The sequence below is a fragment of the Rufibacter roseus genome, assembly GCF_001647285.1.
Lineage (GTDB): Bacteria > Bacteroidota > Bacteroidia > Cytophagales > Hymenobacteraceae > Nibribacter > Nibribacter roseus.
The window spans coordinates 1-115,343 of the sequence record NZ_LRML01000007.1 but is presented as its reverse complement, the minus strand read 5'-3'; the positions used below and the strand labels follow the sequence as shown (position 1 = coordinate 115,343).

Sequence of the window (115,343 nt, the reverse complement as noted above, 5' to 3'; positions counted from 1 at the left end):
GAAAATATATGGATTTTAAAGGTTTCGTTTTGGGTACTGGTAATAACATAGTATTTCCCGCAATTGAGCTGGAGAAGCCCTACCTTTGCGGTTTGCTTTGAGTCATGACGCGTAAACAGTATTTTATTATTATTCTGATTTTAGGAGCTCTTTCTACCATCAGTCCTTTTTCCATTGATATGTATCTGCCGGCCTTTCCGGCTATTGCAGAAGATTTAGATACCTCCATTTCTAAAATTCAACTTTCGCTTACAGCTTACTTGGTGGGTATTTCGGTAGGGCAGCTACTCTATGGCCCGTTGCTAGACCGGTTTGGCAGGAAGTATCCGCTTTATGCAGGACTAGGGGTTTACATACTGGCTTCGGTGGCCTGTGCTTTTACTACCTCTGCCGACACTCTAATACTTATGCGCTTTTTGCAGGCCTTGGGTGGCTGTGCGGGCATGGTGGCGGCACAGGCTCTGGTGCGTGATTTATTCCCGACCTCAGAAACTGCAAAGGTGTTTTCCTGGCTCATCTTGGTTATTGCCGTATCGCCAATGATTGCGCCAACGGTAGGCGGATACGTAACAGCGGCCTTTGGGTGGCACGCTGTATTCTTGGCCTTGGCCGCCATTACGTTCCTGATATTGTTCGGGATTTATTACGCATTACCTGAGGGGAAGCTGGCTGACCCTTCCATGTCTTTGATGCCGAAGCCGGTGCTGAGCAACTTCTGGAAGGTACTCCGGAACCCACAGTTTATTATTTTTACATTAGTTGGTGGTATCGCCTCGGCGGCTCCGTTCGCGTATATAGCCGGCTCACCAGATGTGTTTATGAATGTGTATGGTGTGAGCGAGCAGGAGTACGGGTGGATATTTGCCTTTTTGGCTTTTGCCATGATCGCTTCCCCTCAACTAAACCACATTTTGCTGCGCAAACTACGTAGTCAACAGATCATCAATTTGGCTTTGGTATATCAACTGGCTATAGGTGCTGTAATGGTCTTTGGGGTATACAGTGGCATCTTCGGAAAGAATAGCCTCATAGCAGTTATTTTCCTTTTTCTGATAGGGCAAGGGCTGGTAGCGCCCAACGCTTCGGCGCTTTCGCTGGCTCCGTTCCGAAAATATGCCGGCAGTGCCTCAGCACTCACTGGTAGTTTCCGGATGGGAATAGGTGCAATAGTTTCCGGCGTGGTAAGTGTATTTCATAACGGCACCGCTTTGCCAATGGTCAGTGTCATGGCCGCTTGTACAGTTATTGGCATCTTCATATTTTACATGGGCCGTACCTCTGCCAATGCCTACACACGTGCTGAGGTTGCAGGTCTGCAGGAAGAGCTCTAGAAGCCTGTTTTCAGCCTGATTTTATAAAACAGGCTGAAAAGGAGCTGCGAATTATTGAGGCTTAAAAGACCATAGTGGTATTCTAATTCTCTAACTTCTTTATATTGTGCTGCACAACTATAGCACACAATTAACTTCCGGAGTTTAGCCGTTAGCAGTGGCAAGAGATAAATGTTATCTTTAACCGCTTGAACAACTGTCAAGACTAAAAATGAAAATTCTCCTCATAGAAGACGAACTCAAGGTCAGCAACTTCATAAAGAAGGGGCTGGAGGAACAATTTAATGAGGTGGATCAAGCCTATGACGGCTTTTATGGCGCGAAGCTGGCGTTAGAGCAAGACTATGCTTTGGTAATTCTGGATGTGATTCTTCCGCGCATGAACGGGGTGGAGGTTTGCCGCACCATCCGGTCGCAGAAGCCTACACTACCAATTCTTATGCTCACAGCTTTGGGCAGCACGGAGGATAAAATTCTAGGCTTAGATTCTGGGGCCGACGATTACCTGGTGAAGCCATTTGAATTCAAGGAACTATTGGCCCGTATCAGGGCACTTACCCGGCGCTCACAAGAGACAGTTACCACTGAAGTGCTTCGGGTATCAGACCTGGAGTTGGATGTGCATAAGAAAACTGTACACCGCAACGGTACGCCCATCTCCCTCACCGCTAGAGAGTTTTCCCTACTGCAGTATCTGCTCCGAAACAAGGAAAGGGTGGTATCTAGGGTTGATATAGTGGAACAGGTGTGGGAAACTTCTTTTGACACGGGCAGCAACGTAATTGACGTGTACATCAATTTCCTGCGGAAGAAAATAGACAAAGATTATTCGCCTAAGCTCATCCACACGTTGGTGGGCATGGGCTATGTGCTGAAGGAGATGGAAGAGAAATGAAAATCAAAACAAAGCTTACCCTGCAGTTCTCTGCAATATTTATGGGGCTGCTGCTGGCTTTCTCTGTCTCCGTTTATTACTTCAGCTCACAATTTCGCGCCAATGATTACTACGGCCGAATTTTAAACCGAGCCTACGCAACTGCGCACTATGTGCTGGACGCCGACACCGTTAGTGAGCAGCAACATGCCCTGGACCGGCGCTTGTATTACCAGATGCTGCCCCGTGAAGAGGTGAAAGTATATGATAGCAATCTGGATTTAATTTTCAGAGACGGGGAATATAAGGCTGCTATCGGCAAAGATGTTGTGCAGAAGGTATTGGCAGAAGGCGAGGTGCGGCAAATGGTGGGTGACCGTCAACTCATAGGGGTCAGATATTTCCACAGGGGAAAACCGTATGCTGTTCTGGCTTCGTCGGTAGACGTTTATAATCTCAACAAGCTCCAGCACCTGAGTACTTTGCTGATAATGGGACTTTTCGGTTCTTTGCTGGTGGTGCTTGTTTGCGGGCTTATATTCTCTAGAGCGGCGCTTAGCCCGTTTTTGAAGGTGGTTTCAGAAGTGGAAAGAATCAATGCTTCTGACCTGCATCGCAGGCTTTCTCAAGATAAAGGTACCGATGAGGTAGCCCAACTGGCGCAAACCTTTAACAACCTGCTTGATCGGTTAGAAAAAGCTTTTGAATCACAGCGTACTTTTGTGTACAGTGCTTCGCACGAACTCCGGACTCCGCTCACGGCCATCATTGGCGAACTAGAAGTTGCCCTTATGAAAAAAAGGCCTTCTGAGGAATATGAAAGGGTGCTGCATTCTATTCTGGACGATGCCAAGCTGCTGGCGCAACTCTCTAATGGGTTATTGCAGATGGTGCAAGCAAGCACTGACACTTCAAAAGTACCCATGCACTCTATCAGAATGGATGAGTTGGTGTGGCAAGCCAGTGCAGAGGCGCGGAAGCGCCAACCTCACATGGTGCTTGACGTTCAGTTTGCCGATATGCCCGAAGATGAGAACGAGTTACTTATCAAGGGGAATGAAGCTCTTCTGCTGATTGCTATGGTTAACGTTTTAGAGAATGCCGCCAAGTTTTCAACGAAAGAGCCTATTATATCTGCTACCATAGAAGTAAGTGAGCAGAAGCTTGTGTGCAGGGTGCGGGACAAAGGAATAGGTATGTCGCCTGAAGATGTGCGGAAAGTTTTTGTTCCGTTTTTCAGGGCAGAGAATGTGAGGGAGATTTCGGGGCATGGCATTGGCCTGCCACTGGCTGAAAAAATTATAAAGTTACACCGCGGTACCATTGCTCTCAATTCACAGCTTAACCAAGGTACTGAGGTGGTCATTTCACTTCCCAAGCTTATAGCCGTTTACAAGCTGTAATTAAGAACAATACCTTATCTTTTCTGCATAGCAAATCCTAAGAAGTTTAAAAAAGAATTGTATCTCAGGAGTGCCTTGTCATAAAGTAATTTACCTAAAAGTATACCCTATCCACATTTTTGCCTCATTTTAATCGGATTTTAATGTCATTTTAATTCGATCTTAATGCGGTGACCCCATCTTTGGGTTTGATTTGAAATGCACGTCTTTTTTGGCAGGTGTCTTTCTGCTAAACCTAATTTAAGTTAAGGTATACATGAAAAAACAAGGAATGTTTGACACGATAGGTAAGGACCTATCGGCGGGGCTAGTGGTCTTTTTGGTGGCACTTCCGCTTTGTCTTGGAATCTCCCTGGCCTCCGGTGCCCCCCTGTTCTCTGGCTTGATTGCCGGTATGGTAGGAGGTTTGGTGATCTCTTGGGCTAGTGGCTCGCAGCTAAGTGTGAGTGGTCCGGCCGCCGGACTAACAGTGATTGTGCTTAACGGTATCACCAACCTGGGCAGTTTCGATATTTTTCTGGTAGCAGTTTTCTTGGCCGGTGTTATTCAGATAATATTGGGTTATTTGAAAGCCGGTATTATCGGTTTGTACTTCCCATCTTCCGTGATCAAGGGTATGCTGGCAGCTATTGGTTTGATACTGATTCTGAAGCAAATACCACACTTCTTTGGTGCTGATGATGACTTTTTAGGAGATCTTGCTTTCAACCAGGTAGATGGCCGAAACACTTTCTCTGAAATTGGCTATGCGCTATCTCGTCTGCAGCTGGGTTCTTTAATAGTGGGCGTTGTGTCTTTGGCGATTATTTTATTTTGGGAGCGTCCGTTCATGCAGCGCCTGAAGTTTACTAAAGTAATTCCAGGAGCATTGATAGCTGTTTTGGTTTCTATAGCCTTAAACATGCTGTTTAGCCAGTCTTTCCCAGTTCTTACCATTGCTGATACACATTTAGTGCAGTTGCCAGATATTTCTGGACCTGTCACTCTATTCCAGGAGTTACGCATGCCAGATTGGTCTGGCCTTACTAATCCTGCGGTGTACACCCTTGCTATTACTTTAGCCATTGTGGCAAGTTTGGAAAGTTTACTTAGTGTAGAGGCCGTAGACAAATTAGACCCACATAAGCGCCGTACGCCTAACAACCGCGAGTTGAAAGCGCAGGGACTTGGTAACTTAGTTAGTGGATTGATAGGCGGTTTACCGGTAACTGCTGTTATAGTAAGAAGCTCTGCCAACGTAAATGCCGGTGGTCAAACCAAACTTTCTAGTTTCTTCCACGGTATTTTCCTTTTGGTGAGTATCATGTTCCTGACCAGCTTCCTGAAGCTGATTCCGCTTGCGGCATTGGCGGCGGTATTGTTACACGTAGGTTTTAAATTGACGAAGCCGGTTCTTTACCGCACCCAATGGAAGCTTGGTATGAATCAGTTTTTACCATTCATTATCACTATTCTTGCCATTCTGTTTACTGACCTTCTTAAAGGTATTTCTATTGGTTTAGTGGTAGGTGTTTTCTACATCTTGAAAGCCAATTACAAGTCGCCTTACTTCTTCAATAAAGAAAAACACAGCGACCGTGAGAAAATTCACATCAAACTGAGTGAGAACGTGACTTTCCTTAACAAAGCCAGTGTGGCGCTTACATTGGAGCATCTGCCTGAAGAAAGCGATGTGGTGATTGACGGTTCGCAGTCTACTTATATTGATTATGATGTGCTGGAGTCAATAGAAAACTTCAAGACAGTGGCCAAGGAGAAAAATATTCACCTTACCCTAATTGATATACCGTCTGTCAAAACTGTAGGTATGCACTAATCAAACAGTAAAAAAAGCAGGCTGCGCAAAACTAAAATATGCGCAACCTGCTTTTTTACTGTTTGTGAAAAGTCAATTAAAATTTCTGTTTTCGGCCTAAAATTCAAAAACTAAGCCTAAAACAGGAGTCATCTAATATAACGGGTATGGGTAGTTACCTGCCCTAAAGCCCTCAATGCTAAACAACTTAATAGTCTATAACCATTCAAGCATTATGTATACACACTCTAAAGAAACCCAAAGTAAACTTACTCCTGATCTTGCTCTTGAAATTCTAAAAGAAGGGAATGAGCGTTTTGTCAATAACCTCAAAGCAAACCGTAACCTGCTGCAGCAGGTGAATGAGACCCAGTCAGGACAGTTTCCTTTTGCCACTATTTTAAGCTGCATGGATTCCAGAACGTCGGCAGAACTTATTTTCGACCAAGGTCTTGGCGATATTTTCAGCATTAGAGTTGCAGGCAACGTGTTGAATGAAGATATTTTGGGAAGCATGGAATACGGTACCGAAGTGGTAGGTACTAAAATTGTTCTGGTATTGGGGCATACCAAATGCGGAGCCATTGGAGGTGCCTGCAACAATGTTGAGCTTGGAAACCTCACTGGTTTGCTTAAAAAAATACAGCCAGCCATAGACCGTGAAACCTCTACTACTGAAAACAGAACAGCGTCAAATTCTGAGTTTGTTAATAATGTGACGGAACTCAATGTGCATCACACTATTGAAAGAATCAGAACAGAGAGTCCTGTGATAGCCAAATTAGAGAAAGAGGGCAAAATCAAAATTGCCGGTGGGGTATATGATGTTGAGACAGGTTTAGTTACCTTTTTTAAGGACTAATTAATATTATCTGCAATTTTCTACCATAGAGGAAACTTACTTCGCTTTTTCTTTATGTTTGAATAATAGCGAAAGAGTTTTAAGCAAAAAGCCCCGCCAGATTTTTGGCGGGGCTTTTTAATTCATTTATAAATAGATTACCAACCTGGTCTGTTGGCGCCTGATCCATAGTTATATGGAGGGCCGCTGTTTCTAGAGGTTCTTCTGTTGTAATCCTGGTCATCATCACCAGTGATACTGTTCCAAGCCTCTTTAATGCCGCTTCCTATACGGTCAAAGAAACCACCTTCGTCATCGTGTTGGTTGTTTCTATTGCTGCGGCTATTGCGGTAACGATCCTGGTCATATTGGCTGCCCATATTGCTGCTTCCCATTGAGCTGCCGTAGTTGTTTGAATAACGGTTTTCATTGGCGTTGCCGTGGCTGAAACGGGCGTTGTCGTCATTGTTGTCGCTCATCCAGCTGTTGCTGCTGCCACTGTTTCCGCTGCGGAAGTTGCTCTGGTTGTTGGTACCAAACATGTTGGTTGTACCTCTTGAATGGTCGTTGTCACGATCCCATGAATTAGAGCTACCGTTGTTCCAAGAACCGGAGTTGCCGCTATCCCAAGAACGGGAGTTATTGCGGTTGTCTCTGTCTTGGTTCATTTCATATCCAGAATTGCCTGCGGAAGACTGCCCGTAAGAAGAGCCACCAGTCCCGTATGAAGAACCGCTGTGTCCAAAAGATCCTCCGTAATTATTTGACTCGTTTGACTGGCTTCCTCTTGAACTCCCATAATTGGAGCCTGAGTTATACCCAGAGCCTGAGCCTCTGAAGTCGTTAGAATCTCCATGGTTGCTGTAGGCGTTTCCACGGTCCATAGCGCCGCCAAAAGAATTGCCGGAAGAAGAACCGGCATACCCTGTACGGGCACCCCCGTAGGTTCCTATGTCACGAGATGATCCTCCTGAGTTGGAAGATCCGCCTTGGCCATAGTTGCCGTAGCTGTTAGATGAACCTTGGTTAGAAGATCCGTAGTTGTTTGATCCGTAATTGTTAGAAGATCCGCGTTCATAGCTGGAAGGTCCGCCGTAGTTGCCAGATCTGCTCATGCTATAGTCTTGCGTATCATTGTCGTTATCACGATAAGAAGAACCGTAAGAACCGTAGCCTCCTTGGGTCATGCTGTTCGGGGTATTGCTACCGCGTGATGAGCTACCCATAGAAGAACCGTAGTTGTTGTTGGAGTCACCCTGGTTTTGCATGGAGTGACCGCTCCAGCCGCTGGTGCTGCCGTATTGGCCGCCACTCTGTGGGCTGTTGCTGTTAGAGTTGGAGTATCCGCTCTGTGAGCCGGAATTATATTGATTGCCTCCGTAGTTTGAGGCGTGACTGCTGTAGTGGCTTTCACCTCTATCGCCTGTATTTCCACGGTTCATGCTACCGCCGTAAGATGAATAATCTTTCTCTCCGTATCCAGAGGTACGGTTGCCAAGGTTACCCCACTCACTACGGCCGGTGTTTTCATGTCCAGAACGGTAGGTATTAAAGGTGTCGAAACCAGAACTCTCGCGATTTCTCATAGTTATTTAGGTTTAAGGTGAATAATAAAATAGAGATGCCATGAATGGCACGTGTTATTTATACGGAGGCATTTATATGGGGTTAGTGCTGGTATTTAAAAAAGAATAAATTAATGCTACAGGTATGAATAATTTATTGGATGATAACTTCTTGATAAATAATAATTAACAAGCTAGAATTGTTAATGGGTTTTATTCTTAAGTATAGTAAATGTGCTATACTATTGAAGGCGTAGTTTCACTGGTGAAAAAGGGCAGGAATGCGTATCTTTGAAGTCCGTTTTTGACCTGATTTACAGAAAATAGCCTTGAAACTCTGCATAGCTGAAAAACCAAGTGTAGCACGTGAAATTGCCCATGTTATTGGTGCTAAGACTAAAAAAGACGGCTATTTTGAGGGCAACGGCTACCAAGTCACTTGGACCTTCGGGCATTTCTGCCAACTCTGCGAGCCCGATGATTACAATTCTGGCTGGAAACGCTGGCATCTGCCAGATTTGCCCTTGTTGCCCGAACGCTTTGATATTAAGTTGATAAGCAATAAAGGCGTAGAGCAACAGTTCAAAGTAATTCAGCGGTTACTGGAGAATGCCGAGGAGGTGATAAATTGTGGTGATGCCGGGCAGGAGGGTGAAGTGATACAACGCTGGGTGCTGCATCAGGCCCGCTACCGCAAACCCTTCAAGCGCCTCTGGATTTCCTCTCTCACCGAAGACGCTATCAGACAGGGTTTTGCCCAGCTTCGAGACGGCCGTGAGTTTGACCAACTGTACCAGGCAGGTAAGAGCCGCGCCATTGGCGATTGGCTTCTGGGAATCAATGCTACCCGTTTGTTTACGTTGAAATATGCGCAGGGGCGGCAGCTGCTTTCATTAGGACGGGTGCAAACGCCTACTTTGGCCATGATTGTGCAGCGGCATCTGGAAATCATGAACTTCAAGTCTGAGCCGTTCTGGGAGCTTAAAACCATTTACCGCGAGGTTACCTTTAGCAGCACATCCGGCAGGTTTAAAGATGAAGCCAAAGCACTGGAGCTGCTGGAGAAAATCAAGCCTTCTGAGTTTGAGATAAAAGATGTAGAAACTAAAAGAGGCACAGAAAGCAACCCACGCCTGTTTGATCTTACTTCTTTGCAGGTAGAGTGCAACAACAAGTTTGGGATGTCTGCAGATGAAACCCTAAAGACAATACAAAGCCTGTATGAGAAAAAGGTAGTCAGCTACCCCAGGGTAGACACTACCTTTCTGCCAGATGATATTTACCCTAAGATACCTGGCATTTTAGGCGGATTGTCACAGTACCAAAACTTTACCCAAGAGCTGTTAGGTAAGAAGATCAGAAAATCTGCCAAAGTATTCAATAACAACAAGGTAACGGATCACCACGCCATTATTCCTACCGGTGCCGATGCCCGTGCCTTGTACGGAACAGAAGCCAAAGTTTTTGACATAATTGCCAGACGTTTCATAGCCGCCTTTTACCCAGATTGTATTGTAAGCAACACCGTGGTGAATGGTGAAGCGGCGCAGCATGCCTTCCGGGCCAAAGGAAAGCAAATTCTGGAGCCGGGTTGGCGCGTGGTATATGCGCAGGATGAAACTAAGCAGGCCGCCAAAACGCCGGCCAATCAAACCTCTGACAGCGGAGAGGAGAAAGAAGAAGAAATAGCCGTGCTGCCACACTTTGAAGCTGGGGAGCGAGGGCTGCATGAACCATTGCTTGAGCGCAAATCCACCAGTCCGCCTAAAGATTATACGGAGGCCACGCTTTTAAGAGCCATGGAAACCGCCGGTAAACAAGTAGACGACGATGAGCTGAAAGAAGCTTTAAAGGAAAATGGCATTGGCCGACCTTCCACTAGGGCAGCTATCATAGAAACCTTATTTAAGCGAAACTATATCCGGAAGGAAAAGAAGAAGATTCTGCCTACTCAAATGGGTATAGATTTGATTCAGGTAATCCGGAACCCAACACTAAAATCTGCAGAGATGACGGGGCAGTGGGAGAAAAAGCTTAGGCAGATTGAAGGCGGAGAGTTTGCCCCCGAGGCCTTTCTGCAGGAGCTGCAACAGCTGGTGTTTGAAATGGTGCAGGAGGTGAAGCAAGACAACCACACCGTCACACTGCAACCGCTTGATGCCCCAAAACCTGAAGATAAAGCAGCGGTTAAAAAGGAGCCAAAATCTAAAAAAGAGGGCAAAAACGGATCCACTGCTACTGATGCCGGAGGCTTAGGTACGTGCCCGGTTTGTAAAACAGGCGCCATATTAAAAGGAAGCACCGCCTATGGCTGTGCCCGTTTTAAAGAAGGGTGCCAGTTTAGGCTGCCAATGGAATACAATGGTAAGGCATTGACTGAAAAGCACGTGCAGGCGCTACTGAAAAAAAGGAAAAGTGGCTTGGTAAAAGGCTTTCAGGGGGCTGGCTCAGGCGAGACCTTTGACGGCAATTTTGTTCTTGGCCCTACTCATGATTTACAGGCCGTAAAAGCAGAAACCAAAGAAAAGAAACCGGTTACTATTATTTGCCCAAAATGCAGCCAGGGGCAGATTCTCAAAGGCAAGACAGCTTTTGGGTGCAGCCGTTTCCGGGAAGGCTGTCAATTTCTGGTTCCATTTGAGCTGCACGGAAAATCTATTCCGGAGAGTCAGCTAAATGCCTTGATGCTGAAAGGGAAAACTGGAAAAATAAAAGGATTTACCTCTCCAAAAACGGGGAATAAATTTGATGCCGCCCTTAAACTGAACGAAGAATTTAAGGTAGTATATCTGTTTGACTAAAGCAGATGGTTTTAACTGAGATAATGTTGTAACTTTTAAGGGTATATAAAATAAAGATAATTATAGGTTTTATCTTTATAAACCACCTTGAATAGAACACGATAGCTGGCTGATGGCTGTGCTAGGATAAAAATTTTATTATCTCTCATACATGGATGAGTTACTCAGATTAAAAGAGCTTGCTGACTATAAAATATTAGATACTTTACCAGAAAAAGAACTTGACGAAATTGCTCAAATAGCTGCCGGTGTTTTTGATACTCCTATTGCCTTGATCACCTTGGTTGATAAAGACCGCCAATGGTTTAAGGCGAATGTAGGGCTAGATATTAGCGAAACTCCCCGTAAAGACGCCTTCTGCCAGCATGCCTTACATAAACCCAACGAAGTGCTGGTAGTAGAAGATCCATGCCACGATGAGAGGTTTAAAGACAATCCGCTGGTGTTAGGTCACCCAGATATTAGATTTTACGCCGGGGCACCATTAGAAACTCCGTCCGGGCAGGTGCTGGGTACGCTTTGTATTATAGATGATAGGCCCAGAACCATCACTAAAAACCAAAAGCAGGCCTTAATGGCACTGGCTAAAAAAGCGATGGACTATCTTAACACTAGAAAACAACTTCTGGAGCAAGATAGGTTGCTGGAGCTAGAGGCTGCACGGTTCAAGAAAATGACTGACCAGGCCCCTGGGGCAATTTACCAACTGGAAATGAAACCTACTGGTGAAATGTCTTTTCCATTTATCAGTAGGGGGTTTACTGTCATTCATCCTAACCTAAAGCCTGATGAACTGGAGCAAGATGCCAGTCTGGCGTTCAATGTAGTGCACCACGATGATCTTGAATACGTGAAAGGCAGTCTTCTGGAATCTTTCGCGACGCTGAAGAACTGGAGTGTGGAGTACAGGGTAATAGAAGAAAACGGTGAAGTGCACTGGCATTGGGCGCATGCCAAACCAGAACGAAAAGAAGACGGAACGGTGGTATGGTACGGTACTTTTCAGGATATAACAGAGCGGAAAGAATACATCAAAACCCTGGAGCAAATATTGTTTGATATATCACATGTCATGAGGCGCCCTGTAGCCAATATGTTAGGGTTAACTACGGCAATTACTGAGCAAGACCTAAATCTTGAAACACTTAAAACGTGCGCCAGCCATCTTAAAACCGTATCTGAGGAAATGGATAGCTATATCAGAAAGCTCAGTGACACCTATTATGAGGCCCAGCAAAAATTAACCGGTAAAAATGGCACTGAACAAGGTGAGATAACCTCTTGATGGCTATTTAAAGTATAAGAGACGAAGTGCTGGCGCAGCAACTCATTTAATTATGGCGTTTTAGGCCTCCTTTTTGAAAAACAGCCTGAAAACAGAACTAATCAATTTTTATGACGAGGTTTAATTAACAAAACTGCTTTTAGCTTATGCAGCCACTGGGTAAATATATAGTTATCATAGGTTTGGTAATAGTGGGCATAGGACTACTTGTTTGGCTGCTGGGCCCCAGACTAGATTGGTTCGGGCGCCTGCCTGGCGATGTAAGGGTGAGTAAGCCTGGGTTTAAAGTATTTGCCCCTTTTACTTCCATGTTGTTGCTAAGTGTGCTGCTTAGTTTGGTGCTTTGGGCGATTCGGCGTTTCTTTGGTTGATGTTTTCATCCTTTTCCTTCCATCATTCTTAAGCCGTTCTAGCTACTGAACCTGTATGTTCTTCGTGCTTTCTAAAATTCTGCAGTACCTGGCCATGCCTTTGCTGTGGATTGTGGCGCTGCTTCTTTTTAGCCTGATTTCTAAAAAACAGCCCAGAAAAAGGAAATCCTTGCTGGCGGCAGTTCTGCTGCTGCTCTTTTTTACCAATCCATTTATCTCAAATGAAGTGTGGCTGGCATGGGAACCGGAGGCGGTGCTGATGAAAGAGGTACCCAAGTATGATGCTGGCATTGTGCTTACGGGGGTGACAGAGGTAAACAAAGCTCCTTATGATCGGGTGCATTATTCTGAAGGCCCGGAAAGGATTCTGGAGGCAATACAACTGTACAAGCTTGGTAAGATAAAGAAGATTATCATTTCAGGGGGCTCTGGTGCTTTAAAAGACGTAGCCAGAACAGAGGCTGAAAATCTGCAACTGACAGCACTTCTGGCAGCTGTTCCGCAGAAAGATATTCTGCTAGACGAGCAAAGCCGCAACACCCGGGAGAACGCATTGAAAACAAAAGAGCTGTTAACCAAACACCCTGAAATAAAGAGCTTGCTTTTAATAACTTCAGCTTTTCATATGCGCAGGGCCAAAGGGTGCTTTGAACAGGTAGGGTTGAACTTTGATACTTTCCCAGTAGATTTTAGAACCCACAACAGAAGTTTTTACCTTGACGATCTGTTCATACCAAGCACCGAAGCCCTATCTAAATGGACTAACCTGATACACGAATGGCTAGGTTACATAGTGTATAAAGTTTTAGGCTACTCGTAAGGGTATGGCAGTGCATCTAAAGCTTGTTACCCAATAAATTATTGACTGTACAGGGGAATATCAGTATCACATGGAATATAAAGAGAGACAAACTTATTTTCTGCAAAAAGCAGTATTACCTGTACGGTGGCAATGGCCAGTTCTGTTTCTTTTAGTTATTAGCATTTTGGTCAATATCATATTGTTCTGGAAAATTAGTATAAAAGAGCAGGATGCAATGGTTGCGCGGCAACAGGAGCGGCAGAGTGCCATGCAAATTATGCAGCTAGAGCAAAAGGTTTTTCAGGCAGAAAGCGAGTTAGCTTTTATGCGTAGCCCGCTTACGGAGGTAATTCTGTTGAATGGGGTTGGCCAAAAAAATAACAAGGCAGTTGCTACCACTTTCTGGAACAAAGAAACAAAGGAGCTAAAGCTAAATAGTAGTAACCTGCCAGAAGCACCGGAAGGAACGCAATATCAGTTTTGGGTGCAGGATAGGGGAGAACCCTTGTCAGCAGGTTTCATAGAAAAGTCAACGCAGTCTTTGCAGCGCATGAAGCCAACTTCCACAGCTCGCGCCTTTATCATAAGTCTTGAAACAGCTGGCGGTAGTACCCAACTGTTGCCAGAACGAGTGGTGGCCAAAGGTGAAGTTGAACCGTAGCCACGTTTTCGGCTTATTTTTTCAAAAACAAGGCTAAAACAGGTTGCAACTGGAGAGATGGCAGAAACTTACTACCCCCTATAACTGTTGGAAAGGAAAGGTGGCAGATTTTTATGCGTTTGCCATTCCTCCTTCAAAAGATAACATGAAAAAGCACTTAGAACCATCAACTCTAGCCTTCATAAAAGAATTACGCCAAAACAATCAGCGCGATTGGTTTGAAAAGAACAGAGATAGATATGAAGCCGCCCGCAAGGATTTCATTCTTTTTTTGGAAACATTGGTGGAAGGTGCCTCTGCCTTTGAACCTGCTTTAGCCGGACAGAAGCCCAAGGACCTCATGTTCCGAATTTACAGAGATGTCCGCTTCTCAAACGATAAGCGTCCGTACAAAGAACATATTTGCGCATATATGGCGGAAGGTGGCCGTAAAACTATAAACCCTGGTTTTTACCTGCATATTAGCCCCGACAACCAATCCTTTTTAGCGGGTGGGGTTTGGATGCCTCCGGCACCTGAACTCAAGGCTATTCGGCAGGAAATAGATTATAACCTAGAGGAACTGCAGGGATTGCTGAATAATGCGGAGTTCAAAAGATATTTTGATGGGTTAGGGGGTGAGAAGTTGAAGACTACTCCTAAAGGATACGATGCTGATAATCCTGCTATAGAGTTTTTACGCCATAAAAGCTGGAATGCCTCTTGTATGTTTTCAGATGAGCTGGTGACCAGTGATCGTTTTTACGATGAAGTTCTTGCTGCTATGCAAGCCGTAAAACCCATCAATGATTTCTTTATGAGGCCCATGCAAGATCTGAAAGCAGAGGAAGTGTAAGAAGTCTAATAAAAATTGTTCATTCGTTTTCAGATATATGCCAGTTCATGATTCAAATTTCTGGGCTGGCATTTCTGTTCATGTGGCTCTATTCTAGGTATTGCAGCCAGAAAGTTATTAACTGGATATCTGCAAAATAGAATAACCTGAGTGTTCAGAATGCGGTAATGGTAGAGTAACGTATATATTGCAGCTCTAACCAATCTACTAGCCTCTATGCTGAAAGAAGGAGAAAAAGCCCCTGACTTTTTATTACCCGATCAACACGGAAACCCAGTAAAACTATCAGAGATGCTGGCTCAGAAAAATGTTGTGCTGTACTTCTACCCTAAAGATGAAACCTCGGGTTGTACAAAGCAAGCCTGCTTTTTCAGAGACATGTATGAGGAATTTCAGGAGCAGGGAGCAGAAGTGATCGGGATTAGCTCAGATGATGCTGCCTCACACAGCAAGTTTGCCCAAAAGCATCAGTTGCCTTTTGTGTTAGTGGCAGATGCAGGAGGTAAGGTAAGAAAGCAATACAAAGTACCCCGTACGCTTGGGGTAATACCAGGCAGGGTGACATATGTGATTGATAAAACCGGCACCATACGGTATACCTTCAATTCCATGACAAAACCTCTGGAACACGTTCAAAACACCTTGAAGGTTCTTAAAAACCTTTAATTGTAGTCACTCATATAAAGCTGCATTCTGTTTTGTGGCTAATTTTCAGAAAACAGCCCCAAAACACACAGTATACTTCTTAAGAGCATGGAAAGAGGATAGGGGAAACTGGCAACTGGAGCAGCCGGTTTTACACCGATCATTCCAGCTGGCTTATTGTTGGACGTGCCTTAGGGCACAACCCATTCGCCTTTGGCAATCATCTGTACTTGCCCACCAACATTAATTTCAAATTCATCATTCCTCACTTTGCTCCCCTGCAGCTTTATGGTGGAGTTGCGCCCAATTTCAACCCCTTGCTCTACTAGCAAATCTAGCCTGCCTTGTCCTAAATACTGGTGTTGCAACAGATAACTGAGTAAGCAGCCGTTGGCGCTTCCGGTGGCTGCGTCTTCAATGACCTTTCCTTTTTCAAGCGCTAGCATTCTAGTGTGTAGCTGCCTGTCAGGGCTACAGGTTTCTGGGCAAAAGAAAAATAAGGCTACCGTTACCTGATCTGTCCGCTGTGTTTTATAAAGATTGTGGCGTAAGAGGTATGAGTGAAGGGTATCTGGGTTTATTTGTATGGTTTGTATTTGTGCTAATGAGGTAAGAGGTACAATTAAGAAGGGGAGACCGGTAGAAACCACCTGTACAGGATATTCAGCCTTGAATGCATCTTCTGGTAAGCCAAGGGTAAGCGCAAGATCAGAAGCAGATAGGGGAGGCTCAAACACGGGTTGCACCTGGCGCATAAACAGGTAATCTGGCTTATCGTCTTTATAAGTGAAAGACACAGGAATTTGCCCAACCGGAAGGTTTAGTTTTACCGCCGGAGCAAAGTTCTTCAGCAAAAACTGCTGAACTACATAAGCACTGCCCAAAGATGGATGACCCGCAAAAGGAACTTCATATTCTACGGTAAAGAAACGAGCGTCTACTGTTTGGTCTATCGTGGGTTCTGCTAAAATGAAAGCTGATTCGGCAAAGCCTATTTCTTGTGCCATCTGCTGCATTTGAGCAGTGCTTAATTCTGAGGCATTAAGGAAGACCGCCAACTGATTTCCTTTATAAGGAGCGTCGGCAAAAACATCAACTATGTAAAAAGGAATGGATTTCATGCAGGCAATTTAGGAAGAGCCTCTAGTTTTTGTTCTACGTAGCCGGTAATGAAAGCCACAAGTTTGGTGAAGAAAGCTAGCTGATAGAAATGTTGCTATACTTTGCTTGAACAAACATAAAGAAACCATAAGCCATCAAACCAATGGCAACTGCCGCTAATAACCAGCTGCCGTAAGGCCACGTTTGTAAAAAAGAGAAGGCGCCAGAGGTTCCTTCTGCTGTAGAGGCACTGTGCAGCCAACCAGCTTTAACAAACAAAAAACCAATAATTGAAAACACTATTCCTCTTGATATAAAGCCTACTTTTCCGGCCTTTCTTAAAGCATTTCTTTTGTCAGCTTCCAATCCTGAGATATCTTTCATGTATTTACCACTTACTCCTTTTATGATTTGGTAAATACCATTTCCTATAGTGATTAACCCCACTAAAATGACAAGCCATTTACCGAAAGGTAAATCTAATAGTTTTGAGGTAATTGCTTTTTCATTTGAGCCGTTAGACGAACTGCCAGTACCGGATATGTATTTAAAAGATGCAAAGGCTAATGAGCCATACAGCAAGCCACTAAAAGCAAATGCTATTCTTTTTCCTGTGCCTTTTGCTGAAGTCCCTTCTTCTTCAGTGTCTCTTACAGCCATAATAATGCGCCATACGCTGTAGCAGAGTAAGCCTGTACCTATTACTCCGAGTAAAAATTTTCCTCCTGTGAGCGTATTTATAAACTGTAAAGACTCTGTGCTAGATGACTTTTTGCCACCCATGTTTAAAGCATATGCTGCTGTTAAAGCGCCTGTAATAAAATAAACAATGCCTTTAGCCGCATAACCTAACTTGGCTATGTTCTTGATCCATTCTTTTTGCTTGCTGTTCATAAGAGAGGGTGTAGTAGAAGGGGTATACGAACAAATTGGCTTTATGTACAAGTTAAGGTGGTGAAAGGTTATATAAAGTTAATAGGAGTGATAATTTACAAATTAGAAGTTAGATATGGATGAATTTTCTTGTTGTTAAAGTTGGTCTATAAAAAATGTCTTATGTAGAATTAAAATAGCTATTAAAACAAATAAACTTTTAATTTTTAACAACCAATTTGTTTTATGCTGCAAATGATAAAAATTTTAGCATAACAGGTGATCGGTTCTAAATTAGAGGTAGTAATTGATTAAAATGCTATGAGGTACAATATAAACTAAAAAGGTAGATGAATAACTATAAAACTATGATTAACAATATATTATCTTTTGTTAAGTATACTAATTATTGAAGAATATTTGCTTATGATCAAAATAGGCTAAGAAGACAGTGCAGAAAGAGGCTTGAACACCAACAGGTAACACAATTTGGCTACTAAATTTTTTACGATAACTCTATGTTTAAGTTCTGACTTGTGCAGTAATGGTCATTAGAAAATTTTAGGGTAAGCATATTACTTTCCATTAAATTATAATTGTTGTAGTTACGATGCCTTATATTAAACAAAATCTTTTAATTATGATAATAGGTGATTAATACTTTCTTTAGTGCAAACAACCGACAAGTGTAGTCAATTATTTGGACTAGGTAAGTTTAATATGTAAAGTGTTTGCTTTGGTTGATTTAGAGCGGTAAATGAGAAAATTTGGCCTAGCTAAAAAGTTAAACTTTGTTTTGTTGTTTTGCGGAGTGTTTCAGAGTATGATGTAGATAATAAGATAAAGGAGTTTTGGGGTTATATTTAATTATACCAGCCAGTGGTGGAATGAAAAGGGTTGGCAGTGATAATAGCATTGATATAAAAGAGTGAATAAAATTGTATTAGTAGTTATTTTAATAAGCTAGAGATTAAAAGAGTATGATGTAAAAGTTTGTAAATTATTTGTCGTATCATTATTGCATTGATGTATTTGTCTGAAATATGTAATTATAAAAGTAAAAATTGCTTGTTGTAAGTATACTATTTGTCTTATAACTTTGCATATAACCCTACAAGTGGTAAGTTGTTTTTGTGAATTAATGATTATAAAAGAGGTAATTGGTTGTAATTGTGTCTGCATAGTATATTAATCAAACTAATTTATGATATGCAAAATTTTAATTAAAACATATCGCTCATGTCGCTAAATAAATTTATTTATAATTTCTATTAGTATTTATAAGTTGGGTCGCAGAGATGAATTAACAGTAGAATTTGTTCTAATAAATTTATTGAAGTAAGGAGAGGGGGCTTTACCTTTTCAAACTCATTGAACAATAAAAAACATTTCTAAAAAGAATTGAATAACTTTCGTTGTATCAATGACGATGCCTATCAATTATTTAAGCAAAATTATTGGCGCGAAAGTAGGTGCTCTAATATTTTAGCTACTAAACATTTCTTCTGAAGTCTTGCAGGAGAAGAAAGGAACAGATAAATTTGTGTTACTATTGCAGGCATAGCCTTTGTCAATATGAACAAAGTCTGCGCACGTGGTGAAACTGGTAGACACGCCATCTTGAGGGGGTGGTGCCCTACGGGTGTGGGAGTTCGAATCTCCCCGCGCGCACGATGAACAAAAAAGCCACTGAAACAATCTGTTTCAGTGGCTTTTTGCATTTGCGGAACTTCTGTTTTTTGCCTCTTTTTGAAAAACTAGCTCTAAAACAAGCCATGTCACTGATACTTGAAGGGGTTGTCTGGTTTAACCAACACTACTTTCTCCCGTTCTACAAATACTGACCCTGGTGCGGCTCCCTTAGGCTTTCGTACATACTTTTTAGGGGTATACAGTACAGGGCACAAAGAGTCTGTTCTACGCTTAGAGTAATAGGCTGCCAATTGAGCGGCTGTTTCAATTACCCTCATCGGAAAGGGCTTTCCAGGCTGTAACTTTATCACCACATGTGAACCAGGCACATCTTTGGCATGAAGCCAAAGATCATCTTTGTGGGTATGGCGCAGCGTTAATTTGTCATTGGCTTTCGCGTTCTTGCCCACTAAAATTTTAAATCCGTCTGACTCAAAGGTGTAGAAGGGGAGATCTGGGGCCGCTGCGGGTTGAAGTACTGTATGTTGTTTGAGGTACTGCCTTAATTGTGGGGCAGTCTGAATTTTCTCCAGCTCTTCTAATTGGGTACTTAGCTTCTCTACCTCCTGCTCTTTTCTGGCTGCTCTTTCCTGAAGTAACCGCAGTTCAATGTTTTGGTTTTTGGCTTTCTTGTACAGCCTTTCCGCGGTTTTCTGGGGTGTTTCTGTAGCGCTTAACTTAATGAGGCGGTTTCGATCTTGATAGAAGTCAAAGAGTTCTACTTCCTTGCTGCCGGTTGGTATGTTAGTCAGATTTGCCATGATCACATCTGCCGTTTGGGAGTAGGGGGTGCCATGGTGCCATTGCTCAAGGGTTTCCTGTATCTGCATCCAGATCTTCTGCGCTCCGTCTAACTGTTTTTGCAACGTCTTATGAGCCGTAGTATAATGCTTCTGGAAATACTCCTGTGCCCTGAATTGAGGCACAAAGGCATTAAGGGCATCAATCGGGTTATCATACTTCTCTTTGACGTCTCCTAAAGGTAGAAGCGATAGTCGGAACTGTTTACCAATGTACGATAGGTAAAACTGAGGATTCTCGAGCAGCTGAAGCAGGTTTTGAACTGCCTGCCATTGCGCCTCAGGTTCCATTTGGTCAAATCCCTGGTGCTGCAAGTACAGCAGGGGAACTTCTCCCAGTGTGGGTAGTAACTTCCGCAGGTTCTGAGGTTGTTCGACAAATGTTTCTTTGTTCAGGCGGAAAGGCTGATCCATTAGCCGGTAGTCCAGTTCTAAGTCCTTTGCCAGCTTCTTCTGAAATAATTCTACCGGTTTGTCATCAACAAAAAGAACAAGATTAGAGCGGTTACCGAAGAGTTTAAAAAGAAGCGTTCTATTGTCGGAAAAGCTTATATAAAAACTTCGTTCCTGCTGATGGGGCGTTACATTCAGTACCCGCTTTCCTATTAAGTCCTGAAATAAGTCTACAGAATTTTGCCTGGCGCGGTTAAACGTGTGCGGAAACTGTAAACTAGAAAAAGTAGCCGTTTGAATGGCCTTGATGTAAAAATCACCTTCTTCGGCAGCAAATCCCAGCACCAGCTCATCCTTTTCTTGGCTAAAAGCGGTTTGTAGAGTGTAACCGGTGATTTTTTGATCTAAAGCTTTGGCAAGCTTTTTTAAGAAATAATAATTCTGATGCACTTCTATAAGGTAAAGGACAGCCCATCATAGGCCAAACGAATATGGTCAGGAAGCTCTTGCTCTACTTCGCGGTGCAGGCCCAGCAAGTGACTGATATGGGTGAAATACGCCTGTTCAGGAGCCAAATCTTCTATCAACTCCATTGCCTCAGACAAAGAGAAGTGAGAAATATGAGGCTCTTTACGAAGCGCATTGACCACCACTACTTTTGAGCCTCGTATTTTGCGTCTTTCTTCCTCTGAAATATGATTGGCGTCGGTAATGTAAGTGAAATCACCAATCCGGAAGCCAAACACCGGCAGTTTGTGGTGCATAACCATGATAGGGGTTACCAGAATGCCTTCTACTTCAAAAGGTTTATTGACAATGGGGCATAGTTGTACCCGCGGCACACCTGGGTAGGTAGCGTTGGAGAAAATATAACTGAACTCCTGCTGTAATTGCCGCAGCACCCGTGGGTCGGCGTAAAGGGGCATGTCAGTGTGCTGCATGAAGTTAAAGGCCCTTATGTCATCCATGCCAGCGGTATGGTCTTTATGCTCATGGGTGAACAATAGGGCATCTACCCGCTTAATTCTCTCACGAAGCATTTGTTGCCTAAAATCTGGTCCGGAGTCAATAACGAAACTCTTACCGTTTACCTCCAGGTGCACAGATACCCGCAAGCGTTTATCGCGGAAATCTAAGGAGCGGCACACCTCGCACTCGCAGCCAATAACGGGTACGCCCTGTGAGGTGCCAGTTCCTAAGAAAGTTACTTTCACGCAGTAGTTAAGGTTTGTTGCTTGATAGCCAGATACAGTGCCTGGCTTTCTGGACGAAGGGTTTCGGCTGGAATCTCTATAGAACGCAAAATCTCCACTAAACAGTTAATTCTTCCCTCCAAGGGGAAATATTTGTTTACCACCACCACCTTGGTATCCTTGAGAATACAAAACCCAGACTTAAAGGTACCTTTTTCATAGCGCAGCATATATTCACTCTCCGCAAAAACATCTTCTAGCCGGTTTAAAAATGGCCGGGTGTACTTTAGCTGCATAAAAATTAAAGGGTGTTATAAGCAATTACTGAACGTACTCCTTCACCGTTGCCACTAACATGTCAAAATCAAGCGGCTTGGGAAGATAAGCGTTTATGCCAGCTTCCTTAAATTGTTCTAATGTATAGTTGTTGGCATTACCGGTAACGGCAATAATCGGGATATTAGCTATTTCAGGATTGTCACTGGAGCGGATCTCCTTGGTGCATTCCATCCCGTTCTTCACCGGAATGTTAAGATCCATCAATATGGCGTCAATTTTCTGGTCCTGTACTTTCTTAATTACCTCGCCGCCGTTTTTGGCAGACAGAACTTTATAGTTCTGCAGTTCCAGTATTTTCTTGGTCAGGTTCAGAATTACTGAGCTATCCTCGGCAATTAAAATGGTTTTAGAATCGGCCATGATCAGTTAGATAAAATTTTGTTTCGATAGTGGGCTCTAAAATTAGCAAAAGAAGTTTCTAAATCAGAAAAGGTTTCTGATACATGGGCTACTTCTCCTTTTAGAATGTCGTGTTCCAGGTCCTTGGCTAAGGTAGAAACGTCATTCAAACCCAAAGTAGAGGCAGTACCCTTTATTTGATGCAGTGTACTCAAAATTCCTGAATAATGTTGTGCCTCTATCTCCTTTTTAGCCTCTATCAACAGCTGTGAGGTTTCATCTTCAAATTCAATGTACAACTGCAAGGCAAATTCATAGCCGCCAATGCTACGCAGTTGTTCTACAATCTCCATGTCCAGAAAATCTGACTCGTCTTTGCCGGTGCCTTGCGCAGGTAGCACTTCTTTTCCAATTGAATGGGTGCTTTGGGCTTTTGCATACCAGCGCGATATCCGGTCGTGCAGGTCAGATATTTTTACTGGTTTTGAAATATAATCGTCAAGCCCTTCACTAATGAATTTCTCCGCGTCATCTTTCATGGAATAAGCCGTCATGGCAATAATAGGGGGGCAATCTGAGCCTAGGTGTTTTTTAAGCTCTTTAGTAGCCGTTACACCATCCATTTCGGGCATTTGTATATCCATAAAGATAAGCTCGTAAGGCTTAGCCAACGCTTTTTCAATGGCTTCAAATCCGTTTGAGGCCACATCGGCATAGCAGTTCATACGCTCCAGCAGTTTCAGGGCTACCTTTTGGTTTATCTGGTTGTCATCAACCAGTAGCAGTACTGGAGCCGGATCAAAAATGCCAATATTTTCCTGCTCCTTAGAAGACAACAGTAAATCATTGATCTGAGTAATGTTTTCAGCCTCTTGACAGGTAATGGTAAACCAGAAGGTACTTCCCTCTCCAGGTACAGACTCTACGCCAATTTCACCACCCAATAATTCACTCAGTTGCTTTGAAATAGCCAAACCAAGCCCGGTGCCGCCAAATGTTTTTGAAGAGGAATTATCAAGTTGGGTGAAGTTGGTGAATAGTATCTGTATGTCTTCAGGGCTAATGCCAATGCCGGAGTCTTTTATACGGAACTCTAACTTGTGTTCTTGTCCCTCGCTATAAAGCTTGTTCACCGCTACACTCACCTGGCCTTCATTGGTAAATTTTATGGCATTAGAGGTAAGGTTAGAGAGTATCTGCAGCAAACGGGTTTCATCTGTAATAATGTACCTTGGAGTGTCTTCTGAAATAGAGAAAGAAAATTGTAGGTCTTTCTGATTTGCCCGGTTGGCAAACAGTGAGTGAATTTTCTCTAATGTATAAAGCAAGTCAATTCCGGAAACATTTATCTGTAGTTTCCCCGCCTGTATTTTAGAAAGATCCAGAATATCGTTCAAGATATCAAGTAACGCATCAGAAGACTTGCGGAGGGTATCAATGTAATCTATTTGCTCCTCGTTAGAGGCTGTGTGGTGCAGCAGGTCTATCATACCAATGATTCCGTTCATTGGGGTTCTCAATTCATGGCTCATGTTAGCCAAAAACTGAGTTTTAGCCTGTAATGAGTTTTCGGCCAGTTCTTTTGCCCTAATGAGTTCGCGCTGTGTATTTTTAAGTTCTGTGATATCACGGCAGACTCCTTCTATGGCCACTGGCTCATCTTCAGAATTTGTGATCAAACGGGAGTTGATAAGAACCTCTAGTTCTTGGTCGTTTTTGGTACGTAGGGTTGTCTCAAAGTTGCGGACACTTCTCTGCTTGGTAAGAGAGTTTAGAAGTTGTTCAAAATCTTCGGGGTAAACATATAATTCCTGAACGTTCTTGCGCATTGCTTCGCTTTGCGTGTACCCTAACATGTCTTCCACAGACGGGCTGAGAAGCTGGAATTCTCCGCCAATGTTGGTTTTGTAGTACATGTCCTGGAACGACTCGAAAATCTGACGGAATTTCTCTTCGTTCTCTGACAGGGCCAACTGAGAAATCTTTTTCTCGGTAATATCCAGTGCAATGGCCGATACGTCTTCAAAACTGCCGTCTTCCAGGTAAATAGGGTTCAGGAGTACTTCATGCCACACGCTGGAGCCGTCAGGCTTGATCAATTCAATCTCGAACTGTTGTGGCTGCCCTTCAAAAGCATGGCTGTAAGACTGCTTCATGAGGTCAAAGTATTCCGCCGATATAAATGACTCTACCAGCTCGCCCAATTGAAGTCCTAAGACAGCCTGATTATTTGACCAGTCAAAGATGAGGTTTGAGAAGTTCTGGTTGAAGGAAGTGAGTCTGTAATGGCTGTTAATGGACCACATTAAATGGGTTCCGCTTTCAAAAATAGCTTTTAAGCGGGCATTCTGGATGTTTATCTGCTCTTCGTTCCGTTTTCTTTCAATGGCCAAGGCCACCTGGTTTGAGATAAAGTGCAGAATTTCAACGTCTGTCTGAACGTACGCTTCTGGGTTTTTGTAATCACGTACCGCAATTACACCAATGATGCGCTCGCCAATGGAAAGCGGTGAGGAGAGCATTACCTCTGGTACCACACCATTAAGCTCTACTTTCCCTTCCTCCACCAGTTTCAGAAAATCATCCTTGGTGGTATATAAAGGTTTACCCGTTTTGATGATGTACTCAGTAATGCCGGCAGAAAATGGTCTTGACAACGACTCACTAGGCAAATCTGAGAGCTGATCTACATAGTACACAAAATTGATGCTGTTTTTCTCGTCATCAAAAAGGGCAATGTAGAAGTTATGCGTTTCAATGATCTTGCTGAGCTCACGGTGTATAGCGCTGTACAAAGACTGTAAGTCTTTGGAGCTGATGGCCAGGTTGGCAATACTGTAATACACCTTCTGCAACCGCTCTGCTTTAATACGGTCGGTAATGTCGTGCAGAATAGCGCGGGTGGCAATAGGTTTGCCGTCTTGCCAGCTACAGTTGATACTGCCAATTAAGTGAATAGGCTTACCACTCTTGGTCAGGAATACTGTCTCGATTTTGTTTACCTCTTCCCCTTTGTAAAGATTACGCAGCTGGTAGATGAGCTTCGCTTTGTAATAAGGGTGTACAATGTCGTTCAGGGTCAGGTTTTCAATGTCAAAATCATTGTACCCCAGCTTCTCTTTCCAGGCGCGGTTAACAAAAATGAATTTGTTGTCAGTGGAAATGTTCTGAATCAAGTCGTGAGCATTGTCAAACAAGTCTTGCAGACGGATTTTATTATCCTTCAGGGCTTCCATGGCAATGCGCTTGTCGGTCATGTCTTTCCCCACAGCCGTAATGCCCACTACTTTCCCTTCGGCATCCATCTCGAACATAATGTTCCAGCGAAGAATCTTTGTAGAGTTAGATTTGGTTAGAAGCTCCCACTCATAATAACTTCGGAGAGATTGGCTCTGAAGCGCTTTCTGTATTTCCTGTATTCTGGTTTGCCGTTCTTTCTCGTCAACAAACAGCTCATAGTAATTCTGACCGATCACTTCTTCGCGTTTGTAGCCTGTGTACTGTAGGAAATAATCATTTACGTACACCACGCGCAAGTCAAGGTCAAGACTTACATAGGCAAGGTTTACCTGGCTCAGGAACGCCCTGAACTGATGCATTGACTCACGTAGAACCTCTTGCCTGCGAACGAGCGCCTGTGCTTCTTTCCGCTGCGTAATGTCACGCACAATGCACTGCACAAAAGATACCCCCTCCAGCTGAATAGGGCTAAAACTGATCTCGCTGTCTAGAATTTTACCGTCGGTCTTTTCTATGCGCCACTCCATGGTTTGGGGCTGCCCATCCAGTACGGCGGCTTCTATGAGTTGTAAAGATTTTTCTACAGAAAAAGAGCCATCGGCCTGCAAAGCAGGGGAGAAGTCGGCAATTCGTTTCCCTAGTATGTCTTTTTTGTCGCAGTCAAGCAACACAGTCGCCTGAAAGTTGCAATCGGCTATTTGGGAGTTTTTTAGAAGGAAAATAGAATCGTTTGATGCCTCAAAAAGGGTCTTGTATTTTCCTTCAGAATAATGAAGTTCCTGCTTTAATTCAAAACGGGAGAGGTAGGCGTTGAGTTCGTAGCCCACATAGTTGATGAATTCTGTAAGGGCGCTGGTAATGTGCAGTGCGTCATCTATGAGCAGAATAATGGTAGCCAGATAGTTGTTGTCTGTACAAATGGGCATGGCCACCACCTCTCTTTTCCGGAACAGGTGCTGAAAATTGCGTGAAATGCTCAGAATAGAACGCTTCTTATCTTTATTCTGCAGCTGGGTAAGAAATTCAGGCTTTAACGCCAGCACGCTTTGGTCTTGCAACAGTTGGGAGTCTTTGCCTTTGCTCTTGATCAACTGCACCATACGCGAAGCAGGCTGAAAAACATAGACCCCGCCTCCGGTAATGTTGGGTCTCTTTATCAAAGCATCTAGGGTAGCGGCCAGTATGTCATCAGCTGTCTTAAGCTTGGCAAATGTTGGAATAATCTGCTGTACAAACTCTTGCTGGTCTTGCCGCTGCCTGCCAGCCTCTGCCGCTTGTTTCGTGTCTCGAATAGGAATGGCAGAACCAAGCACTACATCCTGCCCAAAGTATTTACCACACCTGAAAGAAAGTACCACAGGCAACAATGTTTCTTCCTGGTTTTTAAACCACCAGTCAAACTGTTGGGTTTTCCCTTCGCAGGCCTTTTGGATCCGTTTTTTGAATGCAATTTTCTCTGATGGGTTTAAATCGAAAACCTCAAAAACAGATTTGCCCTGAAGCTGGTTCTTTTCATATTGAATATACTCCAGTGCAGCTTTGTTTATGTCAATGAATACCCCCCTTTTGTCAAGAATAAACATGGGGTCATTGCTGTCTTCAAAGATTTTACGGTAGCTAGATTCTGAGGCGTACATATCACCTACGGGCATAACCTCGGCTGCGGCAGACCTAACGGCAATATAGAGAAACTCGTGGCCGTTCTGCCTTACAAAGCTAGACTTGAAGTAAAGCAGATCGGCACCAAGTGACTTGTCTTTGGCCTGTAAAAAGCCGCTTATGTTTTTTCGGTTACGGAGTAGGCGTAGGTTTTTCTCAAACGTAGGAAGATAGCGTTCATCCAGCAGGTCTTTTATGTTCAGATTTTCTGGCAACCCAATTTGGCCGGGGAATAAAGCCTGAGCTTGTTGATTGATAGCTAAGATTCTTCCGTTTGGGGTGCAAACGAACATGTATTTTCTGCTGCCGCTTACATGCTCAGCCAAATCAATCAACTGCTCTGCTGACGCTACTAATTCACTCTCCTGCGCTGAACTGTTTACTGTACTCATATTCTACTTTTTTACCGTAGCATTTAATGGCACTTGCTTCCTTACAAAGCACCTGGAAATGAAAAACCTATTGTAGCAAAAATAACCTATTTTTCGGTTATTTCTTATTCTGAGCGAAAGCTGATAACTTGTGGTCCGGCGGCGGAAGCGCTGCACTTTCTCTATGGGTAAATCCATTGTTTTTACAGTTACCACTGACCTGAACCATGACCAGCGGATGCAGCGCATTGCCGGTACTTTGGCCAATGCCGGCTTCTCCGTTACGCTGGTAGGGCGGGAGCTTCCGCAGTCGCTGCCGCTCAAACCTGCTAATTTCAAACAACACAGAATCTCTTGCATTTTCTTGAAGGGCCCTCTTTTTTACCTTGAGTACAACCTCAGGCTGATTTTCTGGTTCTTGTTTCAAAAATTTGACATTTATGGCACGGTTGACGCTGATACTGCCTTAGCCGGAATTATTACGAATTTCTGGCGCCGAAAGCCTCTGGTTTTTGATGCACATGAGTTATTTCCTGAAATGCCAGAAGTGACACACCGTACGTGGGTAAAAAAAGTGTGGGCCTGGCTTGAGGAAAAAGCTTTTCAGCGGTCAGATGTAGCTTATACGGTTAGCGGCTCTTTGGTACATTATTTCCAGAAAAAGTACAGAGCACCTGTGCACCTTATTCGGAACATGCCCTTTCGCAAGCCTTTTACCCCCAGCGCACCGCCTTCAACTCCTTACTATATATACCAGGGAGCATTGAACGTAGGGCGTGGACTGGAGAATGCCATTGCGGCTATGGCCAGTGTACCTGCTCAATTGATGATATGTGGCGATGGTCCGTTGGCAGATGTCTTACGCCAACAGGTGCAAGATGCGGGGCTGCAAAACAAAATAATTTTCAAAGGGAATGTAGCTCCTGATGAACTCAGCACCTTAACAGCAAGCGCTTACGCCGGCCTTATGCTCTTAGACAACCAAGGCTTAAGTTACTATTATTCATTAGCTAACAAATTCTTCGATTATGTGCAGGCCGGAATTCCGCAGATTTGTGTTCCCTTTCCGGAATACCAACGACTAAATGAAGAGCATGAGGTGGCTGTATTGACCAACAATACCGTTGAAGAAGTACGCAATGCTTTGCTGATGTTACTGAACGAGCAGCAAACGTACACAAGGTTGACGCAAAATACCCTGAAAGCCCGAGAGCAATGGAACTGGGAGCAGGAGGGACCGCGGCTTGTTCAATTATATAATTCCCTGTGATAAAGTAGATGGAGAAAAAAGTTCTGATTGTAGTTGTAGGGCCCACAGCAGTAGGTAAAACAGATTTCTGTGTGGAGTTGGCGAAATATTTTAACACTGAGATTATTTCCATGGACTCCCGGCAGTTTTTCAAGGAGTTGAGCATAGGTACAGCCAAACCATCTCCTGAAGAACAAGGAGGCGTCATCCATCATTTTATCGATTCACATTCTATTACAGAAAATTACAACGCGGGTGCTTTTGAACAAGATGCTTTGCAGCTGTTGCAACAGCTATTCAGGCAGCATAAAGTGGTTGTTGCCACTGGTGGCTCAGGCTTATATGTGCGGGCGTTGTGTGAGGGCTTGGATGAAATGCCCGAAGTTCAACCTGAGATCAGAGAGGAATTGATGCAAAGGCTTTCCACTAAAGGATTGCCTAGTTTAGTTGAGCAGCTCTCAGCCTTAGATCCGGAATATGCCCAACAGGTAGACGTGCAGAATCCGCAAAGGGTGATAAGAGCCTTGGAGGTCTGCCTGAGCAGTGGCCGTTCTTACTCCTCGTTCAGAAAGCAAAACTCTTCCAATAGCAGAGATTTCCAAATTATAAAAATAGGGTTAAACAGAGACCGCGCCGAGCTGTACCACCGCATTGACCTGCGCATGGACCAGATGCTGGCACAGGGGCTGCTGGAGGAGGTGAAAGAGGTGTATGCCTATAAGCAACACCAGGCGCTCCAAACAGTGGGCTATACCGAGTTATTCGATTATTTAGACGGTGTCTATGATTTTGAAGAAGCCTCCCGTTTGCTAAAGCGCAACAGCCGCCGATACGCTAAAAGACAGCTCACCTGGTTTAACCGAGACCCTGAAATCAAGTGGTTTCACCCTTCGCAATTTCAGGAGGTGCTGGATTATGTTCAAAAGGAAATAGCCGCATCTGTTTCAGGTGTTGATGAAGAAAAAAATGCGCATGAATAAGTTAGTTTCTCCTGCATGCTTTTCTCCACCTATGGAGAGACTGAGGGGAATTGGTTACAATCGGAAGTAGTTAAAACAGAAATGCGCTTTGGGCCCGTTTTATGAAAAACAGGCTCAAAACGCATTTCTGTATAGAAAAGTCTACGTATTAGCTGCTCAGAACTTCTACTAACTTCAGGAAGCTCTCGCTGATCGGCTTTTTCTTGGTAATGGTATCATGGAATGGAGTGTAAACAATCTCTCCGTTGATAACACCTACCATTTCATTACTGCGTCCGGCCAGCAAGCCTTCTACAGCTGCCATACCCATTTGGCTGCTCAGTAAGCGGTCGGCGGCGGTAGGGCGGCCACCCCGTTGAACGTGACCGATAATAGTCACCTTGGCATCCATTTGCGGGAGCGCTTGCTTTACTTTAGCGGCTATCTCAGTGGCTCCGCCTTCATCGTCGCCTTCGGCAACTATGATTATAAAAGACGTTTTAGACCGGCGCCAGCCTTGCTGCAGTGTCTCAATCACATCAGACATAGACGTAATGGTCTCCGGAATAAGCACCATTTCGGCGCCGCCCCCAATGGCACAAGGCAACGCAATGTAGCCAGAGTCGCGCCCCATAACTTCCACAAAGAACACCCGCTCATGGCTGTCTGCCGTGTCGCGGATCTTATCAATGGCGTCAAGGGCTGTGTTTACAGCAGTGTCATACCCAATGGTGTAGTCGGTGCCGTAAAGGTCATTGTCAATGGTGCCGGGGCAACCTATAATAGGAACGCCGTATTCTTGATGGAATATTTGGGCACCGGTAAAAGTACCGTTCCCGCCAATGGCTACAATCCCCTCTATTCCAAACTTAGAAATCTGGTCATAAGCTTTTTTTCTGCCTTCGGGAGTCTGGAATTCCATACAGCGGGCCGATTTAAGAATGGTGCCCCCTTTTTGGATGGTATTGCTGACAGAATGGGAAAACAGGCGGTAAATTTCGCCCTGAATCATTCCGTTATATCCACGGCCAATGCCGTATACTTCTAATTTATGGTAAACTGCCGTTCGTACCACCGCACGAATACAGGCATTCATTCCCGGAGCGTCTCCTCCGGACGTAAACACACCTATTTTTTTCATGTATCTTAAGGAACTAGTCAGCAAAGTACGGCAATAAGAAAGAAAACTCAAGCTTTTTTGCATAAACCCCCATCAGAACTACCCTTTACAGCCCCCAAACGCTTATCTGCAAAAAATGAGATATTCGTGTCATTACAACTTTTTAAAGCCTATTTTGCAGGAAAATCAACATTTCCTAAGCTGGGTTTAGCTTTTTTTTTGATATTTTCGTAAATTATTGAGTATAAAAGTGCTTGTGCAACAGTTATGCAAATTTTGTGCAAGCCGTGAAAAAATTTCCACTTACAAACTTCAATGTCATCTATGTTTTCAATATTTGAGAGTGAAGAAACCAAGCGGCTGAAAAGTCACATCATCAATTTAGGTGCCCTGGCAAAAATTGATGGTCATTTAGATGCCTCGGAGATTGAGCACATCATTTCTATTGGGCAAAGGAAAGGCATGAAGGCCCAAGATATAAAAGCGTTGCTGGCAGATGCAGGCGACACTAAAATGACCATGCCCAACAATGACATTGACCGCTTTGACCAGATTTATGATTTGGTGGAGATGATGCTGGCCGATGGAATTGTGGATGATTCTGAAATGGATTTCTGCCTGGACATAGCCACTAAAATGGGCTTCCGTAAATCGGTGGTTGGTGTGTTGATCAAAAAGATTACAACTGGGGTAAAAGACGGGATAGACCGTGATGCCATTCTGCGCGACGCCATGAACGTGCTGGAGCTGGAGTAGCTAAAACAAGCTAATCTCCTGCCTCATATTTTTTGAATTTACCGTTCTCATACACGTAGGTAGCAGTATAGTTTTCTGCCCCTACTGAAACAGCATCGTTAGGGAAAATAAGGTTTTTCTGGGTGCTGTAGTCGTAGTATTTACCGTCTTTTTTTGCCAATGACAGGTAGTATAGGCTTCTGTTTTTGCCGCCTATATTTTGGAGGGCGTTTCTCTGCAGTACGTGTTCCTCCCAGTCACCTCCTTTGTCTTTTTTAATATACACAATAACAGACGCCGAATCATTCCTGACAATTTGTACAGCATAATCAGTTCTCTGGTCACCGTTAAAGTCTGCTTGTAGGAAATACGGTCCCTGCTCAGATTCAGGTATACGCTGGGCATCTACATCTGTAAGGGTAGGGAGTTCCCACTTGCCCTGCCTTTGATTTAAACTTGCTTTTAGCTCCGAAGGCAATTCTTTCTTGATATCTAGGGGTGGCCCAGTAGTGGTTTCAGTGCCATCTATATTGGCGTTATTCAGTGAATCTATTGTTTGTTCCAGTGCCTGAGACTCATGGGCCATTTGGTCCTCCTTAGATTTGCAGGCAACAAGCAGCAAGAGCATAAAAATGACAATACGGTTCATGGCGTGCAAAGGCTGTTTGTGCTTTTGTACGTTGCAAGCCTATAAATGCTCTATTCCTGAGTGTGTTTTTAACCTGTTTTTCAGAAAACAAGCCTAAAACAATCAGCTATTAGTGCTTACGGCCATAAAACCGGTACCAGAAACAGGATGATGGTAACCAGAATAAGCGTTAGAGGGGAACCTATCCTCAGAAAGTCTTTGAATGTATATTTTCCAGGGCCATATACAAGTATGCAAGAAGGCTCAAAAGGTGTAATCAAAGAAACAGATGCTGACAGCATAATAGCAATGGCAAAAGTTCGGGGATTGGCTCCTAATTCAGTTGCAGTTTGCAGGGCAATAGGGAGTACTACCAAAGCCGCTGCCGCATTAGACATAGGTTGAGTGAGAAAGACTGTGAGCAGAATAAAGCCCGCCAGAATAAGGGTTATGCCGAAGGGTTCTAGCAGGTCAACAATCCATTGTGCCAAAAAATGGTCGGCACCCGTGTTTTCCATGGCCAAGCCAAAGGCTGTCATACCACCTATCAAAATGAGCAGCCGCCAGTCAATTGATTGGTAGGCCCTGTCAGTAGAGATACACTTAAACAATACAGACATTAGAGCGGCTGACACAAAACTGATGGAAAGCGGCAAAACGCCGGTACTGCCCAGCAGAATGGCCAAAATAAAAAAGCCCAGAACCAGAATTCCTTTCCGCTCTTTAAACAGAAACGGCTTAAATTCATCTAGCACAGCCAAGTGTTGGTTCATTTTAATGTACTCCAAGCGTTCTGCCGAGCCTTGAACTAAGAGCAGATCTCCTAACTGAAGCTGTACGTCGCCTATTTTAGTTCTGATAGTTTCTCCCTGCCTTGACACGGCCAACACCACCAAGCCAAACCGGCGCAAAAATTCAATTTCCCTGATGCTGCGGGCCATCAAATCTGACTTGCTTGTGATCAGAATTTCAGCGAGCCTGATGTCTCCGCCTACCAAATCATCTTCTACAATCACATCGGCCCGAATGGAGATTCCTTTGGTTTCCTTCACCTTTATCAGGTCATCCATTTCACCTTCAACCAGCAAGATGTCGTTCGCGCGAATACGGGTGCGGTAGTCAGGCAAAAAGTTTTCTTTGCTCCGGATAATGTTCAGAATGCGGAACCCCATTTTAGAAAGGTCAGAGGCAAAAGCAATTTGACCAATCAGAGGAGAGTCCTCCTGAATGACAATCTCTGTTAAATACGTTTTGATGTTGTACCGTGTGGTGAGCCCCTGGCTTTTAGCTTCAGGTAGCAGGTAACGGCCAACGGTCATCATGTAGGCAATGCCCACTCCAAATATTATGAGGCCAATACCAGAGAACTCAAAGAAACTGAAAGGCTCTAGCCCCGCCTTGCTGATGTACCCACTCACCGCTACGTTGGTAGAGGTGCCAATAAGAGTACAGGTTCCGCCCAAAATAGAAGCGTAGGCCAAGGGCATAAGGTATTTGGAGCTACTGGTCTGCATTCGTTTTGCCACCCCAACCACCGGAGTTACAAACAAGGCGGTAACGGTTGTGTTGTTCATGAACGCAGATATAATTCCGGGCACAACCATAATGAAAAGGAGCAGGGTAAGAGGGCGATGGCCGGTGTGGCGCATCATCCAGTTTACCAGAAAATCAAGCACACCGGTGTCCTCCAGCGCGGCGCTTAACACAAATATAGAAGCCAGTATTATGATAAAGTCGCTGCTGAAGCCAGCAAACGCCTCTTCAGGAGTGATGATCTTAGTAGTGGTGAGAATGATGAGCAGAATCAGCGTGACCACATCTACAGAGAGTTTCTCTGAGGCGAAGAGGGCTACAGCTGCCAACAGTAAAAATAAGACAAGGGCAATCTCCATGGTGGTTGCGCTGGGTTACAATAGTTGGGAGCCTGTGAGAGAGCAAAAGAATTAATAAACCAATAACTGGTACTTACATCTATTGGGGAATGGCTTGTTGTCAACAACCACTAGGTAGCGCCAACCGCTGAAAGACATAAGTATGGTGGTAGAGGTATTGCTTCTCAAGATTGTAGTTCGTTGTGATTTAAAACCTGACGGCATTTTTACTCCGTAAAGTTCAGTTCGTGACTTGTACTCTGTAAGGTGGTAAAAGGTTAAGGGTTTTCTATGCTTGTTTTAGGCTAATTTTTCAGAAAAGAAGCTAATAACGCACGTTTTCACGAATAGCTTCCAAAATTATAGAGCAGGCTTCATCAATTTCGCTCATGGTAATGGTTAAGGGCGGAGCAATACGCATAGAGTTGTCGCAGAACAAAAACCAGTCAGTGAGTAATCCTTTTAAGATAGCAGTATCAATCACAGCCTTTAAAATAGCAAAAGATTCAAATTCTACCGCCATCATGAGGCCGCAATTTCTGATTTCCTGAATGGCCGGGTGCACCAGCTGTTGTTTGAACTGCTCCGCTTTTAGGGCAACCTCCTTCAATAATCCTTCTGTCTGTATAACCTCTAAGGTAGCCAGAGAAGCGGCGCAGGAAACCGGATGGCCGCCAAATGTGGTGATGTGCCCCAGCATTGGGTCATTCTTAAGGCTGTGCATGATCTCACGGCGAGAGATGAACGCGCCAATGGGCATTCCGCCACCCATGCCTTTGGCACAGGTAACAATATCTGGCACCACCTCAAATTGCTCAAATGCCCAAAATGTGCCGGTGCGCCCAAAACCACTCTGTATCTCATCCAATATCAATAAAGCACCTACCTCTGTACATCTCTTCCGGAGTTTTTGCAGATACTCTTTTTGAGGTACCCTAACACCAGCTTCACCTTGTACCGTTTCTAATATAACGGCGGCGGTTCGGTTGGAAATTTGTTCCAGGTCTTGCTCTGCGTTGTGGCGTATGTGCCGCACGTCTGGCAGCAGCGGCCGGAAGGCTCTCTTGAAACTTTCAGAACCATTGAGCGAGAGTGAACCTTGGGTGGAGCCGTGGTAGGCATTGTTGAATGCAATCAGCTCAGAACGACCGGTAAACCGTTTCGCCAGTTTACAGGCTCCCTCTACGGCTTCGCTGCCAGAAGAAACAAAGTACACGTTGTCAAGACCGGGAGGTAAGGTTTGCGACAGGGCGCGCGCCAGTTGCGCCGGCGGCGCTTGCACAATTTCACCGTACACCATCAAATGCAGGTATTTGTCAAGCTGCTCCTGTATTGCCTGCAGTACTTTCGGGTGTCTGTGCCCCACATTGCTTACCCCAATTCCTGATATTAAGTCTAAAAATCGCTCTCCTGCAGGGCCATACATATACACTCCCTCGGCTCGCTCCACTTCTAATAGCAGAGGAAAATCAGTGGTTTGGGCTTGGTGCTGGAGAAATAATTGACGGGCTGAAAGCATTTTTGTATAAGTTCTTTCAGCGAAGGTACACAGAAAGCTCTAAACTCATGTAGCTAACTAATGGCAGCAATGCTGTTTTGAAGCTGTTTTATGAAAAAGAGGGCTAAAACAAGGGAGCAGGGGCAGGTGTATTCAGTAGAGGGAAAGGGGGCAGTGATCTGAAAGACGGTGCGATATCTTCAGGCAACAAAAAAGGAGGCTAATGCCTCCTTTAAAAATATATTGTTAACGCCTGGAAGACGTTTGCAGCCGCTCTAGAAGCAGTTTGGTGAATTCACGTTCAGAGCGGTAAAGCAGGGCCAATTGCTTTGGTGAAATGACCCGCAGGTACCGATCCATGTACTCATTATCTAAATCCAATTCCCGCTGACGGTAAGACAATCGGGTTTCCAAACTGGCCTTTACTTGTTCGTTACTTTGGTTGTTCAGGTTTTCTTCACGGAGCGATCGTAGCTTTCGCTTCAATTCATACCTTTTTGTATTGTACTCATTGTAAATAGGCCAGAAACGCTGCGCCTGCTCAGGGGTTAGGCTAAGTTTTTCTGTAATGAAGGCAATTTTGGCATTTTCAATCTTCTCAAGACGTGCTTTCTTCTCTTCCGGAGTTTCTTTGTATTTTTGAGCTTGTGCCATAGTTCCCCATAAAAGAAGAACCAACAGGGGAAATAGTGATTTAATATTCATCTCTAAGCAGTGATTCAGTTACGTTTTTATCTTCCAACAGCTCCATGGCGGCATCTAAATTAACATCTTCGCGCCTCACTTCAATAAACTCCAGTCTATGCGGTGGTGAAACAGCGGCAAACTCTGCCAGTTCGGCGGCATCTAAATCTGACTGGTGGAGTAGGTACTGCTCAATTTCAGTGTCAGAAACTGAAGCCAAAGAAGTGTCTGACGAACTACTGATGGTGCTAAAGGTGTAAGTTGCCAAAAAGGCTATCACAAATACCAGGGCCATAGTGGCTGCAGCAAAAGCCGGCCGTAGTTTCTTCACCCAAGACCACGGAGCCGTAACGCCCACCGGACTGGCATACGCAGTGCGTTCCATGATGCGGGTAGGTAATTGGTCAAAGTACCGGCTGGGGGTAGTAAAGCCGTGTTCTTTGGGCACTCCATTCATGTTCATCTCTTTCTCTTCCATACTTATCAATCTGTTAGACAAGGATTAGCGGCTGTGGTTTAATTGTTCTTTAAAAACTCTTCTATTTTTTTTACCGCTATATGATAAGAGGCTTTCAAAGCCCCCACAGAAGTGCCCAATATTTCTGATATCTCTTCATACTTGAGATCATCAAAATATTTCATGTTAAAGACCAAGCGTTGCTTTTCAGGCAGACGCAGAAGTGCCTTTTGTAGTTTCAGTTGCACCTCTTCACCAGTAAAGTGGTCAGAGGAGTCCAGTTTTTCAGCTAATTCAGCAGCCACATCATGCAGGGGCAGGAAAAACCGCTTTTTTTTGGCGCTCAAGAAATTGAGGCACTCGTTGGTGGCAATTCGGTAAATCCAGGTGTAGAGTTGGGAGTCTTTCCGGAAAGATTCTAAATGGCTCCAGACTTTTACGAAAACTTCCTGTGTCAGGTCATCGGCATCGTCGTGGTCAATTACCATTTTACGGACATGCCAATACACTTTCTGCTGATACTTTCGAACCAGTTGGTTGAAGGCCAGATTGCGGGAGTCTGGGTTCTGGAATTTTTCTAAAATTTCCTTGTCTTCCAAATGTCGTTATCCGTTGTTCGTGATCAGTTGTTCAGAAAGGTTGTAACGGGACGTGCTTCTGTTTTAGGGCTGATTTCTTAAAAATAGCTCTAAAACAGAAGCACGGATTTTTAATTAAACGCTTGTCTAGGTTTTTATTTTGTACCGGAAGAAAAAAACATAAACAGGCTCTATGAATAATTCAGAAAGTAAAAAGGAAGTAACCTGGCTAAAGGATCACTATTTCTTCCGGCTGATGGCACGTTTCACCGCATCCACAATGCTGGTTTCATTGAGGCCGTACTTTTCCATCAGTTGATCAGGGGTGCCGCTTTCACCAAAAGTGTCGTTCACCGCCACAAATTCCTGCGGAGTAGGTAATTCCTGTGCCAGCACTCTAGCTACTGACTCACCTAATCCACCCAGGTAGTTATGTTCTTCAGCGGTCACCACACAACCAGTTTTGCGCACTGAGGCTAAAATGGCTTCAGAATCCAAAGGTTTAATAGTGTGGATGTTGATGATTTCTGCGTCTATGCCTTGCTCCGCCAATATTTTGCCGGCTAAAATTGCCTTCCAAACCAAGTGACCGGTAGCCAGAATGGTTACGTCTTTGCCTTCGTTCAACATAAGGGCTTTGCCAATCTCAAACTTCTGGTCTGCAGGGGTGAAATTAGGTACCACCGGGCGGCCAAAGCGCAAGTAAACCGGCCCTTCATATTCAGCAATGGCAATGGTGGCGGCTTTGGTTTGGTTGAAGTCACACGGGTTGATAACCGTCATGTGCGGCAACATTTTCATCATGCCTATATCTTCCAGAATCTGGTGGGTAGCACCGTCTTCACCTAGGGTAAGGCCGGCGTGTGAGGCGCAGATTTTCACGTTTTTTCCTGAATATGCCACCGATTGACGGATTTGGTCATATACCCGGCCAGTAGAGAAGTTAGCGAAAGTACCTGTGAAAGGAATTTTGCCTCCAATAGTCATACCGGCGGCCAACCCTATCATGTTGGCTTCGGCAATACCTACCTGGAAGAAACGCTCCGGAAATTCTTTGATGAAATCACCCATTTTCAAAGAGCCCACCAAGTCGGCGCAAAGGGCTACAACATTAGGGTTGGTGCGACCTAATTCTAACAGGCCAGCCCCGAAACCCGAGCGGGTGTCTTTAGATTCTGAGTAAGGGAAATCCTTCATTTTTAATCGAAAAGTTTTACCGTAGTGGTTTGGTTCGAACTAATTTTAAATGTCTTGACGTAGGTGAATTTGCTGGACAAGGCAGACCGCATTCTATACACAACGCGGTAGTGGCCTGGCTGCAAAGGTAAACTTATTTTACTGCTACCTTCCGGAATATTATAGATCCAGTTCTGGACCCCGTCATCCCCAATTTCATAGATACTGCCGTACCCTTTGAAATCTTGGGTGATGTTCAGTAAACCTGGCGGGTCAAAAGTAACGGTAGAGGCCAGGCCCTGCTGAATGGTTACGTAACGGGTAATGCGGGGCATGGTCAGCAACTCTATTTCATACTGCCCTGTCAGGTATTTGCGCTGCGAAGTAAAAGTCTGCACATTAAGTATCTCCTTTTGCCCCCTTTGCCTTACCAAGGCTTGTAACTTCCCGTAGTAGGTAGGTGCATCTTGCTTTAAGTATATGTACCCCTGAGGCGATTTAACTTTTATGACATTGTGCTTGCCGGGTTCAATGTGCAGTTGGCGCATGGTAACGGCTGGCACAGTATTCACTACAAGGTCATAGGTTCTCAGGGCATCAATCTCCAGCACATCCGGTTTGCCTTTTTCATCCATGTAATGAATGAGGTTGTACTCCGGCAGTTGAGATAAACTGTTGACGAAGGTCATGTTCACATTTGATTCCACAGCCCGCCCTGCATCATCGGTGAGCACAACTGAAACAGTTGTTTTCTTTAGCGCCAGATTGATGACATTATCCATTATATTATAGAATGTCTTTACATCTGATGCATTGTAGTAGGTGCCCATGCAGCCAAACTGTTGCTGATAACCAGGGTCTTCGCCTAACCCAATAATAAATGGCTTCAGGAACACATTCTTCTTTTGCAGTGCCAGAGAGGTAGCGCACGGATCTCCTCCGCAACTTTCCAGCCCATCGGTAATGATAATGATTACGTTGCGCACATTTGGCTCCTGCGGGAAGTCGTTTCCAGACTGCTCCAGTGAATAGGTAATGGGGGTATTGCCCTTTGGTACTATCTGCTGTAGCTTTCTGCGAATGGCCAGTGCATTCTTTTTCCCGAACGGTACCTCGAGTTTGGTGTCTTTGCAGTTCCGCTCATTTGCCATTGACTGATGCCCGTACACCCGCAGCGCAACCTCAAGGTTAGGGTAAGCCTCCAGTGAATCTGCCATGCGGCTCAGCATGTACTTGGCAATAGTCCAGCGGTCTGAATTCTCCCATTTGGCAAACATGCTACCAGAGGCATCTAACAAGAAAAGAAGCCTGGTTTTAGTTGCCGGTGTACTGGCAGTACCTGAAGCCGAATTTTTTGTTCCTTGGGCAATGGTAGGCAGGGTAGCTCCCAAAAGTAGGAAGCAACACACCAAAAAAGCGGCCGCGCGAACCAATTTCATACCGAAAGGAAAGGAGCCGGCAAACCTGGATCAGGCTGCCGGCTGAACTTGATTAATAGTCGTTGAGGGTTTCTTTCAACTGCACCAGTGCCTGCTCTAATTGAGCATCGTTTGGTGCCACACCGTGCCATTTGTGAGAACCCATCATGAAGTCTACACCAAAGCCCATTTGGGTGTTCATAAGAATCACCACTGGCAAACCTTGGCCAGTCAGAGACTTGGCTTCTTCTAATGTTGGAAGAAGTTGGGCAAAGTCATTTCCGTTTTCACAGTGCAATACTTTCCAGCCGAATGACTCAAACTTTAAGCGCAGATTGCCCAGACTCATGACCGCATCTACCGGACCGTCAATTTGCTGTCCATTATAGTCTACCGCCCAAATGATGTTGTCTACTTTATGGTGGGCGGCATACATGGCAGCTTCCCATACCTGACCTTCCTCCAGTTCACCGTCGCCAGTAAGCACGTACACCAGTTTATCATCATTGTTCAGCTTTTTAACCTGGGCAGCGCCAATTGCTACTGAAGGACCCTGGCCTAAAGAGCCGGACGCAATACGTATACCCGGTAAGCCTTCGTGCGTGGTAGGGTGGCCCTGTAAACGTGAATCTAATTTACGGAAGGTAGAAAGCTCCTTTGGGTCAAAGTAGCCGGCGCGCGCCAAAACACTATACCAAACTGGTGAAATGTGACCATTTGATAAGAAAAACAGGTCTTCGCCCTCCCCGTTCATGTTGAATTCGGGGTTATGGGTCATTTGTTTGAAATACAGCGCTACCAATAACTCAGTACAGCCCAATGAGCCGCCAGGGTGTCCAGAGTTTACCGCATGCACCATACGGACGATGTCGCGGCGTACCTGGTGGGCTACATCTAACAACTGTTCTGTTTCGTAATTAAAAGGGTTCATATAAATAAGGTGATAATGGTCTGGTATTGAAGAGAAGCGTTCTTGTTTTGGGGCTTATTTCTGCAAATTAAGTCTAAAACAGCTACATATCTGCTACTTGAAACATAATTTTAGGCTGAAGCTCTACTTGCAGAATTTACTTAACTAATTGAGCCGTGTGATTTTTAGTGTCTACCTTCTTGATGATGTCTTCAATGGTGCCCTCTTCATCAATTACAAAGGTGTAGCGCATGGTGCCCATGTACTTGCGGCCGTACATGTTTTTCTCTTGCCAAACACCATATTTCTCCACTATCTGGTGTTCCGTGTCGGCTAGCAGCGGGAACGGCAGGTTGTATTTCTCAATGAACTTCTGGTGTGATTTCTCATCATCAACACTCACACCTAGCACTACATAGCCTTTGGCTAAAAGAGCATCGTAATTGTCGCGGAGGTTGCAGGCTTGGGCGGTACACCCAGGAGTATCGTCTTTAGGATAGAAGTAAAGCACTACTTTTTTCCCTTTGAAATGGCTGAGTTTAATCTGACTTCCGTTCTGGTCTTTTACCTCAAAGTCTGGGGCTGGTTGTCCTTTTTCTAGCATCATATTTAATGAGTTATGAACAATGATTAATGATTAAAAAATAATGGAGATAGATTAAAATGAATGTTGAAGCTTTTCATACAACTAATTCAAGAACATTTAATCATTATTCATTACTCATTAATCATCTGTCAAATTTTAGTAGTGTAAACAGCTTCGTTGCCTACTGAGTCTTTTACCCTTAAAACCACGCCGCCGGACAAAGGTACTGTTTTATCTAAACGCTCTGAGGTAAGGGTGGCGTTTTTGTGCTCCCACTTAAGTAAGAGCCACTGACCGTTTACCTCGCAATGCCAAGACGCAATGCCTGAAAGGTTGTCACTGATCCGGAAGCTGATTTCTGAGGAGTTTTTCTTCACTAGTTTAATGGTAGGGGCAACCGTATCGGTTAAAACTTTATAGCGACCCAGGTCTTTCACCTGAAATGTAATGGCATCGCCGTTCCAGGTGCCGCCTAAATATCTTCGGCCTTTGCCCCAGCCTAAGTCATACACGGCAGCCTTGCTTTTGTCTGCCGGTATTTCTCTTGGCCTGATGGTGATTTTGGCAGGTTCAAAAAGCGTGATGAGTGGGTTATTGACATGGATGACATCTTGGGAATCATGCAGGGTTTGCAGAAACAAGGTATCATACAAAGAGTTCTTTGAGAAGGCTATATCCATAAACCTGTTGGTGTACAGAAACTCAGTGTTAGGTGGAATTAGCCGATTGAACGGGAATTTAACTTTCGTGCCATCCAAAATGGCGGAGTCAGGTATGCCGCCAATCATGTTGTACAGGTAAACTGAACCCGCAGCATTCTTGTAAGATGGAATAACAGCATACTTATAATTGCCAATGTACAAATCAAGATTACGCTTTGCCTGGGCTGTGTCAGCTGCTGTTATTTTAAGGATGCTCTCCATCACATCATAGCTGAGTTTAGGAGTTTTCACCTCTGGTCTTCCAAGTTCTTGGTAAGCGCTGCTTTCGCCGCGAACCATGAACCGCAGTTGGGTTAAATTATTGTAGGAGTCCTTTAGGTCGGCCACCACTTCATACAGCTTACCTTCTTCAATTCTAAAGCGACCGCGGTCAGCGTCTACTTCATAAATAGGCAAAGTATTTCCGTCTGCCACGTACAGGCGCTGAAATGCCTTGTTTGTCAACTTCAACACCGGAAAATTAATATGAACGGATACCTGTCTTGACTTTTCAAAGGGTACATTGTCAATTAGGTGGCGGTAAACGGCCTCGCCATTTACACGCAGTTCCATGGCCTGTACTCCGTTTCTGTTGGCGGCGCCATTGTACTGGTCAATTGCCTGAATCTCCAGCCCCAACAAACCTGAGGCTTTAAGGGTGTCTTTGATGGTATACAGGTTGCCCTGTTTTTCTGGGGTGAATTCTTTGCGGCTATATTCTCCCTGCACACGGGCATCTATGCTCTGCGGGGTTAAGGCAAAGTTGTATACAGTAGGCGGCACCTGGTCCACTACTTCTGTAAAACCATATTGCAGCGGGTTTAGGAGTTTGTTTTCTGCGTCGCGTACTTCAAAATGCAAATGGGGCCCGCCTGAGCCTCCTGTGTTTCCGGAGTAGGCAATGATGTCACCTTTCTTTACCGGGAACTGGTTTTGGGTAGGATACACATCAATGTCAAAATCTTTTTTCTGGTACTGCAGTTGTAGCATGTGCTGCGCCAGGGCAGGAGGGAAGTGATTTAGGTGTGAGTAGGTAGTTACTAATCCATTGGGATGTGTGACCACTATATGGTTGCCGTACCCGTAGCTGGATATCCTGACTCTGGAAATATACCCATCAGCGGCGGCATAAACAGGTAAACCAATTTTCATATCGGTTTTAATGTCAATACCGCCATGAAAGTGGTTTGGGCGTATTTCCCCCATGCTACCAGACAGAAAGTTCTGGGTTCCCGGCTTAATAGGAAACAGAAATGGGTTGGCAGGGTTAGACGCCGGAGCTGGAGCTGGAGGGGTTGTGCTGGTTTGTCCCCACCCTAATGTGCTTAAGCCTAAAAGACCAGTTAATAAGAAAGAACGGATATTATTTAACTTCAAAATTCAGTAAGGTTTTATCTTCTACAAACGCCTCTAGTCTATCACCTATTTTGATTGGCCCCACTCCAGCCGGTGTGCCGGTAAAAATGAGATCTCCCTTTTTTAAGGTAATAAACCGCGACATATACGTAAGAATTGCCGCAAAGTCGTGAATCATCATGCTGGAATTGCCTTGCTGTTTCAGTTCCCCGTTAACTTTTAGGCCAAAGGTAATATTATCAAAGGCCGGGAAATCTTCTACAGGCAGAAAAGAAGAAACAGGAGCTGAACCATCAAATCCTTTCGCCAGGGTCCAGGGCAGGCCTTTGGTTTTTGCTTTGGTTTGCAGATCTCGGGCGGTAAAGTCTACACCAATGCCAATGCCGTCAATGTATTTGCTTGCGAACTTGGGCTGAATGTTTTTCCCTTCCTTGCCAACACGAAGTACCAATTCAACTTCATAATGGATGTCGGTTGAGTAGTCTGGGTAATAAAAAGGGTCATTGTTCCGGAGTACGGCCGTGTCTGGTTTAAAAAAAATAACTGGCTCGTCGGGCACCTCATTCTTAAGCTCGGCTATATGTTCAGCGTAGTTACGGCCTATGGCAAGTATTTTCATGTCGGTTTTTATTTTCAAAGATATAGCATTTAGAGTTTTTTATGCCCATTCAGGTAGTAGACTTATACGTTTGCTAAAATTTGGCATGAAATTATATATAGGAAAAACTAGATTTGTGCTGGAGGATGGCGTGAGGTATCACCAAACATAGGAATTACCGTATACGGGTACATTCCGGAAAAGGGAATGCCGCTGGCTGAGTCCAGATTATGTACCATTAAACCTATGAAACAAATGAATTTCCTTAGAAATGCTCTTTTGTCCTTGGCTGTATTAGTTACTGTTGGTTGCTCTACGGTGCCTATTACCGGCCGCAGACAAGTCTCTCTGGTAAGTGACCAAGAGGTAATGCAGATGTCTCTTCAAGCTTACCGTGAAATGATGTCTCAAAGTAAACTGTCTAACAACGCCCAGCAGACGGCCATGGTAAAGAGGGTGGGGCAACGCATTCAGCAGGCGGTAGAGACCTATATGCGCCAGCAGGGAGCCTCAGATCAACTAGCCGGTTATCAATGGGAGTTTAATTTGATTGATGACCCAAAACAGCAGAACGCATTTGCCATGGCAGGTGGGAAAACAGCAGTTTACACTGGTTTGCTTCCTATTACCCAAGATGAAACTGGTCTGGCCGTAGTAATGGGTCATGAAATTGCGCACGTAATCGCAAAACACGTGAATGAACGAATTAGCCAGCAAATGCTAGCTGAGGCAGGGGGGGGGGTTATTGGAGCCGCAACCGGACAGGGTGGTGCCACTTCACAAGTGGTAAATGTAGCTTATGGTATTGGAGCCGGTGTAGGAATGATGAAGTTCGGCCGTACCCAAGAGTCTGAGGCTGACAGGTTGGGGTTGATCTTTATGGCTATGGCTGGCTATAACCCAGAGGCAGCTCTTACCTTTTGGAAAAGAATGGATGCCGCCAGCGGTTGGCAGTCTCAGCCGGAAATATTAAGTACGCACCCTTCAAACCAGACCCGTATTGCCGATATTCAGAAGCACTTGCCGGAAGCAAAGAAATACTACAGCGGTCGCTAAGCTTTATGAAGATAAATTCTAAATGGTTGATTTTTGGAGCTGTACTTATGGCATTGCTCTTGAAATCTGATAAGGCCAAGTAGTTGGTCAGTGAACAGTAATCAGTTATAAGTAAGCATTAATAGTGTTAAATAGCAGTTGGGAATGGGTTACAAAGATAAAGTAACAATAATCTAACATGTAAAGAGCAAAAGTCAAAAACAGAGAAGCCTACTTCATTTGAAGTAGGCTTCTCTGTTTTTGACTAGATTTTAGAAAAATGAGCTAAAAACAAAATGAGTTATGCTTTATTCCACCCTTTATATTTGTATAAAAGCATTTTTTTAACTGTTTACTGATCCCTGTTCACTAATCCCTGTTATTGTTTCATTGCCGTTTGTTGCAGAGCCCCTCTAAGCTTTATTTTGGTCAAAACCTTCTTGGTGTAGAGCGGGAAATCTCCTTTCATCATCCAGTCATAATAGCTGGGTTCTTTTTTGAGCACATCCTCTACTGGTATATTTTTATGCTTCCCGAAGTTAAAAACTTCTACGCCATCAGCGTTAAAGGCAATGCGGCCAGAAAGATCAGCTGTTTTTTGAAAGGTGAACTTATGCAGGGCCTGCATATCGTTCTTGACCGGGAAATCACTTTGGTCTTCCGCGCCGGGCAGGGGAGCGTTCTCATAGAATGACACCTGACTTTTCAGGATTTCATACGTGGCCACGGTGTCGGCTTCGGCTGAGTGGGCGTTTTCTAAGGTTTTGTCGCAGTAGAATTTGTAGGCCGCAGAAAGCGTACGTTGCTCCATTTGGTGGAAAATTCGGCAAACATCTACAATGGCTCTGTTCTCAATGTCAAAGTCTATGTTCACACGCAAGAACTCCTCTGCAAGCAACGGAATATCAAATTTAATCAGGTTGAAGCCTCCTAAATCACAGCCTCGCAAAAAATCGTCCAGTGACCGGGCCAGTTGAGCAAACGTGGGGCAGTCAGCCACATCGTCGTCATAGATCTTATGGATCATACTGGACTCAATGGGAATAGGAATGGTGGGATTCACGCGACGGGTTTTAAGAATTTCCTCGCCGTTAGGCATCACCTTCAACATACTTATCTCCACAATACGGTCTTTGCAGATGTCCACGCCTGTGGTTTCCAGGTCAAAGAAAACAATGGGTTTGCGTAGGTGTAATTTCATAGGCGACGTCTGATTAAGAAGCGGTAACGGTTTGGGCCAGTTTCTGTAAATCCAAATTGCCGAAGGTGCCAGAGGTCATCATCAGCAGGTTCTTGTCTTTCCAGTTTTGTGACAGTAAAAATTCTTGTAAAGCCTGGCTATCTGTAAACACTTCTATCTTCTCGTCGCCAAACGCTGCCTTCAGATCTTGCGGATCAAGAGGGGGCATACGCTTGTGCTCCAGGGTCTTGGGGTTAAAGTACACAATCTTGACGTCTGGTGCTAAGAAAGTACCTTTATATTGAGGTAAAAAATCTTTGTTGAGGCTGCTGAACGTGTGCAATTCAAGGCAGGCGATGAGCTGCCGCTGCGGATATTGCTTTTTCAGAGCTTCAGAAGTGGCTTTTAACTTAGAGGGAGCGTGGGCAAAATCTTTATACACCAGCGTGTGCTCATTCTCCCCAATTTTCTCTAAACGACGGGCGGCTCCTTTGAAAGTGGCCAGTGCCTCATAGAAAGCCTGCCCTTTAATGCCAATGCGCTTGCAGACTTCTTTGGCAGCGCTGATGTTGCGCAGGTTGTGCTCCCCGAATAGCTGAATCTCTACGTCGTCCTTCTTTGTCTTAAGAATTGTTTTACCGCTTTTCTTGATCTTGTGCTCATGAATGGTGTAGCCGACGTAGTTCACGTCTGTTTTATTGGGCACACACACTTCCAACACCTGCTCATCATCTTGGTTGTAAATAAGTGAGCCGGCTTTTGGCGTCATCTCCACAAAAATGCGGAACTGCTCGCGGTAATTCTCTTCGGTAGGGAATACATTGATATGATCCCAGCTGATGCCGCTGATCACGCCAATGTGGTGATGGTATTTATGTATTTTAGGTACCCGCTGAATAGGAGAGGACAAATACTCGTCGCCCTCAATCACTATAATAGGAGCATCATCGGTCAGTTTCACCATCAGGTCAAAACCCTCTAGCTGTGCGCCCACGGCATAATCAAACTTACGGCCATGGTACTTCAGCACGTGCAGAATAATAGACGTAATAGAAGTTTTACCGTGACTGCCGGCAATTACAATGCGCTGTTTATTCTTTGACTGCTCGTAAATGAACTCCGGGAAAGAGAAAATTGGGATGTTGTTTTCCTGCGCAAACAACAATTCAGGGTTATCGGCGCGGGCGTGCATGCCTACAATTACGGCATCTGGCAGAGGCTGCAGTTTTTCAGGAAACCAACCTTCCTGCTCAGGAAGCAGTCCTTCTGCCTGCAATCTACCTTTAGCCGGTTCAAAAATCTCATCGTCAGAGCCAGTAACTTTCAAGCCTTTGCGGTGCAGGGCCAGGGCTAAGTTGTGCATGATGCTGCCGCCAATGGCAATCATGTGGATGTGCTGATACGCCGATGTACTCATGTAGTCTATCTCAAAGAAAGCAAATGTAAGGATTTTAGCCTATGCTCTCTAGCTACGCAGCCAACGGATTTGTGGATATGTGACAGGAAATTTGTGGATTACTTTTGAAGAATAGTTTTGAGGAAGAAGAATTCTGATCTGGGGATAGGTCTGTTTTAGCCCTGTTTTCTTAAAAAGAGGCTGAAAACAGGTTGTGTCTTTTCTGAAGATTTTCCCTGGCGCAAGCGTCCGCTTGTGTCCGCTCGTATTCCTGATACTCCCACTTTGAAGGGGGCGAAGGGGGATGTTTACACAGATGCGTCCTTATATTCCAGATCTTACTCTTTTGCGGTCATCCTTCTTTTGAGGTCATCCTGAGCGCTAGCTGAAGGATCTAAAGAAAACTATTACTCCTGCCAGAGATATTGCCTCCTCCATCGCTTTACCCTCTGCCGTTGTTGCGTGTTCTCACCAACAACTTAAAAAGCTTTTACTCCCTCTGCCTTTATTACTAAACCTCAAACTGCCTCTCTCCCTGCCGGGGTTTGTCACTTTTCTCCTTGATGAGAAAAGTAACCAAAAGAATCAAGAAGCCCCTGACTCGCTGCCGCTCAGACAGGAGGGGCTTCATCTATTTTACCACCTGGCAAAAGTGCGCTGTTCCATAGCGGAAGTGGCTACTACTGACTTGTAGCTGCACTACTTGCTCCCGCTAAGCGCCTACGTGCCCTTGGCACTGCGTTGCCCGCTCCCGCAGGATAGGCTAAGGAAGGTGCGGTCTTTAGTCACTTCTTTTTGACTCTAGACTCAGGACTCTCGACTCAAGACTCAGGACTAAAATTGTGGATAGATACCTGTTTTATGTGGATTACCGGAGGCGTCAAAAATCTTACATTTGTCATTATGGAGGAGACGAAACAGATACAGAGCAGGGGCAGAGCCGCCTGGAATACGAAAAATGCTGTGCCTCAGGGTTTAGGCAAACTTCCGCCTCAAGCCTTGGAGTTGGAGGAAGCCGTGTTGGGAGCACTCATGCTGGAGAAAGATGCCCTTACTGCAGTAATTGACCTTTTAAAACCTCAGAGTTTTTACAAAGACGCGCATCAGCGCATTTTTAAAGCTATTCTGGCTTTGTTTGACAAGTCAGAGCCTATAGATATTTTAACGGTTACCCAGGAACTGCGCGAGCAGGGGGAGCTGGAGTTTGTGGGTGGTGCATATTATGTAACGCAACTAACGACAAGGGTAAACTCCGCGGCCAATATTGAATTTCACGCCCGTATCATTACTGAGGCTGCTATCAAGCGTGACCTCATCAGTATTTCCTCCGAAGTATTAGGCCGCGCCTATGAAGATACCACCGACGTGTTTGACCTGCTGGACAGCACCGAAGCGAAGCTTTTTGAGGTGAGTGAGTCTAACATCCGGAAGAACTTTGACGACATGCAGTCTTTGATGCACAAAGCCATCAAAGAGCTGGAAGCCAAGAAAAGCCAGAAAGAAGGTTTGACGGGTGTGCCAAGTGGTTTTACCGCGCTAGACAGAGTAACTTCAGGCTGGCAACCCTCAGACTTAATTATCTTGGCGGCACGTCCGGCTATGGGTAAGACGGCGTTCGTGGTTTCGGCCATGCGGAACGCCGCGGTTGATTTTGGCAAAGGCGTGGCTATCTTCTCGCTGGAGATGTCCTCTATTCAGTTGGTAAACCGTCTTATATCTGCCGAGGCGGAGTTGGACTCGGAGAAAATCAAGAAAGGTAATCTTGCGGATTATGAGTGGACGCAGCTGAACCACAAGATTACCAGATTAAGCCAAGCGCCTATCTTTATTGACGATACCCCGGGTCTTTCCATACGGGAGCTTCGTACCAAGTGCCGCCGATTAAAAGCGCAGCATGACATCCAGATGGTGATCATTGACTACCTGCAGCTGATGAGCGGCAACGCGGAAGGCAGCAAAGGCGGAGGTAACCGTGAGCAGGAAATTGCCTCAATTTCAAGGGCGCTAAAGCAGCTAGCCAAAGAGTTGAACGTGCCCGTGATTGCCCTTTCGCAGTTGAGTCGTGCCGTGGAAACCCGAGGCGGTGACAAAAAGCCTATGCTTTCTGACTTACGTGAATCCGGGTCTATTGAGCAGGATGCCGATATGGTATGCTTCCTGTACCGTCCGGAATACTACGGTATTACCGAAGATGAAATGGGAAACCCAACGCTGGGTGTGGGTGAAGTAATTATAGCCAAGCACCGGAACGGTGAAGTGGGTAGTGTGGCTCTTAAATTCATTGGTAAGTACACTAAATTCGGTAACCTGGAAGATGGCTTTGGCGGAGGCAGCCCATTTGACGGAGGAGGAAGTTTCCCGGTTTCTGATTTCGACGGACCGGCAGCTGGCGGAGGTGCTCCTAATACCATTAGGTTAGGTAGCAAAATGAACGATGGCGGCGGATTCCCTCCATCTTCTTTTGATGATGCTCCTCCGTTTTAACATCTGCGGTGTTGCAAAATATTCAGAAAGGCTGCTTCTCATAAGAGAGGCAGCCTTTTGTTTTAGAGCTACTTTTTAGAAAATAGCTCTAAAACAGATTAGCAAAGAACATTATATTCATAAAATGTAGGTAGATAGTAAGTAATACCAGAAGTTACTTCCTCTGAAAGAAGAGGAAAAGGAATTTCTTTTCTGACGCGGTAAACGTATGGGGCGATCAAAAGGCATCAAAAATGAATAGAAATCAAACTAAAATAGCCGTGATAGGATGTGCTATAGTTTCAGTTTTGTTAATAGGTGGATTCATGTATGTTTTTACTTCACTTGATAATAGCTTCTGGATAACATCAAGAACTATTGAGCTGAAGTTACATGATTCCGTAAAAAAAGCCATTGTAATAATTGATAAACAAGCTATACATCCAAATTCAATGAACCTAAAAATGACTGGTGCATTAAATGGAGATGGAGTACTACAATTTGGTTGGAGCGATTCAATCTTTTATCGTTCAGACACATTGCATGGCAACTTTAGTATAAACTATAAGAGTCTTGATTGGTATAATGACACATGCTTTTTTAAATTTGAACCTTTAACAGCCACAAAGGGAGATTTAAAAATTGAGTGTGAAATCTTTTCAAGCAGAAAATGAAATTTTACACACCCACACATACTTCTTAGGTAGCTACACTACTATCCCTTTCCCTTTCATTTTATTATGAAAACTCGTTTACTCCTGATGCTGTTTTACATGGGCATCACCAATTCTTTTGCTCAGATTAACATAGCTGATTCTACGGCACAGGTAATAGGATACTGGGACAAAAAGGAAAAGCAAACCTATACGGTCACCCAAGAAAGTATCAAGGTGAAAGGCACAGATACCACGTCGCGCGAAACCATGAAATACGACGTAGATATCACTATTTTAGACTCAACCGCCACCTCTTATACCATTGAATGGCATTACAGAAACTTTAATTTGAGCAGTTCTAATGTGTTGGCCTTGAAGATGGCCCGTATTCAGCAAGACCTGAAAGTAGTCATCAAGACAAATGAGATGGGCTCTTTTCAAGAGGTGGTGAACTGGAAAGAGGTAAGAAACCAAGTAAAAAAGTCTGTAGAAAAATTGAAGAGGGAGTTGGGGAACGTTCCGCAGGTAGTGGAGGTGCTTAAGAAGACGGAAGGACTTTACAATTCAAAAGAAGCGATTGAGGCAGTTGCTGTTAATGATATACAGCAGTTTTATACTTTCCATGGAGGTAAATATACTTTAGGTGAATTACTGGAAGGCCAAATGAAAGTATACAATCCGTACGGTTCTGAGCCTTTTGATTCTGAAGTCACGGTATATTTAGATGAAATAGATACGGAAGACAGCAATGTGATAATGCGGGCTACGCATGAAATTAATCAGGAGCAGCTGATAAAGGCTACACATTCTTACTTAGTAGATATTTCAAAAAATTTGAAAGTTACTCCACCTAAACTGGAAGACCTGAAAGACATCAGTAATGAAATTTTGGTAGCCTCCAGAATTCATGAATCTGGGTGGGTGATGTACAGCGTGCAAACTAAAATCATAAAGGCAGACAACACCACCAGCATAGAAGAAAGAACCATAGACTTACAGTAATATCTGGCCTTACCCTTTCTTTTCAGCATGATACTTAACACCTACCGCTATATTGCCGGTGCCTTGCGGGTACATTATTGGGTACTTACGTTGTTTCTTTTTTGCGCCTGCTTTTTGGGCAGCCCCTATGCACGTGCCCAAAATAGCCCAGACACCGAAAAGCATCTCTACTTTTACCACGTGTGGGGTTTTCTGAAGTACCACCACCCAGCCTTGGCCGTAGGTAACATTTCTGCCGATTCACTTTTTCTGCGCTACCTGCCGCCGCTTGACAACGCCTCAACCCAAAAAGAAGTAAACCAGGTGCTAGCGCTTATGCTACAGGAGGTAGGAATGCCTGGCACGCCCAAAGTAACACCGTCCCTCAACAAAACTCCCCATGCCTTTCTGCTTCGGAACTTAGATGACCGCTGGCGCACCCGTTCAAGGTACCTGAATGCAGATAACCGGAAAGCTCTTCAGACAGTATTTGACCACCGTTTCACCGACGAAAAGCACCAGTACACCTATGTGCGGTATAATCCCTATGGCGGCACCATGCCCAATGAACCGGCCTATGAAATTCCGAAGGAAGAAAATGTGCCGTATGCCCTCCGTATGTTGGCCCTGGCTAAATTCAAAGCCTTTGTAGATTACCTGTACCCCCATAAATACCTCATGGATGAGAATTGGGACATGGTGGTGCAGGATTTTATTCCGTTGTTCAGCCAAGCCGGAAGCCGCCAAGCTTATGAAACGGCTTTATTAGGATTGAACGCCCGCCTGGATGACAGTCAGGCCTTTCCTTTTTTTCGGCAGCTGCATTACAAAGAAAGTATCTTCAAGAACAAGTTCTATCCGCCCTTTGACTATAAAGTGATAGATCGAAGAATAGTCGTTACAAATCTGATTGATCCAGAACTTTGCGCAAAATCTAATATTCAAGTGAATGATGTTCTGGAAGAATTAGATGACCAACCAATTGATGTATGGGTATCGGCGCTGGAAAACGTTTTGTCAGTTTCGAACAGATCGGCGTTATGGGCCAAGGTAGGAGAGTGGGGAGATAATTTATTGTTTCGCTCCGCTGATTCAGACACAAAGGTGCTATTGCTGCGGGGAAATGATCTCATAAGTGTAAATCTGCAGCTAATAGACCCGCTGCAACCAGATAAAGCCCAGCTCATAGATCAATATTTCAAAAAAAGGCTGAATCCAGTAAAGAAAAAGAAAGGGCTGCAGTGGATAGGAGACTCCATTGCCTATGTTCAGATCAATGACACAGAGCGGCTGTCAGAAGATGTGCAAATAGAGGATATTGGAAAGCGATTAGATTCATTGTTCAACCAGATAATAGCCGCCAAAGGACTTATACTAGATTTACGCGGTACGCCAGACAATTCAGACTTTGTGTATGAACACCTTTACCGGAAATTTGGCACCGCAGATAACTTATTTGCCCGCTATTACTTGCTAAACCCAGAAACTCCTGCAACTTATAGCTATCTGGCCAGAAGAGAGGCATATTTTCCCACTAACATTACTCCTCTGGGGGCGCCTCGTCCTGCCAAAGTTGTGTTACTGGTAAACGGCTCCACCCAAGGTATTGGAGAGTGGCTGGCCATGAACCTGCAACACCTTTTTCCAGAGGCTATTACTATTGGGCAGCAAACCGCCGGAGCCGACGGCGATGTAAAACGTTTTTACCTGCCTGGTAATTATGTGGTGGAATGTACGGCAAACGCCGTTTTTTATCCTGACATGACAACCACCCAACGCATTGGCATAAAAATAAACCAAGAGGTGAAATCTACTTTAAAGGCGATGCAGGAAAAAAGAGATGAGCCTTTAGACCGAGCCATTGAATTAATCAATGCCAACTGATTGATGAGCTGTATTAGCGCTATTTTCTGAAAAAGAGGGCTAAAACAGCAGCCATCAGAATTGTGACGGTTTAGCAGCGTCTCCCTGAGAAATATTAACCATTTTCAATCTGGTATAATTAAACCACAATTCATTAGCTCTTAATATAAACTATCGATGGATTTCAAGCTAAGACCCTGGCAAATTGATGATCTGGACAGTGTGGTGAAGCATGGCAACAACATCAACATAGCCCGCTTCATGACCGACGCCTTTCCGCACCCTTATACAGAAGAAAACGGGCGGTCCTTTATAGAGTTTGCAACCAAAGATAAACCAATACATATTTTCGCGATAGATATTAACGGCGAGGCCGTTGGCGGAATAGGGGTTCATCCGCAGGCAGATATTCACCACAGAAATGCAGAGCTTGGATATTGGCTCTCTGAAGAATATTGGGGCAAAGGCTTAATGAGCAAGGCCGTACTTCAAATGATTGATTTTGCCTTCCAATCTTTTGAGATTGACAGAGTCTTTGCCCGTCCATTCGGTACCAATCTGGCCTCACAAAGAGTTTTAGAAAAGGTAGGTTTCAGTTTAGAAGCCCATTTTGAGAAAACGCTGGTGAAAAATGGAGAACTGTTAGATGAATTAGTGTATGCTATCCGGAGGGTTTAGAAAAGGGATCAATATTTCATCATCAGAAATATAAGAAAACATCATCACGGATTTTAGTGCTACATGAGTTCAGATATATCTATTCCTTAATATTAACTTATTGAAAGCCAATGTATAAATAAGCCTTTCATTGAACCATAATTCATAGACAACCCGTACACTTTCACTGGTACATAGTTTTAACCTAAAAATAAGACAATGAAAAAAGAAAGAGTAAGTATCGGGAGAATTCTGCGGAACGGCCTTTTTTGCTCCTTATTGGCTGGTCTGGTAGCTTGTGGAGGCAGTTCAGAAACAGCTGAAGGAAATGAGGGAGCTGAAGACTCAGTCAACATGTCACAAGAGAATACAGCCGCAGGAGACACCTGGGACAATAATCGTTTCTCAACCTCCTTTACGTCAAACAACAAGTATAAAGAATGGGATAAAAACGGTGATTCTTTCTTAGATGAAGACGAGTTCTACGGTAGCTATTATAATACCTGGGACACGAACAGAGATAATTCATTAGACGAGCAGGAATGGACTGCTGCTTCAAGAGACTACGGCATAACAGACCAGAACTGGTCTGACTGGGATGCCAACCGGGACAACAAGCTAGACCAAAACGAGTTTAGAACCGGAATAAGCAAAAACAACTACTACGGCACCTGGGACCGTGACGGGGACAAAAGAATAAATGAGCGGGAGTATTCAGACGGAGTATTCGGAATGTGGGACAACGACCGCAACGGATCTCTCACCAACGATGAGTACAATACCAGAAATAACCGCTATTACGGCACAGGTCAAGGCATGAACGGCCAGAATACAACTGGCACAGGTCAAACCACAACTGGCACAGGCCAAAACACAACAGGCGGAGTCACCACCGGCCAATCTACAACTGGTGGAGCTACTACCGGTCAAACAACAACCGGTACTGGCCAAAGAACTACTGGAAACGGCCAAAGCACAACGGGTGGGGCTACAACGGGTCAAAGGCCGTAGCCAATAAATGAACCTGCAGTTGTAATCAGCAGGTTTTGTAGTATTTTTCTCAAGAGGTGTTTTGGCTGTTTCATGAAAACAGCCCCAAAACACCTCTTGTTATTTCTCTACCTTTGTGTTTGCTTTCCCAAAAAACAAGTAAAGCAGAAAAGTAGTACAAGTTCATAAATAGAAACCTTTAGGAAGATGGAAAACCACGATAAAAAATATAATCAACTTACTCCAGAGGAGGAGTATGTCATCTTGCACAAGGGCACCGAGCGCCCTTTCACTGGTAAGCTGTACACGAACAAAGAGGCCGGCACTTACATTTGCCGCCGTTGTAACGCCCCGCTTTACCGCTCTGAAGACAAATTTGAATCGCACTGCGGGTGGCCTAGCTTTGATGATGAAATTCCGGGAGCCGTAACCCGTGTGCCCGACGCAGATGGCCGCCGTACAGAAATAGTGTGCTCTAACTGTGGTGGCCATTTGGGTCACGTGTTCTTGGGAGAACGGTTTACCTCTAAAAATACCCGCCATTGTGTCAACTCTATCTCTATGGAGTTTGTACCGGCCAAGCAAGACTAACAATACCGGGTAGTGCAGGCCATACTTTTTACAGGTCTACAGGCATCTGGCAAGTCAAGCTTTTATAAGCAGTACTTCTTTAACTCGCACGTGCGCATTAGTCTTGATTTGCTGCGTACCCGCAAGCGGGAAAGCAAATTCCTGCAGCTGTGCCTGCAAACCAACACCCGCTTTGTAGTGGATAATACCAATCCCACTATAGAGGAAAGGCGGAAGTACCTGGCGCTGGCAAAAGAGCACCGATATGAGGTGATAGGGTATTTCTTCCAAACCTCTTTGGCTGAGGCATTGGCACGTAACAGTGAGCGGGAGGGGAAGGAGCGTATAAAAGATATTGGCCTGTATGACTGCCATAAAAAACTAACCGCACCGTCGTTTGACGAAGGCTTTGACCGTTTGTTTACTGTGCAGCTGCATAACAACGGTTTTATTGTAGAGGAGTTGATTAGAGAGCTGCCGGAAGAGCAATAGCCTATGTTTGAAAACCGCAAAATTGATTGGAACCGCCAGCCAGAGGCAGAAGAAGGGGTCTACACCTGTACCCAATGTGGCGTGCCTCTTTTTGAAGCGGGTAAGAAGTTTGATTCTAAAACCGGGTTCCCTAGCTTTTGGGCTCATTTGGGAGAGAATGTACAACAGCACCTGTTACAGACCTATGGCCGAGACCGAATCCAGCTGCTGTGTCACCACTGTGGGCAGCACCTGGGGCACCTGTTCCAAGATGAAAGAACTCCCAGCGGAGTTCGCTACTGTATTAATGCCGAGTCTGTGGCTTATCAGCCGTCAAGTAAACTAGATTCATAGAAAGTAAAACACCATGACCTCCAGCAAAAGGAGGTCATGTGTTTTAGGCTTGTTTTTAAGAAATCAATCCTAAAACACCATCAAACTTTAGTTAGTCGATCTAGCTAAAACAAGCAAAACAATTCATCTCATTCACATGATCTTTAGAAAAACAGGTTGCTCTTTGAGAGCAGGTTTCTGAGAAACAGGTTGTTTTTTGCTTGTTCTTGCCGTAATGTTGTCTTACTCGCTGGTTCAGAGTAAGGCAGCGGTAGGGGCATGAGGAAAAAAAGAACTACTTCATTTTTACTGAAGGCAGGTCGAACCGGGGCTATTTGGTTGCAACGGCGTCTGTCTCGGACACAGCTGCTGGTGGTTTTTAGTGTGTTGGTGGGTATAACGGCCGGCTTGGCGGCTGCCCTGTTAAAAACGCTGGTACACACAATCAGGCAGTTGTTGGTGAGCAATCATTCCATTGCTTTCCAAAACCAGATTTACCTGATCTTTCCGTTGATAGGAATTTTAATCACGGTACTTCTGGTCAAGGTTTTCTTTGGCGGAACGTTTGAGCGTGGGGTAGCCAGTGTTCTGGTGGCCATTTCAAAAAGATCCAGCAAACTGCAGCGAAGCAAAATGTTTTCGCATGTACTCACCAGCGGCATAACAGTAGGCTTTGGCGGATCAGCGGGTTTGGAGTCGCCAATTGTGGTGACTGGTTCTGCCATTGGATCTAACTTCGGAAAGCTTCCCTTTTTCAACTACCGTGAGCGGACAGTGCTGTTAGCCTGCGGAGCATCGGCGGGGATAGCGTCTGTGTTCAACGCACCAGTGGCAGGGTTGCTTTTTGCCATTGAGGTTTTACTGGCAGATGTTACGGTGGCGGCTTTTATTCCGCTCATTATGGCGTCTGTGGCCGGGGTGCTATGCTCTAAAATACTGATGCGGGAAGACATTTTGTTCAACTTCCGGTCGCTGCAGCCATTTGACTATCATAACCTGGTATTCTTTCTGCTACTGGGTGTTCTGTGTGGTTTAGTGTCAGTGTACTATGCCCAAATGACCTTGAAGATTGAAAGCCTGTTTCACAAATTGGGCAAGGAGAGCCGCTTTACCAAAGCTCTAATAGGAGGGCTCATCCTTGGCCTGCTTATCTTCATTTTTCCACCTCTGTTTGGCGAAGGGTATGAAAGTATCAAAGACTTATCGCAGGGGCAGCTGCATCGGCTTTTTCAGCCAGAATTGTATGCGCAGGTACAAAATAACCAATGGTTTCTGCTTCTCTTCATTGGCGCTATTGCACTGGCAAAAGTGGTGGCAACCTCAGTGACCTTAGCGGGTGGCGGAAACGGCGGTAATTTTGCACCTTCACTGTTTGTGGGTGGTTACGTGGGCTTTTTCTTTTCCAGACTGGTAAATATGGTCTCTGACTACAGATTGCCCGAAGATAATTTCACCGTGGTGGGCATGGCCGGTATTTTGGCCGGAGTAATGTATGCGCCCCTTACTGGCGTTTTTCTGATAGCAGAAATAACGCAGGGCTATGATTTGATAATACCCTTAATGGTAGTGGCAGCCACCAGCTACGCGTTGGTGCGTTGGTTTGAGCAGTTCCCTATGGATACGAGAGAACTGGCCAAAAAAGGACAGATCTTAACCCAGAACCGCGACCTGAACATTCTGCGGTCACTCACTATGGAGCAGCTGATTGAAAAAAACTTCCATGAGCTTAGTCCTGAAACCTCATTGGGTAAAATAGTAGAAGCTATCACCCACACCAAACGGAATATGTTTCCGGTGGTGTCACCTACAGATAATAGTTTGCTGGGTATAATTTTGCTGGATGACCTGAAAGAAGTTATGTTCAAAACAGAGCTATACGACAAGTTGTCGGCTCAGAACCTGATGAAATTGCCCCCGGATTTTGTTCATCTGCAGGAAGACATGCCCAGTGTTATGCGCAAGTTTGACCACAGTGGCGCCTGGAATCTGCCGGTGGTTGACCAAGGACGCTATGTGGGTTTTATTTCAAAGTCCAGCGTGTTCATGACTTACCGAAAATTCCTGCTTATGCAGACAGAAAAATAAGCTCACGCTGTTTACTTATCTCATGGAGCACCCATCGATCTGTTGAGTCTGGTATTGGTTTAGCAACAATTGCTGAGCTGGGTACGACAGGCCAAAGCTGGCTACCTCCTTTATCAATCTCTCCAGATTTCCGTTACCGCCTAAGTAGCCATTCACTCGCGCAACGGCAGTTGAATTATTGAATGCATGAAAGTCTGGGTAAATTTTGCTGAGCTCAGAGAGTAATTCCGGGGCTCTTCTCAGTTTCCATTTCTGGTGCCGTTCCTCTGCTAAATAAAAAATGTGGTATGGAATCAGCTCTGTTCTAATTGAATGCCCCAACCTTTCCTCAGCTTGTTTTATCGCTTTCTTAGCAGCAGTTTCCTGTTCCGTTGATTTAAAGAAAATGGCAGACGTGTACTGTCTTTTGTATGGTTCTGCAGTGGGAGAGTGGCGAAGGAAAAACTGCTGCAGTAGCTGCTCATATGAAACCAGATCTGCATCATAATCAATTTGTGCCGTTTCTATATGATCGGCTAGACTGCGGTAAGTAGGGTTTTCTGTACTGCCACCGGCATAGCCAACTCTGGTGCGGATTACTCCTTCCATTGCTCCATAAAACGCTTCAGGCCCCCAGAAGCAGCCCATAGCCAAGGTAGCGGTTTCCACATTTTCATGCGCTACCTGATCAATAAAAGGTAAATTCTCTTCTTCGCGGTTGGTCATAGATAAATGTACGTTCCGCAGGCATTGTTGTCTATGCTAAGACTAAAAATGCTAAAATTCAGATGAGCTGTTATAGGCTTGTTTTCAGGAAATTAAGCTTAAAACAGAAAATAATTTTAGCCGGTGCTTGTATCTCATAAAACTAATATTACATTTGCAGTGTACTATGTAACTAATACAGTAAAGCAATGCTATATGATACACATCAACAATCTTAGTTTTGGGTACAGAAAAAAGCACCTGTTGTTCCAGAACCTGAACCTGTCTCTCTTTAAAGGGCACATTTATGGTCTGCTGGGCAAGAACGGGGCGGGCAAGTCAACCTTGCTCAAGAACATGGTAGGGCTGGCATATCCTTTAGAAGGTACCTGTACTATCAACGGCAAAAATGCCAGTAAGCGGTCGCCGGAGGTGCTGGAGAACTTGTTCTTTTTGCCCGAGGAAATTTATGTTCCGCCGCTTACCTCGGCAAAGTACGTAGCCCGAACCGCCTGCTTTTACCCTAACTTCAATGAGCAGGAGTTCTACAGTTATCTGGCGGAGTTTGAAGTACCCCGCGATGCCGTGCTGGACAAGATGTCTTTTGGGCAGCAGAAAAAAATGATGATTGCCTTTGCCCTGGCCACTAACACAGAGCTGTTGGTCATGGATGAACCTACAAACGGACTGGACATTCCCTCAAAGGTGCAGTTCAGAAAAATTATCGCCAGAGCCCTCACTGAAGACCGCTGCGTGGTGATCTCTACCCACCAGGTGCGTGATCTGGAGAGCCTCATTGACACCCTGGTAGTGGTGCATAACCGTGAGATAGTGGTGAACGAAGAGCTGGACAGCATAGCCGAAAAACTGCTGTTTACAACCCTTCCTTCTGCCGAGGGGCACGATGTGCTGTATGCGGAAGAGTCGGTCAGGGGGCTGAATGCTATTTTGCCCAACACTGAGGGGGTGTATAGCAAAGTTGATATGGAGCTTTTCTTTAACGCCATTATCAATGGCAATCCGTCTGTTGTTCAATTGTTACACTCAAACCCTCTGCAAAATGCATTTTAACATAAAACGATTCGGGCTACTGTTCATGAAGCATACCGTGGAGCACTACAGGTATTATCTTATGGCTTGGGGTGTTCTGCTGGGTATCATTGCGCTACTCATGGGCTTTATTATATATGCTGAGGAAGGGGGGCTGTCTGTGAAAGGGCAGGCGGTCATTTTTGCCTTGGTGCTCATTGGTGCCGGTTCTATTTTCACCAGTACGGTTTTTTCTGATTTAGGCGACAAGAAAAAAGCGATAGCGGCGCTTACGCTTCCGGCTTCTCACCTTGAGAAGTACCTGGTGGGCTGGCTGTTTTCTTACCTGTTTTTTCAGATAGTGTACGTGGCTAGTTTTTATTTAGTAGCCTATCTAATGGTGCCATTAGATGATTGGGGAGACCAGAAACCACAGTTCATGCCCTTGTTCACAAATGAAAACGGACAGATAACGTTTTTTGTGCTGTTTGCCTTTATTCATGGTATTGCCTTTCTGGGCTCCATCTTTTTCGAGAAATGGCACTTCATCAAAACTGCCTTTATTTACTTTCTGCTAATGATCGGGTTCATGCTGTTGAACAGAGTCTTTATGGAAAGCCTGCTGGGAATTGAACTAGAGAGTGCTGTGCCTTTCTCTAACATCAGCCTGAAAGAGGGGGAATATTATTACTCTGTTCGTTTCCCAGATAATTGGGCGGCTTGGCTGGCGGTGGTGCCCCTTGGTTGCGCCCTGCTGTTGTGGGTTACTACCTACTTCAGGCTGAGAGAAAAAGAAGTGTAGCCTTAAAAATAGCAACCATGGAATTCAAAAATAATGAAGCCATTTACCTGCAGATAGCCGCTTACGTGAGCGACAACATTCTGCTGGGCAAATGGCCACCTGAAGATAAAGTACCCTCGGTTCGTGAACTGGCTGTGGAGCTACAGGTAAACCCGAATACGGTTATGCGCACGTATGAGTACCTCCAAAACCAAGAGGTGATTTACAACAAGCGTGGCATTGGGTTCTTTGTAACACCAGACGGAGTGGGCAAGGTGAAGAAGCACCGCCGGGAAAGGTTTCTGCAGCAAGACCTTCCCGAGTTCTTCCGGAACATTTTCCTGTTGGATATTCCGCTGGAGGAATTGCAGCAGCGCTACGAGCATTTTAAAACTGAAAATTTCACCACAAAATAACAGAACATGAAAAAGAGTAATATTCTGCTGTTTACAGCGCTGGCCTTTTTCGTCTGCTGCCTGACCGCCTTCAACTTTGCCATGAAAGCGCAGTTTGACACTGGGCAGTACAAAGACAGATACTTTGACTACGTCACGTTTAACCAGAAAGGGTTTAGCGCAGTAGAAGTAAACGGAGCCGCCAGATTGAATGTGAGGCTGACGCAGGGGCCTCATCAAGTGCGGGCGCATAAAGACGCTCAGGAGTACCTAGAGATCAGACAAGAGGGGAATAAATTGATAATTGATGTAAACCATAAATCTGACAGGGAGCAATATCACGGTGAGGTGCTGGTGTCTTTGCCGGAGCTTACGTTGTTGGAGGTTTCATCTAAGTACACCAAAGCCGGTAAACCTGCCAACACCATTGCCGCGCGTTTTAAGTATGGCAATGTACAGGTAACTGGTTTTTCACAAGACAGTCTGCAGTTGCTGCAAGACCATGCAACATCGGTACTTTTAACTAATCTGAAACTGGACAAGCTAACAGCTGTGGCAGGAACCACCCCAGGCAGTACCCCTGAGCTGTTTTTGGCAGGAAACACTATACAGGCCGCCCACTTTGACATAAAGAACAAAGGGAAGCTTGAACTTAATAATATGCTTATCCCAAATTTAAGCTATGAATTTTCAGACAGTGCCAGCGCCAATTTCACCGGTACATCTCTGCAATTGCTCAAGAAGTAACAGAAGAAAGTTCTATTTAGAAGGTTATTCCTGAGAACAACCTTCTCATTACCTGCGCACCTCTGTTTTGGGTCTGTTTTCTCTAAAACAAGCCAAAAACAGAGGTGCGTTTTTTTTAGAACATTCCCTGTAGATTCTATACATCCTAAAGAACCTCGGCTCCGTTAATTTAAGTGGAACCAGTAAGCACTCAATGAACTCTCTTTACCATTCTCTTACCATCTCCCATATTACAGAAGAAGTACCAGGCTTTAAAACCTTCATTTTTGCGGGGGAAGACGCCAACGCCATTCGTTATGAAGCAGGGCAATACCTGACGTTGGTGATGATGGAGAACCAAGCGGAAGTGCGAAGGTCTTATTCTATCATCTCTTCTCCTGATTTGGGAGAACCGTTGGCCATTGGGGTGAAGCGTATTGAGAATGGGGTGTTCTCCAGATGGCTTGTTGACAAGGCCAAAGTAGGCGATGTAGTAACAACCACTGGGGCATCTGGCTTTTTCATACTTCCCCAAGAGCTGTCTCTCCGGCAGAAACAGGTGATGTGTTGGGCGGCAGGCAGCGGAATTACGCCCATTTTTTCTATAATAAAAACTCTGCTGTATGCGCACCAGGCCGTGAACGTGTTGTTGGTGTACAGTAACTCCTCTCCGGAAGTCACCATTTATAAAGAACATTTGGAGCGGTTGGCGCAACAGTTTCCGGACCAGTTCCAACTGGTGTTTTTGTATAGTAATGCTCAACGGTTAGATGAGGCACGGCTGCACAAAAGTTTTCTTAAGCAATTGGTGCGTAAACATGCTGCTGTGCCTGCCGCCGACCTTCTGTGTTACATCTGTGGTCCAGAAAATTACCGCAGGCTCTGTGTGTATGGCTTAAGGGAAATGGACGTGCCAGCCGAGCAAATCTGGCAAGAGAATTTCAATTCAGAGAAGGTAACACTAAAGGTGCTGCCACCAGACACAAACCCGCACCGGGTAACCTTGTGGCTGCACAACGAAAAGTATGAGGTTGTTACCCAATACCCAGACACCATTCTACAGGCTGCCAGAAAAACAGGTATTTCATTGCCCTACAGCTGCGAGACAGGTAAGTGCGGCAACTGTGCAGCCCAATGTCTGGAGGGTTCCGTCTGGATGTCGTACAACGAAGTGCTTACTCAAAAAGCCTTGGCAAAAGGGTTAACTCTTACCTGCGTTGGCTATCCGTTTGGCGGAGATGTAGTCTTGAAGTTGCTGTAGAATCTGTTTTTGACCCAATTTTAGAAAATGACGCCAAAAACGCAGTCATCATTTAGGTTTGCGCCCTGCTTTTCACCGTCAGAAGCCACTCCTTGGCCGGTGCCACGTCGTCAAACATCTTTATTTCAAACTTGTCGCTGATGTGCTGGTGCAGCTGATGAAAAGACATTTGACCGTATACACCGGGTGCCAACACCTGTGCCATAAACCGCAAGCCTAGTTCCATCACCTTCGGAGTCCAGTAAGATACTATCCATTCCTGAGCGATATCCCAAGGACCAATCAATTCTTTGTGGTTGTTCAGGAGCCGCGCACAAGGCTGCTCTTCTATCATTTTAATATAGAAACTACCGCCTTGCATAACCGTCTCTAGCGTCTGAATGCCAATCCACTGGGCATGGATGTAAGAATTGTCTGCGGCACGTTCAGCTATAAGAAAAACATCGCCGTTTGGCTTTTTAAGCTCAGTTCTAGTCATGTCAGAGGCTCCAGTTAACGTTTTATAAATTCCCATTCTCCCATAAACAAGTCAAAATTCAAAGGAGTAGATCTGTAAAATTAGGAACTGATTTAATCTGAAACCAATTAAAATGATCGAAACCAGTGCCTATTACCGTTTTGTGCAGAGAAATTGCTGAAAATAAATTCCGTAGGTCTAGTACTGAAAATAGAACCTCCAAATGCTTAACCAATGCTTGTAGTAAATGCGCTTCTATTTTTGGTCTTATAGTTGCTTTAGCTCAAGCTTTGCTAATTTTACATCACTAAATTTATTTTCATGAAAAATAGAATGTACCTAAAGTTAACCGTGCTATTTATTTTTATGGTGGGAGCAGTAGGCTGCTCCAGCTCTAAAAACACCAGTAGCTCGCGCACTCCTTCTACTACTAAAACATCTAAAAGCCAGTATCCGGGAGGGCAATATCCGGGAGGAATTGTAATTCCGGGAACCCAACCTTCTACAGAAGGCATGCCTCCGGGCCAGGCGAAGAAAGTACATGGTCATCAGTCTGCCAAAGCGTTTGCTCCAGGTCAACAAAAAAAGAAGAATAAGGGCCAAGGCAATCAAAAAGGGAAGAAGAACAAAGGCAAGGGGAAAAAGAAATAACTCACCCTGCTTTCTGATTGCTGGCATCTTTTAACAAGAAGCACTTGAAGTTAAACCATCTTATGCGTTCGTTTAACGGGCTCTTTTAAACCAGCTTAGCTGCAATGCGTAAACCTTACAAACTAAGCATTACAACTATGGCTATAAAAGATAAAGATAACCACGCTGCTGACAGCAGACCACAAAGTCTAAACGACGAAACCCACCAACGTAACGCACCAGGAAATCACCCAGACCCTACCGCCAAGCGCAACATAGGGTTAAATGGAGAAACTGAACGGAATGACCAGAAAGATAAACTGGAGAACCTGCATATAGGCGGTAATGAAATTACCGGTTATGGCGCCAATGACCACACTGAAAAAGAGTCTTTTGCGCAAGGGCCTGGTTTTGAGTATGAAGGCAGCTACCAAGAAATGGATGGCAGTGTGAACGGAGTCAGAAGCACTGACCAACCTTTGGGAAGTGATGACACCGAACCTTCAGACAATGAATACAAGCGTATCTAGATTTGTGCGGAAGCATTAAAAAAAAGGCCGCCTTGCAAAACTGCAAGGCGGCCTTTTTTTATCTATAAGTAAGCTTTAATAGGAGGCGCTATTATTTTTTCTCAGGGTACCACTTCCTTAACCTAACCTCTATTTTGTCATTACCGGCGTTGACTTTTTGCTTGAAAGCAGCTACATCACTTAAACCGTCTTTTCCACGGTAGTGGTAAGGGTAAATTACCTTAGGCTGAAATTCTAACACCGCTGATGCCGCCTGCTCAATGTCCATGGTGTAGGGTAGGTTCATGCTGACAAAGGCAACGTCTATGTTTTCAAGAGCACGCATTTCAGGAATGTCTTCTGTGTCTCCGGAGATATAGATATTCTTACCGCCAATGCTCAGCAAATACCCGTTCCCCCGGCCTTTGGTGTGCATGGCATCTGCTGCCTCAGGCAGGTTGTACATAGGTATGGCCTTTATGGTGATATCAAATTGGCTGGACATGTCGCCGTTTCGCAGCACCACTACCTGGTTTTTCAACTCAGCCGGAAGTTGTTCTGCTACTGCTTGAGGCGCTACTATTACCGCTTGTGAGGTGTTAATGCCGGCAAGGGTTTTCTTATCGAGATGGTCAGGGTGAATATCAGTGAGGAGAATTAGGTCTGGCTTATTTACGCTTTTGTATAGCTCTGGGCCACCGTAAGGGTCAACTAATATGTTTTTACCGTTCCATTTCATTGCCAGAGAACCATGCAGGATAGGCTGAATGTGGAGGGGACCCTTGTTCGTCTCTATTCTGTCAGAGGCGTTGTTTTGAGCCTGAGTAGCCATTAAGATAAGGCTCAGGAACAGAGTTAAAATTTTTTTCATAGATATAATTGGTTTCTGGTTTGGATGATTTTATGGATTAAAAAATTCTATAGTAGCAACAGGAGAAGGTCTACTTCTGTTTTAGGCCTGTTTTTTATAAAACAGGCCTAAAACAGAAAGACTTTAGAGGCTAAGTTTAGTATCAGCCGGTACACTTGTTGCCATCAGTGTTGCGTGAGTCAAGTATTCCGGCAGGTACATCAAGCTCTCCCGTGTGTGGGTCAATAATTCCGTTGCGTTCATCTTCAATGTTAGTGGCCTGTGTATAGACATCACCGGCAATAGGGCGTTTGCGCATCTCTTTTTTGAACTGTGCTATACGCTCTGCCCGCTCATTTAGATCATTAGGTCCGCCGTAGTCAGAGAAGCCAAAACCGCCCCACTCGCTCACGATCAACGGTGCCTGCCCGCGGTAAAAATATTGGTCGCCTACTACCAACGGAAACGCGGCTACGCCCTCCATTTGTCCGGCACAGAGTTGATCAAGAACCTCTTTCCAGCGCTCCAGTTCCGGGGTGTACAGGTGAGCTGTGAGTAGGTCAGACTTCAACTTACCTTCAAATGAAATGTGCTGCCAGCCGTCGTTGTCCACTACCAAAAACTGAGGGTACCTAATTTTCATATAATGGAAGGTATCCATAATGTACTGGCGGGTGGCTGGATTAGTGGCAATGTCTTGCGCGCCCCAGTCTTCGTTGTACAAGCTCCAGATAATTACCGATGGGTTTGTTTCTATTAGGGCCAGCATGCGCTGTAGCTCTGCCCAGTGGTTCTCACGGCTTCTTTGGGTGGAGCTGTGGGGGCTTGGTACTTCCACCCAAAGCAAGAGACCTATTTCATCGGCTAGGTTATAAATGCGGGGGTCTACACCCGCAATGTGCACACGTACCAAGTTGCAACCTAGTTTTTTCATGGCGTACATGTGGCGCCGCATCTCGTCATAGGTGGCAGTGCCGGGCTGGTACAAAATACCGTCTATGTAAATTTCCTGGTTGTTCAGGTAGATGTGCCGGCCGCGTGATTCAATTTTGCGCATGCCAAAGTGCCCCTCTATTTCGGCAGAATAGCCATTGGCGTCAATAAGTTGCGCCACAATGCGGTACAAATGCGGATTTTCCGGACACCATAGTTGCGCCCCTGGCACCTCCATGACTACGTACTGCTGCTTTTGCCCTGCTTCCAGTCTCAGCGGATACTCAGCGGTGGCCAGCGGAATGGTGGAAGTGGCGCCTTCGCGTTCATACACATTGAGCCGAAGGGTATACATTCCGGGGTCATGTATGCGCGATGTGAAATTGAAACGCACCATAGAGTCTTCAATAATGCTTTGTACCCCAATGCGCGAACGCAGTCGGTTACGTTCTACTGTCTCCAGCCATACGCTGCGCACAGCGCCGGTATAGGTTTGGTACCAAATACCACCGCGTTTGTACACGTGAGACTCCTGCTTTCCTCTGGGGATCTCTGCGTCCATGGTATCAGCAATACGCACCGTGAGCCAGTTGACCGGCAGTAAATGCTCTTCATTAAGCTCATAAGAAAAAGACGTGTACTCGCCGTAATGCACTTCGTCGCCGTCTACGGTTTTGAGAAGCCTGCCGTTTAACCATACCCTTGTTTCATAACCACAGGCTCCAAAAGTAATCTGAAACATGGAGGTGCCTGTGTTTTCCTCTCGTTCTGGCCGTTTAAATTCCCGTTCATACCAAACCACCACTTTGTCTTGCCAGGCAGGTTTCTGCAGTTGGTCTAGCTGTTGGTTTTTAGCGGCGGCCATGTGCTCTTCCACTGATCCTGGCCAGTTCGCCTTGTGTTCATATTTATGACCCAAGTACCAGCCATCTTGCAATCCGCGGTCATTAGGATCGACGGCAAAATTCCATTCGCCATCTAGTAGAAAGTAGGTATTGGGTCTGATGATGGCCCGCGGGAGTGGGTTTTGGGCACTTTTGGCAGCAGCAGATTCTTGAAAGCTTTCGGTGGTGCTAAGGTTAAATGGTTTAGTACTCATAGGTGTCTTGTATTTGAAATCAGGTTCAAAACAGGTTTCCTATCTTTAACGATGAATTTTCAAACAAAGACAATAAGAATGATGAACAGCCTTCAGAAAATTATACCACAACCAAATAGTAGAAATTAGGCGAAGAGTAATAACCCATTTACCTATCTTTCTGGAGAAACAGAAGTAAGGTCTGTTGTAGGCTTTCAGAAGGAGATTAAGTGGCAAAGGGGGCAAAAGCAAAAGCCCCTATTGCAGGGGCTTTTGTTGTAAGGGTATGTTAAGTAGTTTATGACTCTTTCAGCCATTTATGTGCTTGAAAGAAGTAGACCAAAATCTTATTTACTCAAAGGTGCACCCACTGGAATAGAACAATCATGGCCCGGCTGCCCGTGCGGAGGGTTAGTGCCGGCTGCCGTAGCCCCTTGTGCTGGCGGTGGGGTGAAAACTGGCGCGGCCAAGGCTGGTGCCGGAGGCAACTGAGAATTTGTGCTGGGCTGTGAGTTCAAAGGCGCACCAACCGGAATTTCGCAGCGGTGACCTGGCTCTCCGTGCGGTGGGTTTAAAGCGGTACTAGGTGCGGGTTGGGTAGCTGTAGGTTGACCTGGTACGGTAGCTGCTGCCGGAGTTACTGGTGCGCTGTTCTCTGTACTAGTGGTTTTGCTTTCTGAGCATCCGAATACAAACAGAAGGGAAGCAGAAATTAAAAGATAAGAAGCTTTTTTCATGTTATGATGTAAGATTGTACTGGCTACAGGAGCAGACGCTACGGAAGACAGAAGATGTTTGTGCAGAAACAGAGTTGACAGCACATTAGTTTAATTTTGTTTCAATATATGAAAAAGGTATAAATTCCTCTTTATAGAAGTTCTTTTGAGCCAACCCTTCCTTCAGTCGATGAATTAGTGAACCCTCTGTTCCTAGATTATAACCTGGAGAAACAAAACCGCCTGAACTTCCCAAGTGATTTAGGTGGTTCAGGCGGAAGAAGTAAAGCTTAATTTAAGGCTGATTTCTGAAAAACAGGCCTAAAACAGCTAAAGCATTGGGTTGATGGTTTCTATGGTGCCGTCTGATCGATGCTTCAGTTCTGTCATTTTAATGTTTCTCAGGTGCGTTTTGCCTGACAGCTGGGTGTCATGGTAGAATAAATACCACTTGCCTTTAAACTCCGCAATTGAATGGTGGTTAGTCCAGCCTTCAACCGGATTCAGCAATACCCCCTGATACGTAAATGGACCAGCCGGAGAATCACCAATGGCGTAGTTGATGAAGTGTGTGTCACCGGTAGAGTAAGAGAAGTAGTATTTCCCGTTGTACTTGTGTACCCAGGCAGCTTCAAAGAAACGCTTGTCATGGTCATCGGCCATGATCTTCTTGCCTTCTTTGTCTAAAAGCACTACATCTTTCACAGGCCCGTCAAAGGTTAACATGTCTGAACTTAACTTGGCCATTTTAGGAGTTAAGGCTGCCACGTTACCAGATGGCTCAGGCGCCGCGGTAGAATCATATTTGCCTGTCTGCCAGCGTTGCAACTGACCACCCCAGATACCTCCAAAGTACATGTAAGAGGTGCCGTCAGTATCGGTGAACACCGCTGGGTCAATGCTAAAGCTGCCCGGAATTGGCTCTGGCTGCGGCTTGAACGGTCCAGAAGGAGAGGTGCTGGTGGCTACCCCAATCCGGAAGATGTCTTGCTTATCCTTTACTGGGAAGTACAGGTAATATGTGCCGTTTTTGTGCGCAGCGTCCGGAGCCCACAGCTGGCGGCCTGCCCACGGAATGTCTTTGATGTCTAAGGCAACACCATGATCAGTGATTTTGCCGCCTACACTGTCCATAGAAAATACGTGGTAGTCACGCATGTCAAAATGGTCGCCGTTGTCATTTTCAGGAGTGCCTGCCTCAATGTCATGCGACGGGTATATGTAGATCTTACCGTTGAATACATGAGCCGAAGGGTCTGCGGTATAAATATCTGATACCAGTGGCTGGGACAAGTATTTCTTCTCAGAGGTGTTGTTTTGCTCTTGCGTAGCGGTCTCTGAATTGTTTTCTGCTTTCTGGCAACCCGAGGCCAGTGCCGCTACTGCCATGAAGGCGAAGGCAGAGCGTTTAACCATTTGTTTCTTCATTGTTTATTAGTTAGTGAGATTATGAGAAAGAATTGTTTTTTAAGACCAATGAGTGGCTGTATGTTGTTCTTCTTTTCTGGGCAGTACTATTTCTTGCGACTAGCAAAGATGTTACTTTTTCGTTTGCCCTGTTTGAATAATAGCGTTTAAAGCTGGTTTAGCATTGTACTGGCGGTCAAACACCAATGGGTAGCTGGTTCGGCCTTTAATTGGCCAGTCATTCAGCCATGAATCGGCGTCGGTTACGCCCCAGAAAGTGACGCGGCTTATTTTGTCCTGGTGCTTGCGGAACAGAGCAAAAATTTCTGCATAGCGGTTAGCTAGTTTCTGCTGCACCTCTTCAGGCAGGCCGTTCGTGTACACGTTATATTTGGCATCGAAATCAAAGGTAGCATCAATGTCTGCACCGTTGCGGTTGCTGGGGTTCGGTAATACGTCAATATCCAACTCGGTAATCATCACTTTGCCGTGGGCGGAAAGCTTTACAATACTTTCTTCAATCTGTTGAATGGAAGGAGATTCCAGCCCCCAGTGCCCCTGCATACCAATACCGTCTACTTTTAATCCTTTTGCTTTCAGGCTTTGCACCAATCGGATGGCTCCGTCCCGCTTAGCAGGTTTCCACATGTTGTAATCATTGTAGTACAGCTCACAGTTAGGGTCGGCTTTGCGGGCGGCGGCAAAAGCTTTCTCTAAGTATTCTTCGCCGGTTATTTTGTACCACTTGCTTTCGCGCAGGGTGCCGTCATCGTTTAAGGCTTCATTCACAACATCCCAGCCGTTAATGCGGCCTTTGTACCGGCCGGCAACGGTGGCTATATGCTCTTCCATGCGCTGCAGCAACTGTTCTTTGCTGGCAGGCTGGCCTTGTCCGTTCTCAAATAACCAATCAGGTGTCTGCTGGTGCCATACCAGGGCGTGCCCCACTATAAACTGATTGTACTTTTCGCCCAAGGCCACATAGGCATCAGCGAGCTTAAAGTTGTACTCGTTTGGCTGAGGGTGTACTGGCCCCCACTTCAGCAGGTTTTCAGGGCTGATGGTGCTGAAATGCTTGGCAACGATAGCCTCGGCCTGCGGATCTTGCCCTAATGCCTGCCTGTAATTAAGGGCGGCACCTACTACAAAATCATTCTGGTACACCGATTTAAGAGTAGGCTCGGCTGTTTCATTTTTCGTGTTGACGCAGCCAAATGCTAAAGCTAAAAAGCAGACGGCAAGCCAGGTTTTGTTTGTCATGGTGAGGGGTAGGTTTGTGCTGAATCTTTTATTTTTTGGTGTCAGTTGATGCTATTTTAGGCCTGTTTTTAGAAAACCAAGCCTAAAACAGCATATTCTATATTGAGCAAAGCTTGTGTAGCAAGTGCTTAAAAGCCAATAGAGTTGCCTCCGTCTACCGGTAGCACTGTTCCTGTAATATAACCTGAGGCGTCAGAAGCGAAGAAATACACGGCCTCGGCCACATCGGAGGGCTTTCCTAATTTGCCCATGGGGGTTCTGGAGAGCACCTTATTCTTGCGTTCCGGATCATTATTCAAAGCCTTTGCTGACATATCGGTTTCTATGAACCCGGGGGCCACGCAATTAACCCGTATTCCAAGTGGCGAAAGGTCTACAGCCATGGCCCTGGTCATGCCTTCTACTCCTGTCTTTGCCGCTGAATAGGAAACTACTTTAGGTATGCCGTACTGAGCTGCCATTGAGCTGATGTTGATGATGGAGCCGCTTCCTTGCGCAATCATTATCTTGGCTACCTCCCGGCTCAGGGCAAACACAGCAGTTAGGTTCGTTTGGATAATCTGCTGAAAATCTTCATCAGTCACCTCCGTTAAAGGTTTCTTTTGGTTGATGCCCGCGTTGTTTACCAAAATGTCAAGAGTGCCATGCTCCTTGGCGAGTTCTTGCACAAGAGCTGGAATGCCTGATAGGTTACTCAAGTCAAAAGAAACGGTAAAACAGTTGTCGCCGAAGGCTTCTTTGGCATTCTGAAGTTTTTGTGCGTCTCTACCAATAATGATGGTTTTCACGTTTTCCTGCACCAATTTCTGGGCAATGGCATATCCTAAGCCGGAGCCGCCGCCAGTGACTATGGCTACTTTTTGAGTGGTTGTTATTTCTTGGGTCATTTGAGTTAAAGTTGTTTTAGATACCCGGCACAAACTTGAATTCTAACTTTTGGTAGTATTCCAGAGTGTGTTCCGGCTTCTCCAATTCGGCGGGGATAGGTCTTTTTGAAAAGGTTTGGAAGTATAGAAGGCAGGCATCACGCCACCACTTGGCTTCTTTGGCCTGAATAGCCAGTAATGATTTTACCTGCTTAAATCGCTCCTGGTCTACTTTGCCTTCTAGTTGTTGCCACTGTTCTTGCATCTGCCTCACAGAATCAACACCAGCTGAATAACGGTAGCAGAGTTCATTCCACAGGGTTCGGCCAGAGGAAACCTTGTAGTCCCATGGTAGGTGGTGGAACCATAATAAGTACTTCTCTGGGCAAGTTTTAGGGTCTCCATATAGATCTTGCAAGTGAGGGGCGTACTGTTCAAGGGCGTTGCTGCCGGTTTTGGTACGGTCAAATCCTATGCCTTTTTCGGTTGCACGGTGATAGTATACTGACGTCCAGTCGGCCCGAGGTTTGTCTTTGATCCAGGGGCCTGGGCCGTAGTGGTGATCCCAGCCCATGATGTGGTGCAAGCCCAGCGGGGTCATGTAATTGACCAGCGTCTCATATGAGCCCAGCATTATATTTTTTGCCGTAGAAACCACTTGTGGGTTGGGTGAAAAGGTCATGCGCAGCCACTCATCAGCTATTTGCTCTGACGTGAGGGCGTGATCCCAGGCTAAGCGACCGAAGGCGTACCAATTGGCTTGCGCAAACGGATGGCTAGTCCAGTTAAGGTCGGTACCTATGTTTGATACTCCGGCCATGCCAGAGAATTTACGGTTGTACAAAGAACCGTCTACCACTTCAGCCACGGTAGATCCTTGGCCTTTCGCGTAAGTGTCAGCTTCCAGCACTTCTTTGAACATGGGCGCCAGGTACACCAGGTGCGTTCCCTGCCCTAGATATTCCTGCGTGATCTGAAACTCCATCATGAGTGGAGTCTTGGGCATGGCTCCAAATAAGGGGTGGAAAGGCTCGCGCGGCTGGAAATCAATGGCACCATTCTTCACCTGCACCATTACGTTCTCGCGGAACTTACCATCTAAGGGATTAAATTCATTGTACGCCTGCTTGGCGCGGTCTTCAGGAACGTTGTTGTCGTACACAAACGCCCGCCACATCAATATACCGTTGTGAGGAGCCAGGGCATCGGCCATCATATTGGCGCCGTCGGCATGAGAGCGGCCATAGTTCTGCGGCCCAGGCTGGCCTTCTGAATTGGCTTTAACTAAAAAACCACCAAAGTCAGGGATATGACGGTAGATCTCAGCCACCTTATCTTTCCACCACTGCCGTACCTCCGCGTTCAGCGGATCGGCTGTTTTTAGTTTTCCTAATTCAATAGGTGAACTGAACCGGGCGGTTAAATATACTTTGATGCCATATGGCCGGAACGCATCGGCCAGTGCTTTTACTTTTAACAGATACTCCTCTGTAAGAACGAGAGAATTAGCGTTCACATTCGTCAACACTGTTCCATTGATACCAATGGAGGCGTTGGCTCGGGCATAGTCAAGGTACCGTTGGTCTATATAGTCGGGCAGTTTGTGCCAATCCCACAAAGAAAAACCAGCGTAGCCGCGCTCCACGGTACGGTCCAAGTTGTCCCAATGGTTTAAAATGCGGTGGCTGGTTTTTGGTTGGCTACTGAGGTTCAGGTTCTGAATGCTTTGCCCCATCTGCATTAGCTTAAGCAGGTGGAAAGTTCCGTATAAAACGCCTGTGTCACTATTGGCGGCTACCACGGTTATTTTCTTTCCATTGTGTTTGGTAGAAAGCAACAGGTAACCTTCGGGTCCTAAGCCTTGTAGCTGTGTTTGTAGCTGTAATGACTTCACAACCTCCGAAGAGGCTGCAGTGCCTAGCACCAGCGTGTTGTTCTTGATATCAGTTGCAGAATGCGACAGATTTTTTCCAAGTAAACCTTGTATTCCCTGCATGGCCTCCTGAGCGGCTACCTGTAGGGTAGGGGAATTGCCTTCTATAACCAGGTGCTGAAGAGTTTTCTGATACTGTTTAAGCAGAACTCTATTGTTTACCTGGTCATACCTAAGCCAAAGCCGATATCCGTCTTCTGCCTGAGCCGTTGGCAGGTAGGCAAAAAAGCTCAGGCAGAAGAACAGGCAAATAAGAATACGATTTGTCATTACATGTTGGTTTAATCCGTAGCTAACCAAATTGTTGCCAGTAGTATGGCGGGTGTTTTAAGCCTGTTCTTTGAAAAACGAACCTAAAACAGCAGGCTCAATCATAGAGGTACTATTTAGGTGCCAGTTGCCCCCATTTTTTACCTGCTACCTTACTTTTTAAAGATGATTCTCTGATGATTAACTCAGAGCGCAAATTGATGGTGTTGCTGGCAATTCCTTCAGTGGAGCCGTTGAGCCGTAAAATGAGAGCTTTTACCGCCAATTCTCCCATTTCGGAGCCGGGGTAATTAACAGAGGTTAGATTAGGCTCAATTACCCTGCAAATCGGGTCATTGTTAAAACCAATCACGGCCACGTCGGCAGGAACAGAAATACCCGCTTGTTTTAAGGTTTTCACACAGCTCACGGCACAGGTGTCATTGGAGACAAAGAGGCCGTCGGGAAGTTTTTTCATTTTCAATATCTGCTGAGCCGCCTCCTCACCAGCCTCTTCGCTCAGGTTGTTGACAATAATATTTTGCTCATTGTAAGGCAGGTTATTGTCAATCAAGGCGTATTTGTAGCCCTTCAACCTGTCTGAATACACGTTTCTTTTCAGGTTGCCTGTAATGTGCATTATGTTCGTGCAGCCCTGCTCCACTAAATGGCTCGTGGCTTTGTAAGCCGCTTGCAGATTATCTATTACTATGCTGGTGCATTGCTCATGCTCGGCCACGCGATCATAGAATATTACGGGAATGCCCCGACTGATAAAAGGTTCAAAGTGATGGAGGTCGTCTGTTTCGTAAGACAGGGACACCAACAATCCATCAACCCGGCTGTCGAACATGGTTTTAGCATTAGCCTGTTCTTTCTGCAGCGTCTCCAAAGATTGGCTGATAATAAGGTTATACCCTCCCTCGGTGGCGGCTTTCTCCATGCCAGATATGACCGTTGACATAAACGGACTGTTCAACCGGGGCACAATCACACCTATAGTATGGGTGTGCTGCCTCCGTAAATTGCTAGCGAATAGATTAGTGCGGTACCCCATCTGGCCTGCTACTTCGCTCACACGCTGCTTCGTCTTCAGATTGACCGCGGGGTGATCATTCAGCGCCCTGCTGATAGTGGTGGGAGATAGCCCTACCTCTTTGGCAATGTCATATATGGTGATGTCTTTTCCCATAGTGGCAGTTATTGCATGAACAAATATATGCAATCGGTTTCATTGCTTGAAACTAAATAGCTGTTTTTGTATCTGGAAACTTCAAAAGAACGGCTATTCGAATGGTTTCGGCTGAAATATAGCGCTTTATTTTATATACAGGCTTTGAAAGCTTATACAAATAAGCTTAAGATGGAATTTTAAATTTTATTAAAAACAAAAATTAACCTCTATGGGCTTAGAAAATGTTAGATGTTGAGGATTTAGCAAAGATATGCCTTGTAGAAGGAAAATCAGGTTGAAAAAATTTATGAAATCGGTTGTAATCTTAGAAAATAATATTCATGTTTGTGTTGCATGCGCCTACAGAGGAGGTGGAGAATGATGATGTGACAGCTTAAATTTTGATAATTTATTAAAATTTGAGGCTGGTTTGTGGTGAGGATTGGTTGTTTTAGGTGCAGGTTCTGCTGTTGCTTACTTATTAAATACAAAAAGGATGTCATTACTTCAAAGCTGGCGATGGTACGGACCACAAGACCCGGTTACGTTGCAAGACGTAAAGCAGGCCGGTGCAACTGGCGTAGTCAGTGCGTTGCACCATATTCCGCATGGCGCGGTGTGGCCCCTTGAAGAAATTCAGGAGCGCAAGCGCGTGATTGAGGAGAGTGGCCTTGCTTGGGCTGTGGTGGAAAGCGTGCCGGTGCATGAGGCCATCAAAACCCGCAGCGCCGATTGCGAGCTGTATCTGGAGAACTACCGACAAAGTTTACGCAACCTGGCCGCCTGCGGACTGAAAACCGTCTGCTATAACTTTATGCCGGTCTTGGACTGGACTCGCACAAACCTAGCGTACGAGCTTAATAACGGTGCAAAAGCCCTATATTTTGATTGGACAGATTTGGCAGTGTTTGACCTGTATATCCTGAAAAGGAAAGGGGCTGAAAATGATTACGCGGCAGATGTGGTACAACAGGCTGAGGAAAGGCATCAGTCCATGTCTGAACAGCAGCTGGAACAGCTAAGTGAAATCATCAGGATGGGGGTTCCCATGGAGGGTTTCATAAGCCTGGAGCACCTAACCGAAAGCATAAGCATTTACAAAGAAATAGGGCACATTGGTCTGCGGGAGAACCTGGCGTACTTTCTGGAGTCTATCATGGATGTGTGCGAGGAAACGGGCATAAAAATGACCATTCACCCCGATGACCCGCCTTACCCAATTTTAGGCCTGCCCCGCATTGCCTCAAACAAAGAAGACCTGCTGTACATACTAGAACGGGTAAACCGCGAACCAAACGGCATTTGCTTCTGCACCGGTTCTTTGGGAGCAGGTAGTCATAATAACCCAGTTGAGATTCTGAAAGCCGTAGGGCATAGGGTGTATTTCGCGCACCTGCGCAACGTGCTGAAAGATGAGGCAGGAAACTTCTATGAGTCTGACCACCTGGCTGGCGATGTAGACATGTATGGCGTCATGAAAGAACTGGTGAAAATCAACAGCCAACGGCAGGAGCCTATTCCGTTCCGTCCTGACCACGGGCACCAGATGCTGGATGATTTACACAAGATAACGAACCCCGGTTATTCGGCTATTGGGCGTTTACGCGGTCTGGCTGAGTTGAGAGGCTTAGAAATGGGCATTGCCCGCTCCCTTAAGAATTAAAATAGCCTAGCTGGCAAGAGTTGCTTTAAGGTTGTTTTTCGGAAACCAGACCAAAAACAGGTAGCCCATAATAGGTCTAAAAAGAACAATGCCTCTGCTACAGCTGTGGCAATGTGTTGCTTCACCAGTAGGGTGAAAAGCTTAATTTATACCGAATGAAGTTGATTAGAAACATAAATAATTACTCACGTTCAGAAGCTTTGTTCATAAAGGATAAGTGGGTTCCGTTGTTTCGGGCAGCACTCCTGCTGGTGCTCTTTTTCTTTTCCTCTTCAGCCTTTGCGTTAGAAGATGAGCAGTACATTGTTCATCAGAAAAAGAAAGGAAGCTTTGGCTTGGCCGTTGGGGGCAAGCCCGCCACCATCTTCGTGAGCGAAAAAGACCATGCAGGGGTAATAAGAGCGGCCAAAGATTTGCAGGCAGATTTAAAAAGGGTAACAAACACAGAACCCGCTTTAGAACTCGGATTGCAGGCTCCCAAGAAAAAGCAGCTGGTCATTATAGGTACCATTGGCAAGAGCGCATTGATTGATGAGCTAATCCGGAAAAAGAAGCTGGATGTAAGTGCAGTAGCGGGCAAATGGGAGACCTTTCTGGTGCAGGTGGTGCAGAAGCCTGTAAAAGGTGTAGACGAAGCTCTTGTAATAGCCGGAAGCGACAAAAGAGGCACCATCTACGGAATTTATGATGTAAGCGCACAGATTGGGGTTACCCCCTGGTACTGGTGGGCCGATGTTCCGGTAGAGCAACACCCAAACCTGTACGTGCTGCCTGGCCGCCATACCAAAGGCGAACCCAAAGTAAAGTACCGCGGCATCTTCATCAACGACGAAGCGCCGGCTCTTTCGGGTTGGGCACGCGAAACCTTTGGCGGGTTCAACCACAAATTCTACTCAAAAGTATTTGAGCTGATTCTGCGCATGAAAGGCAACTACCTGTGGCCGGCCATGTGGGGCAGCGCTTTTAACGACGACGACAAACTAAATCCCAAAGTAGCCGACGAGTATGGCATTGTCATGGGAACCTCGCACCATGAGCCGCTCACGCGCGCCCATGACGAGTGGCGTCGATACGGCTCCGGCCCCTGGAACTACAGCACCAATGCCGAAAAGCTACGGGAGTTCTGGCGCGGCGGCATGGAGCGCATGGGCAACTATGAGAACATTGTCTCTATTGGCATGCGCGGCGATGGCGACGAGCCCATGAGCGAGGAAAGTAACATAGAACTGCTGGAGCGGATTGTGGCCGACCAACGGAAGATTATTGCAGATGTAACCGGTAAGCCAGCCTCTCAGACTCCTCAGTTATGGGCTTTGTACAAAGAAGTTCAGGATTACTATGACAAAGGCATGCGCGTGCCAGATGACGTGACCCTGCTGCTAGCTGATGACAACTGGGGCAATATTCGAAAGCTGCCAAAGGTGGGCGAGAAACAACATGCTGGAGGCTATGGTATCTATTATCACTTTGATTATGTGGGCGGCCCCCGTAATTACAAATGGATAAACACCAACCCCATAGCCCGCATCTGGGAGCAGATGCACCTGGCCTACCAGCACAAGGCAGACCGAATCTGGATCGTGAACGTGGGTGACATCAAGCCTATGGAGTTCCCGACGGAATTCTTTCTGGACTACGCTTGGAATCCAGAGAAATGGCCTGCCGAGCGGCTGGAGGAATATACCCGTCTATGGGCAGCGCAGCAGTTTGGCCATCAGCACGCAGCAGAAATCGCCGACATTCTAACCAAGTACACCATGTACAACAGCCGCCGCAAGCCGGAATTGCTCTCGCCAGACACCTACAGCCTGGTGCATTATCAGGAGGCGGAAAGAGTGGTGGAAAGCTACAACCGCCTGGCCGATCAGGCGGAGAGAATAGGAAAGCAGCTGCCGCAACAGTACCAGGATGCTTATTACCAACTGGTGTTGTTCCCGGTAAAAGCCAGCGCTAACCTGAACGAGTTGCACGTAACGGTGGGCCGCAACGGTCTTTACGCGAAACAGGACAGAGTTACCACGAATGACCTAGCCGCCAAGGCCAAAGCGCTTTTTGAAAATGATTCAGAATTAACAAAGTACTACCATCAGGGAATTACCAATGGCAAGTGGAACCACATGATGTCCCAGACGCACATCAGCTACACGTATTGGCAGCAGCCCGAGAAAGACGTGATGCCAGAGGTGAAGACGGTAAATCCGGTGGCCGGACAAGCCATGGGAGTGGCCGTTGAGGGTTCCAGGAGTTGGTGGCCGCAGGAAAAAGGAGAGGCGGTATTGCCTGAACTGTCGCGCTATCAGCCGCAGGGGCGCTATATTGAAATCTTCAGCCGTGGCCAACAGCCGTTTGAGTATACCATCAAAACGGGCGCTCCCTGGCTCAAAGTGTCTCAGCCCACTGGCACGGTGGCCAAAGAGCAGCGCCTGTGGGTGAGCGTAGACTGGGAGAAAGCCCCAACTGGGAAACACCGGGTGCCGGTGACTGTATCTGGCTCTAACGGTAAGCAAGTGGTGGTGCAGGCGGTAGTGCATAACCCAGTATCTCCAAAGCCGGAGCAGGTGCAGGGTTTTGTGGAAAGCAACGGCTTTGTATCAATGGAAGCGGCGCACTTCTCTCGTGCCGTGGAAACGAATGGCATCAGCTGGAAAGTTATTCCACATTTAGGCAGAACCCTCTCTGGAGTTACTACGTTTCCGGTCACGGCGCCGGCTCAGACACCAGGAGGAAATAGTCCGCACCTAGAGTATAAAATGCACTTGTTCCAGGCAGGCGAAGTAAGTGTGCAAGTGCATCTTTCCCCTACGCTGAACTTCCATAACACGCAAGGGCTGAGGTACGCCATTTCTTTTGATGACCAGGCCCCGCAAATCATAAACATTCATGCCAACACCTCAGAGCGGGAGTGGGAGAAAAACGTGGCCAATAACATCAATCTAACCATTTCCAAGCACCAACTAACCCAACAGGGGGAGCACGTGCTTAAATTCTGGATGGTGGACTCAGGCGTGGTGCTGCAGAAAATTGTAGTAGACACCGGCGGGTTAGAGCCTAGCTATTTGGGGCCTCCGGAAAGTTATCATCAACTGCAAAAACAAAAAGACTGAATACTGTTTTCAGACTGTTTTACCAAAACCAGCCTGAAAACAGGAGAATGAATGTTGTTCCATAAAAATTATAAAAAGTGCATGACTAAATACCTACAAATATTTAAGCAAACATTACTGGCGCTGTTGGTAGGCTTTTGTGCTTCTTTCTTTAGTATGCCGGTAATGGCGCAAGAAAAGCAGACTTTCCAGAACCCTATTTTTCCGGGATTTTACCCAGACCCAAGCATCTTGCGGGTGGGGGAAGATTACTACATGATCCATTCTACGTTTGCCTATTTCCCAGGCGTGCCCATCTTCCACAGCAAAGATCTTGTGAACTGGAAACAGATTGGCAATATTCTGGACAGGCCGGAGCAACTGAACCTAGACGGACATAATGTTTCTGAGGGCATTTTCGCACCTACCATCTCTTACAAAGACGGCATCTTTTATATGGTGACCACCCTCATCAAGAACGGCGGTAATTTTGTGGTCACAGCCAGCAATCCGGCAGGGCCATGGTCAAACCCGCACTGGTTGCCTAATGTGAACGGCATTGACCCATCGCTCTTCCATGACGAAGACGGGAAATCCTACATCATCTATAATGCTGATGCCCCCAACAACAAACCTGAATATGATGGTCACCGTACCCTCCGGATGTTCGAGTTTGACCTGAGAAACTTTAAAACGGTAGGGCCACAGCACCTGCTGGTGAACGGTGGCGTAGACTTTTCTAAAAAGCCCGTCTGGATTGAAGGGCCGCACATCTACAAGGTAAACGGTTTCTACTACCTCATGGCCGCCGAAGGCGGTACCAGCGTCCATCACTCAGAAGTAATTTTGCGCAGCAAAAACGTGGCGGGACCTTATGAACCGTACGAGAAGAACCCTATCCTAACCCAGCGCCATTTGCCAAATTCCCGCCCCAACCCCGTTTCGGGCCACCGGGCACGCTGACTTGGTGCAAACCCAGAACGGAGAATGGTGGGCTATATTTCTAGCCACTCGTCCGTATGACAGTCCGCAGGATTATTACAACACTGGCCGCGAAACGTTTCTGGCTCCGGTCACCTGGAAAGATGGCTGGCCAGTCATAAATGCGGAGCATGACCTGGTGCAGTATTCGTACCCAAAACCAAATCTTCCGGCGCAGCCGAAACCAGAATTCCCGCTGACCGGAAATTTTGAGTTTCAGGAGGAGTTCAATGCCTCTACTCTGCCCATGTATTGGTTGCAGTTGCGCACGCCGCGCTCCTCTTGGTACAGCCTGAACTCCGGAAAATTGGTTTTAGATGTGCGGCCTGAAAGCTTTGCTGAAAAAGTGAACCCCTCGTTTATAGCCAGACGTCAGCAGCATATACGCGGCAGCGCCAGCACCCAACTTGGGTTCATACCACAAAAGGAGAATGAATTTGCCGGACTGGTGGCATTCCAGAATGATACCCATTACTACGCGATAGGCAAAACGGTAAAGGACGGTAACCCAGTAGTACAGCTGCGCAAGCCGGATAATACGGTGCTGGCTCAGGCAGCACTTTCAAAGAAAGAATCTAAAAAGCCTATTCTGCTGAAGGTGGAGTTTGACGGCAGCAACTATTCTTTTTACTATGCTACAAAGAAGGACGACTGGAAACTGCTAAAAGAAAAAGTGGACGGCACCTACCTAAGCACCCGCACCGCAGGTGGTTTTGTGGGGGTGGTGCTAGGAATGTACGCCACTTCTAACGGAAAGCCGTCTTCCAATAAAGCTGTTTTTGATTGGTTCCACTACAAGGGGAATGACGCTGTTTTCAATGAAACTGCGGCAAAATAACGTATGAATTTGTCCTGTTTTCCGGCTGATTTTTAAAAATTCAAGCCGGAAAACAGGTGGCCTGCCAGTGACATCAACCAACGCTTCGTCTCTCATATACTCTTATATAAATGAAACAAGAAACTAAAACCATAGAGGAACTGCAACAGATTGCCACTCAAGTTCGGCGCGACATTCTGCGCATGGTACATGGTTGCCAGTCGGGGCACCCTGGCGGGTCATTGGGCTGCACCGATTACCTGGTGGCGCTGTACTTCCGCATCATGAACCGCAGCAAAGACTTTAACATGAACGGTGAGGGGGAAGACCTTTTCTTTCTCTCCAACGGACATATTTCACCGGTTTGGTACAGCGTGCTGGCCCGGGCCGGATATTTTGACGTGAGCGAGCTGAAGACTTTCCGGAAGCTGGATTCCCGTCTGCAGGGACACCCCACCACCCACGAGGGGTTGCCAGGGATACGTATTGCCTCCGGATCTCTGGGGCAGGGGATGTCGGTGGCCATTGGGGCTGCGCTCACAAAAAAGCTAAACGGCGACACAGGCTTGGTCTTCTCCCTGCACGGCGACGGTGAGCTGCAGGAAGGTCAGATTTGGGAGGCGGCGCTTTTCGCTCCGCACAACAAGGTAGACAACCTCGTCTCAGCCATAGACGTGAACGGCCAGCAGATAGACGGTCCCACAGATCAGGTTTTGGCGCTGGGTAACCTGCGCGCCAAGTGGGAGGCGTTTGGTTGGGAAGTGCTGGATATGAACGGCAATGACCTGCAGGAAGTGATTCGTGTGCTGGAGCAGGCCAAGGAAAAAGCTTTCAATGGTAAGCCTATCATGATTCTCATGCAAACCAATATGGGGCACGGCGTAGATTTCATGATGGGGTCGCATAAATGGCACGGAGTAGCACCGAACGATGAGCAGCTGGAGAAAGCGTTGGCGCAGCTTGAGTCTCCGTTGCAGGATTACTAACAGCTGCGTTTTGGGGCTACTTTTCGAAAAACATCTCCAAAACTAAGCCTTAGTCTCGTCTATAAAAAATCAAATCACTAGCTTAAAAATGCAGTTTACCCGATTTCTTCTTCTTTTAGTCTGTTTGTTCGTTGGCTTCCCTTCCATTGGGCAAATTAAACTGCCCAGGTTGGTAAGCAACGGCATGGTGTTGCAGCGAGACAAGCCTGCTACGCTCTGGGGTTGGGCATCGGCAGGTGAAAAAGTGGCGCTTACTTTTCAGAAAAAGCAGTTCGAGGCTACAGCCGACAAAAACGGTAAATGGGCCATGCAATTGCCAGCCCAGCCTGCCGGCGGACCTTTTGAATTGACTTTCAAGGGGAAGAATGAGGTGAAGGTACAAGACGTTTTGTTCGGTGACGTGTGGCTGTGCAGCGGCCAATCAAACATGGAGCTGACGTTGGGCAGAGTGCAGGAGAAATATGCCTCTATTCTGGCGCAGACCAACAACCCTAAGATTCGGCAGTTCACGGTGCCGGATACCTACAATTTCAATGCCCCGCAGCCGGATTTGGGTGGAGGTGCCTGGAAAGCAGCTACTCCAGAGAATTTATCTGAATTTTCAGCGGTGTCCTTCTTCTTTGCCAGAGACCTTTTCGCTAAATACAAAGTGCCCATTGGGTTAATCAATTCGGCCTTAGGTGGTTCGCCCGCTGAGGCTTGGATAAGCGAAGAAGCCATCAAGCAGTTCCCGGAGTACTACCAGGAGGCGCAGAAATTTAAAGCACAGGAACTGATAGACAGCATTGAGGCGCACGACCAGCAAGTGCAACGCCGCTGGTACAGTCAGTTGAGCCAGAAAGATATAGGGCTTCGCCAGAAATGGTCTACAGGACAGGTAAACGCAGTAGACTGGATGACCATGCAATTGCCGGGCTACTGGGCAGACGAAAAACTAGGGCAGGTAAACGGAGCCGTTTGGTTTAGGAAAGAAATCCAAATACCCAAAGAGCTTTCCGGAAAGCCTGCCAAACTGGAGCTGGGAAGAATTGTAGACGCAGACTCAGTGTTTCTGAACGGAAAGTTTGTAGGCACCACAAGTTACCAGTATCCTCCAAGACGCTATCAGGTTCCCGCCAACGTGCTGCGGGAAGGAAAAAATGTGTTGATGGTGCGGGTAATCAGCAACGGCGGTCAAGGCGGATTTGTACCCGATAAACCCTACGAGTTAACGGTTGGAGACCAAAAGATAGACCTAAAAGGCGCCTGGCAATATAAACTAGGGGCCGAGATGCCCTCTTTGCCTAGCCAAACCTTTGTGAGATGGAAGCCTATTGGTTTATACAATGCTATGATTGCCCCATTGACCAATTACGCCATCAAAGGTGTGATTTGGTATCAGGGAGAATCTAACGTGAGGAATCCGGGCGAGTACACCGCACTCATGAAAACCTTGATCAAAGATTGGCGCACCCGTTGGGGGCAGGGGGAGTTTCCGTTCCTGTTCGTGCAGCTGGCCAATTTTATGGAAGCCAAAGAGGTGCCTACCCAAAGCGGCTGGGCCCAGTTAAGGCAAGCCCAGTTAGAAACCCTACAAGTGCCTAATACTGGTATGGCAGTGGCTATAGACCTGGGAGAGTGGAACGACATACACCCCGAAAGCAAGATGGAAGTTGGGCAACGCCTGGCCTTGTTGGCGCGCAAACTGGCCTACGGAGAAAAAAATGTTGTCGCATCAGGACCTGAAGTTAAATCTGCGCAGCGTCAGGGGAATAAAATAACGCTCACCTTCACCAGCACGGGCAGTGGGTTAGATGCCAAAGGTGCAAAGCCGCTCACGCACTTTGCCGTGGCGGGGAAAGATAAAAAGTTTGTTTGGGCAAAGGCTGAGATAAAAGGAAATCAGGTAGTGGTGTGGAGTGAAGAGGTGCCGAACCCAGAGGTAGTACGCTACGGTTGGGCAGACAACCCAGAGGGAGCCAACCTCTACAACAAGGAAGGTTTGCCCGCTTCGCCTTTTGAAATAAAAGCTTCAGGGTCATCCAAGAAATAGGAAGGACAGAGCATTATTTTTTCCAGTGGCTACTGATGTGTTTTTGGGGCTCATTTTTTAAAAACAGGGCCAAAGCAAGAAGTGTTAGTCAGCGTCTTATTTATTATGTTAACTAATAAAAAAAAACTCATGAAGAAATACACATACACTGAAAAGAAAGACACGCGTTCCGGTTTCGGTGCTGGACTGGTAGAGGCCGGCAGGAGAAACAAAGATGTAGTAGCCCTCTGCGCCGACCTGGTAGGTTCACTTAAGATGGGCGATTTTATCAAGGAATTCCCGGAAAGATTTGTACAGGTGGGTATAGCCGAGGCTAACATGATGGGCATAGCAGCGGGCATGACCATAGGGGGGAAGATTCCCTTCACGGGCACCTTCGCCAACTTTTCCACTGGCAGGGTATATGATCAAATCCGTCAATCCATCGCTTACTCAGACAAGAATGTGAAGATATGCGCCTCCCATGCCGGCCTTACGCTGGGAGAGGACGGGGCTACTCACCAAATCTTGGAAGACATAGGCATGATGAAGATGCTGCCTGGCATGACCGTCATTAACCCCTGTGACTACAATCAAACCAAAGCCGCTACCATTGCCATTGCCGAACACCACGGGCCGGTGTATCTGAGGTTTGGTCGCCCGGTGCTTCCCATTTTCACAGACGCGGACCAGGAGTTCATCATAGGTAAAGCCTGGATGGTGAACGAGGGAACGGACGTGAGCATTTTCGCTACTGGCCACCTGGTATGGGAAGCCATAAAGGCGGGTGAGAAGCTTGCCGAGATGGGTATTTCTGCCGAAATAATTAACATTCATACTATCAAGCCTTTAGATGAAGAGGCGGTGTTGAAGTCTGTGGCTAAGACCGGATGCGTAGTGAGTGCTGAGGAGCATAACCGCTTGGGCGGACTGGGCGACAGCATCGCGCAGCTGCTGGTGAAGAATACTCCCGTGCCCATGGAATATGTGGCCGTGAACGACTCCTTCGGGGAGAGCGGAACCCCTGAGCAGCTCATGAAGAAGTATGGCCTTGATGACGAACATATCATACAGGCGGTGCAGAAAGTGATGAGCAGGAAGAAATAGCCTTTATTTATTCTGCTCTCACTAATTTCTGTTTTCAAAAAGCTTCTTCCTCTAAAATTTAATATTACCAACTATAAGCTCTAAAATTCTGATTCTTCTGTTATTTAATATGTTAATTATTTCTTCTTTTTAATTATTTTAAGAAAGCTTTATTGAATTGAAGGGTTTAATAGGGATGATTTCAAAAGATAATGCCTGCGTGAGCATTGAGGAATGAATGAATGTCGTAACAAAGTGGTAATAAATCAGCTTGATTAACCCTGAAGTTTAAAATATTTTCATTTAGTGTTGGATTGACACATATATTTTGATATATTTCACCTAGCTAAGAAAAAGAAGAGGGCAAAGACGATGCTTTGTTGTTAAATAGAGGATGGGCAGCCATTATTTTCTCCTTATCTCTTAGTTATACTAAATCACATAATCATATTTCATTGGGAAATGTTTTTGGCTTTGTCTATGCCAAAAACGCACCAATAAATATTACAGGTTGCAAAGCCACTTAAGTTGGTTGTATAGGTTCATAATAATTATTAAGTGTCTTTCATAACTACCTATTAAGCCAGTTATTAACCTCAAACGCAGAAATTATCAAGGTTTATTTCGATTATTTCTGCTGTTGTAGTTGAGATAAATTAGCGGGTAACAGAAAATAAAAAGCGATCTTATTTATTGATTAATAGATAATCATTTTACCATTTTAGAATAAGAAGGATCAAGTGCAGACAGGAAAGGGCAAATGAGCAGATGACAGATGGAGAAGAGACCTTAGATAGGCAGAGAGCTAAGGGTTGAAACCTACACAAATTGCTGATACTTGATAGAAAAGCATTTTTTTGGGTTAAATGTTAACATATCCGCATCAGGTTTGAAACAATGTGTACCCATGATTTAGAATTCTTCAAATTACATTTACGATACCTTTAAAGTTTTAAATCAATCTGACATGATAACTAAGAGAAAGGAGGGTGCTGAAGATTTTATGTTCTAAAGATTTGACTAAGATCTCATCTTATGATACTGCCCACAGATACACCAATACGCTATTACTGAAAATTACTTTTTTTGATGAGTGCTTAAATAGATTAAAGTGATGTTTTTTAGACTACCTTTTTTTCTTAAAGGAAACAGTTGTAATAAAAAAATTCTAAAGATAAAGACTAAAAGCATCAATGGTTTTAATGAGTGCATTTTCACAATAAAGTTTACTACCTAATCTGAATTACCATATGACAAAAAACTTTTACCCAGAGAAAAATTACCAGAAAAGTAACTCTGTCTTTACGTCAAGGGCAGGCTGGAGAATGCTAGCCATTCTTCTGGCCGTTTTGCTTCAGACGTTTGATGGCTTGGCACAAGATGCCAAAAGAACAATTACTGGTAAAGTAACATCTGCCTCGGATAATTCTCCTATGCCAGGTGTGAGTGTGGTAGTGAAAGGCACTACAAATGGTGCTGCTACCGATGTGAATGGAAACTACTCTTTACAGGCCGGCAGCAATGACGTGCTGGTTGTTTCTTTTATTGGTTACCAGAACCAAGAAGTAGCGGTAGGCACTAGAAACTCTATTAATATAAGCCTGAGAGAAGATGCAGAAGTGCTAAATGAAGTAGTGGTAACGGGTTATGGCGAGCTTAGAGCAAGCGATGTGCCTTCTGCCCAAACTACTATTGATGCAAGAAGCATAGAAAGAACTGTTAACACTACTGTTGAACAAGCCATTCAGGGCCGTGCACCTGGTGTTTACGTTACCCAGAACACAGGCGCTCCAGGTGGTGGTATTTCAGTAAATATCAGAGGTATTAACTCCATCAACGGATCTAACGAGCCTTTATATGTGATAGATGGTGTGCAGATTCAAGGTTCTAATTCTACTTCAGGTGTGAACCCATTGGCTTCTTTGAACCCAGCTGATATAGAAACCATGGATATTTTGCAGGGTCCTTCCGCCACTGCTATATATGGTTCGCGTGGTACCAATGGGGTAGTTTTGATCACAACCAAAAGAGGTAAATCCGGTGATGTAAGAGTGAATTATGCTTTTCTTACCAGTGTGCAGACTCCGCCTAAATCACTGGACGTAATGAATTTGCGGGAATTTGCCCAACTAGATAATGAGTATAAAGCTCTTGCGGGTGGCAATATCCGTGAGGATTTCTTAGATCCTACAATATTAGGTGAAGGAACACACTGGCAGCGTGAATTATTCAACAATGCCCCTATGCAAAAACACCAGCTGAGCCTGAGCGGGGGAAGTGAGAATACCCGCTTCTATTTATCAGGTGAGTATTTAGATCAGCAAGGTGTGGCAGTAGGCTCAGGATTTGATCGTGCCTCAGTACGGTTGAACCTAGACAGTAAAGCAAGAAAATGGCTTAATCTAGGTGCAAACATCAACTTTGCCCAAACCAATGAACAAATCTCTACCACACAGTGGGATATTATCAATAATGCCATTCAATTATCACCTGCCATTCCGGTAAGAAACCTGGATGGAACCTATGGCGGTGGAGAGCCAAGACTAAACCCAGACGGAAGTGTTTCTGAGGCCGAACGTTTTACGCCAGCTAACCCAATAGGCTTAGCTAATATCATCACCAATGATATGGTGAGACGCCGAATTCTAGGTGGCTTGAATGCCACTGTTAATTTGGCTAAAGGCTTAGAATTCCGTACTGCTTTCAATGCTGATTATGGTACTGGGTTTGGTACTACCTTTTTACCTACGTATACTTTCGGTTACCAGCGTAACACCATTGCCCGCTTAGATAACAGAAACGAGACCAATACCTATTGGAACTGGAATCAATTGTTACAGTACTCCAGACAATTTGGTAAACATAGTTTAACAGTTATGGCCACTCATGAAGCACAGGCTTCAAGATGGCAAAATACAACCCTTGGTAGAAGCGGATTCAACACTAACCAGATTATTGACATCAACGCTGGAGAGCAAAATGCTAACCAAAGAACGGGTGGTGGACAAGGTGACTGGGCAATGGAGTCTTATTTAGGTAGGATTAACTATAATTTCGGAGACCGTTACATTCTTCAAGCCGCGCTTCGTGCTGATGGTTCAGCAAACTTTGGTTCTGGCAACAAATGGGGGTATTTCCCTTCAGTGTCTGCAGCTTGGCGCGTTTCAGAAGAACCCTTCTTTTCTGTTCCGGTTGTTAGCGACTTAAGACTGCGTTTTGAAACTGGTTTGACCGGAAGCCAAGGCTCAGGCGGTAATATTTATGCAAGGCTTCAACAATACCCTACTGAGTGGGGATCTGGTTTCCTTGCTGCCAATTATCCAAACCCGAATTTCCAATGGGAAGAAACACTAACCAACAACGTAGGTATCAACCTTGGTTTATTTGAGAACCGCGTTCAAATTGAAGCTGATTACTATGTAAAGAACACAGACAACGTAATCGTTAGAAGCTCACTTCCTTGGTATATGGGTTCTACTGGTAGTGGTTCTGTTCAGGCTCCTCTTGTTAACTTCGGTGCGCTTCAAAACAAAGGTTGGAGCTTCATGATCAACACCATCAACGTAGATAATGGCAAATTCAAATGGTCATCAAACCTAAACTTCTCCCACTTTAAAGCTGAGGTTACTAAACTTTACACTGAAACAAGTGTAGTTGCCCGTAACGCGCCAGATTGGTACATCCAACCACTTTGGTCACAGAGAACAGTAGTTGGTGAGTCTCCTTGGTTCTTCTATGGCTACATTGAAGAAGGAGTTTTCCAAACGGTAGAAGAAGTTCAGGCTAGTGCCCGTCCTGCTGATAGCCAGGGGAATCCATTTCCGGTCGGAGAAAATAGCATATGGGTTGGAGATGTGAAGTTCCGTGACCTGAATGGTGATGGCATTATCAACGAGCAGGACATGACCAAGATTGGTAGCCCATGGCCTAAGTATTTCGGTGGCTTCACAAATGATTTCTCTTACAAAGGATTTAATCTGAGTGTGCTTATCACCGGAACCTTCGGGAACGATGTTTACAACTATGTACGTTTCCGTAATTCAGATCCTAATAACATCAACCTCGGGCGGAACATGTTAAGAGAAGTAATGGACTATGCCCGTGTTAACTCAGAAGGTGTGTTGGAAAATCCAGGTACAACAGTTCCAAGGCTTTCTGGTGGAGATGTAAACAAGAACTTTGCCCGCCACACCACCAAGTATGTAGAAGACGGTTCATTTGTGAGAATCAAGAACATTTCATTGAACTATACTTTACCTGCAACCCTAGTTTCGAGACAAAACATTTTGAAGGCAGTTAGAGTGGGAGTGAGTGCTCAAAACCTTTATACTTTTACAAAATACACCGGTTACGACCCTGAAGTAGGTTCTTATGTTGGTCCTAACGTTGAAAACAATGATGCGCCGATTGGGGTTGACACCGGCCGCTATCCCATCACCCCAATCTACTCTTTCAACCTAGGAATTGATTTTTAATTATTAACAGAAAGTTCAATATGAATAAAAGATATATTTTAGTCGGGGCTCTTGCCACCCTGGCTATGTTCTCTGGCTGTAAAGAAGATTTCTTAGAGAGGCCACCATTAGATACTCTTACTGACGGTGCATTTTTCAAAACCGATGCTCAGGTGTTGGCGGCGACTGCCCCACTTTATAATGTGGCTTGGAAAGATTACCATGATCAAGCCTCTTATTTCATAGGAGATATTCGGGGAGGAACCTTGTTCTATCCTTGGGAAGCCCCGGCAGAGCGGAGAGACAATGTGCTCTTTAGAGCAACCGGTGTTTCCAGATCAACTTTGTGGGCATACCAAGCTTGCTATAATGTTATTGCACAGTCAAACATGGCTATCTATAACATTAATAAGTTAGCTGGCCCAGAAGTAAGTCAAGCAGCTAAAAATCAGGCAATAGGGGAAGCGCGTTTTATGCGTGCAACTGCCTACAGCATTTTGGTCACTACTTTTGGTGAAGTTCCTATCATTACTGACAACGTTGCGGATTTAAACAATGCAGAAAAGGTGCGGAATACCGTGCCGAGTATTTGGGAGTTTATTACCCGCGACTATTTGTTTGCCGCAGAAAATCTACCTCTTACTTCTACGCAACCCGGCAGAGTTACCAGATGGTCGGCAGAAGGTATGTTGGCTCGTACTTACCTTACCCGGGCAGGTGTGAGCGGCTCAGGCGGACAACGTAACCAGGAGTTCTTAGATAAGGCAAAAGAGTATGCCCATCGGGTAATCACCATGAGCGGAAAGTCTTTGATCAGACCATACGAGAATCTCTTCAAATATCCTTACGATAATAACGCTGAGTCATTATTTGAAAACCAATGGGTATTTGGAGACAACTATCAAGCGGCTAATACCATGGCCTCCCAAATTTACCCTATGGGTGAAATAGCGGTGAATAATGATGGCTGGGGTGGTAACTATAGTGCTACCTGGTGGATGATGAGCTTGTATGAGGGCTTGATCACAAACCAAGATGACACTGATCCGGCTAATGATGGACAAATCAAAGGCTCCACCATGGACCAAAGGTTAAAAGCTACCTGGATGCTTCCAGGTTTCCACTATCCTGAAATCACAAATAAATTAACAAACCAGAAACTAACATGGCCTGCCCCTGGTGCAGGAGCCACCAACAACTACGCTGTTATCAAAAAGTATGTAGTTGGTAATGATCTGGACTTGGGTGGACAAGCTGCTCAACAAAGGTATCCGCACAACACCTATATGATGAGATTGGCAGAAATGTATTTAACGTATGTTGACGCTGCTGTTGGAAACGCTGAATCAACCTCTGATCCGCAGGCAGTTCAATATTTTAATGCCATTCGTACCCGCGCTGGTTTACAAACTGTAGAGGGGCCAATTAAAATGAGTAGCAGGTACCCTGAGGTTGGAGAAGAAGAGGTATATGAAGACCAGGTGTTTGAAGAATGGGTGAAGGAGTTTGCCATGGAGAATTTAACCTGGTATGCGTTAGTTAGAATTCACTATTACAACCCACAGAAAGCTTACAACATCATCAACAACCAAGACAGAGCATTGTTTCTGGCTGCACCAGATCGTTTCCCTAACCCAACCGGCTGGACATTCACTAAAACTGATTGGGTAACTGAACGGACTCCAAATGTTGGCCCTGGTAATTTCTTTATGCCTTTGCCTACCGTGGAGCTTAGCCAGTCGCCAAGTTTAAGCCAACCACCTGTTGAGTATGTTTTTGACTAACACAGCAGAAGGTTAAAACATCATTTATTTAGTTCATAAAAAGATATTTATATGAAACATAGTTTAAAATCCTTGATGTTCCTGTTCGTCGCGTTTGTGATGAGTGGAATGTTTATAAGCTGTTCGGAAGATGATGATCTTTCGAGCGGCGGTACCCCTATGATTAGCTATGTCCGGGTAACCCGTCCGGCAGCATCAGATTCTCTTATTGTAAAAGCGGGTCAGGGACAAATGATTGCCATAATAGGTCAGAACCTGCAAAATGCCCGTGAATTATGGATTAATGACAAACAGGCAGTACTTCAGTCTACTTTTATTACAAGTACTTCCATCATTACCCGTGTACCATCAGACATTCCAACTGATATCACAAATAAGATGAGAATTGTATTTGCTAACGGTCAGCAAATAGAGCATGACTTTACGGTTGATATCAGCGAGCCAAGACCAACTTATATGGAAAGTGAGTTTGTGAATGCCGGTGAAATTGCCACAATCAGAGGCAACTACTTCTATGATCCGGTTCAGGTTTTCTTTACCGGGGAAAATGGTACCCAAGTAGAAGGAGAAGTGGTTGAGTTATTGCCGAATGTAATAGAGGTAAGGGTGCCTGAGGGCGCTCAACCAGGTCCACTGACCATCAAGAGTAATTTCGGGGAAACAGAATCAGATTTCTGGTTCCGTGATAATCGTAACATCATTGCTGATTTTGAGGATACTGACTTTTCTGGCTGGTGGCACGGACCAAGCTATATTTCTAGCGGTACGGATGCGATTCAACCTATCAGCGGCAAATTTCTACGCATTGATAAAGACGACACAGGTGGATGGTTTGAAGCTTTTGTTGGTGATGGAACAATAAAAGGGAAAACTAAAAACATTCCGGAAGATGCTTTTGCAAACCCTGGAAAATACACCCTTAAATTCGAAATGAACACTGTAACTCCATTGGTTTATAACGGAATACAGTTTTTCATGGGAACTGGTAGTCCTGGTGATAGAGGTAATGCTTTTTATAACTGGCAGGCAAATATTGATACTCAGAATAAATGGCAGACAGTAAGTATTCCTTTTAAGGAATTCTATGAGGCTAACAATAAAGGAGGAAACAATTTTACCTATAACCCTAATGGTTACGCCGTTTCTCTTCATTTTGTAGGCCCTGGTACAAAGGCAAAATTCGCGATGGATAATTTACGGGTAGTACCAAATTAACTTCCTTAAGAACCTCCTCAATTAAACGAAAGATGAAACACATATATAATTTAAGAGCAATACTGCTGGTATGTTTGCTGGTGAGTTTTGGGTTCTTCACATCTTGTTCTGATGATGAAGGTGAAATAAACTCTGGGCAGGTGGAACTGTTGAGTTTTGGGCCTACCGGGGTTAAACACGGAGAACAGATAAAGTTCATAGGGCGAAACCTGAATATAGTTGAATCCATTGAATTTCAGGGCGCCACTGTGGCAAAGACACAGTTCACAGCTCATACTTCTGAATTGATAGAACTGATTGTTCCTCAAGAGACGGAAGAAGGTAGAGTAACGTTGAAAATTGCCGGTGGTGAGGACGTGGTTTCTAAAACTGTTTTAAGTTTTGAGGTTCCAGTAGTCATCAATTCTTTTACTGAAAGTGCAAAGCCAGGTACAAACATTACCATTACCGGTAATTACCTGAATTGGGTGGACAGTGTTCAATTTGGTTCGCTTGTGCCTCACGTGAAAACTTTTGTTAGCAGATCAATGACTGAACTGGTACTTACCGTACCAATGGAAGCCAAAACAGGGACTTTAACTTTTTTTACAGGTGGTACTGAACCAATGAGTATTGAAACGGAACAGGAACTGCAGGTTACTTTACCTAACGCTACTGGCATCAACCCAACTTCTTTAAAACACGGTGAAAACCTTACCATTACAGGTACAGATCTTGACCTTGTAAAGGAGGTTGTCTTCACAGGTGTTGGCTCAGCAAGAGTATCCACTTTTGTAAATCAATCGGCTACGCAACTAGTAGTAACAGTGCCTAATAATGCTTCAACCGGTACACTTAAATTAGTGGCTATGTCTGGTGAAGAAGTAACTACTACCCAAACCATAACGGTTATTTTGCCTGCCATTACCAATATGGCTCCAAATCCGGTAGATCCGGGAGGTAAACTCACCATTACAGGCACAAACCTTGACTTGGTGAAAACTGTTAATTTTGCAGGCGGCGCTTCTGTTTCTACTTTTATTTCTAAGACCCCTACTCAAATTGAATTGACAATGCCCACCGCAGATGTTGTGAATGGTGCTGTTACATTCATTACAACCCGTGACTATTCAGTTGCCACTGGAAAGACATTGAATATCAATATTGAACGTCCTCCATATTTCATCTTCAATGACGCCCTTCATTCTGAGTGGCAGAAGTGGAATGGCTGGGGAACAACCGTTCAGGATATGGCAAGTACAGAGCAGGTTTCAAGAGGCTCTAGAGCTATAAAATTAAGTTATAATGATAGCTACGGTGCTCTGCAGTTGCACCCCACTAATGCTAAAGTTATGGAAGGGTATACCACTCTTGTTCTTTATGTTTATGGTGTTACTGGTGATTACCAAATGTCTGTTGCCCTTCAATTGAAAGATGGAAAAGATACCCCTGACGGTACCTTCATGGTGAAGCAAGGGGAGTGGAAGAAAATTGAAATTCCAATCAGTACTTTTGGGGATTTATCTGCTGGTATCAATGATTTTAGACTTAAAAACTATGGTACTAATCCAAACACAGTCTATGTAGATGATATAGAACTTCGTTAATTAGATACCTAACGCATAAAAAGAGGAAGGGCATTTTGCTCTTCCTTTTTTTATGCCGTTAGGTAGACGTTCCAGGAATACAATTTACAACGCGCCTTTCTACTAAGCCCAACTGTGGTAGGTAACAGATCTACCTTTCATAAAGGTTATGTTTCTGCAGAGCATCTTTGAAGGCTGGTAGGGGTAATGATTGGTACTGATACATACCTTCACCATTGATGAATGATAAGTTATGCTTGCTGACGATAATCAGGCGAAATTTAAAATCCTCTTTTATACCTGTTTTCTTAAAAACAACCCTAAAACGATTGGCTGAATTCTCTGCAAAGATTAAGAAGATGTAGGCAAAAAGGGTTAAGATTTTACTGATACAGAACGAGGCCGTACCAGATGGATTAAAGAAGAGCCTTAGTATTAAATAGGTTTTAAACTGCATCGCCAGCATCTCCTAAATTCTTACTTACCCGAAGTGACAATTAATGAAAGTTATCAAATTTCAATAATGCTCCCTATCAGGCTCTCCTTAAGGGTACCACCCACATTAAGTACAAAGTTAAGAGGAGGATTAAAGTGTAGTCTAAAAGGGTTTGGCACTGGGTGAGTCCAATTTGCTGGATGATGTGGATGGGTTTAAATAAAAAAGGCTGCCTAAATCTTAGGCAGCCTTTCCGCGCAATACATGAAAAAAATCAAACTCTTGTTTTGTTGCTTCTGAAAGCTGCTTCTGAGGCCATTGGTGTATTTTTAGTCCAAAGGGCCTCCATTTCTTCAAGTGATTTACCCTTGGTTTCAGGAACCATTTTCCAGACGAAAAGGAGAGACAAAACACTCATGACACCGTAGAAGCCATACGTAAACGCACCGCTAAATTCCATCATGGAAGGGTAAGTGGCCGAGATGAAATAGTTGGCTGCCCATTGAGCTGCCACAGCAACGGCAACGGCTTTCCCTCTAATTTTATTAGGGAATATTTCTGAAATTAAAACCCAGCAGATTGGTCCCCACGACATCATGAAAGAAGCCGTGTAAATGATAATAAATACCAAGGTGCTTATTCCTATGATCTCGAAATAAGAAAGCGCTGAGATGGCAAACATACCAATGGCCATACCTATAGAGCCTACAATGAGCAGAGGTTTTCTGCCCCATTTATCAACGGTTAAAATAGCAACTACTGTAAAGAAAACATTTACCACGCCCATTACAACCGTTTGTAGCATGGAAGCGTCAGTGCCGGCACCCATACTTTGGAATATTCTAGGTGCATAGTAAAGCGCCACGTTTATGCCCACAAATTGCTGGAAAACAGATAACAGAATACCAATAATGATCACTGTTTTTCCGTAAGACCATAGTTTCCCTGAGTGGTGCTCAACGGTATTTTTGATGTCGGCAAAGATTTGTTTAGCGGCAGTACTGCCATTCACTTTGGTAAGAATCTTCAGCGCCTCTTTGTCTTTGTTCACCATGCTCAGGTATCTAGGAGATTCAGGCACGAAGAACAAGAGAATACCGAATAAACCCGCCGGGATGGCCTCAGAAAGGAACATCCTTCTCCAGCCCACTTGGTCCAGCCAATCAACAGACTGACCGCTGGCAATGCCCCAGTTAACGAAGTATACCACCAGCATACCGAAGATAATAGCAAACTGATTTAGAGAAACCAGGCGGCCACGCAGGTTGGCAGGAGCTAACTCTCCTATATATACCGGACAAACGGCAGAGGCTAAGCCTACCCCAATACCACCAATAATGCGGTAAAAGTTGAACATGTACAGTAGACCCATAGTTGGTCTTCCTTCTTCAAAGAACAGGAACTCCGGATAACCAGAGCCTAGCGCCGATAAGAAAAACAGTACAGCTGCTACGATTAATGTCCTTTTACGCCCTAATCTAGAAGCTAGCAATCCTGAAATGGCACCACCAATAATACAGCCAATTAAGGCACTGGATATGGTTATTCCATGAATCCAAGTGCTGAGGCCCTGGCCGGTGATCAAATATTTCTGTACCGATTGCTCTGCACCTGAAATAACGGCAGTGTCATACCCAAAAAGTAGACCACCCAAAGTAGCAATTAAAGTAATGCCGGCTATGTAAGGTATGTTCTGACCTGCCGTTACCTTTTCGTTCTGAATCATAATGAACTGGAATAAGGTGTATGAATAATTTTAACCTAGATATACCGGTTGATCAGGTTCTCCAAGAATTCTTGGCGTCCGCTCTTAGGCTGTGGCTCACCATTTTCAACGGCAAAGTCGCGCAGGTTTTCTAAGGTTAGCTTACCAGCCTCAAACTCCTGACCTTTGCCGCTATCAAACGTAGCATAACGTTCCTGACGGATTTTGCGGTAATCAGAATTCTGTAGAATGTTATCAGCGGCAATCAAAGCGCGGGCGAAGGTGTCAGCACCACCAATATGGGCATAGAAAAGGTCTTCCATATCAGTAGAGTTTCTTCTGATTTTGGCGTCAAAGTTTACCCCGCCACCTTGCAATCCTCCGGCCTCTAAGAACACAAGCATCGCCTCGGTTATCTCGTTCAGGTTGTTCGGGAACTGGTCGGTATCCCAGCCGTTTTGGTAGTCACCGCGGTTGGCATCAATAGAACCTAACACCCCTGCATCAGCGGCCACCTGCAATTCATGTTGGAAAGTATGTCCGGCAAGGGTGGCGTGGTTTACTTCAATGTTGATTTTGAAGTCGCCTAACAGGTCATGCTGACGCAGGAAACCTATTACGGTAGCGCAGTCATAGTCATACTGGTGCTTGGTAGGCTCAGCGGGTTTAGGCTCTATAAAGAACGTGCCCTTAAAGCCTTGCTTGCGGGCATAGTCTTTGGCGGTGTGCAAGAAGCGGGCAAAATGCTCCTGCTCGCGCTTCATGTCGGTGTTCAATAATGTCATGTACCCTTCACGGCCACCCCAGAAGACATAGTTCTCTCCGTTCAAGGCAATGGTAGCGTCCAAAGCGGCCTTTACCTGAGCGGCAGCATGGGTGAGCACATGGAAATCTGGATTGGTAGAGGCACCGTTCATATAACGGCTATGCGAGAATACATTGGCGGTACCCCAAAGTAATTTAACACCACTTGCGGCTTGCTTCTGCTGGGCATATTCTACCATGGTTTGCAGACGACGCTCGTTCTCCGCTATGTCGTTGCCATAATCTACCACGTCTACATCATGGAAGCAGTAGTAAGGCAGGCCCATTTTAGTGATAAACTCAAAGGCAGCGTCCATTTTAGCTTTTGCGCGCGTGATCACATCTGAACTTTCATCCCAAGGGAAGGAAAGGGTAGGGCCGCCAAAAGGGTCAGAGCCGTTGGCGTTGAAAGAGTGCCAATAAGCCACTGCGAATTTAAGATGCTCTTTCAGGGTTTTACCGGCCACCACGCGGTTTTCATCATACCAGCGGTATGCAAGCGGGTTATCAGATTCTGCACCCTCGAATTTTATTTGATTGATTCCTTTAAAAAATTCTTTGTCTCCTAAAGTTACGTTTGCCATGGTGTTGTTTAAGTATAAAAGGTGTTAAATGTTAGTTGTTCAGTGAAGTTGACAAAAGAGACTTCCATTCCTGGTACGCCTCTTCATACTGGTTTACATTAGTGGGTTCAATCAAGCGCAGGCGCTCAAACTGCTGAAAGGCTTCAGTTGCCGATGCAAAAGTGCCTGCCCCAATTCCAGCTCCTAAGGCCGCGCCCACACTGCCGTCATTTTGGTAAAGTTCTACCGGCGCATTGGTAGCGTTTACAAACGCTTCGGCAAAAAGCTCGCTCAGGAACATATTGGCCTTTCCGGCTCTGATCACCTGTGGGTTCATGCCGTTCTCACGCATAATGTCTAGTCCGTACCTAAAGGTAAAGGCAATACCCTCCTGCACGGCTCTGAAAATATGGGCCTTGGTATGAAGGTTGAAGTTTAGACCGTGAAACTGTGCTCCAATAATTCTGTTGTTGAACACCCGTTCTGCTCCATTTCCAAAAGGGAAGATGCGCAGCCCGTTGCTCCCCACGGCTACGGTAGAAGCCTGTTCGTTCATCTCCGGATAACTCACGTTATGGGTCAGATTCTCTTTAACCCAACTGTTCATGATACCGGTACCGTTAATGTTCATGAGTACACCCACACGCTTGGCGTCTGGCGTGTAATTCACATGTGCAAAAGTATTTACCCGTGACTGTTGGTCATACACCAACTGGTCGCTCACACCGTAAATAACCCCCGAAGTTCCAGCGGTAGCGGCTACTTCACCCGGATTCAGCACGTTCAATGACAAGGCGTTGTTAGGTTGGTCTCCAGATTTATAGGCTACCGGAATGCCTGTCTTCAGGTTCAGTTTTTGAGCCACGTCAGAGGTCACTTCCCCATGCGAAGAAAACAACGGCCTTACCTCCGGAATTAAATCTAGGCTAAAGCCGAAGTAGTTCAAAACATCCTGTGACACTTCATCATTTTGAAAATCCCAGAAGATGCCTTCAGAAAGGGCAGAGGCGCTTGTGGTGATGCTTCCGGTCAGTTTCATGGCGATGAAATCACCAGGCAGCATGATTTTGTGTATCTTGTGATAGGTTTCCGGTTCGTTATCCTTCACCCAGGCTAATTTAGCGGCGGTAAAGTTTCCAGGCGAGTTCAATAGGTGCGAAAGACTTTTCTCAGCGCCTATGGCATCAAAGGCTTTGTTGCCATACGGTACCGCGCGGCTGTCACACCAGATAATAGAATCACGCAGCACCTGCTGGTCTTTGTCTACTACCACCAAGCCATGCATCTGGTAAGCAATTCCAATTGCCCCAATGTCTTCAGGCTGATATTTACCGGTGGCGTTCACCTTCAAAATTGCCTGTTGCACGTGCTCCCACCATATCTCCGGCGACTGTTCGGCCCAACCCGGCTGCAGGGAAGTTATTTTTGATTCTGTTTCAGGATACTGCGCTGAAGCAACGGTTTTCTGGGTTGCAGAATCTACTACGGAAGCTTTGATAGAACTGGTACCAACGTCAATTCCTAATAAAAGCATATAGGGTTAATGTTTTAAGTAATGGTCAAAGGAGCAAAGCGGGTTTTCCAACATGTGCTTCTACAAACATAGTAAATAAGTGTCATAAAAACATTTACTATTTCATAAAATTTTATCCTTCATTAGAGATAATTTTTATGAAACAAAGATTGAAATCGGTGGCAAGTGTTAAATTTATAAAAGCTTTAGATGAAATCAAACCTGATGTGTAGGTGAAAATCAGATTACTACTACAGAAAACCCCAATCTTTACTAAAGTTATTAATGCATTAACGCTAAGAATATTTATACGCTAGAAAAATATTGGGCTGCAATTTCCCTCAGCGTTTTAAAAGTCAGTTTTGAAGCTGATATCTGAAAAACAGGCTAAAAACAGTAACCAATTTTTGAATGGCTGATCTTCACAATTCATTAGTGAAATGGCAGAGCCGAGGCAGGGCTGGCGGTTGAATAAGAAGGTACAAAAAGGTACCTTTGTAAGGTATGGACGTTTTTATAACATCGCTGAATTCGGGGAGCAACGGCAACTGCTATTACGTGGGGAATGAGTGGGAGGCAGTGCTGATTGACGTGGGCATTTCATGTAGGGAAACTGAAAAGCGAATGCAGCGTCTTGGTTTGTCAATGGGGCGGGTAAAGGCAATTTTTGTCTCACACGAACACTCAGACCATATAAGAGGCGTTGAAGTACTGGCCAAGCGGTATCAGCTGCCGGTGTTCATCAGCCAGGGCACGTTGCAAAATTCAAGGTTAAAGCTTCCTCTGCATCTGATCATGCCACTGCAGGCAGATGTTCCGGTTCAGATAGGCAGTTTGTCTGTTACTGCTTTCCCAAAATTTCATGATGCCGCAGATCCACATAGTTTTGTGGTTTCTTGCAATAGCATCAATGTGGGTGTGTTCACTGATATTGGAGTGCCCTGCGAAAGGCTAATGTATCATTTCGGGCAATGCCACGCCGCCATTCTGGAAGCTAATTATGATGAGGAGATGTTGGCCAATGGGCACTACCCTTATTACCTGAAAAACAGGATCAGAGGGGGCAAAGGTCATTTGTCTAATACACAAGCCTTAGATGTGTTTCTAAACCACCGGCCCCCTTTTATGAGCCACCTGTTGCTGGCGCACCTTTCAAAAGAAAACAACAATGCCCAAATGGTGCAGGAGTTGTTTCAGGCGCATGCACAGGGCACGGAGGTAGTGGTAGCCTCCAGATATGAAGAAACGCCCGTCTATCAGATAAATTTAACCGAAGAATTGGTATAGCCTTTTCTACCGCAGAAGTAGCTTTTCTGTTTTAGACTTGTTTTACGAAAAGTAGCCTTAAAACGGCTGTTGCTGTGGGAATTTCTCCTTCTCCTTCTGCTCCTGATTATATGCTTTAGCATAACGCCTGAAAGGCAGATAGTGCCATAAAATAGGCTTCCGCTGCGGTACAAACTACAGCTGGTTTATGACGTAAAACCACAGTTTTTTAAAGAAAAATATTATATATGTAGTTTGAACCAATACCCTTTCCCCATGCATAAAATTTTACCGCTGCTATTCCTCTTTCTTTCTTTTAACACCATTCTTGCCCACGCTCAAACCGCCGCAGATACAACCTGGAGACGTAGTTTTTCGGCTGGAGTGAATTTGAATCAAGCTTCTTTCAGCGACAACTGGAAAGCTGGAGGCGTAAATTCAGTGGCGGTAAATGCTTTTCTGAACAGTAGGGCAGACTATAAATGGGAGCGGGTCTCTTGGGACAATTCCATGCAGTTGCAGTATGGCATTGTGAAAAACGAAGGGGAGGGGATGCGCAAAAGCATTGACCGGATTTTCCTGGATTCTAAGTACGGCTACGGTTTTTCAACCGATTGGAACACCTTTGTTTCAGCTAATTTCTTGTCTCAGTTTGCGCCTGGCTACGAGTACGATGTAGATGACGTTGGTACAGACCGTTTAATATCAAATTTCTTTTCACCCGCTTTTCTGACTTTTGCGCTAGGAGCCGAGTACAAACCAAACCCTAACTTCTCGCTACGGCTTAGCCCTTTTGCCCCTAGGTTCACCTTTTTGCTAGATGAAGACGTGGCTGTGAACGAACGATATGGGGTACCAGAAGGAGACAAGGTTCGTACCGAGTGGTTGGCGGCCATGATACAGGCAGATTACCAGAAAACGGTTATGACCAATGTTGATTTAAAGGTGCACTATAATGCCTTTATCAATTATAAAGAGTTAAGTTTTAAAAGAGTTGACCACAGGGTGAACCTAGTTTTAGCTGCCAAAGTGAACAAGTACATTAACGTAAACCTGATGGGCAACCTCATTTACGACTATGACCAAGATTCAAACATTCAGTACAGCCAGTCTTTGGGCTTAGGCGTTTTGTATACGCTGCAGGGTTTTTCTACCGGGCAATAAAACTAGGTGCGTTGTAAACATCGGTTTTAAAGAAACGCAACCTCCTAGCTGTTTTTTAGCTTTACCGTTACCTATAGCACCAATAAGGTTACTCCTGTTTTAGGCTTGTTTTTGCAGAAACAGGTCTAAAACAGAAACACAAAATTGCAACTGCTGCTCATGAAGCGAGCCACCGTTTGCTCCACTGCCTACCTTTGCAGAGGGAAGGCAGTTTATTTTTTTGTACTAACCTGTAAGGAACTAAGCTTGTCAAGTTGGTAAATGTCATTTCTGAACTGAAGCTGGCCCGTCTGGTCTACCCAAGCGGTGTAATAAGCCAGCTTCACCGTAACGGGCGTAGGTAAAATAATGGTTTGATTAGGGGCATTTTGCTGTAGTTCAGGGGCGGTGGTGCGCACCGTTGCCCAATCCTTTTGAAGCAGGTAAGTACCCAGCATTTCTGGGTTTTCTACCCGCACACAGCCGTGACTGTAGGCTCTGACAGGGTGGTTAAACAGGCTCCGCTCCGGAGTGTCATGCAGGTAAATGTCATGCTGGTTCGGAAACATGAATTTTATTTTACCCAGAGAGTTCTTTGGGCCAGGCTGCTGAACTACCCAATACTTACCCTGTGCCACTTCTTTTGGGTTAGACAGTAATTCACTGCCAGTAACTTGGTGCTTTTTAGTGCCCTCCGCCCTATATACCACCATATTATTCCGGCTCAAATAATTGGGGTCAGTTTTCACCATAGGTATGATCTCGCGGCGCAAAATACTTTGGGGTACCGTCCACGTAGGGTTGAGAACCAAATAGGTAATAAGGCTGTCCATGGGAATGGTCTGGTGCTGTTTTTCAGTACGCCCAATGATAACACGAGTTTGCCAAATAGATTGGCCACTTGAGTCAAGCAAATAAAGTTTAAAGTCCGGCAGGTTAACAAAAACCATACGCTGAGAGGGTTGTGTTGACGCCTGTTGCCAGCGTTGCAGATTCAAGGTTATTTGTGCCAGTCGCTGATCAGGAGGCACGTTTAGGGCTTCAAGGGTCTGAGGTCCTACCACTCCATCTGGAGTCAAACCATGCCGCCGCTGAAACTTCTTTACAGCCTCTTTGAGCACATCATCAAATAAAGAATCCTGCTCTGAAACGGTAGAAGGCAAGTCGCCGGTTAACTGAAGATTGTTTTTAAGGCCGGTCACCTCTGCGGCTTTCTCGCAAGCCACCAGACATACGTTTTGATCAATAGATTTCCACTTGCCGGAACGGGCAATATTCTGATACTGCTGCTGGGCCTGCCGTAACAACTCTACCTGCCTTGCAGGCGAGAAAACAGCAGGTTGTGCCTTGGCTGCACCTGAGAAAAATAATATATAAATTAAAGCAAATAGAACTCTCCAATGCTGCTTCATCTTTCCCTCCTTTTCTACTCTGCGTTCAGCTGGTTAGCTGGTTTATGACCAGTATATGATAATCTTACGGTAATATGCGTGGAGGGGGCTAAATTTATGACCACGTTTTGGGTAAGAGGGCTATGGTAGACTGTTTTAAGCATGTTCCTGAAATTGTTCAAATTCTGTAAAGTGCTTTAGGGTTTAAGAATCTAAATTTTGATGCAGCATGTAGATAATGGCCGTGACTTTCAGTGCAATAGTAGACAGGGTCAAGGAAGAATTAAATGAGAATAAATGACCTGTAGGGTGATGATGATCATGTAGAAAGACAGCAATTACTTCTTAATTGCGTCTGCTTTCGACCCGTTTTTCTAAAAACAGGCTAAAAACACCACCGATGAATTAGACAGCACCAGCTATGCAGAAGGTGACATATGTCATTCTTTGAGTTCCGTAGAAAGGTTATCTTTGGAACTTGAGCAATCACAGAGCGCGCATGAGCGAACACCCAGAAGAATCCACTTTCTCACAGCATCAGAACATAGATGACAAAACTCGTCTTAAGGCAATAATTGACACGGCTATTGATGGTATAATTACCATTGATGCACGGGGAACAATTGAAACGGTTAATCCGGCTGCCGCCAAAGTTTTCGGTTATCTGCCGGAAGAGGTAATAGGGCAGAACATCAAGATTCTGATGCCCGAGCCTGATCGTAGCCTGCACGACCAGTACATTGAAAATTACCACCGCACCGGCATTGGTCAAATCATAGGTATTGGCCGTGAAGTATTAGGGCGCCGCAAAGATGGAACTGTGTTCCCGTTTCTGCTTAGCATCAGTGAGGTAAGGCTGCATGACAAGCAGATCTTCACCGGCATTGTGCACGACATTTCTAACCTGAAAAAAGCAGAGGCGGCCCTGCGCGAAAGCGAAAACAAAATCACCTCTATCATACAGGCGGCAGTAGATGGCATCATCACCATAGATACCCGCGGCATCATGGAGATGGTGAACCCATCTGCGGCCAAGCTTTTCGGGTATGACCCTGAGGAACTGCTGGGTAAAAGCATTAACATGCTCATGCCGGAGCCTGACCAAAGCCGCCACGACAAGTACATACACAACTATGAGACGACAGGCCACAGAAAGATCATAGGTATTGGCCGGGAAGTGACAGGGCTACGTAAAGACGGCTCTACTTTTCCGTTTTACTTAAGCATAAGTGAAGTGCAGCTGGCAGATAGGAAAGTGTATACTGGCTTTATTCATGACATTACCCAGCAGAAACTGAACGAAGAAAAGCTGCGTAGGTACGCGGCTGAGTTGATGCGCAGTAACTTAGAACTGCAGGATTTTGCCTATGTATCGTCACATGACTTGCAGGAGCCGTTGCGTAAAATACAAGCCTTCGGTGACAGGTTGCTCACCAAGGAACAGGACAACCTGAGCGAGCAGGGCAAAGATTACCTGGAACGTATGCTCAATGCGGCCTCGCGCATGCAAAACCTCATCAATGATTTGCTCGCTTTCTCCAGAGTCACCTCTAAGGCAACGCCTTTTGTAAAAGTAAGCTTAGACACCATTTTAACAGAGGTACTCTCTGATTTGGAGATAACCATTGAGCAGACTGGTGCTACCGTCAACCGCTCGCCTTTGCCCGTTATAGAAGCGGAGCCCACACAAATTCGCCAGCTTTTCCAGAACCTGATCAGCAACGCAATTAAGTTCAGAAAAGATGATGAAAAACCGGTTATCAAAATTTCGGCAGAACTTATACAGCTAAAGGAGCACCTGACCGCTACCCCCGGCGATGAAATGGTTAAATTGTTCATTCAAGACAATGGCATAGGGTTCAACGAAAAGTATCTGGACCGAATTTTCAATATTTTTCAGCGGTTGGAAGGCCAGAAATACGTAGGTTCAGGTATTGGTTTGGCCATTTGTCGTAAAATAGCCATTCGGCACGGAGGTGATATTACCGCCCGCAGTCAGCCCGGAGTAGGAACTACTTTTATAGTGAGTCTGGCTGTAAAACAACCCCAAGAATAGAAGAAAGTAATAGAATATGACCGATAACAGAAGCATAAATAAGAGTATTGTTATTCTTATTGCCGATGACGATGCCGAAGACCGCATGTTGTTGAAAGAGGCACTGGAGGAAAACAAGCTGCCCAACACCGTTAATTTCGTTGAAAACGGAGAAGAATTAATGGATTACCTTCTCCACAACGGCAGGTTCGCCGACAAAGAAAAATACCCGCTGCCTGGCCTTATTCTTCTGGATCTGAACATGCCCAAAAAAGATGGCCGTGAGGCGCTGAAAGAAATCAAAGAGAATGACAACCTCAAACATTTGCCTGTGGTGGTGCTTACTACATCAAAGGCAGAGGAAGACATTCTGAAAACATATGATTTGGGCGTCAGCTCTTTCATCACAAAACCGGTAACGTTTGCCTCCTTGGTTGAAATGATGCGAACCCTGGCTGATTATTGGCTGGAACTGGTGGAATTGCCCAACAACAACAACAACAACATCAAATAAAAGCCATACATCTGGCGCTAAATTTTTTGCATTCAATCCCTAAGAACCCGCTTCTGCCCATGCCTGACAGAATAAGGATTTTACTTGTGGATGATGATGAAGATGATTTTATCATTACCCGCGACATTATTTCTGAAATTCCGGCCCGCAATTACCAGCTAGACTGGGCTTCGTCTTTTGGGGCTGCTTTGGAAAAAATAGCCCTAAAACAGCATGATGTTTATTTAGTGGATTACCGCCTGGGCGCGCATGACGGGCTGGAGCTTATAACCCAAGCGCTGGAAAACGGCGCTACCGAACCTTTTATCCTGCTCACTGGCCAAACCGACCGCGAAACTGATGAGAAGGCCATGAAGCTGGGTGCCTCTGACTATCTGGTGAAAGGTAACATCAATCCGTATGATCTGGAGCGATCTATCCGCTACAGCATTGAGCACGCTAAAAGCTTGGTGGAGATTCAGAAACTGAACACCGAGCTGGAGCAGCGGGTAGCCGCCCGTACCCGTGAACTGGCCGAGGCCATCAAGAAGCTGGAGAAAACAAACAAAAGCCTTTTTGAGGCGCAGCAGGAAATCCGGAAAGCCTTGCAAAAGGAAAAAGACCTGAACGAGCTCAAAAGCAGGTTTGTGACCATTGCGTCGCACGAATTCCGCACTCCTTTGAGTACAGTTTTGTCCTCGGCTTCGCTCATCAGCAAATACCAGCGTACCGAAGACGATGATAAGCGCCAGAAGCACGTTACTCGCATAAAGTCGGCGGTAAGTAATCTCACCAGCATTCTGAACGATTTCCTGAGTTTAAGCCGCATAGAGGAAGGTAAGATTTACAACGTGCCCACTAATTTTGAGCTGCAGCCGTTCATGGAGGAGATTGTTGATGAAATGCAAGGCTACATACGGGTAGGGCAAAAGATCCATTACCAGCACCAGGGCAACTCTGGCGCAGTGACTTTAGACAAGCACATCCTCAAAAACATTATGCTCAACCTGCTCTCCAACGCTAGCAAATATTCCGCAGAGGGTAAAAATATTTATCTTACCACCCAAACCGATGACCAGCAGGTTATTTTAGCGGTGAAAGATGAAGGCATTGGTATTCCAGAAGCTGATCAGGCTCACTTGTTCTCACCGTTTTTCAGGGCCGGGAATGCCGTTAATTATGAGGGAACTGGCCTCGGCCTCAATATTGTAAAGCGCTACGTTGATATCTTAAACGGCACTCTGGAATTTGAAAGCGCCGCCAGTGAGGGTACCTCGTTTATCATTAAAATGCAGAAACACCAGACCGCATGAAAAAGATACTGCTCATAGAAGACAACAACGAAATAAGAGAGAACATAGCCGAAATTCTTTCTTTAGCCAACTATGATATTCTGGAAGCTGAGAACGGGAAAGTAGGGGTGGAGCTGGCCAAGAATGAGAAGCCTGACCTCATTATCTGCGACATCATGATGCCACAGCTTGACGGGTATGGCGTACTGCACATGCTGAGTAAAATTCCGGCAACCTCTGGTATTCCTTTCATTTTCTTAACGGCAAAATCAGAGAAAGACGACTTCCGGAAGGGCATGAACCTGGGCGCCGACGATTACCTGATCAAGCCATTTGATGATCTGGAGCTACTGGATGCCGTGGAGATGCGCCTGAAGAAAAACGAAATCCTTCGCGCCGATTTCCAGAAGAATGCGGAAGGCCTGAACAACTTCATGCAGGAAGCCAAAGGGTTGGAGGAGCTGGATAGCCTCATTTCAAATGAACGCAAAATCTCAGTGTACAAGAAAAAGCAACAGCTGTTTGCCGAAGGTCAATATCCGCACTCGCTGTTTTTCCTGAACAAAGGCAAAGTAAAAGCCTTTAAAACCAATGAAGAAGGTCGTGAATACATTACCAACCTCTACAAAGAAGGAGAGTTCATTGGTTATCTGGATTTGCTGGAAGACAAAACTTACCGCGAATCTGCGGTGGCGCTGGAAGATTCAGAGTTAGTGATCATTAACAAAGAAGAATTTCACTCACTGCTGTACCAAAACCGCGACGTAGCCAACAAGTTTATTAAAATACTTTCTGGTGATTTAGCCGATAGGGAAGAGCGCCTGCTCAAACTGGCCTACAATTCGGTGCGGAAACGCGTGGCCGAAGCCTTGCTTTTGGTGGAGAAGCAGTACCAACAGGAGAAAGGAAAGAACTTCCAGGTTACCATCTCCCGAGAAGATTTAGCTAACATTGTAGGTGCCTCCAAAGAAACCGTTATCCGTACCCTCTCTGATTTCAAAGACGAGAAATTGATTGACATCAACGGCGGTAAAATCACTATCGTCAACTCAGAGAAACTAGCCCGCATGCGGAATTAATGAGCAATGATTAATGATCAATGAGTAATGATTATTGCTCAGAGAGAAATGATTAAACATTTTATGATCTGGGAGCTGTAAAATGTTCTGAGAGCATTTATCAAAGCTGTTTTGAGACTGTTTTAAGAAAAATAGGTGCAAAACAGCTTTGTTTTTTTATACAGGAGGTCGTTCTTATTACTCATTACTCACTACTCACTGTTCATTATTTATTACTCATTAAATTGACAACTATCTCCCTTAAAGATGACAATGGTCATGTTTCTGGCCTCTGGAAAGCCAGAAATTTGCATGGTAATAAATACAACCATGCAGCATCAGTTTAAAGCCCTCACTTTATCTTATAAAAACGCTCCCATTGCCATAAGAGAAATGGTAGCCCTGAATGAGATTGGCTGTAAAAATTTATTAGACAAAATAAGAGAGTTTACAACCGCCCAGGAGGTGCTGGTGTTGTCTACCTGCAACCGCACCGAGGTATACTACAGTGCCGAAGAAGACTTGAGCCGGGAGATCATTAAACTGATAGCCATTGAGAAGGGCTTTTTGGCTACCAGTGTCATTGCTCCTTATTTCCTGAACATACAAAACCACCAGAATGCGGTGCAGCACCTGTTCAACGTAGCCATTGGGCTGGAGTCGCAGGTGGTGGGAGATTTCCAGATACTGAACCAGGTGAAGAACGCGTACCAGTGGGCAACCGATGCCGGAGCCGTAGGGCCTTTCCTGCACCGTTTGCTGCACTCCGTTTTCTTCACGAATAAGCGCGTGGCCAATGAAACAGCTTTCAGAGACGGCGCCGCCTCGGTGGCATACGCAACCGTTGAACTGGTGGAAGAGCTAACCAAAGAAATTGAGAACCCCAGGGTTTTGATGATTGGCGTGGGCGAAATGGGTACGAACGTATGCCTGAACTTCCAGAAGTCAAAGATAAAGAATGTGATTGTGGCTAACCGCACCCACCACAAAGCTTTAGATCTGGCTCAAAAAGCCAATGCGCAGGCGGTGTATTGGGAAAACATAAATGAGGAAATTGCGCTAGCCGACGTGGTGATTTCTTCTGTTCCCGGAGACTGCTTTACCATTACCAAGAAAGACCTGACCGAAACAGCAGCCACCAGTGAACCAAAGTTTTTCCTGGACCTGTCTATGCCCCGCAGCATACAAGATGATTTAGCCACTATTGCTGGGGTGAAAGTATTTAATGTTGACGCCATTCATAACCGCGCCACCGAAGCTCTAAAGAAGCGTTTAGCCGCTATTCCTGCGGTGCAAAACATCATAGCAGAGTCCACGGCCGATTTTCATACCTGGGCGCAGGAAATGTCTCTTTCCCCGGCTATTCAGCAGTTCAAGAACCGTTTAGAGGAGATAAGACAGCAGGAGGTAGCTCGGGCTTTGAAGAAAATGAATATCCAGGACCAGGAGTTGCTGGAAATGGTTACTAAGAACATTTTGAACAAGATTGTAAAGCTGCCTGTACTGGAACTGAAAGCAGCTTGTCAGCGGGGCGAATCTGAAATTCTGTTGGAAGGGTTAACTGCCCTGTTTAATCTGGAGCAGGAGGTAGCGTAGTTTTTAAGTATCAGCAGATCAGCCTCTGGTATGCTGCGAGGCAGGCATGTTTTTATACAGTATGAGCAGAAGTACGCTCATGATTTAAAATCAAAGATCAGACAATGGCTACGTTGTTTGCCCATACTTCCTTCATCACCTCATCTAAATCTTGCAAAGCTTTAGAGCAGTCGCCAAAAAATGAAGAGCCATGCATAGTGGCAAGCGTTTTGGGTTTTAGATCTGCCAGCTCATAAAGCATCTGTTTGGTTTTGTGTGAATAGGGGGTGTAATCCATTAAGGGGCCGCTTTCATATGCTAAAAGCGCAGACTTGTGCGAATCTAAAATGTCTTTATCAGTAAGTGCTGTTGCATCACCATTCTGATGAAAGAGATCAGAACAAAGCAAAGTTTTATCTGTTTCCTCAAACATAACTCCTGCGTCCCAGCCGTGGGGTAGGTGCGGGGTTCTTATGAACCGGTACTGACGTTTGCCAGTGTTCAACACGTCGCCACTTTGCATGGCAAGCGCAGGGCGAATGGCAAAATCAGCCATATTCACCAAAGCACCCACTTCACTACATACAGCCTTAGCGTTCGGGGCAATTTGTAACCACTCATTCAAGGCACCGCACTCATCTACTTCAAAATGGCTAAAGCCAATCCACCTAAGTTGTTTCGGATCAAGTAAAGAACCAACTGCCTTTAGTAAGACAGGAAACATCTGCTTCATGCCCGCATGGTATAACAGGGGCTCATCGTCTTTTATAATAAAATGGTTAAACTGTAATTGAATTTCTGGTACATAAACCGAAATCCGGTACACGTCAGCTGAGATTTCATCAATTTGATACATAGCTCTTGTATAAATAGGTGGAATTCTAATTTATTGATAATCACAAAATCTAGAAATACTCAACTACCCGTGGGGGTATTAGTGGGTGAGCCATGCCCTGAAATATGTTCAGGCCTGCCGGCTTTCTCTTTCTTACAGGTTAAATCTTTCTTATAAGTTTACTTGCTATTACTTATGATCTCTTCTGTCTTATTTGATCTGTAAGATGCCACGAAGCGGTTGATTTACGGCTGTAATATCAAGGTATAAAATTTTCTTTAATATCTTAGCAAAAAGCCTGTTAGTTTATTGTTTTCTAACGTTTTAAGTGGAGCTGATGGTGGAGGAGGAGCCTTGCATATTAACTGCGCTTTGTCAGCGGTTATTAGTCTTAAAGTTACCTTTGCAATAATGAATTCAGTTAGTTGCTTTATCTACTTGGAAAGGTCCGTAAAAAAGTTTTTGCACATCTGCAGTAGCATTCTTCTTAAGAATTAATTCTCTGAACTCCTGAAAGTTAACATAAAACGCCCTTGGGAAGAAGCTTACAGATTTTTCTAATCCATTACCCTCTTTATAAACTAATTTCCACCGGTACATTTTGTTAAGATGGAATGGTTTCATTTTCATAGAGAGAATATTAATAAGAGGAATCTTCTCATCCATATTTTTAGATTTAATATAAAGGTATTCACTGTCGTACGCAATAATCTTTTCTCTATCAAAAAAACGGAAGAAGAAGTAGCCAATTATTGCAAAAACTAATGAAACAGCCAGTTGAAGAATAAGTGAGCCATTATCTTTTGGTTTATTTAGATTAAACAGCAGGGGTAAGTTTATATAACATAACATCACCACCCATGGAATGATAAAGAACCGGTATATTCTGGAATTGGAAACTAGTCTTTTATGCATTTTATATCACCGGTTAGTGTACACAGCGACGGAGGTCGTCGGCCGATTCTGGAGTTAGCGCATTGTTGTGCAAAGTTATTTTTCATGCCACTTTTGTTCGAAAATATCAATGAACTGAGCATATCGTGAGCCTTTTTCAGCGTGCTTCCTGGTTAGCTTTGCCCACTTGTTAAATTTCTCCTTATTTCTTACCAGATAATAAGCCTGAGCCATATTTACTGCCATTTCACTTTTCTGAAAATCATCCTTAGAGATTTCTATCCCTTTCATATATGCATTTTCAGCACTGTCCATTTGGTTGGAATATCTGTAAGCATATCCAAGTTCACGATAGAAGAATGAATTTTCAGGATTGTTAGCAATTGCTTTTTTTAAAACTGATATGGCCTTATCGAACATTTTTAAAGCATTGTAGGCGTATGCTAGCTCAAATTCAAGTCCATCGTAGTGTGGATCGGTTTGATAAGCCTGAGTTAGAGGTGCTAAAGCTAAATGGCTAGCTCCTACATGATTGTAGTGGAATCCAATGTTTTTAAGATAAGGCACCGTTTCAGAGCCAATTTTATAGTTAGATAACCACTCAGGTTGGTTCGGCAACCCTAGTTCACCGATTTGCTTGCTTGACAATACAGCAACATTCGCCGTATTAGGTGCTAACCGAGACTTTAACGACTCTTGAAACTCCCTTGGAAGAGCTTTTAGTCCTTTTTCTCCTACAATAAATTTAGAAGCATAATCAAATGTGAAACCAGCCTGGTCATCCAAGTAAATAAACCCGAATGTATATGTCGAATCACCTTCCTTTTTTGGGAAGGCAATCCATTTATCCACAGCTTCGTAATATTTCGTTTTGAATGTTAAACCAGCTTTGTCACTTTGGCCTAAACAAAAGGTGGTGGTGAGTATAATCAATAAAATTGCTAATCTCATATTTTTATAATTTTGCACAACGGTTAGTTTAAAAGGAGCAAGGCCGTCGGCCGTAGCATGATACCTTTACAGTATTGGCATTAGTTATTTTATTTTGAATTCCCACTGGAATTCGTCCATTATAAATTTTTCTAAAGCTGTAAATCTGGTCTCCTCTTCATTGTCATTCGGAAAATGGGTTCTAAAAGTGAACTGATTATATTTCCCATCCTTTTTTTGCTCTATGACATATAAGGAGAAAGGTTGGTGTAAAGCGGGAGAAAATCCTTCCTGAGATTCGTATTCTAAAATATCTAAAGAATCTAAGGGCTTTAGAAAATTAGTAGTACCGCTCTTGGGTTCAAGTTTTATCTGAGTCAGAAATTTTCTTTTCCTGTTGTTTGAGAGTCCGATTTCTATTAGTTCTGCTTGCTCATTAAACATGCTGTCTATGGACACGGTAATTACTCTATCTATTGAAGTGCCATTGTTTATCCATATCCGGACAATGTTGTCTGCATCACTACTTTGAACAGGGAACAGTCTCTCTCCTGAGTATCCGTAATTTCTAAAAGACATAATATGCTCTCTTCCAGCCGTACAAGAAACAGAAATGACTATTAATAGTAGAATTAATTTTCTCAAAATATGATTATTTGAATTGCTGTCAATTGCCCCGTTTAAAAGAAGTGCATGGCCGTAGGCCAAGGTTGGCGTTTAGCTGTTGTTAGTTGCTGTTTTTCTTTAGTCTACATTTAAAATCCAAGATTTTTCTTCACTTCTGTAGCTTTTGGAGTATACTCCATTAACCAAATAGGATAGGTAGAAGCTTTGGCGTGTAGAGTCGGTTCTATAATACAAATTCTTCTCTGTACTTTTGTCAATGTCCCGCAAGTCGCTGATGCTCTGTGGGTATTTGGAGTTTAATTCATAATATTCCTCAAAAATAGGCACTATCCTCTCTGCTTGTAACTGTCTCTGGTGAGTGAAAAAGTTAATAGCTGCAATTGAAGTGATTACTGCGCAAACTAATCCACGAGAGGTCATTCTTAACAACTTCAGAAGACGCTCATCTGATTTTATGTTTTCAGAGCCCTTATCGGCTAGTACGATAAGATAACGGCCAACTACTACAAATCCTGTTATGATAATCAAGAAGAATATCTCAAAAACTGAAGTCGTTCCAACAAGCAAGCCTAACAAAATACCAGTAATAATTGGGGTAAAAATTTGTGATTTGTAGGGCATATAAATTGCCACAACGGCCTCGTATAAACAACGTGCTAGGCCGTCGGCCGTAGCATGATGTTTACACCTTGTTAGAGCTTAGTTTTTCTTGTAGGCATTGATGCTCTATTAAATTTTGACGAAACGTCTCCTTATGACATTTCTGCCTTCTGTTATCTCAATTAGGTAGTTACCTGGTAAAAGCTGGCTTAAGTCTACATCGTTGTTTGATTCAATAACTCCTGTAAGCACCTGCCTGCCTAGCATGTCAAAAATTGTTAAGGAGGGTTTCTTTAATTTACCGATGTTAGAAATAATTTTCAACCTCCCTGTTGTAGGATTGGGGTATAAAGAAATTGCTGCACTTTCTTCTTTTGATTCCTTGATGCCCACCTCGTGCGTGAAATGAGCTACCAAGGTTGGTCGGCTGTTATCAGGCAAGGTAAAAAGTACACTTTTTTTAGAATCATACCTTAATCCGTTCGAACCATAATTGCCGCAATCTGATGACATAAGGTAAACTGATGAATAACTAGCTAAGTGGCCGTTATTCATTTCCGAGTAATACCCGCTTACAGTTAGAGGGTAATTTTTAGCTTTTATGATAATCTCAAAAAATCCCGAAAATGAATCGAAAGACACAAAAGGCCTTAAATCAATTTTGGAGTCTGTGTTAGTAGGAAACCATTCTCCAGTTATTTCCCCATTTGAACCGAAAATACCTTTGTTCACGCAACTCATGGAAGTTCTTTCCCTCTGAATAACTCTAATATCTAAATCATCAAAGGGCTCTCCAAATATATTTGATTCCCCTAATTCTGAATTCATCCCTAGGGTAGACTGGTCATGGATACCTAATGAAACAGAGTCTTTTTGGCCTATAGCATCCTCGACTATAATCCTCATTATTAAGTTCTGTGAGTAACAAGGGAGTGTAGCCATTGTGATAATAAAAATTAGTAAGTTTTTCCTCATATTCATTTTATATTAAAGTTTTAAAATATACATAATCAATTTATGTAATTAGCTCTAACGGACTAGGGTAAAAGACGTGCTAGGCCGTCGGCCGAAGCATGATTTTTATACAATCCTATGTTTGCAAAAACCATTTAACTTGTACCAAAAGAGAAGAAAGGGAGGAACAAGATTATTTATACAATGAGGCGGTTGTAAGCCTGTCTAACATG

The 115,343-nt window shown here is 44.9% G+C and carries 96 protein-coding genes and 1 tRNA gene; 52 read left to right on the top strand and 45 right to left on the bottom strand.

Translation table 11 applies throughout. The annotated features are described in order from the left end of the window. The first annotated feature begins 104 nt into the window (after positions 1–104). The 5 genes from A8O23_RS12210 to A8O23_RS12190 all read left to right on the top strand — a co-directional run bounded on the left by A8O23_RS12210 (position 105) and on the right by A8O23_RS12190 (position 6,265). Positions 105–1,331, top strand: a complete 1,227-nt coding sequence (locus tag A8O23_RS12210; RefSeq protein ID WP_066621598.1) for a multidrug effflux MFS transporter — start codon at positions 105–107, stop codon at positions 1,329–1,331. Between the two features lie 211 nt (positions 1,332–1,542). Further along, positions 1,543–2,226: a response regulator transcription factor gene (locus A8O23_RS12205; RefSeq protein WP_066621596.1), complete on the top strand. Its 684-nt coding sequence runs from the start codon at positions 1,543–1,545 to the stop codon at positions 2,224–2,226. Continuing rightward, entirely contained in the window at positions 2,223–3,608 is a 1,386-nt protein-coding gene (locus A8O23_RS12200) for a sensor histidine kinase (RefSeq protein WP_066621594.1), read from the top strand. Before A8O23_RS12205 ends, A8O23_RS12200 begins: the two co-directional genes overlap by 4 nt. Positions 3,609–3,864: 256 nt before the next feature. Continuing rightward, positions 3,865–5,424, top strand: coding sequence for a SulP family inorganic anion transporter (locus A8O23_RS12195; RefSeq protein ID WP_066621592.1), 1,560 nt, complete (start codon positions 3,865–3,867; stop codon positions 5,422–5,424). A 214-nt stretch (positions 5,425–5,638) separates the two neighbouring features. Next, entirely contained in the window at positions 5,639–6,265 is a 627-nt protein-coding gene (locus A8O23_RS12190; protein WP_066621869.1) for a carbonic anhydrase family protein, read from the top strand. A gap of 137 nt (positions 6,266–6,402) precedes the next feature. On the opposite strand, the gene A8O23_RS12185 is transcribed toward A8O23_RS12190, so the two are convergent. Then, complete coding sequence (locus A8O23_RS12185; RefSeq protein WP_066621590.1) at positions 6,403–7,830, bottom strand: hypothetical protein; 1,428 nt, start codon at positions 7,828–7,830, stop codon at positions 6,403–6,405. A 308-nt stretch (positions 7,831–8,138) separates the two neighbouring features. On the opposite strand from A8O23_RS12185, the gene A8O23_RS12180 reads away from it, so the two are divergent. From A8O23_RS12180 to A8O23_RS12150, 7 genes are all read left to right on the top strand, one after another. Further along, positions 8,139–10,610 (top strand): type IA DNA topoisomerase, encoded by a 2,472-nt coding sequence (locus A8O23_RS12180; protein ID WP_066621588.1) that lies wholly within the window; start codon positions 8,139–8,141, stop codon positions 10,608–10,610. 151 nt (positions 10,611–10,761) lie between these two features. After that, complete coding sequence (locus A8O23_RS12175) at positions 10,762–11,895, top strand: GAF domain-containing protein (RefSeq protein ID WP_066621586.1); 1,134 nt, start codon at positions 10,762–10,764, stop codon at positions 11,893–11,895. A 146-nt stretch (positions 11,896–12,041) separates the two neighbouring features. Continuing rightward, a complete protein-coding gene (locus A8O23_RS12170) occupies positions 12,042–12,266 on the top strand; it encodes a DUF2905 domain-containing protein (protein WP_066621584.1) in 225 nt (74 codons plus the stop codon). A 55-nt stretch (positions 12,267–12,321) separates the two neighbouring features. After that, positions 12,322–13,086, top strand: coding sequence for a YdcF family protein (locus tag A8O23_RS12165; RefSeq protein ID WP_066621580.1), 765 nt, complete (start codon positions 12,322–12,324; stop codon positions 13,084–13,086). Positions 13,087–13,156: 70 nt separating this feature from the next. Next, positions 13,157–13,729, top strand: coding sequence for an anti-sigma factor (locus A8O23_RS12160; protein WP_066621578.1), 573 nt, complete (start codon positions 13,157–13,159; stop codon positions 13,727–13,729). A gap of 145 nt (positions 13,730–13,874) precedes the next feature. Beyond that, positions 13,875–14,564, top strand: a complete 690-nt coding sequence (locus A8O23_RS12155; RefSeq protein WP_066621868.1) for a DUF2461 domain-containing protein — start codon at positions 13,875–13,877, stop codon at positions 14,562–14,564. A gap of 216 nt (positions 14,565–14,780) precedes the next feature. Next, positions 14,781–15,230, top strand: a complete 450-nt coding sequence (locus tag A8O23_RS12150; RefSeq protein ID WP_066621576.1) for a peroxiredoxin — start codon at positions 14,781–14,783, stop codon at positions 15,228–15,230. Between the two features lie 170 nt (positions 15,231–15,400). Here A8O23_RS12150 and A8O23_RS12145 read toward each other — a convergent pair whose 3' ends face one another. Both A8O23_RS12145 and A8O23_RS12140 read right to left on the bottom strand, forming a co-directional pair. Next, the gene (locus A8O23_RS12145; protein WP_066621573.1) at positions 15,401–16,330 is read right to left on the bottom strand and encodes a PhzF family phenazine biosynthesis protein; all 930 of its coding nucleotides are present in this window, start codon (positions 16,328–16,330) and stop codon (positions 15,401–15,403) included. 76 nt (positions 16,331–16,406) lie between these two features. Continuing rightward, the gene (locus tag A8O23_RS12140; protein WP_066621571.1) at positions 16,407–17,204 is read right to left on the bottom strand and encodes a DUF1206 domain-containing protein; all 798 of its coding nucleotides are present in this window, start codon (positions 17,202–17,204) and stop codon (positions 16,407–16,409) included. Between the two features lie 1,567 nt (positions 17,205–18,771). On the opposite strand from A8O23_RS12140, the gene A8O23_RS12135 reads away from it, so the two are divergent. After that, positions 18,772–18,854: transfer RNA gene (locus A8O23_RS12135), tRNA-Leu, on the top strand. Positions 18,855–18,961: 107 nt separating this feature from the next. On the opposite strand, the gene A8O23_RS12130 is transcribed toward A8O23_RS12135, so the two are convergent. Genes A8O23_RS12130 through A8O23_RS12110 form a run of 5 tightly spaced genes read right to left on the bottom strand, consistent with a single transcriptional unit; the run spans position 18,962 to position 27,230 of the window. After that, positions 18,962–20,518: an NFACT RNA binding domain-containing protein gene (locus A8O23_RS12130; RefSeq protein ID WP_066621569.1), complete on the bottom strand. Its 1,557-nt coding sequence runs from the start codon at positions 20,516–20,518 to the stop codon at positions 18,962–18,964. A gap of 2 nt (positions 20,519–20,520) precedes the next feature. Then, a complete protein-coding gene (locus tag A8O23_RS12125) occupies positions 20,521–21,282 on the bottom strand; it encodes an MBL fold metallo-hydrolase (protein WP_066621567.1) in 762 nt (253 codons plus the stop codon). Next, positions 21,279–21,557, bottom strand: coding sequence for a hypothetical protein (locus tag A8O23_RS12120; protein WP_066621566.1), 279 nt, complete (start codon positions 21,555–21,557; stop codon positions 21,279–21,281). The genes A8O23_RS12125 and A8O23_RS12120 overlap by 4 nt, the downstream gene beginning before the upstream one ends. A gap of 25 nt (positions 21,558–21,582) precedes the next feature. After that, complete coding sequence (locus tag A8O23_RS12115; RefSeq protein ID WP_066621555.1) at positions 21,583–21,960, bottom strand: response regulator; 378 nt, start codon at positions 21,958–21,960, stop codon at positions 21,583–21,585. Between the two features lie 2 nt (positions 21,961–21,962). Beyond that, complete coding sequence (locus A8O23_RS12110; RefSeq protein ID WP_082883024.1) at positions 21,963–27,230, bottom strand: PAS domain S-box protein; 5,268 nt, start codon at positions 27,228–27,230, stop codon at positions 21,963–21,965. A gap of 163 nt (positions 27,231–27,393) precedes the next feature. On the opposite strand from A8O23_RS12110, the gene A8O23_RS12105 reads away from it, so the two are divergent. Continuing rightward, a complete protein-coding gene (locus A8O23_RS12105; protein ID WP_082883023.1) occupies positions 27,394–28,479 on the top strand; it encodes a glycosyltransferase in 1,086 nt (361 codons plus the stop codon). Positions 28,480–28,487: 8 nt separating this feature from the next. After that, a complete protein-coding gene (miaA, locus tag A8O23_RS12100; RefSeq protein ID WP_066621554.1) occupies positions 28,488–29,438 on the top strand; it encodes a tRNA (adenosine(37)-N6)-dimethylallyltransferase MiaA in 951 nt (316 codons plus the stop codon). A gap of 148 nt (positions 29,439–29,586) precedes the next feature. On the opposite strand, the gene pfkA is transcribed toward miaA, so the two are convergent. After that, positions 29,587–30,558 carry a 6-phosphofructokinase gene (gene pfkA, locus A8O23_RS12095; protein ID WP_066621552.1) on the bottom strand — a complete coding sequence of 324 codons (972 nt, stop codon included), beginning with the start codon at positions 30,556–30,558 and terminating at the stop codon, positions 29,587–29,589. 303 nt (positions 30,559–30,861) lie between these two features. Here pfkA and A8O23_RS12090 point away from each other — a divergent pair, with 303 nt between their 5' ends. Then, positions 30,862–31,293, top strand: coding sequence for a tellurite resistance TerB family protein (locus tag A8O23_RS12090; protein WP_066621550.1), 432 nt, complete (start codon positions 30,862–30,864; stop codon positions 31,291–31,293). A 10-nt stretch (positions 31,294–31,303) separates the two neighbouring features. Here A8O23_RS12090 and A8O23_RS12085 read toward each other — a convergent pair whose 3' ends face one another. The 12 genes from A8O23_RS12085 to A8O23_RS12030 all read right to left on the bottom strand — a co-directional run bounded on the left by A8O23_RS12085 (position 31,304) and on the right by A8O23_RS12030 (position 43,754). Beyond that, positions 31,304–31,921, bottom strand: a complete 618-nt coding sequence (locus A8O23_RS12085; protein WP_066621545.1) for a hypothetical protein — start codon at positions 31,919–31,921, stop codon at positions 31,304–31,306. Between the two features lie 116 nt (positions 31,922–32,037). After that, positions 32,038–33,792: an SLC13 family permease gene (locus tag A8O23_RS12080; RefSeq protein WP_066621543.1), complete on the bottom strand. Its 1,755-nt coding sequence runs from the start codon at positions 33,790–33,792 to the stop codon at positions 32,038–32,040. Between the two features lie 304 nt (positions 33,793–34,096). Then, a complete protein-coding gene (locus A8O23_RS12075) occupies positions 34,097–35,290 on the bottom strand; it encodes an aspartate aminotransferase family protein (protein ID WP_066621541.1) in 1,194 nt (397 codons plus the stop codon). Positions 35,291–35,515: 225 nt separating this feature from the next. Beyond that, positions 35,516–35,923 carry a Spy/CpxP family protein refolding chaperone gene (locus A8O23_RS12070; protein WP_066621539.1) on the bottom strand — a complete coding sequence of 136 codons (408 nt, stop codon included), beginning with the start codon at positions 35,921–35,923 and terminating at the stop codon, positions 35,516–35,518. Positions 35,924–35,963: 40 nt separating this feature from the next. Next, on the bottom strand, positions 35,964–36,431 hold the full coding sequence (locus A8O23_RS12065) for a hypothetical protein (protein WP_066621531.1): 468 nt from the start codon (positions 36,429–36,431) through the stop codon (positions 35,964–35,966). A 38-nt stretch (positions 36,432–36,469) separates the two neighbouring features. Further along, entirely contained in the window at positions 36,470–37,009 is a 540-nt protein-coding gene (locus A8O23_RS12060; protein WP_066621529.1) for an RNA polymerase sigma factor, read from the bottom strand. Positions 37,010–37,228: 219 nt separating this feature from the next. Next, positions 37,229–38,185, bottom strand: a complete 957-nt coding sequence (locus A8O23_RS12055) for a transketolase family protein (RefSeq protein ID WP_066621524.1) — start codon at positions 38,183–38,185, stop codon at positions 37,229–37,231. A gap of 2 nt (positions 38,186–38,187) precedes the next feature. Next, positions 38,188–39,603, bottom strand: coding sequence for a vWA domain-containing protein (locus A8O23_RS12050; protein ID WP_066621522.1), 1,416 nt, complete (start codon positions 39,601–39,603; stop codon positions 38,188–38,190). Positions 39,604–39,655: 52 nt separating this feature from the next. Then, a complete protein-coding gene (locus tag A8O23_RS12045) occupies positions 39,656–40,513 on the bottom strand; it encodes a transketolase (protein ID WP_066621512.1) in 858 nt (285 codons plus the stop codon). A gap of 136 nt (positions 40,514–40,649) precedes the next feature. Beyond that, positions 40,650–41,099 (bottom strand): thioredoxin-dependent thiol peroxidase, encoded by a 450-nt coding sequence (bcp, locus tag A8O23_RS12040; protein ID WP_066621510.1) that lies wholly within the window; start codon positions 41,097–41,099, stop codon positions 40,650–40,652. A 128-nt stretch (positions 41,100–41,227) separates the two neighbouring features. Beyond that, entirely contained in the window at positions 41,228–43,156 is a 1,929-nt protein-coding gene (locus A8O23_RS12035) for a M23 family metallopeptidase (RefSeq protein WP_239693395.1), read from the bottom strand. Then, positions 43,143–43,754 (bottom strand): fumarylacetoacetate hydrolase family protein, encoded by a 612-nt coding sequence (locus A8O23_RS12030; protein WP_066621508.1) that lies wholly within the window; start codon positions 43,752–43,754, stop codon positions 43,143–43,145. The genes A8O23_RS12035 and A8O23_RS12030 overlap by 14 nt, the downstream gene beginning before the upstream one ends. 225 nt (positions 43,755–43,979) lie before the next feature. Here A8O23_RS12030 and A8O23_RS12025 point away from each other — a divergent pair, with 225 nt between their 5' ends. After that, positions 43,980–44,789, top strand: coding sequence for a M48 family metallopeptidase (locus A8O23_RS12025; RefSeq protein WP_066621864.1), 810 nt, complete (start codon positions 43,980–43,982; stop codon positions 44,787–44,789). Between the two features lie 358 nt (positions 44,790–45,147). Here A8O23_RS12025 and A8O23_RS12020 read toward each other — a convergent pair whose 3' ends face one another. Both A8O23_RS12020 and A8O23_RS12015 read right to left on the bottom strand, forming a co-directional pair. Then, the gene (locus A8O23_RS12020) at positions 45,148–45,969 is read right to left on the bottom strand and encodes a 3'-5' exonuclease (protein ID WP_066621506.1); all 822 of its coding nucleotides are present in this window, start codon (positions 45,967–45,969) and stop codon (positions 45,148–45,150) included. Positions 45,970–45,982: 13 nt separating this feature from the next. Continuing rightward, positions 45,983–47,365, bottom strand: a complete 1,383-nt coding sequence (locus A8O23_RS12015; protein WP_066621504.1) for a UDP-N-acetylmuramate--L-alanine ligase — start codon at positions 47,363–47,365, stop codon at positions 45,983–45,985. An 882-nt stretch (positions 47,366–48,247) separates the two neighbouring features. Here A8O23_RS12015 and dnaB point away from each other — a divergent pair. The 10 genes from dnaB to A8O23_RS11965 all read left to right on the top strand — a co-directional run bounded on the left by dnaB (position 48,248) and on the right by A8O23_RS11965 (position 58,413). Next, on the top strand, positions 48,248–49,828 hold the full coding sequence (dnaB, locus tag A8O23_RS12010; protein WP_066621502.1) for a replicative DNA helicase: 1,581 nt from the start codon (positions 48,248–48,250) through the stop codon (positions 49,826–49,828). Between the two features lie 233 nt (positions 49,829–50,061). Next, positions 50,062–50,481, top strand: coding sequence for a hypothetical protein (locus A8O23_RS12005; protein WP_153042179.1), 420 nt, complete (start codon positions 50,062–50,064; stop codon positions 50,479–50,481). A 66-nt stretch (positions 50,482–50,547) separates the two neighbouring features. After that, complete coding sequence (locus A8O23_RS12000) at positions 50,548–51,465, top strand: hypothetical protein (protein WP_066621499.1); 918 nt, start codon at positions 50,548–50,550, stop codon at positions 51,463–51,465. Between the two features lie 27 nt (positions 51,466–51,492). Further along, the gene (locus A8O23_RS11995; protein WP_066621498.1) at positions 51,493–53,328 is read left to right on the top strand and encodes a S41 family peptidase; all 1,836 of its coding nucleotides are present in this window, start codon (positions 51,493–51,495) and stop codon (positions 53,326–53,328) included. A 156-nt stretch (positions 53,329–53,484) separates the two neighbouring features. Further along, positions 53,485–53,985, top strand: coding sequence for a GNAT family N-acetyltransferase (locus tag A8O23_RS11990; protein WP_066621497.1), 501 nt, complete (start codon positions 53,485–53,487; stop codon positions 53,983–53,985). A gap of 198 nt (positions 53,986–54,183) precedes the next feature. After that, entirely contained in the window at positions 54,184–54,975 is a 792-nt protein-coding gene (locus A8O23_RS11985; RefSeq protein ID WP_066621496.1) for an EF-hand domain-containing protein, read from the top strand. A 186-nt stretch (positions 54,976–55,161) separates the two neighbouring features. Then, entirely contained in the window at positions 55,162–55,545 is a 384-nt protein-coding gene (locus tag A8O23_RS11980) for a methionine-R-sulfoxide reductase (protein ID WP_066621494.1), read from the top strand. A 12-nt stretch (positions 55,546–55,557) separates the two neighbouring features. Continuing rightward, positions 55,558–56,016, top strand: a complete 459-nt coding sequence (locus tag A8O23_RS11975) for an ATP-binding protein (protein ID WP_066621492.1) — start codon at positions 55,558–55,560, stop codon at positions 56,014–56,016. Positions 56,017–56,019: 3 nt separating this feature from the next. After that, positions 56,020–56,349 carry a peptide-methionine (R)-S-oxide reductase gene (locus A8O23_RS11970; protein ID WP_066621490.1) on the top strand — a complete coding sequence of 110 codons (330 nt, stop codon included), beginning with the start codon at positions 56,020–56,022 and terminating at the stop codon, positions 56,347–56,349. Between the two features lie 258 nt (positions 56,350–56,607). After that, positions 56,608–58,413, top strand: a complete 1,806-nt coding sequence (locus A8O23_RS11965; protein ID WP_066621488.1) for a chloride channel protein — start codon at positions 56,608–56,610, stop codon at positions 58,411–58,413. Between the two features lie 15 nt (positions 58,414–58,428). Here the strand turns inward: A8O23_RS11965 and A8O23_RS11960 are convergent, their stop codons facing one another. Continuing rightward, positions 58,429–59,118 carry a peptide-methionine (S)-S-oxide reductase gene (locus A8O23_RS11960; RefSeq protein WP_066621486.1) on the bottom strand — a complete coding sequence of 230 codons (690 nt, stop codon included), beginning with the start codon at positions 59,116–59,118 and terminating at the stop codon, positions 58,429–58,431. 195 nt (positions 59,119–59,313) lie between these two features. On the opposite strand from A8O23_RS11960, the gene A8O23_RS11955 reads away from it, so the two are divergent. The 5 genes from A8O23_RS11955 (at position 59,314) to A8O23_RS11935 (ending at position 63,289) form a co-directional block, all read left to right on the top strand. Further along, the gene (locus A8O23_RS11955) at positions 59,314–60,168 is read left to right on the top strand and encodes an ABC transporter ATP-binding protein (protein ID WP_066621863.1); all 855 of its coding nucleotides are present in this window, start codon (positions 59,314–59,316) and stop codon (positions 60,166–60,168) included. After that, positions 60,158–60,928 carry a hypothetical protein gene (locus tag A8O23_RS11950; RefSeq protein WP_066621484.1) on the top strand — a complete coding sequence of 257 codons (771 nt, stop codon included), beginning with the start codon at positions 60,158–60,160 and terminating at the stop codon, positions 60,926–60,928. Before A8O23_RS11955 ends, A8O23_RS11950 begins: the two co-directional genes overlap by 11 nt. A 17-nt stretch (positions 60,929–60,945) precedes the next feature. Next, positions 60,946–61,323 carry a GntR family transcriptional regulator gene (locus A8O23_RS11945; protein WP_066621482.1) on the top strand — a complete coding sequence of 126 codons (378 nt, stop codon included), beginning with the start codon at positions 60,946–60,948 and terminating at the stop codon, positions 61,321–61,323. 6 nt (positions 61,324–61,329) lie between these two features. Next, positions 61,330–62,049 (top strand): head GIN domain-containing protein, encoded by a 720-nt coding sequence (locus tag A8O23_RS11940; protein WP_066621481.1) that lies wholly within the window; start codon positions 61,330–61,332, stop codon positions 62,047–62,049. Positions 62,050–62,242: 193 nt separating this feature from the next. After that, a complete protein-coding gene (locus tag A8O23_RS11935) occupies positions 62,243–63,289 on the top strand; it encodes a 2Fe-2S iron-sulfur cluster-binding protein (protein ID WP_066621478.1) in 1,047 nt (348 codons plus the stop codon). A 52-nt stretch (positions 63,290–63,341) separates the two neighbouring features. On the opposite strand, the gene A8O23_RS11930 is transcribed toward A8O23_RS11935, so the two are convergent. After that, positions 63,342–63,767: a hypothetical protein gene (locus A8O23_RS11930; protein WP_153042178.1), complete on the bottom strand. Its 426-nt coding sequence runs from the start codon at positions 63,765–63,767 to the stop codon at positions 63,342–63,344. A 312-nt stretch (positions 63,768–64,079) separates the two neighbouring features. Between A8O23_RS11930 and A8O23_RS11925 the strand changes: the two genes are divergently transcribed. Further along, positions 64,080–64,397 carry a hypothetical protein gene (locus tag A8O23_RS11925; RefSeq protein ID WP_153042177.1) on the top strand — a complete coding sequence of 106 codons (318 nt, stop codon included), beginning with the start codon at positions 64,080–64,082 and terminating at the stop codon, positions 64,395–64,397. A gap of 137 nt (positions 64,398–64,534) precedes the next feature. Then, positions 64,535–64,906 carry a hypothetical protein gene (locus A8O23_RS11920; protein WP_066621859.1) on the top strand — a complete coding sequence of 124 codons (372 nt, stop codon included), beginning with the start codon at positions 64,535–64,537 and terminating at the stop codon, positions 64,904–64,906. A 91-nt stretch (positions 64,907–64,997) separates the two neighbouring features. On the opposite strand, the gene A8O23_RS11915 is transcribed toward A8O23_RS11920, so the two are convergent. From A8O23_RS11915 to A8O23_RS11880, 8 genes are all read right to left on the bottom strand, one after another. Next, complete coding sequence (locus tag A8O23_RS11915) at positions 64,998–65,756, bottom strand: MBL fold metallo-hydrolase (RefSeq protein ID WP_066621473.1); 759 nt, start codon at positions 65,754–65,756, stop codon at positions 64,998–65,000. 142 nt (positions 65,757–65,898) lie between these two features. Next, on the bottom strand, positions 65,899–67,767 hold the full coding sequence (locus A8O23_RS11910) for a glycoside hydrolase family 2 (RefSeq protein WP_066621471.1): 1,869 nt from the start codon (positions 67,765–67,767) through the stop codon (positions 65,899–65,901). Positions 67,768–68,093: 326 nt separating this feature from the next. Beyond that, positions 68,094–68,483, bottom strand: coding sequence for a hypothetical protein (locus tag A8O23_RS11905; RefSeq protein WP_066621470.1), 390 nt, complete (start codon positions 68,481–68,483; stop codon positions 68,094–68,096). Between the two features lie 309 nt (positions 68,484–68,792). Beyond that, positions 68,793–69,890: a glycoside hydrolase family 43 protein gene (locus A8O23_RS11900; RefSeq protein WP_153042176.1), complete on the bottom strand. Its 1,098-nt coding sequence runs from the start codon at positions 69,888–69,890 to the stop codon at positions 68,793–68,795. Positions 69,891–70,001: 111 nt separating this feature from the next. Further along, complete coding sequence (locus A8O23_RS11895) at positions 70,002–71,129, bottom strand: endo-1,4-beta-xylanase (protein WP_066621468.1); 1,128 nt, start codon at positions 71,127–71,129, stop codon at positions 70,002–70,004. Positions 71,130–71,257: 128 nt separating this feature from the next. Further along, positions 71,258–72,016: an SDR family NAD(P)-dependent oxidoreductase gene (locus A8O23_RS11890; RefSeq protein WP_066621466.1), complete on the bottom strand. Its 759-nt coding sequence runs from the start codon at positions 72,014–72,016 to the stop codon at positions 71,258–71,260. A gap of 16 nt (positions 72,017–72,032) precedes the next feature. Beyond that, positions 72,033–74,198: an alpha-glucuronidase family glycosyl hydrolase gene (locus tag A8O23_RS11885; RefSeq protein ID WP_066621464.1), complete on the bottom strand. Its 2,166-nt coding sequence runs from the start codon at positions 74,196–74,198 to the stop codon at positions 72,033–72,035. 112 nt (positions 74,199–74,310) lie between these two features. Beyond that, positions 74,311–75,369 (bottom strand): LacI family DNA-binding transcriptional regulator, encoded by a 1,059-nt coding sequence (locus tag A8O23_RS11880; RefSeq protein ID WP_066621462.1) that lies wholly within the window; start codon positions 75,367–75,369, stop codon positions 74,311–74,313. Between the two features lie 478 nt (positions 75,370–75,847). Between A8O23_RS11880 and uxuA the strand changes: the two genes are divergently transcribed. The 11 genes from uxuA to A8O23_RS11830 all read left to right on the top strand — a co-directional run bounded on the left by uxuA (position 75,848) and on the right by A8O23_RS11830 (position 95,017). Beyond that, positions 75,848–77,014, top strand: a complete 1,167-nt coding sequence (uxuA, locus tag A8O23_RS11875) for a mannonate dehydratase (RefSeq protein WP_066621460.1) — start codon at positions 75,848–75,850, stop codon at positions 77,012–77,014. A 155-nt stretch (positions 77,015–77,169) separates the two neighbouring features. Next, complete coding sequence (locus A8O23_RS11870) at positions 77,170–80,118, top strand: glycosyl hydrolase 115 family protein (protein WP_082883021.1); 2,949 nt, start codon at positions 77,170–77,172, stop codon at positions 80,116–80,118. Between the two features lie 81 nt (positions 80,119–80,199). Beyond that, positions 80,200–81,060, top strand: a complete 861-nt coding sequence (locus A8O23_RS21905) for a glycoside hydrolase family 43 protein (protein WP_239693394.1) — start codon at positions 80,200–80,202, stop codon at positions 81,058–81,060. Positions 81,061–81,064: 4 nt separating this feature from the next. After that, entirely contained in the window at positions 81,065–81,916 is an 852-nt protein-coding gene (locus A8O23_RS21900; RefSeq protein ID WP_239693398.1) for a beta-xylosidase family glycoside hydrolase, read from the top strand. A 110-nt stretch (positions 81,917–82,026) separates the two neighbouring features. Beyond that, on the top strand, positions 82,027–82,881 hold the full coding sequence (locus A8O23_RS11860) for a transketolase (protein WP_066621455.1): 855 nt from the start codon (positions 82,027–82,029) through the stop codon (positions 82,879–82,881). Between the two features lie 88 nt (positions 82,882–82,969). Beyond that, the gene (locus A8O23_RS11855; protein ID WP_082883020.1) at positions 82,970–84,913 is read left to right on the top strand and encodes a sialate O-acetylesterase; all 1,944 of its coding nucleotides are present in this window, start codon (positions 82,970–82,972) and stop codon (positions 84,911–84,913) included. A 129-nt stretch (positions 84,914–85,042) separates the two neighbouring features. Then, a complete protein-coding gene (locus tag A8O23_RS11850) occupies positions 85,043–85,999 on the top strand; it encodes a transketolase family protein (RefSeq protein ID WP_066621850.1) in 957 nt (318 codons plus the stop codon). 1,229 nt (positions 86,000–87,228) lie between these two features. Beyond that, the gene (locus A8O23_RS11845) at positions 87,229–90,453 is read left to right on the top strand and encodes a SusC/RagA family TonB-linked outer membrane protein (RefSeq protein WP_239693393.1); all 3,225 of its coding nucleotides are present in this window, start codon (positions 87,229–87,231) and stop codon (positions 90,451–90,453) included. A gap of 20 nt (positions 90,454–90,473) precedes the next feature. Then, complete coding sequence (locus A8O23_RS11840) at positions 90,474–92,216, top strand: RagB/SusD family nutrient uptake outer membrane protein (RefSeq protein WP_066621453.1); 1,743 nt, start codon at positions 90,474–90,476, stop codon at positions 92,214–92,216. Positions 92,217–92,267: 51 nt separating this feature from the next. Beyond that, a complete protein-coding gene (locus A8O23_RS11835; protein ID WP_153042175.1) occupies positions 92,268–93,431 on the top strand; it encodes a glycan-binding surface protein in 1,164 nt (387 codons plus the stop codon). A 32-nt stretch (positions 93,432–93,463) separates the two neighbouring features. Continuing rightward, on the top strand, positions 93,464–95,017 hold the full coding sequence (locus tag A8O23_RS11830) for an IPT/TIG domain-containing protein (RefSeq protein WP_066621449.1): 1,554 nt from the start codon (positions 93,464–93,466) through the stop codon (positions 95,015–95,017). Positions 95,018–95,147: 130 nt separating this feature from the next. Here the strand turns inward: A8O23_RS11830 and A8O23_RS11825 are convergent, their stop codons facing one another. The 4 genes from A8O23_RS11825 to A8O23_RS11810 all read right to left on the bottom strand — a co-directional run bounded on the left by A8O23_RS11825 (position 95,148) and on the right by A8O23_RS11810 (position 100,038). Next, positions 95,148–95,462, bottom strand: a complete 315-nt coding sequence (locus A8O23_RS11825; RefSeq protein ID WP_066621448.1) for a hypothetical protein — start codon at positions 95,460–95,462, stop codon at positions 95,148–95,150. Between the two features lie 244 nt (positions 95,463–95,706). After that, positions 95,707–97,158 carry a D-xylose transporter XylE gene (gene xylE, locus A8O23_RS11820; RefSeq protein WP_066621447.1) on the bottom strand — a complete coding sequence of 484 codons (1,452 nt, stop codon included), beginning with the start codon at positions 97,156–97,158 and terminating at the stop codon, positions 95,707–95,709. A gap of 35 nt (positions 97,159–97,193) precedes the next feature. Continuing rightward, a complete protein-coding gene (xylA, locus tag A8O23_RS11815) occupies positions 97,194–98,525 on the bottom strand; it encodes a xylose isomerase (protein ID WP_066621446.1) in 1,332 nt (443 codons plus the stop codon). A gap of 31 nt (positions 98,526–98,556) precedes the next feature. Continuing rightward, entirely contained in the window at positions 98,557–100,038 is a 1,482-nt protein-coding gene (locus A8O23_RS11810) for a xylulokinase (RefSeq protein WP_066621444.1), read from the bottom strand. Positions 100,039–100,521: 483 nt separating this feature from the next. Between A8O23_RS11810 and A8O23_RS11805 the strand changes: the two genes are divergently transcribed. Together A8O23_RS11805 and A8O23_RS11800 are read left to right on the top strand one after the other, a co-directional pair. Continuing rightward, entirely contained in the window at positions 100,522–101,304 is a 783-nt protein-coding gene (locus A8O23_RS11805) for an MBL fold metallo-hydrolase (protein ID WP_066621441.1), read from the top strand. Positions 101,305–101,559: 255 nt separating this feature from the next. Then, positions 101,560–102,447 (top strand): DUF3078 domain-containing protein, encoded by an 888-nt coding sequence (locus A8O23_RS11800; RefSeq protein ID WP_066621439.1) that lies wholly within the window; start codon positions 101,560–101,562, stop codon positions 102,445–102,447. A 212-nt stretch (positions 102,448–102,659) separates the two neighbouring features. Here the strand turns inward: A8O23_RS11800 and A8O23_RS11795 are convergent, their stop codons facing one another. Further along, positions 102,660–103,838 (bottom strand): L,D-transpeptidase family protein, encoded by a 1,179-nt coding sequence (locus A8O23_RS11795; RefSeq protein ID WP_066621437.1) that lies wholly within the window; start codon positions 103,836–103,838, stop codon positions 102,660–102,662. A 14-nt stretch (positions 103,839–103,852) separates the two neighbouring features. Next, a complete protein-coding gene (locus A8O23_RS21985) occupies positions 103,853–103,981 on the bottom strand; it encodes a hypothetical protein (protein WP_262506445.1) in 129 nt (42 codons plus the stop codon). A gap of 335 nt (positions 103,982–104,316) precedes the next feature. On the opposite strand from A8O23_RS21985, the gene A8O23_RS11790 reads away from it, so the two are divergent. From A8O23_RS11790 to hemA, 5 genes are all read left to right on the top strand, one after another. Continuing rightward, positions 104,317–105,873, top strand: coding sequence for a sensor histidine kinase (locus A8O23_RS11790; RefSeq protein ID WP_066621435.1), 1,557 nt, complete (start codon positions 104,317–104,319; stop codon positions 105,871–105,873). Positions 105,874–105,889: 16 nt separating this feature from the next. Beyond that, positions 105,890–106,366, top strand: coding sequence for a response regulator (locus A8O23_RS11785; protein WP_066621433.1), 477 nt, complete (start codon positions 105,890–105,892; stop codon positions 106,364–106,366). A 59-nt stretch (positions 106,367–106,425) separates the two neighbouring features. Then, a complete protein-coding gene (locus A8O23_RS11780; protein WP_066621422.1) occupies positions 106,426–107,658 on the top strand; it encodes a hybrid sensor histidine kinase/response regulator in 1,233 nt (410 codons plus the stop codon). Further along, complete coding sequence (locus A8O23_RS11775) at positions 107,655–108,716, top strand: response regulator (protein WP_066621420.1); 1,062 nt, start codon at positions 107,655–107,657, stop codon at positions 108,714–108,716. The genes A8O23_RS11780 and A8O23_RS11775 overlap by 4 nt, the downstream gene beginning before the upstream one ends. A gap of 291 nt (positions 108,717–109,007) precedes the next feature. After that, entirely contained in the window at positions 109,008–110,291 is a 1,284-nt protein-coding gene (hemA, locus tag A8O23_RS11770) for a glutamyl-tRNA reductase (protein ID WP_317039544.1), read from the top strand. A 97-nt stretch (positions 110,292–110,388) separates the two neighbouring features. On the opposite strand, the gene A8O23_RS11765 is transcribed toward hemA, so the two are convergent. The 6 genes from A8O23_RS11765 to A8O23_RS11740 form a co-directional block, all read right to left on the bottom strand. Beyond that, entirely contained in the window at positions 110,389–111,126 is a 738-nt protein-coding gene (locus tag A8O23_RS11765; RefSeq protein WP_066621418.1) for an oxygen-binding di-iron domain-containing protein, read from the bottom strand. A 396-nt stretch (positions 111,127–111,522) separates the two neighbouring features. Further along, complete coding sequence (locus A8O23_RS11760; protein ID WP_153042174.1) at positions 111,523–112,020, bottom strand: hypothetical protein; 498 nt, start codon at positions 112,018–112,020, stop codon at positions 111,523–111,525. 75 nt (positions 112,021–112,095) lie between these two features. Next, on the bottom strand, positions 112,096–112,950 hold the full coding sequence (locus A8O23_RS11755) for a tetratricopeptide repeat protein (RefSeq protein WP_066621414.1): 855 nt from the start codon (positions 112,948–112,950) through the stop codon (positions 112,096–112,098). Positions 112,951–113,034: 84 nt separating this feature from the next. After that, a complete protein-coding gene (locus A8O23_RS11750; protein ID WP_153042173.1) occupies positions 113,035–113,637 on the bottom strand; it encodes a hypothetical protein in 603 nt (200 codons plus the stop codon). 36 nt (positions 113,638–113,673) lie between these two features. Next, entirely contained in the window at positions 113,674–114,177 is a 504-nt protein-coding gene (locus A8O23_RS11745) for a hypothetical protein (protein WP_066621410.1), read from the bottom strand. Between the two features lie 108 nt (positions 114,178–114,285). Beyond that, a complete protein-coding gene (locus A8O23_RS11740; RefSeq protein WP_161486729.1) occupies positions 114,286–115,062 on the bottom strand; it encodes a T9SS type A sorting domain-containing protein in 777 nt (258 codons plus the stop codon). Positions 115,063–115,343: the final 281 nt, after the last annotated feature.

Coding starts and splice junctions, on each gene's coding strand:
- A8O23_RS21905 (WP_239693394.1), top strand. CDS start 80,200: ATGACTAAATACCTACAAATATTTAAGCAAACATTACTGGCGCTGTTG.
- A8O23_RS11895 (WP_066621468.1), bottom strand. CDS start 71,129: ATGACAAACAAAACCTGGCTTGCCGTCTGCTTTTTAGCTTTAGCATTT.
- A8O23_RS11900 (WP_153042176.1), bottom strand. CDS start 69,890: ATGAAGAAACAAATGGTTAAACGCTCTGCCTTCGCCTTCATGGCAGTA.
- A8O23_RS12070 (WP_066621539.1), bottom strand. CDS start 35,923: ATGGCACAAGCTCAAAAATACAAAGAAACTCCGGAAGAGAAGAAAGCA.
- A8O23_RS12030 (WP_066621508.1), bottom strand. CDS start 43,754: ATGAAAATACTTGCCATAGGCCGTAACTACGCTGAACATATAGCCGAG.
- A8O23_RS11870 (WP_082883021.1), top strand. CDS start 77,170: ATGAAGTTGATTAGAAACATAAATAATTACTCACGTTCAGAAGCTTTG.
- A8O23_RS11825 (WP_066621448.1), bottom strand. CDS start 95,462: ATGCTGGCGATGCAGTTTAAAACCTATTTAATACTAAGGCTCTTCTTT.
- A8O23_RS11915 (WP_066621473.1), bottom strand. CDS start 65,756: ATGAAAAAAATTTTAACTCTGTTCCTGAGCCTTATCTTAATGGCTACT.
- A8O23_RS11920 (WP_066621859.1), top strand. CDS start 64,535: ATGGCTATAAAAGATAAAGATAACCACGCTGCTGACAGCAGACCACAA.
- A8O23_RS12020 (WP_066621506.1), bottom strand. CDS start 45,969: ATGAAATTACACCTACGCAAACCCATTGTTTTCTTTGACCTGGAAACC.
- A8O23_RS11880 (WP_066621462.1), bottom strand. CDS start 75,369: ATGGGAAAAGACATCACCATATATGACATTGCCAAAGAGGTAGGGCTA.
- A8O23_RS11890 (WP_066621466.1), bottom strand. CDS start 72,016: ATGACCCAAGAAATAACAACCACTCAAAAAGTAGCCATAGTCACTGGC.
- A8O23_RS11930 (WP_153042178.1), bottom strand. CDS start 63,767: ATGACTAGAACTGAGCTTAAAAAGCCAAACGGCGATGTTTTTCTTATA.
- A8O23_RS12055 (WP_066621524.1), bottom strand. CDS start 38,185: ATGAAGGATTTCCCTTACTCAGAATCTAAAGACACCCGCTCGGGTTTC.
- A8O23_RS12185 (WP_066621590.1), bottom strand. CDS start 7,830: ATGAGAAATCGCGAGAGTTCTGGTTTCGACACCTTTAATACCTACCGT.
- pfkA (WP_066621552.1), bottom strand. CDS start 30,558: ATGAAAAAAATAGGTGTGTTTACGTCCGGAGGAGACGCTCCGGGAATG.
- A8O23_RS12015 (WP_066621504.1), bottom strand. CDS start 47,365: ATGAGTACATCGGCGTATCAGCACATCCACATGATTGCCATTGGCGGC.
- A8O23_RS12190 (WP_066621869.1), top strand. CDS start 5,639: ATGTATACACACTCTAAAGAAACCCAAAGTAAACTTACTCCTGATCTT.
- A8O23_RS11985 (WP_066621496.1), top strand. CDS start 54,184: ATGAAAAAAGAAAGAGTAAGTATCGGGAGAATTCTGCGGAACGGCCTT.
- A8O23_RS12105 (WP_082883023.1), top strand. CDS start 27,394: ATGGGTAAATCCATTGTTTTTACAGTTACCACTGACCTGAACCATGAC.
- A8O23_RS12045 (WP_066621512.1), bottom strand. CDS start 40,513: ATGAACCCTTTTAATTACGAAACAGAACAGTTGTTAGATGTAGCCCAC.
- A8O23_RS12115 (WP_066621555.1), bottom strand. CDS start 21,960: ATGGCCGATTCTAAAACCATTTTAATTGCCGAGGATAGCTCAGTAATT.
- A8O23_RS12170 (WP_066621584.1), top strand. CDS start 12,042: ATGCAGCCACTGGGTAAATATATAGTTATCATAGGTTTGGTAATAGTG.
- miaA (WP_066621554.1), top strand. CDS start 28,488: ATGGAGAAAAAAGTTCTGATTGTAGTTGTAGGGCCCACAGCAGTAGGT.
- A8O23_RS11840 (WP_066621453.1), top strand. CDS start 90,474: ATGAATAAAAGATATATTTTAGTCGGGGCTCTTGCCACCCTGGCTATG.
- A8O23_RS12195 (WP_066621592.1), top strand. CDS start 3,865: ATGAAAAAACAAGGAATGTTTGACACGATAGGTAAGGACCTATCGGCG.
- A8O23_RS11780 (WP_066621422.1), top strand. CDS start 106,426: ATGCCTGACAGAATAAGGATTTTACTTGTGGATGATGATGAAGATGAT.
- A8O23_RS11945 (WP_066621482.1), top strand. CDS start 60,946: ATGGAATTCAAAAATAATGAAGCCATTTACCTGCAGATAGCCGCTTAC.
- A8O23_RS12175 (WP_066621586.1), top strand. CDS start 10,762: ATGGATGAGTTACTCAGATTAAAAGAGCTTGCTGACTATAAAATATTA.
- A8O23_RS11905 (WP_066621470.1), bottom strand. CDS start 68,483: ATGAAAAAAGCTTCTTATCTTTTAATTTCTGCTTCCCTTCTGTTTGTA.
- A8O23_RS11885 (WP_066621464.1), bottom strand. CDS start 74,198: ATGACAAATCGTATTCTTATTTGCCTGTTCTTCTGCCTGAGCTTTTTT.
- A8O23_RS12120 (WP_066621566.1), bottom strand. CDS start 21,557: ATGCAGCTAAAGTACACCCGGCCATTTTTAAACCGGCTAGAAGATGTT.
- A8O23_RS11810 (WP_066621444.1), bottom strand. CDS start 100,038: ATGCTTTTATTAGGAATTGACGTTGGTACCAGTTCTATCAAAGCTTCC.
- A8O23_RS12065 (WP_066621531.1), bottom strand. CDS start 36,431: ATGGAAGAGAAAGAGATGAACATGAATGGAGTGCCCAAAGAACACGGC.
- A8O23_RS11970 (WP_066621490.1), top strand. CDS start 56,020: ATGTTTGAAAACCGCAAAATTGATTGGAACCGCCAGCCAGAGGCAGAA.
- A8O23_RS12205 (WP_066621596.1), top strand. CDS start 1,543: ATGAAAATTCTCCTCATAGAAGACGAACTCAAGGTCAGCAACTTCATA.
- A8O23_RS11740 (WP_161486729.1), bottom strand. CDS start 115,062: ATGAGGATTATAGTCGAGGATGCTATAGGCCAAAAAGACTCTGTTTCA.
- A8O23_RS12000 (WP_066621499.1), top strand. CDS start 50,548: ATGAAAACTCGTTTACTCCTGATGCTGTTTTACATGGGCATCACCAAT.
- A8O23_RS12075 (WP_066621541.1), bottom strand. CDS start 35,290: ATGCTTTCAGCCCGTCAATTATTTCTCCAGCACCAAGCCCAAACCACT.
- A8O23_RS11830 (WP_066621449.1), top strand. CDS start 93,464: ATGAAACACATATATAATTTAAGAGCAATACTGCTGGTATGTTTGCTG.
- A8O23_RS11960 (WP_066621486.1), bottom strand. CDS start 59,118: ATGACCAACCGCGAAGAAGAGAATTTACCTTTTATTGATCAGGTAGCG.
- A8O23_RS12085 (WP_066621545.1), bottom strand. CDS start 31,921: ATGAACCGTATTGTCATTTTTATGCTCTTGCTGCTTGTTGCCTGCAAA.
- A8O23_RS12165 (WP_066621580.1), top strand. CDS start 12,322: ATGTTCTTCGTGCTTTCTAAAATTCTGCAGTACCTGGCCATGCCTTTG.
- A8O23_RS12145 (WP_066621573.1), bottom strand. CDS start 16,330: ATGAAATCCATTCCTTTTTACATAGTTGATGTTTTTGCCGACGCTCCT.
- A8O23_RS12200 (WP_066621594.1), top strand. CDS start 2,223: ATGAAAATCAAAACAAAGCTTACCCTGCAGTTCTCTGCAATATTTATG.
- A8O23_RS21985 (WP_262506445.1), bottom strand. CDS start 103,981: ATGCTTAAAACAGTCTACCATAGCCCTCTTACCCAAAACGTGGTCATA.
- dnaB (WP_066621502.1), top strand. CDS start 48,248: ATGGAGGAGACGAAACAGATACAGAGCAGGGGCAGAGCCGCCTGGAAT.
- A8O23_RS11805 (WP_066621441.1), top strand. CDS start 100,522: ATGGACGTTTTTATAACATCGCTGAATTCGGGGAGCAACGGCAACTGC.
- A8O23_RS11980 (WP_066621494.1), top strand. CDS start 55,162: ATGGAAAACCACGATAAAAAATATAATCAACTTACTCCAGAGGAGGAG.
- A8O23_RS12150 (WP_066621576.1), top strand. CDS start 14,781: ATGCTGAAAGAAGGAGAAAAAGCCCCTGACTTTTTATTACCCGATCAA.
- A8O23_RS11955 (WP_066621863.1), top strand. CDS start 59,314: ATGATACACATCAACAATCTTAGTTTTGGGTACAGAAAAAAGCACCTG.
- A8O23_RS11860 (WP_066621455.1), top strand. CDS start 82,027: ATGAAACAAGAAACTAAAACCATAGAGGAACTGCAACAGATTGCCACT.
- xylA (WP_066621446.1), bottom strand. CDS start 98,525: ATGGCAAACGTAACTTTAGGAGACAAAGAATTTTTTAAAGGAATCAAT.
- A8O23_RS11990 (WP_066621497.1), top strand. CDS start 53,485: ATGGATTTCAAGCTAAGACCCTGGCAAATTGATGATCTGGACAGTGTG.
- bcp (WP_066621510.1), bottom strand. CDS start 41,099: ATGATGCTAGAAAAAGGACAACCAGCCCCAGACTTTGAGGTAAAAGAC.
- A8O23_RS12090 (WP_066621550.1), top strand. CDS start 30,862: ATGTTTTCAATATTTGAGAGTGAAGAAACCAAGCGGCTGAAAAGTCAC.
- A8O23_RS11800 (WP_066621439.1), top strand. CDS start 101,560: ATGCATAAAATTTTACCGCTGCTATTCCTCTTTCTTTCTTTTAACACC.
- A8O23_RS11755 (WP_066621414.1), bottom strand. CDS start 112,950: ATGAGATTAGCAATTTTATTGATTATACTCACCACCACCTTTTGTTTA.
- A8O23_RS11745 (WP_066621410.1), bottom strand. CDS start 114,177: ATGCCCTACAAATCACAAATTTTTACCCCAATTATTACTGGTATTTTG.
- A8O23_RS11935 (WP_066621478.1), top strand. CDS start 62,243: ATGAACTCTCTTTACCATTCTCTTACCATCTCCCATATTACAGAAGAA.
- A8O23_RS12210 (WP_066621598.1), top strand. CDS start 105: ATGACGCGTAAACAGTATTTTATTATTATTCTGATTTTAGGAGCTCTT.
- A8O23_RS12140 (WP_066621571.1), bottom strand. CDS start 17,204: ATGAACAGCAAGCAAAAAGAATGGATCAAGAACATAGCCAAGTTAGGT.
- A8O23_RS12110 (WP_082883024.1), bottom strand. CDS start 27,230: ATGAGTACAGTAAACAGTTCAGCGCAGGAGAGTGAATTAGTAGCGTCA.
- A8O23_RS12160 (WP_066621578.1), top strand. CDS start 13,157: ATGGAATATAAAGAGAGACAAACTTATTTTCTGCAAAAAGCAGTATTA.
- A8O23_RS11760 (WP_153042174.1), bottom strand. CDS start 112,020: ATGCATAAAAGACTAGTTTCCAATTCCAGAATATACCGGTTCTTTATC.
- A8O23_RS11765 (WP_066621418.1), bottom strand. CDS start 111,126: ATGTATCAAATTGATGAAATCTCAGCTGACGTGTACCGGATTTCGGTT.
- A8O23_RS12050 (WP_066621522.1), bottom strand. CDS start 39,603: ATGAAATTGGTTCGCGCGGCCGCTTTTTTGGTGTGTTGCTTCCTACTT.
- A8O23_RS12080 (WP_066621543.1), bottom strand. CDS start 33,792: ATGGAGATTGCCCTTGTCTTATTTTTACTGTTGGCAGCTGTAGCCCTC.
- A8O23_RS12155 (WP_066621868.1), top strand. CDS start 13,875: ATGAAAAAGCACTTAGAACCATCAACTCTAGCCTTCATAAAAGAATTA.
- A8O23_RS11855 (WP_082883020.1), top strand. CDS start 82,970: ATGCAGTTTACCCGATTTCTTCTTCTTTTAGTCTGTTTGTTCGTTGGC.
- A8O23_RS11950 (WP_066621484.1), top strand. CDS start 60,158: ATGCATTTTAACATAAAACGATTCGGGCTACTGTTCATGAAGCATACC.
- A8O23_RS11775 (WP_066621420.1), top strand. CDS start 107,655: ATGAAAAAGATACTGCTCATAGAAGACAACAACGAAATAAGAGAGAAC.
- xylE (WP_066621447.1), bottom strand. CDS start 97,158: ATGATTCAGAACGAAAAGGTAACGGCAGGTCAGAACATACCTTACATA.
- A8O23_RS11965 (WP_066621488.1), top strand. CDS start 56,608: ATGAGGAAAAAAAGAACTACTTCATTTTTACTGAAGGCAGGTCGAACC.
- A8O23_RS11940 (WP_066621481.1), top strand. CDS start 61,330: ATGAAAAAGAGTAATATTCTGCTGTTTACAGCGCTGGCCTTTTTCGTC.
- A8O23_RS11795 (WP_066621437.1), bottom strand. CDS start 103,838: ATGAAGCAGCATTGGAGAGTTCTATTTGCTTTAATTTATATATTATTT.
- A8O23_RS11995 (WP_066621498.1), top strand. CDS start 51,493: ATGATACTTAACACCTACCGCTATATTGCCGGTGCCTTGCGGGTACAT.
- uxuA (WP_066621460.1), top strand. CDS start 75,848: ATGTCATTACTTCAAAGCTGGCGATGGTACGGACCACAAGACCCGGTT.
- A8O23_RS12025 (WP_066621864.1), top strand. CDS start 43,980: ATGAAACAAATGAATTTCCTTAGAAATGCTCTTTTGTCCTTGGCTGTA.
- A8O23_RS11785 (WP_066621433.1), top strand. CDS start 105,890: ATGACCGATAACAGAAGCATAAATAAGAGTATTGTTATTCTTATTGCC.
- A8O23_RS11790 (WP_066621435.1), top strand. CDS start 104,317: ATGAGCGAACACCCAGAAGAATCCACTTTCTCACAGCATCAGAACATA.
- A8O23_RS11835 (WP_153042175.1), top strand. CDS start 92,268: ATGAAACATAGTTTAAAATCCTTGATGTTCCTGTTCGTCGCGTTTGTG.
- A8O23_RS11910 (WP_066621471.1), bottom strand. CDS start 67,767: ATGAGTACTAAACCATTTAACCTTAGCACCACCGAAAGCTTTCAAGAA.
- A8O23_RS11925 (WP_153042177.1), top strand. CDS start 64,080: ATGTACCTAAAGTTAACCGTGCTATTTATTTTTATGGTGGGAGCAGTA.
- hemA (WP_317039544.1), top strand. CDS start 109,008: ATGGTAATAAATACAACCATGCAGCATCAGTTTAAAGCCCTCACTTTA.
- A8O23_RS11850 (WP_066621850.1), top strand. CDS start 85,043: ATGAAGAAATACACATACACTGAAAAGAAAGACACGCGTTCCGGTTTC.
- A8O23_RS12005 (WP_153042179.1), top strand. CDS start 50,062: ATGAATAGAAATCAAACTAAAATAGCCGTGATAGGATGTGCTATAGTT.
- A8O23_RS11845 (WP_239693393.1), top strand. CDS start 87,229: ATGACAAAAAACTTTTACCCAGAGAAAAATTACCAGAAAAGTAACTCT.